Annotated in this window: 86 protein-coding genes, 1 other RNA gene, 1 pseudogene and 1 riboswitch (1 of these 89 only partly in view); of the genes and pseudogenes, 50 read left to right on the forward strand and 38 right to left on the reverse strand. The window is 54.3% G+C overall.

The genetic code is table 11. From position 1 onward, the window contains the following. Window positions 1-1,054: the 5' portion of an oligoendopeptidase F gene (pepF, locus tag NI000_RS19360; RefSeq protein ID WP_253413095.1), read on the reverse strand. It extends 737 nt beyond the left edge of the window; the window shows 1,054 of its 1,791 coding nt (coding positions 1-1,054); its start codon is at window positions 1,052-1,054; its stop codon lies beyond the left edge, outside the window. Between the two features lie 226 nt (window positions 1,055-1,280). After that, window positions 1,281-1,442: a hypothetical protein gene (locus tag NI000_RS19365; protein ID WP_253413174.1), complete on the reverse strand. Its 162-nt coding sequence runs from the start codon at window positions 1,440-1,442 to the stop codon at window positions 1,281-1,283. A 148-nt stretch (window positions 1,443-1,590) separates the two neighbouring features. Here NI000_RS19365 and NI000_RS19370 point away from each other — a divergent pair, with 148 nt between their 5' ends. After that, on the forward strand, window positions 1,591-3,261 hold the full coding sequence (locus NI000_RS19370) for a thiamine pyrophosphate-binding protein (RefSeq protein ID WP_253413096.1): 1,671 nt from the start codon (window positions 1,591-1,593) through the stop codon (window positions 3,259-3,261). Between the two features lie 271 nt (window positions 3,262-3,532). Here the strand turns inward: NI000_RS19370 and NI000_RS19375 are convergent, their stop codons facing one another. Together NI000_RS19375 and NI000_RS19380 are read right to left on the reverse strand one after the other, a co-directional pair. Further along, window positions 3,533-4,330, reverse strand: a complete 798-nt coding sequence (locus NI000_RS19375; RefSeq protein WP_253413097.1) for a TerC family protein — start codon at window positions 4,328-4,330, stop codon at window positions 3,533-3,535. Window positions 4,331-4,614: 284 nt separating this feature from the next. After that, complete coding sequence (locus tag NI000_RS19380; RefSeq protein WP_054974061.1) at window positions 4,615-4,806, reverse strand: hypothetical protein; 192 nt, start codon at window positions 4,804-4,806, stop codon at window positions 4,615-4,617. A 275-nt stretch (window positions 4,807-5,081) separates the two neighbouring features. Here NI000_RS19380 and NI000_RS19385 point away from each other — a divergent pair, with 275 nt between their 5' ends. From NI000_RS19385 to NI000_RS19395, 3 genes are all read left to right on the forward strand, one after another. Next, entirely contained in the window at window positions 5,082-5,780 is a 699-nt protein-coding gene (locus tag NI000_RS19385) for a class I SAM-dependent methyltransferase (RefSeq protein WP_253413098.1), read from the forward strand. A 98-nt stretch (window positions 5,781-5,878) separates the two neighbouring features. Then, window positions 5,879-6,076, forward strand: a complete 198-nt coding sequence (locus NI000_RS19390) for a cold-shock protein (RefSeq protein WP_036680064.1) — start codon at window positions 5,879-5,881, stop codon at window positions 6,074-6,076. Between the two features lie 87 nt (window positions 6,077-6,163). Continuing rightward, on the forward strand, window positions 6,164-6,373 hold the full coding sequence (locus NI000_RS19395; RefSeq protein WP_253413099.1) for a hypothetical protein: 210 nt from the start codon (window positions 6,164-6,166) through the stop codon (window positions 6,371-6,373). A gap of 53 nt (window positions 6,374-6,426) precedes the next feature. On the opposite strand, the gene NI000_RS19400 is transcribed toward NI000_RS19395, so the two are convergent. From NI000_RS19400 to NI000_RS19430, 7 genes are all read right to left on the reverse strand, one after another. Next, window positions 6,427-7,092: a nitroreductase family protein gene (locus NI000_RS19400; protein ID WP_253413100.1), complete on the reverse strand. Its 666-nt coding sequence runs from the start codon at window positions 7,090-7,092 to the stop codon at window positions 6,427-6,429. Window positions 7,093-7,285: 193 nt separating this feature from the next. After that, window positions 7,286-8,677: a SulP family inorganic anion transporter gene (locus NI000_RS19405; RefSeq protein WP_253413172.1), complete on the reverse strand. Its 1,392-nt coding sequence runs from the start codon at window positions 8,675-8,677 to the stop codon at window positions 7,286-7,288. Window positions 8,678-9,254: 577 nt separating this feature from the next. Beyond that, a complete protein-coding gene (locus NI000_RS19410) occupies window positions 9,255-10,355 on the reverse strand; it encodes an efflux RND transporter periplasmic adaptor subunit (RefSeq protein ID WP_253413101.1) in 1,101 nt (366 codons plus the stop codon). 21 nt (window positions 10,356-10,376) lie between these two features. Next, window positions 10,377-11,768 carry an ABC transporter permease gene (locus NI000_RS19415; RefSeq protein ID WP_253413102.1) on the reverse strand — a complete coding sequence of 464 codons (1,392 nt, stop codon included), beginning with the start codon at window positions 11,766-11,768 and terminating at the stop codon, window positions 10,377-10,379. Then, complete coding sequence (locus tag NI000_RS19420) at window positions 11,765-12,457, reverse strand: ABC transporter ATP-binding protein (protein WP_253413103.1); 693 nt, start codon at window positions 12,455-12,457, stop codon at window positions 11,765-11,767. The genes NI000_RS19415 and NI000_RS19420 overlap by 4 nt, the downstream gene beginning before the upstream one ends. Window positions 12,458-12,622: 165 nt before the next feature. Next, window positions 12,623-13,807: an MFS transporter gene (locus tag NI000_RS19425; RefSeq protein WP_253413104.1), complete on the reverse strand. Its 1,185-nt coding sequence runs from the start codon at window positions 13,805-13,807 to the stop codon at window positions 12,623-12,625. A gap of 2 nt (window positions 13,808-13,809) precedes the next feature. Next, the gene (locus tag NI000_RS19430) at window positions 13,810-15,174 is read right to left on the reverse strand and encodes a multi antimicrobial extrusion protein MatE (protein WP_253413105.1); all 1,365 of its coding nucleotides are present in this window, start codon (window positions 15,172-15,174) and stop codon (window positions 13,810-13,812) included. A gap of 182 nt (window positions 15,175-15,356) precedes the next feature. Here NI000_RS19430 and NI000_RS19435 point away from each other — a divergent pair, with 182 nt between their 5' ends. From NI000_RS19435 to pfkA, 4 genes are all read left to right on the forward strand, one after another. Next, window positions 15,357-15,674 carry a hypothetical protein gene (locus tag NI000_RS19435; protein ID WP_216797866.1) on the forward strand — a complete coding sequence of 106 codons (318 nt, stop codon included), beginning with the start codon at window positions 15,357-15,359 and terminating at the stop codon, window positions 15,672-15,674. A 92-nt stretch (window positions 15,675-15,766) separates the two neighbouring features. Further along, on the forward strand, window positions 15,767-16,372 hold the full coding sequence (locus NI000_RS19440; RefSeq protein ID WP_253413106.1) for a hypothetical protein: 606 nt from the start codon (window positions 15,767-15,769) through the stop codon (window positions 16,370-16,372). A gap of 37 nt (window positions 16,373-16,409) precedes the next feature. Beyond that, the gene (locus tag NI000_RS19445; protein WP_010491453.1) at window positions 16,410-17,435 is read left to right on the forward strand and encodes a tetraprenyl-beta-curcumene synthase family protein; all 1,026 of its coding nucleotides are present in this window, start codon (window positions 16,410-16,412) and stop codon (window positions 17,433-17,435) included. Window positions 17,436-17,483: 48 nt separating this feature from the next. Next, complete coding sequence (gene pfkA, locus NI000_RS19450) at window positions 17,484-18,449, forward strand: 6-phosphofructokinase (RefSeq protein ID WP_216797881.1); 966 nt, start codon at window positions 17,484-17,486, stop codon at window positions 18,447-18,449. Window positions 18,450-18,507: 58 nt separating this feature from the next. Here pfkA and NI000_RS19455 read toward each other — a convergent pair whose 3' ends face one another. Together NI000_RS19455 and NI000_RS19460 are read right to left on the reverse strand one after the other, a co-directional pair. Next, entirely contained in the window at window positions 18,508-18,960 is a 453-nt protein-coding gene (locus NI000_RS19455) for a peroxiredoxin (RefSeq protein WP_253413107.1), read from the reverse strand. Window positions 18,961-19,054: 94 nt separating this feature from the next. Further along, complete coding sequence (locus tag NI000_RS19460; protein ID WP_253413108.1) at window positions 19,055-19,969, reverse strand: DUF4855 domain-containing protein; 915 nt, start codon at window positions 19,967-19,969, stop codon at window positions 19,055-19,057. A 429-nt stretch (window positions 19,970-20,398) separates the two neighbouring features. On the opposite strand from NI000_RS19460, the gene NI000_RS19465 reads away from it, so the two are divergent. Together NI000_RS19465 and NI000_RS19470 are read left to right on the forward strand one after the other, a co-directional pair. Next, window positions 20,399-20,932 (forward strand): NADPH-dependent FMN reductase, encoded by a 534-nt coding sequence (locus tag NI000_RS19465; RefSeq protein ID WP_253413109.1) that lies wholly within the window; start codon window positions 20,399-20,401, stop codon window positions 20,930-20,932. Window positions 20,933-20,960: 28 nt separating this feature from the next. After that, window positions 20,961-21,668 carry a uracil-DNA glycosylase gene (locus NI000_RS19470; protein ID WP_253413110.1) on the forward strand — a complete coding sequence of 236 codons (708 nt, stop codon included), beginning with the start codon at window positions 20,961-20,963 and terminating at the stop codon, window positions 21,666-21,668. Between the two features lie 78 nt (window positions 21,669-21,746). On the opposite strand, the gene NI000_RS19475 is transcribed toward NI000_RS19470, so the two are convergent. After that, window positions 21,747-22,925, reverse strand: coding sequence for a putative glycoside hydrolase (locus tag NI000_RS19475; RefSeq protein WP_253413111.1), 1,179 nt, complete (start codon window positions 22,923-22,925; stop codon window positions 21,747-21,749). A 113-nt stretch (window positions 22,926-23,038) separates the two neighbouring features. Here NI000_RS19475 and NI000_RS19480 point away from each other — a divergent pair, with 113 nt between their 5' ends. Beyond that, window positions 23,039-24,196, forward strand: coding sequence for an MFS transporter (locus tag NI000_RS19480; protein ID WP_253413112.1), 1,158 nt, complete (start codon window positions 23,039-23,041; stop codon window positions 24,194-24,196). Window positions 24,197-24,224: 28 nt separating this feature from the next. Here NI000_RS19480 and tatA read toward each other — a convergent pair whose 3' ends face one another. Beyond that, window positions 24,225-24,473 (reverse strand): twin-arginine translocase TatA/TatE family subunit, encoded by a 249-nt coding sequence (gene tatA / locus NI000_RS19485; protein WP_054973572.1) that lies wholly within the window; start codon window positions 24,471-24,473, stop codon window positions 24,225-24,227. A gap of 127 nt (window positions 24,474-24,600) precedes the next feature. Then, window positions 24,601-26,400 (reverse strand): alpha-L-fucosidase, encoded by a 1,800-nt coding sequence (locus tag NI000_RS19490; RefSeq protein ID WP_253413113.1) that lies wholly within the window; start codon window positions 26,398-26,400, stop codon window positions 24,601-24,603. A gap of 158 nt (window positions 26,401-26,558) precedes the next feature. Here NI000_RS19490 and NI000_RS19495 point away from each other — a divergent pair, with 158 nt between their 5' ends. After that, window positions 26,559-27,422: an AraC family transcriptional regulator gene (locus NI000_RS19495; protein WP_253413114.1), complete on the forward strand. Its 864-nt coding sequence runs from the start codon at window positions 26,559-26,561 to the stop codon at window positions 27,420-27,422. Window positions 27,423-27,504: 82 nt separating this feature from the next. Here the strand turns inward: NI000_RS19495 and NI000_RS19500 are convergent, their stop codons facing one another. The 4 genes from NI000_RS19500 to NI000_RS19515 all read right to left on the reverse strand — a co-directional run bounded on the left by NI000_RS19500 (window position 27,505) and on the right by NI000_RS19515 (window position 30,180). Then, window positions 27,505-27,699 (reverse strand): hypothetical protein, encoded by a 195-nt coding sequence (locus NI000_RS19500; RefSeq protein ID WP_036680096.1) that lies wholly within the window; start codon window positions 27,697-27,699, stop codon window positions 27,505-27,507. 130 nt (window positions 27,700-27,829) lie between these two features. Continuing rightward, complete coding sequence (locus NI000_RS19505) at window positions 27,830-28,684, reverse strand: YitT family protein (protein WP_253413115.1); 855 nt, start codon at window positions 28,682-28,684, stop codon at window positions 27,830-27,832. Window positions 28,685-28,791: 107 nt separating this feature from the next. Next, window positions 28,792-29,586, reverse strand: coding sequence for a DUF4247 domain-containing protein (locus NI000_RS19510; RefSeq protein WP_253413116.1), 795 nt, complete (start codon window positions 29,584-29,586; stop codon window positions 28,792-28,794). Window positions 29,587-29,646: 60 nt separating this feature from the next. Next, complete coding sequence (locus tag NI000_RS19515; RefSeq protein ID WP_253413117.1) at window positions 29,647-30,180, reverse strand: DUF4178 domain-containing protein; 534 nt, start codon at window positions 30,178-30,180, stop codon at window positions 29,647-29,649. A 257-nt stretch (window positions 30,181-30,437) separates the two neighbouring features. Between NI000_RS19515 and NI000_RS19520 the strand changes: the two genes are divergently transcribed. Then, window positions 30,438-32,018 carry a DEAD/DEAH box helicase gene (locus NI000_RS19520; protein ID WP_253413118.1) on the forward strand — a complete coding sequence of 527 codons (1,581 nt, stop codon included), beginning with the start codon at window positions 30,438-30,440 and terminating at the stop codon, window positions 32,016-32,018. Between the two features lie 110 nt (window positions 32,019-32,128). On the opposite strand, the gene NI000_RS19525 is transcribed toward NI000_RS19520, so the two are convergent. Beyond that, entirely contained in the window at window positions 32,129-32,224 is a 96-nt protein-coding gene (locus NI000_RS19525) for a YjcZ family sporulation protein (protein WP_010491417.1), read from the reverse strand. A 265-nt stretch (window positions 32,225-32,489) separates the two neighbouring features. On the opposite strand from NI000_RS19525, the gene NI000_RS19530 reads away from it, so the two are divergent. The 3 genes from NI000_RS19530 (at window position 32,490) to fsa (ending at window position 34,245) form a co-directional block, all read left to right on the forward strand. Further along, the gene (locus NI000_RS19530; protein ID WP_253413119.1) at window positions 32,490-33,281 is read left to right on the forward strand and encodes a YesL family protein; all 792 of its coding nucleotides are present in this window, start codon (window positions 32,490-32,492) and stop codon (window positions 33,279-33,281) included. A gap of 77 nt (window positions 33,282-33,358) precedes the next feature. Next, window positions 33,359-33,539, forward strand: a non-coding RNA gene (ssrS, locus tag NI000_RS19535) — 6S RNA. Window positions 33,540-33,588: 49 nt separating this feature from the next. Beyond that, on the forward strand, window positions 33,589-34,245 hold the full coding sequence (gene fsa / locus NI000_RS19540; protein WP_253413120.1) for a fructose-6-phosphate aldolase: 657 nt from the start codon (window positions 33,589-33,591) through the stop codon (window positions 34,243-34,245). Between the two features lie 81 nt (window positions 34,246-34,326). On the opposite strand, the gene NI000_RS19545 is transcribed toward fsa, so the two are convergent. Beyond that, window positions 34,327-34,812 (reverse strand): GNAT family N-acetyltransferase, encoded by a 486-nt coding sequence (locus NI000_RS19545; RefSeq protein ID WP_253413121.1) that lies wholly within the window; start codon window positions 34,810-34,812, stop codon window positions 34,327-34,329. Window positions 34,813-35,052: 240 nt separating this feature from the next. Between NI000_RS19545 and NI000_RS19550 the strand changes: the two genes are divergently transcribed. Then, window positions 35,053-35,442, forward strand: a complete 390-nt coding sequence (locus NI000_RS19550) for a DUF1499 domain-containing protein (protein WP_010491409.1) — start codon at window positions 35,053-35,055, stop codon at window positions 35,440-35,442. A gap of 70 nt (window positions 35,443-35,512) precedes the next feature. On the opposite strand, the gene tpx is transcribed toward NI000_RS19550, so the two are convergent. Then, on the reverse strand, window positions 35,513-36,016 hold the full coding sequence (gene tpx / locus NI000_RS19555; protein ID WP_054973582.1) for a thiol peroxidase: 504 nt from the start codon (window positions 36,014-36,016) through the stop codon (window positions 35,513-35,515). A gap of 129 nt (window positions 36,017-36,145) precedes the next feature. Between tpx and NI000_RS19560 the strand changes: the two genes are divergently transcribed. After that, window positions 36,146-37,048, forward strand: a complete 903-nt coding sequence (locus tag NI000_RS19560; RefSeq protein WP_253413122.1) for a LysR family transcriptional regulator — start codon at window positions 36,146-36,148, stop codon at window positions 37,046-37,048. A 29-nt stretch (window positions 37,049-37,077) separates the two neighbouring features. Here NI000_RS19560 and NI000_RS19565 read toward each other — a convergent pair whose 3' ends face one another. Next, entirely contained in the window at window positions 37,078-37,221 is a 144-nt protein-coding gene (locus NI000_RS19565; protein WP_253413123.1) for a hypothetical protein, read from the reverse strand. 151 nt (window positions 37,222-37,372) lie between these two features. Here NI000_RS19565 and NI000_RS19570 point away from each other — a divergent pair, with 151 nt between their 5' ends. Continuing rightward, the gene (locus NI000_RS19570; RefSeq protein WP_253413124.1) at window positions 37,373-39,199 is read left to right on the forward strand and encodes an ABC transporter substrate-binding protein; all 1,827 of its coding nucleotides are present in this window, start codon (window positions 37,373-37,375) and stop codon (window positions 39,197-39,199) included. A gap of 77 nt (window positions 39,200-39,276) precedes the next feature. Here NI000_RS19570 and NI000_RS19575 read toward each other — a convergent pair whose 3' ends face one another. Together NI000_RS19575 and NI000_RS19580 are read right to left on the reverse strand one after the other, a co-directional pair. Further along, window positions 39,277-39,957: a zinc metallopeptidase gene (locus NI000_RS19575; RefSeq protein WP_253413125.1), complete on the reverse strand. Its 681-nt coding sequence runs from the start codon at window positions 39,955-39,957 to the stop codon at window positions 39,277-39,279. 34 nt (window positions 39,958-39,991) lie between these two features. After that, complete coding sequence (locus NI000_RS19580) at window positions 39,992-40,423, reverse strand: MerR family transcriptional regulator (RefSeq protein ID WP_253413126.1); 432 nt, start codon at window positions 40,421-40,423, stop codon at window positions 39,992-39,994. A 395-nt stretch (window positions 40,424-40,818) separates the two neighbouring features. On the opposite strand from NI000_RS19580, the gene NI000_RS19585 reads away from it, so the two are divergent. Genes NI000_RS19585 through NI000_RS19595 form a run of 3 tightly spaced genes read left to right on the forward strand, consistent with a single transcriptional unit; the run spans window position 40,819 to window position 44,029 of the window. Further along, window positions 40,819-42,180 (forward strand): ammonium transporter, encoded by a 1,362-nt coding sequence (locus NI000_RS19585; RefSeq protein ID WP_253413127.1) that lies wholly within the window; start codon window positions 40,819-40,821, stop codon window positions 42,178-42,180. Between the two features lie 27 nt (window positions 42,181-42,207). After that, window positions 42,208-43,287, forward strand: coding sequence for a DUF294 nucleotidyltransferase-like domain-containing protein (locus tag NI000_RS19590; RefSeq protein WP_253413128.1), 1,080 nt, complete (start codon window positions 42,208-42,210; stop codon window positions 43,285-43,287). Window positions 43,288-43,294: 7 nt separating this feature from the next. Continuing rightward, window positions 43,295-44,029, forward strand: coding sequence for an exonuclease domain-containing protein (locus tag NI000_RS19595; protein WP_253413129.1), 735 nt, complete (start codon window positions 43,295-43,297; stop codon window positions 44,027-44,029). Window positions 44,030-44,035: 6 nt separating this feature from the next. On the opposite strand, the gene NI000_RS19600 is transcribed toward NI000_RS19595, so the two are convergent. Next, window positions 44,036-44,482: a Mov34/MPN/PAD-1 family protein gene (locus NI000_RS19600; protein WP_253413130.1), complete on the reverse strand. Its 447-nt coding sequence runs from the start codon at window positions 44,480-44,482 to the stop codon at window positions 44,036-44,038. A gap of 237 nt (window positions 44,483-44,719) precedes the next feature. On the opposite strand from NI000_RS19600, the pseudogene NI000_RS19605 reads away from it, so the two are divergent. Then, a pseudogene (locus NI000_RS19605) lies at window positions 44,720-45,225 on the forward strand (DinB family protein). 73 nt (window positions 45,226-45,298) lie between these two features. On the opposite strand, the gene NI000_RS19610 reads toward NI000_RS19605, so the two are convergent. Then, the gene (locus tag NI000_RS19610; protein WP_253413131.1) at window positions 45,299-46,615 is read right to left on the reverse strand and encodes an MFS transporter; all 1,317 of its coding nucleotides are present in this window, start codon (window positions 46,613-46,615) and stop codon (window positions 45,299-45,301) included. Between the two features lie 174 nt (window positions 46,616-46,789). On the opposite strand from NI000_RS19610, the gene NI000_RS19615 reads away from it, so the two are divergent. Continuing rightward, window positions 46,790-47,326, forward strand: coding sequence for a TlpA family protein disulfide reductase (locus NI000_RS19615; protein WP_253413132.1), 537 nt, complete (start codon window positions 46,790-46,792; stop codon window positions 47,324-47,326). A 94-nt stretch (window positions 47,327-47,420) separates the two neighbouring features. Here the strand turns inward: NI000_RS19615 and cimA are convergent, their stop codons facing one another. Beyond that, window positions 47,421-49,040: a citramalate synthase gene (gene cimA, locus NI000_RS19620; RefSeq protein WP_253413133.1), complete on the reverse strand. Its 1,620-nt coding sequence runs from the start codon at window positions 49,038-49,040 to the stop codon at window positions 47,421-47,423. Between the two features lie 165 nt (window positions 49,041-49,205). Here cimA and NI000_RS19625 point away from each other — a divergent pair, with 165 nt between their 5' ends. The 7 genes from NI000_RS19625 (at window position 49,206) to NI000_RS36975 (ending at window position 58,729) form a co-directional block, all read left to right on the forward strand. After that, window positions 49,206-50,513, forward strand: a complete 1,308-nt coding sequence (locus NI000_RS19625) for a DNA polymerase IV (protein ID WP_253413134.1) — start codon at window positions 49,206-49,208, stop codon at window positions 50,511-50,513. Further along, the gene (gene mobB, locus NI000_RS19630; RefSeq protein WP_253413135.1) at window positions 50,510-51,013 is read left to right on the forward strand and encodes a molybdopterin-guanine dinucleotide biosynthesis protein B; all 504 of its coding nucleotides are present in this window, start codon (window positions 50,510-50,512) and stop codon (window positions 51,011-51,013) included. Before NI000_RS19625 ends, mobB begins: the two co-directional genes overlap by 4 nt. Before the next feature lie 101 nt (window positions 51,014-51,114). Next, on the forward strand, window positions 51,115-51,348 hold the full coding sequence (locus NI000_RS19635) for a ferredoxin (RefSeq protein WP_010491381.1): 234 nt from the start codon (window positions 51,115-51,117) through the stop codon (window positions 51,346-51,348). Window positions 51,349-51,503: 155 nt separating this feature from the next. Beyond that, window positions 51,504-53,324 (forward strand): adenylate/guanylate cyclase domain-containing protein, encoded by a 1,821-nt coding sequence (locus NI000_RS19640; protein ID WP_253413136.1) that lies wholly within the window; start codon window positions 51,504-51,506, stop codon window positions 53,322-53,324. Between the two features lie 58 nt (window positions 53,325-53,382). Further along, on the forward strand, window positions 53,383-55,467 hold the full coding sequence (locus NI000_RS19645) for a FecR domain-containing protein (RefSeq protein ID WP_253413137.1): 2,085 nt from the start codon (window positions 53,383-53,385) through the stop codon (window positions 55,465-55,467). 27 nt (window positions 55,468-55,494) lie between these two features. Then, window positions 55,495-57,096 (forward strand): stalk domain-containing protein, encoded by a 1,602-nt coding sequence (locus NI000_RS19650; RefSeq protein ID WP_253413138.1) that lies wholly within the window; start codon window positions 55,495-55,497, stop codon window positions 57,094-57,096. Between the two features lie 184 nt (window positions 57,097-57,280). Next, window positions 57,281-58,729, forward strand: coding sequence for a L,D-transpeptidase family protein (locus NI000_RS36975; protein WP_309247915.1), 1,449 nt, complete (start codon window positions 57,281-57,283; stop codon window positions 58,727-58,729). Between the two features lie 260 nt (window positions 58,730-58,989). Here NI000_RS36975 and NI000_RS19660 read toward each other — a convergent pair whose 3' ends face one another. Next, on the reverse strand, window positions 58,990-59,127 hold the full coding sequence (locus tag NI000_RS19660; RefSeq protein WP_253413139.1) for a hypothetical protein: 138 nt from the start codon (window positions 59,125-59,127) through the stop codon (window positions 58,990-58,992). Between the two features lie 164 nt (window positions 59,128-59,291). Here NI000_RS19660 and NI000_RS19665 point away from each other — a divergent pair, with 164 nt between their 5' ends. From NI000_RS19665 to NI000_RS19675, 3 genes are read left to right on the forward strand one after another with little or no spacing between them, the layout of a single operon-like run. After that, on the forward strand, window positions 59,292-60,386 hold the full coding sequence (locus tag NI000_RS19665) for a quinone-dependent dihydroorotate dehydrogenase (protein WP_253413140.1): 1,095 nt from the start codon (window positions 59,292-59,294) through the stop codon (window positions 60,384-60,386). 27 nt (window positions 60,387-60,413) lie between these two features. Beyond that, window positions 60,414-61,217 (forward strand): GTP pyrophosphokinase, encoded by an 804-nt coding sequence (locus NI000_RS19670; RefSeq protein ID WP_253413141.1) that lies wholly within the window; start codon window positions 60,414-60,416, stop codon window positions 61,215-61,217. A 54-nt stretch (window positions 61,218-61,271) separates the two neighbouring features. Beyond that, window positions 61,272-61,694 (forward strand): DUF309 domain-containing protein, encoded by a 423-nt coding sequence (locus tag NI000_RS19675; RefSeq protein ID WP_253413142.1) that lies wholly within the window; start codon window positions 61,272-61,274, stop codon window positions 61,692-61,694. A 27-nt stretch (window positions 61,695-61,721) separates the two neighbouring features. Here NI000_RS19675 and NI000_RS19680 read toward each other — a convergent pair whose 3' ends face one another. Together NI000_RS19680 and NI000_RS19685 are read right to left on the reverse strand one after the other, a co-directional pair. Then, window positions 61,722-62,378 (reverse strand): phosphatase PAP2 family protein, encoded by a 657-nt coding sequence (locus tag NI000_RS19680; RefSeq protein ID WP_253413143.1) that lies wholly within the window; start codon window positions 62,376-62,378, stop codon window positions 61,722-61,724. A gap of 104 nt (window positions 62,379-62,482) precedes the next feature. Further along, complete coding sequence (locus NI000_RS19685) at window positions 62,483-62,965, reverse strand: thioredoxin family protein (protein ID WP_108530043.1); 483 nt, start codon at window positions 62,963-62,965, stop codon at window positions 62,483-62,485. Between the two features lie 166 nt (window positions 62,966-63,131). Here NI000_RS19685 and NI000_RS19690 point away from each other — a divergent pair, with 166 nt between their 5' ends. The 7 genes from NI000_RS19690 to NI000_RS19720 all read left to right on the forward strand — a co-directional run bounded on the left by NI000_RS19690 (window position 63,132) and on the right by NI000_RS19720 (window position 72,539). Next, window positions 63,132-64,748: a hypothetical protein gene (locus NI000_RS19690; RefSeq protein WP_253413144.1), complete on the forward strand. Its 1,617-nt coding sequence runs from the start codon at window positions 63,132-63,134 to the stop codon at window positions 64,746-64,748. Between the two features lie 14 nt (window positions 64,749-64,762). Next, the gene (locus NI000_RS19695) at window positions 64,763-66,259 is read left to right on the forward strand and encodes an RsmB/NOP family class I SAM-dependent RNA methyltransferase (protein ID WP_253413145.1); all 1,497 of its coding nucleotides are present in this window, start codon (window positions 64,763-64,765) and stop codon (window positions 66,257-66,259) included. A gap of 1 nt (window position 66,260) precedes the next feature. Then, complete coding sequence (locus tag NI000_RS19700; protein WP_253413146.1) at window positions 66,261-67,004, forward strand: pseudouridine synthase; 744 nt, start codon at window positions 66,261-66,263, stop codon at window positions 67,002-67,004. A gap of 49 nt (window positions 67,005-67,053) precedes the next feature. Then, complete coding sequence (locus NI000_RS19705) at window positions 67,054-67,869, forward strand: Cof-type HAD-IIB family hydrolase (protein WP_253413147.1); 816 nt, start codon at window positions 67,054-67,056, stop codon at window positions 67,867-67,869. A gap of 82 nt (window positions 67,870-67,951) precedes the next feature. Next, window positions 67,952-68,992: a hypothetical protein gene (locus NI000_RS19710; protein WP_253413148.1), complete on the forward strand. Its 1,041-nt coding sequence runs from the start codon at window positions 67,952-67,954 to the stop codon at window positions 68,990-68,992. A 59-nt stretch (window positions 68,993-69,051) separates the two neighbouring features. Then, window positions 69,052-69,203, forward strand: a riboswitch (FMN riboswitch). 143 nt (window positions 69,204-69,346) lie between these two features. Beyond that, window positions 69,347-70,300, forward strand: a complete 954-nt coding sequence (locus NI000_RS19715) for a DMT family transporter (RefSeq protein ID WP_253413149.1) — start codon at window positions 69,347-69,349, stop codon at window positions 70,298-70,300. A gap of 205 nt (window positions 70,301-70,505) precedes the next feature. Then, the gene (locus tag NI000_RS19720; protein ID WP_253413150.1) at window positions 70,506-72,539 is read left to right on the forward strand and encodes a methyl-accepting chemotaxis protein; all 2,034 of its coding nucleotides are present in this window, start codon (window positions 70,506-70,508) and stop codon (window positions 72,537-72,539) included. An 86-nt stretch (window positions 72,540-72,625) separates the two neighbouring features. On the opposite strand, the gene NI000_RS19725 is transcribed toward NI000_RS19720, so the two are convergent. Continuing rightward, the gene (locus NI000_RS19725; RefSeq protein ID WP_253413173.1) at window positions 72,626-74,014 is read right to left on the reverse strand and encodes an RsmB/NOP family class I SAM-dependent RNA methyltransferase; all 1,389 of its coding nucleotides are present in this window, start codon (window positions 74,012-74,014) and stop codon (window positions 72,626-72,628) included. A 123-nt stretch (window positions 74,015-74,137) separates the two neighbouring features. On the opposite strand from NI000_RS19725, the gene queD reads away from it, so the two are divergent. The 3 genes from queD to queC are packed head-to-tail and all read left to right on the forward strand — an operon-like array spanning window position 74,138 to window position 75,992. Then, window positions 74,138-74,614, forward strand: coding sequence for a 6-carboxytetrahydropterin synthase QueD (gene queD, locus NI000_RS19730; protein WP_253413151.1), 477 nt, complete (start codon window positions 74,138-74,140; stop codon window positions 74,612-74,614). Continuing rightward, a complete protein-coding gene (locus NI000_RS19735; protein WP_253413152.1) occupies window positions 74,611-75,285 on the forward strand; it encodes a 7-carboxy-7-deazaguanine synthase QueE in 675 nt (224 codons plus the stop codon). The genes queD and NI000_RS19735 overlap by 4 nt, the downstream gene beginning before the upstream one ends. Before the next feature lie 23 nt (window positions 75,286-75,308). Next, window positions 75,309-75,992, forward strand: coding sequence for a 7-cyano-7-deazaguanine synthase QueC (queC, locus tag NI000_RS19740; protein WP_253413153.1), 684 nt, complete (start codon window positions 75,309-75,311; stop codon window positions 75,990-75,992). Window positions 75,993-76,063: 71 nt separating this feature from the next. On the opposite strand, the gene NI000_RS19745 is transcribed toward queC, so the two are convergent. The 3 genes from NI000_RS19745 to NI000_RS19755 all read right to left on the reverse strand — a co-directional run bounded on the left by NI000_RS19745 (window position 76,064) and on the right by NI000_RS19755 (window position 79,693). Further along, complete coding sequence (locus NI000_RS19745) at window positions 76,064-77,647, reverse strand: M4 family metallopeptidase (protein WP_253413154.1); 1,584 nt, start codon at window positions 77,645-77,647, stop codon at window positions 76,064-76,066. Between the two features lie 685 nt (window positions 77,648-78,332). Beyond that, window positions 78,333-79,091 carry a type I methionyl aminopeptidase gene (map, locus tag NI000_RS19750; protein WP_253413155.1) on the reverse strand — a complete coding sequence of 253 codons (759 nt, stop codon included), beginning with the start codon at window positions 79,089-79,091 and terminating at the stop codon, window positions 78,333-78,335. Beyond that, entirely contained in the window at window positions 79,088-79,693 is a 606-nt protein-coding gene (locus NI000_RS19755; RefSeq protein WP_253413156.1) for a TetR/AcrR family transcriptional regulator, read from the reverse strand. The genes map and NI000_RS19755 overlap by 4 nt, the downstream gene beginning before the upstream one ends. Before the next feature lie 293 nt (window positions 79,694-79,986). Here NI000_RS19755 and NI000_RS19760 point away from each other — a divergent pair, with 293 nt between their 5' ends. Together NI000_RS19760 and NI000_RS19765 are read left to right on the forward strand one after the other, a co-directional pair. Then, complete coding sequence (locus tag NI000_RS19760; RefSeq protein ID WP_108531390.1) at window positions 79,987-80,073, forward strand: putative holin-like toxin; 87 nt, start codon at window positions 79,987-79,989, stop codon at window positions 80,071-80,073. 257 nt (window positions 80,074-80,330) lie between these two features. Beyond that, window positions 80,331-80,567 (forward strand): RNA chaperone Hfq, encoded by a 237-nt coding sequence (locus NI000_RS19765; RefSeq protein WP_253413157.1) that lies wholly within the window; start codon window positions 80,331-80,333, stop codon window positions 80,565-80,567. 114 nt (window positions 80,568-80,681) lie between these two features. Here NI000_RS19765 and NI000_RS19770 read toward each other — a convergent pair whose 3' ends face one another. Then, window positions 80,682-81,101, reverse strand: coding sequence for a helix-turn-helix domain-containing protein (locus NI000_RS19770; RefSeq protein ID WP_253413158.1), 420 nt, complete (start codon window positions 81,099-81,101; stop codon window positions 80,682-80,684). 233 nt (window positions 81,102-81,334) lie between these two features. Here NI000_RS19770 and NI000_RS19775 point away from each other — a divergent pair, with 233 nt between their 5' ends. Beyond that, a complete protein-coding gene (locus NI000_RS19775) occupies window positions 81,335-81,541 on the forward strand; it encodes a helix-turn-helix domain-containing protein (RefSeq protein ID WP_010498610.1) in 207 nt (68 codons plus the stop codon). A gap of 66 nt (window positions 81,542-81,607) precedes the next feature. On the opposite strand, the gene NI000_RS19780 is transcribed toward NI000_RS19775, so the two are convergent. Then, window positions 81,608-82,750, reverse strand: a complete 1,143-nt coding sequence (locus tag NI000_RS19780; RefSeq protein WP_253413159.1) for a GGDEF domain-containing protein — start codon at window positions 82,748-82,750, stop codon at window positions 81,608-81,610. A gap of 164 nt (window positions 82,751-82,914) precedes the next feature. On the opposite strand from NI000_RS19780, the gene NI000_RS19785 reads away from it, so the two are divergent. The 3 genes from NI000_RS19785 to NI000_RS19795 all read left to right on the forward strand — a co-directional run. After that, window positions 82,915-84,054: a glycosyltransferase family 4 protein gene (locus NI000_RS19785; RefSeq protein WP_253413160.1), complete on the forward strand. Its 1,140-nt coding sequence runs from the start codon at window positions 82,915-82,917 to the stop codon at window positions 84,052-84,054. A gap of 42 nt (window positions 84,055-84,096) precedes the next feature. After that, window positions 84,097-85,383: a metallophosphoesterase family protein gene (locus NI000_RS19790; RefSeq protein ID WP_253413161.1), complete on the forward strand. Its 1,287-nt coding sequence runs from the start codon at window positions 84,097-84,099 to the stop codon at window positions 85,381-85,383. Further along, the coding region (locus tag NI000_RS19795; RefSeq protein ID WP_253413162.1) for an AAA family ATPase at window positions 85,380-87,271 on the forward strand (1,892 nt) is incomplete at its 3' end. The genes NI000_RS19790 and NI000_RS19795, both read left to right, overlap by 4 nt.

Raw genomic sequence — 87,271 nt, forward strand, 5'->3', positions numbered from 1 at the left:
TCTCGTAAATGTCGATCCAGCCGTCTTCGAAGCCTTCCTGAAGGGTCTTCAAATACTCTTCGCCGAGCGGCTTCAAGCTTTCCTTGACCGTCTTCTTCGCTTCCTCGTACGTGATCTCCAGGTCGTATTCTTCGACCAGAGGGGCGAACAAGTCGTACATGTGCAGCTTGTCGATCTTCATCAGCTTGCGGCGCAGCTCCATGTAGCGGTGCATGAGCGGCAGCGACTCGTGAATCGTATTGATCAGATTCGTGTACACTTCCTTCTTGATGTTGTCCCCGAACAGCGACATTTCCAGCGTGGAAGGGTACTTGCGAATCTTGGAGTAAAAAATATTTTTCGTCACGTTGGCGGCAAGCGTCGAAGCGATCGTGTTCTTTTGCTTGCCATACGTAGCGTACATCGCTTCAAAAGCTTGCTTGCGGACGTCGCGGTTGCGGCTTTCGAGGAATTGGATGTAGCGGCCGTGCGTGAGCTCGACTTCCTCGCCTTTTTCGTTTTTCACCTTCGGGAACTTGATGTCCGCGTTGTTGATCATGCCGTAAATCGTGCTCGGCGCTTGCGACAGGTTGCCGACTTGGGCCAGCAGCGCCTCCTCCGCTTTGCTGAGCACGTGCTGCTTCTCGCGGATCAGCTCTTCGAGCGTCCTTTTGTAGAAGGCGAGCTGGGGATCGTTCACCAGCTTCTGCAGTTGGTCGTCCGACAAGCTCAAAATTTCCGGGGAAATGAACGAGGTCGCTTCACCGGCTTCAACGCTTAATCTTTTCGATTTATCGGATAAGGCCTGATATGTAGGGTCTGCCATGTCCTCGTGATGCTTCATGTTGGCGTAGACGTACAGACGCTCGGTATGTAGGGAGATTTTATCCTCCAGCTCGAAGCACTGCTTGATGGCCGCCGGGTCGTTCAGCTTGCCGTGAAAGCGGCCGATTTCCTTCAGCGCGTTTTTCGCTTCTTGATGCTCTTGATCCCAGGCCTGCTGGTTCGGAAAAAGGTCCTCCAGGTTCCAACGGTGTTCCGCAGGAACGTCGCTCCGCTTCGGTAGTTGATTCATGGGAGCCCTCCTTGTCAAATGAAATGGTTTAGCTGCTTGATTCGCAGCCGCCGCCGATCCGATCACAACACCGGAGAGCAGCGCACCGGACAGCAGCAACGGCAACAATCGCATTACCCGCTCACGCTCCAAGCTGTTTATGGGTCCGTTGGAAAGCTCTAGTTAGTATGGCCGGAGCGCGGGTTAAATATAAGTATAGGGAATTCAAGGAAAGAAGTCTATTCGCTTACTTCGCGCCGGAAAAAAAACTAAAAATCATCAGCACGAACGAAAACGAAACCATCACCAGCGCCAAAATGGCCAGCGGCCGTTTCACATTTGCCGGAAGGGTATCTTTTTTCATGATTAAGATCAGCGCGAGCGAGAACGAAATTATCATGAACGTCAAGATTGATGCGCCATTGCTCAAAACTTATCACCTCTACTGTCTATGTTCGCCAATTCGGGCGGTTTTCCTTTAACTCCTTATGAAAAAAATTGCAATGGGAAACGTTCCAAAGGGAACGCTATACCGGAAAACGAAAGGAGTGATTTGCATGAGCCCTTCCACTGCCACGCCCCCGGTGCTAGCCGACAACACCAAGCCTACATCGGGCTTATCCGTATCGCAGTTCGTCTTGGAGCAGTTGAAGGCTTGGAAGGTTGAGCGGATCTACGGCGTGATCGGCGACGCCAATTTAAGTTTATTGGATGAGCTCGGAAAACAGAACGCGATCCGGTACGTGGCCTGCCGGCATGAGAGCGGCGCCGCGCTGATGGCTTCCGCCGAAGCCAAGCTGACGGGAAGGACGGCGGTATGCCTGGCGACAAGCGGTCCAGGTCTAACGAATATGTTGAACGGTCTTGCCGATGCCGCTATGGATCGGGCGCCGGTCCTGGCGCTAACGGGGCAGGTCGAAACGGCGAAGATCGGCACTCGGGCCAAGCAGTATGTAGACCAGCAAAAGCTCAATGCCGCCATTGCGGGAAAATCCGAGCTGGTCACACATGCGGACGCGTTGCCCGAATTGATGGAGCAGGCGCTTGTTCACGGCTTTCTCCAAGGGCAGGTGACTCATCTATCCATCCCGAAAGACTTGTACCCGGTGAAGGTAAAAGGCGGGATAAAGCCGTACGCCGCCCATCTGCATCAGCCGCTGGCCGCTCCCGACAACGAAATTGCGGAATTGGCAGACTTGCTTGCTCCCGCCGAGCGGCCGGTCCTATTCATTGGCCGCGGCGTGAAGCAGACAGCGGAGCATGTCCTTCAGCTCGTGGAGAAGCTGTCTGCTGCCGTCATCACAACAATGCCCGCCCGGCCGTTGTTTCCGAACGATCACGAATGCTACGCGGGCGGCCTCGGTCAGGCCGGCAGCGAGGCGTCCAGCGTTCTGCTGGCCGAGAGCGATCTGATCGTCATGCTCGGCGCAACATGGTGGCCGGACGATTATGTGCCAACGCAGGCGCGGATCGTGCAAGTCGATTGGAACCGGGAAGCGATCGGCCTCGGTCACCCGCTGCATAAGGGCGTCGTCGGTGACCTCGGGCAGATTGTACCCAAACTCGTCGCTGCCGAGCATCTCTCGGCAAAAGACCGCAGCGCTTGGCGCGCCCGGGTTCGCGACGTATGCACGGGCTGGAAACGGCAGATCGAGGCCGAGGCTCGGGCCGATGGCACGCCGATACCGCCGCAGCTCGTCATTAAAACGCTTGCGGATCACGTATCAGACCAAGCGATCGTCGCCGTCGATACCGGCGATCATACGCTATGGTTCAACCGTATCTTTCAAGCCAAGGCGGGGCAGGATATCCTGATCTCTGGCCGGTGGCGGACGCTTGGCTTTGCTTTGCCGGCGGCAATAGCCGCCAAGCTCTGTTATCCGGACCGCCAAGTGCTCGCCGTAGCAGGGGATGGGGGAGTGGTCCAGACGCTGATGGAATTCCAGACGGCGGCCGAGCTGCGGTTGCCGATCGTGCTGGTTGTTCTCAACAACGGCGCTTACGCGATGGAGCAGGACCGGATGAACGTCGCCGGCATGAACCTGACCGGCAGTGCGATTCAAAGTCCCGATTTTGCAACTATCGCCGAAGCCTGCGGCGGCTCCGGTTATCGGGCGTCGAGCCCCACCGAATTCGAGCAATCTCTCCGTCAGGCGCTATCCGGTAACAAGCCCGCGCTGATCGACGTCCGCACCGCAGCAACCCCCGTTCCGCATGCTAAAATTTGAGCTTAACACAGCAAAGCCGGCACCAGTGGAATGTGCCGGCTTTTCGTACTTACCTCACTTATAAGCCTCGAGGCTGATTTTTGTTTTTGAACGGATCTTTGAAATAATGCAGACCGAGGGTAGAGTAACTGTCGGAGAGCTTGCGTGCCGCCTTTGACAACGGGTTATTACCATAATATCCAGTTCATTTTAACCCGTTGTCAACAGCGGCCGGAGGCAGTTATTCTACCGCTTAGCGAGCACTTTATTTCAATGTTCAAGAACAACCCGCTCAGCCTCGCGACTTCACCAAAATCATGCGTCCTTTTTCATCGCGCTTCGCTTCGAAGCTGTCGTTCGGTTGGATGTCCGCTCCCTGCTCCAGATCGGGCGGGATCGTCAGGTGGCCGCTCTCGTTAATGGATACCAAGGAGCCGTAGATTTTTTTCCAGTAGCCCGCCAGGAGGACGCCCACGACGACGATGGCTACCAAGCCCCACTTCACGATCGGGTTGGCGATAAACCAATCCTTCACAAGCGGGTCTCCCGTCAGCATCGAACCCGCGGTATAAGCAAGTACGCCGGAACCGATGTAGATGATCCAAGGAAATTTATCAAGCAGTCGGATAAACATGGTGCTGCCCCATACCATGATCGGTACGCTGATAATGAGGCCGAGCACGACCAGAAGGAAGCTGCCGTGAGAAGCGCCGGCCACCGCCATGACGTTGTCGAAGCCCATGGCCGCGTCAGCGATCATAATCGTACGAATGGCGGGCCAGAGCTGCGGTTTGGCTTCGATGGCATGGTCTTTCTTGTCCACCAGCAGCTTGTAGGCGATCCAGATCAGCACGACTCCGCCGATAAGCAGCAAGGCAGGCAGCTTCAGCAGCCAGACGACGGCGAGTGTAGCGATGACACGAATGATAACGGCACCGACCGTTCCCCAGAGGACTGCGCCTTTTTGCTGTTCTTTCGGCAAATTACGCGCTGCGAGTGCGATGACGATGGCATTGTCCCCGGCAAGTACGAGGTCGATCAAGACAATGTTCATCAGGGCGAGAAGAAATTCTACGGACAACCATTCCATGTCCTACCACTCCTTTTTACGTTGTTGTTGGTGTTAGTATTTACACAAAAATGACCTCTACCATATCGGTACAGGTCATTTTTCCACCAAAAAAGACCTTTACTTCAATGGCAAAGGTCTTGCTAACAACGTTCCGTTGCCAATAAAGCCGGGGCTCTTCCCAGAACCCGAACTGACGACTTTACTGTGACAGCTACTCCCCTTTGGAGGACATCCTTATGTAATTGTCCTCATTATACCGAATGGACAAGCCGGGCGTCAAGCTAAAATATGTCCAATTTCGATTAAACTTGACGGAAAGCTTCCATAATACTTTCACGCTCTTCGTCGGTGCCTTGGAACCGTTCCTTCGAGAAGCGTTCGTTCACCCAATGCATCATCTCCGGGCGGCTGAGAAACGTGTGGCAATCCTCGCCCCACTGGTCAGAAATTTCTCTTAAAATCAACTGCTTTCCGTTGACCTCGACCGTCAGCATGTTCCATTTGTCTTTTTTGTAGATCGTATGTTTTTTAATCCCCTGATTTTTCAAGGCTGTTACCTCTTTCTATTCCATTGGTTGCGGGCGATTGAGAGACCCATCGCTATCTCTACCTTAGCATGAATTGATCTTGGCTTCAACCAAGCGGGCAATCATGTAGCGATTGTCAATCACCATAGACCGTGATAAAATGCCAATAAGCTCCAGCACCAAGCCGGAGGGCAGGTGGGGGCCAACCTATTCAATACATGAGCAGAGGAGAGCGGAGAAAGATGAGCAGAGGGTATGAGCAGATTGGAGTGGCAATGACCTGCCGGTCGTTTGCCGAGTACGAACGCATGTTTAGGCTGAAGCCGGAGCTGCTGGAGGCGGGTCCGATTTTGGACGTGGCCGCAGGAGCTTCGTCGTTTGTAGCGGAAGCCGCTGCCCGCGGATTGGCGACCAAAGCGGCCGATCCGATGTACGAGCTGTCGGCAGAAGGAATTTACCGCCACGGGATGACGGAAATCGAAGTGTCGACCGGGAAGCTGACCAAGCTGCGGGAGAGCTTTGATTGGACGTTTTACGGCGACCCTGACCGGCATCGTGCGATGCGGGAGGCGTCGATGAAGACGTTTGCCGACGATTATGCGCACCCTTCCGAAGGAAACAAGTATACGGCAGCTAAGCTGCCTCATCTTCCATATGAGGACGAGTCGTTCGGACTTGTACTGTGCAGCCACTTTCTATTTCTGTACCACGAGCAATTCGACTATGACTTTCACGCCGGCGCGCTGCGTGAGCTGCTAAGGGTATGCCGCGCAGGCGGAGAGGTGCGGGTATATCCTGTCATCACACTGCAATGGGATCGGTATCCGATGCTGGACCGGCTTCTGGAAGAGCTGCAGGCGGACGGATTCGAGGCGTCTTTGGAGCTCTCTGAATTGCCTTTTATTCCCGGTTCCAAAGAGCTGCTGCGCGTACAAAAATAAGGCTGCGTATAATTTAGGTCTTATTGATTTATCCTGATAAGGGTGATATACTTTAACCATTCGCCCTTGATGGCGATACATCTAGGAGGTTGTTTTCATTGAAAGGTACAGTAAAATGGTTTAACGCAGAAAAAGGCTACGGTTTCATTCAAGTAGAAGGCGGCGACGACGTATTCGTACACTTCTCCGCAATCCAAGGCGACGGCTTCAAAACTTTGGAAGAAGGCCAATCGGTTGAGTTCGAAATCGTTCAAGGCAACCGTGGTCCACAAGCGGCTAACGTTCACAAACTGTAAGACGAAACTAACTACGATGCCCGGTCGACAATCGGTTGACGGGTTTTGATATAAGCTTTCTTTTAGAAATCAAAACGATGAAACTTCTTGAATTCGCTTCTTGATTTCGCAAGAAAACTTACCGCTGCGGCGGTTTTCATCTCATCGTTAGATAGTTTGCTTAAGTTTCAATGCCAAATGAAATCCAACAAGGCGGTTCTTGGAATAATCGTTCCAGGAACCGCTTTTTTTGCATCCCTGGCGGAAGGCGAATATGCCGAGAAGCTGCTGAAAATGATGGACGCCTTCGAAAAATAAAGAACGCCCCAGATACCGACATTGGTCCGAGGCGTTCTTTAGCGATTCCGTAATTAATCGACGATACGCAGAATGTCGTCGATTTCCTTGCGCGGCAGGCGGGCCGGCCGCTCGGAAGGATAGCCGAGGGCAATGACCATGTTGATCTGGCATTCCGGGCGGATGTTCAAATATTCGCGAAGCTGGTCTTGGGCGAGCAGCACCGGACCGGTCATCGGGCATGTGCCAAGCCCGCGGGCATGCGCGGCCAGCATCAGATTTTGCGCGGCGAGGCAGCTGCTCTTGATGCCTTCTTCCGCCCACACCGCATCGTCGACCAATTCGACGGGATCGAAAATACGCTCCCGGAACTTGGAGTTGTATGGCGTCGCGAGACATACGATCAGCACAGGCGCATTCGAGAAAGCCGTAGCGTAAGGTCCGAACGACTTGGTCAGCAGGCGGGCTTCCTTGGACAGGCCGCGCTGCTCCGCTTCGGCAGCTCTGCGGTGCAGCTGCTCCCAAGTAATCTGCTCGATTTCTTTAATTTTGTCGCGATTCATCACGGCAATGAATTCCCACGTTTGGGAGTTCGTGTCGCTTGGGGCGTAACGGGCGCAATCGATGATTTCGCGAATATCTTCGACGGCAACGGGCTGATCCGTATATTTGCGGATGCTGCGGCGGTCAAGTGCGATCGTTTTGAATTCATGGTAGGCCAGTGTAGATGTATCGGTCATTGCGGGTCATCCTCTCTGTTTGACTTGCGGTATTTCTTAGGACTTGGTACTAAAAGCTCTTTTCCATTATAACGGGACCGCATGGAAATGACAACCGTGTGGCGTGGCTGACGGATGAGCTAAGGTCGCATAAGATCGGGCCCAGCAGAAAACCCGCTCCGCATCATCCGATGCAGGAAGCGGGCCTGGAACGTCAATGGGCGCCGGGCACGGACAAGCCGATGCGGTCGATCAGCCGTTTGCTTTCATCGTTCAACCCTTTGAGGGTCACGTTCTTGCCAAGCATTTCATAGCGGGTGATCATCTTCGCTACGGCGTTCACGGCCGAGTGGTCCCATAGGTGAGATTGACTGAAATCCACGGTGACGGAATCGGGGTCCCCGGCATAGTCGAATTGCTCGATAAAGTGGGAGACCGTTCCGAAAAACATTTGTCCGGACACCTGATACTGCTTGCTTCCGTCCGGGAGAAGCGTTGCGGCTGTTCGCAAGGTTGCCATTTTCCAAGCGAAGATGACAGCACTCAGAAGAACGCCTGCAAAAACGCCTTTGGACAAATCATGCGTAGCGACGACGATGATAACCGTAACGATCATCACGAACGAATCGGTTTTCGGGATCGTACGAAGCTGCTTCAGCGAACTCCAGTCGAACGTGCCGAGCGAGACCATGAACATGACGCCGACCAAAGCCGCCATCGGAATTTGCTTGACGACATTGCCGAGAACAAGAATCAGGAAAAGCAGAAAGACACCGGCTACCAAGGTCGAAAGCCTAGTCCGCCCGCCGGACTTGACATTGATGACGGATTGGCCGATCATCGCACAGCCTGCCATGCCTCCGAAAAAGCCCGTCACGATGTTCGCAAAGCCTTGGCCGCGGACTTCCCGGTTTTTATCGCTTTTGGTATGTGTCATTTCGTCCACGATTGTTGCCGTCAGCAGCGACTCCAGAATGCCGACCATGGCCAAGGACAGCGAATAAGGGAGCAGGATAAGCAGTGTCTCGAACGTAAGCGGAATTTGCGGGATATGAAAAGTCGGCGGGACGTTCGTCAGCTGCCCCATATCGCCGACCGTTTTGACATCCAGATGCAGCCCGATCGTTAGTATGGACACGATGAGGATGGCTGCGAGTGCGGAAGGTACAGCCTTGGTCAGCCGCGGCAGCGTGTAGATAATCACAAGCGTCAAAGCGACCAGACCGTACATGATCCAGCCTTGTCCCGTAAAATGCGTCAGCTGAGCCATAAAAATCAAGATGGCGAGCGCATTGACGAAGCCCGTCATGACGGAGTGCGGCACGAACGTAATAAAACGCCCGAGCTTCATCGCTCCCATGAGCCATTGGATAATCCCGGTCAATACGGTGGCGGCGAACAAATAGTCGAGGCCATGCTCCTTCACGAGCGTAACCATCAGCAAAGCCATGGCCCCGGTTGCAGCCGAGATCATAGCGGGCCGGCCACCGGTGAAAGAAATGACGACCGCCATGCAGAACGAAGCGTACAAGCCGACCATCGGATCCACTCCGGCAATGATGGAAAAAGCGATAGCCTCGGGAATCAAGGCGAGGGCTACCGTCATTCCGGATAGAATATCCGCGCGCGGATTGGAAAACCAAGCCGTATTCAATTTTTGCAAAAACAATATCAGTACCTCCTGATCTACGATGATGTGACTTTCCACTCTCAGAAAAGTCGGGGCCGATAGTCAATGGGTTAGATTATACAAGAAATCGGAACGCCGTTCCATCCTGTGAAAATTGAAAAAAACGGTTTCATTGCAAATTTATTGGACTATACGGCTCCGTTCGGCAAATTTCTTGCCAAAATGAAAAACCGCACCCGAAGGTACGGTGAGCTTGTTGAGAAAGTGGGCAATTGAGGTAATAGAGGTTACGAAGGGGTGGGGTATCCACTTCCGACCGATGCCCCGCCCCGCAAAGTGAAGTTGAATCACGGAAGCTTAGCCGAGTACTTTGCGGGGACCCCGGGTCCTCGGGAAATTTGATTAGAAGCCATTTAGAGCGGACATTTCCCGAAGACAAAGGCGGCCGCTATCGCTTCTCCAGTGGGATACCCCACCTCCGTTTGCATCTCTATTTTCGTAAAAGCCTACTTTCTCAACACTTTGACCGTATCCGAGGGTACGGTTGAGGGGGTTATTGAAGCACGATGGACTCGCCTTCGTTCAGGCCGCTTAGCACTTCCGTCTTTTCCGGCGTCTCCAGCCCGATTTTGACAATGCGCTTCTCCAAGCTGCCGTCAGCGGCTTCGACCATGACGTAGTACTCGTCTTTATCCCGATTAATCGTCAATGTCGGCACGACCAACGCGCCGCTTTTCTTATCCGTTTGGATCGAGGCGGTCAAGCTGAGTCCGGCAATCAGCCGCTCGTTCGGCTCCAGGGAGATCGTCACCTCGAACTGGGCGGCCGTTGTGTTTGAGGACTCGTTGCTGCTGCCGGTGCCGGCCTTGGCGAATTTGGACAGACGCTCGACCTTGCCCTTCAGCTTGACGTCCTTCAGCGCATCGACGCGTACCTCGACATCCATGCCTTCCTTGATGCGGAACAAGTCGTATTCGCCGACATTGCAAATCAACTGCAGCTTCGTCAGATCGACGATTTTGCCGATCCGCTCGTTATCCTTCACCGACTTCGGCTCTTTGGTGCCCTCGAACAGGAAAATACCGTTTTCCGGAGCCGCAAAGCCGGCGGCTTGAAGCTTCTTCGTTTTCTCCGCGAGCTGCGAGCGGGTATGCTCGAGAGTAACCTGCGTAATCTCGTTTTGCATTTTGCGGCTTTCCGACGCGGCAAAGCGCTTTTTGGCGTCCGTTTCGGTAATGCCCTCGGTGTCCGCATCGGCGATGCCGGTTTTTTCCTGAAATTGATTCAACCGTATGTCCATTTCCTGCTTCTTGGCGTTCGTTTGAAGCTGGGCGATTTCGTTGCGGAGCTCCGTGTCGTCAAGCCGGAACAGCACGTCGCCTTTGGCCACTTGGGAGCCGTCTTTGACGGACCACGCCGTGACGTAGGCGCCGAACGGAGCGTTTATGTACGTTTCCTTCTGATAGGAGGACTTTCCTTTTACCTCGACAATGTTGGTCAGATCCTCCCGGACGGCTTTGAATTTCAGTGCGTTCGTTGTTTGCGAAACCGCCGGACGGGATGCGTTCTGCGGCCGGCTTTGCCAATATAACAGCCCCGTCACGCCGATCACTAGCACGGCGCCTACGGCGGCGAACCATGTTCTTTTTTTCATAGCTGCATAACTCCTAAACGTTTAGTCTCGTTTGATGGCGGTCAGCGCGTCCGTGCGCGACGCTTTGATGGCCGGATAAATGCCGGACAGCACGCCGGTCATGATGGCAAAGAACAGACCGACCGGCAGGATCCAGGGACTGATAAACAATATTTCCGCCTGAGATCCCGACCTTGGAGGCGTAAACTGCATGATGGCGATATTGATCCCCCAAATGACCCAATACGACACCAAAATACCCACCAGGCCTCCGAGCAGCCCGAGCAGCGCCGATTCGACCATAAACATGTTGCGGATTTGGCCGAGGTTGGCGCCCAGCACCTTCATGATGCCGATCTGCCGCCTGCGCTGGTAGGTCGACATCGTCATGGCGACGATGATCGAGATCGAGGCGACGAACAAAATAAAGATGCCGGCGCCGCCGAAGATCAGCCGGACGATGAGCAGCTCGCTTTGCATGCTTTCCTCGCGGTGAAGATTCGTCTGCACGGTGAGCTTCAGCTTCTTGAGCAGCGATTCCAGCTCTTTGACATGGGCGCTGCTGTCCACCTTAATTTTGACTTCGTTATACTCGGCCGTCTGCGAGGAGTTTTTATCTTCCTTGACCTTGCCGCCGTTCATTTGAATGATCGCTTCCTGAAGCCGCTTGCCGAGCGCCGGCGATACGAACGCCGTCTTTTGATGAATCAGCATATCGTCGGGAACGCCCTCCGGCTTCTTGAGGATGCCGACGACCCGGACGGGAATTTGGATGTCCACCGTTTCCCCGACATCGTTCGAGCGGAAAATCTGCGGCTTCAGCACGATTTGCTTCTGATATACGGGATACGCGATATACTGCTGTTCCCGCCAAGCATTCCGGGCATCGCGTTCGCTCATGCTCTGGAGTTGCTGCTGGCGGACTTTGGATATTTGGCTGTCGAACAGCCCCATCGTCGCCCCGTAGCTCAAAATAATCGTGTTCTCCTGCTCCGAAGGCCCGCCTTGCTGCAGTTCATAGCCGAAAGCAGGCAGCGTGTCCAACTCGGTGGCGAAGATTTGGTTGATATAGCCTTTTTTGCTGTCCACTTCAAATTCGAACTGGTTTAATGTCCGGTATGTAGCCAGTGCCTTAATATATGGGAATGTGCGCATCATGCCGATCTTGGCTTTCGTAAGCTCGTAAGGCTTCGCGCTGTTCGGATCGTTCGGATCGGCTCCTTCGGCGCGGCCGCCGCTGGTTACCGTAATCTCGTCCGATTTCAGGTACACGCTCATCTGCTTCCGGCTGTATTGGTTGATCGACTCTCCGAAGGAGAGGGCGACCACGATGGAAGCCGAGCCGATGGCAATGCCCATCGTACACAGCAGGGTGACGACGACGCGCCGTTTGAGCTGGTCCCAGCCGAGCTTGAAATAATCAAGCAGCTTCATTCCGCGTCACCTGCCCATGCGCCGTCTTCGACCAGGTATCCGTCGCGCAGTTGAATGACTCTCCGGGTTCGCTTGGCGACCTCCAGCTCGTGGGTAACGATGACGAAGGTGATGCCGAGCGTCTGGTTCAATTCGATCAGCAGATCGATGATTTCTTTCTCCGTCTTCGTATCGAGGTTCCCGGTCGGCTCGTCCGCGAACACGATAGCCGGCTGCGTAATGAGCGAACGGGCGATACTGACCCGCTGCTGCTGCCCGCCGGACAGCTGCGAGGGGAACATCTCGGTCTTTTCCCCGAGGCCGACCTTGGTGAGCAGCGACACCGCTTTTTCCCGGCGATGCTTGCCGCGCAGGCCTTGGAAGACAAGCGGCAGCTCGACGTTCTCGCGGACGGTCAAATGCGGAATCAATTCGTACGATTGAAAAATAAAGCCGATATGTGTCCGGCGGAACTCCGCAAGCCGGTTTTCACTCATTTTCTCGATCGCCTGACCGCTGATCAGGATGCTCCCGGACGTCGGCTTCATCAAGCCGGCCATCAGGTTCAGCAGCGTCGACTTTCCAGAGCCGGAGCTGCCGAGCAGGGCGATCATTTCCCCTTTGTCCACCCGGAAGTTAATTTCGTGCAGGACAGGCGTGTTCTCGCTGCCGCTGCGAAAGCTGTGTGACAAATGTTCTACCGCAAGCACATAACCCCTCCGTTGTTGAATTTTTCTAATTCAGTATAGACGACCGTTCCATTCAGAAGTGGAAAAAGATGAAAAGTTAAGAAAACTTTAAGAGTCGCGGGCAAAAAAAAGCCGCCGGAACGTCCGCTTGGTAATAGACGTTTGCCAAGACGGCCAATCCTGCAGCTATTGCAACGAATCTGGCTGTGCCCCTGCCGCAACGTTCTTCGCTTTGGCGTACAGGACAAGAAATCCGAGCATGGAGACGAACGAGAGTACGGAGCCGACCGCATACATGGCATGCGGGCTCCAGCTGTTGAACACCCAACCGCCGATCGTGCCGCTGAGCAGCCCGGCCAGACCGGACCACGTAATCGCGAATACCGCCTGGCCGCTGGCCCGGAAATGATCGGGGACCACGCTCTGAATGTACCGGATGGTCGTAAACAAAAATATGCCGAACGTGATCGAATGCATCATCTGAATGGCAATGACCCACATCGGGTTATCCACCAGACTCATGAGCAGGAAGCGTATGGCATAAGCCAGACAGCAGAGCGCCAGCAGCGGCAGCTCCTTCAGCTTGTGCCCGTATTTGCTGAGTAGGAAGAAAACCGGAATTTCGCTGAGCGCCGACATCATCCACGACCAGCCGACGACGGATTGGTCTCCACCGAGCCGCTGCAAGAACAAGGCGAGGAAGCCGTCATTCATCCGGTGGGCGATGGACACCGTCAGTACCGTAAGCAGGAACGCGAGAAAAGACCGGGAACCGACGATCGGGAGAAGCCCGGAAAAGTCGGGCTTTTTCACGTTGGCGTCCCGCGTATCCGTAAGCAGGAACGACAGCAGCAGGGAGCAGGCAATCGTGCCGAGGCATAGCGCCACGGTCAGACCCGCTCCGTAGCTTTTGAGCAGCTGGCCGAACACGAGGGCGGCGAATGCGAAGCCGATCGAGCCCCAGACGCGGAAGGACGCGTAGCTTTTGCCGTTCCGGCTCACGGTAAGCAGAATCAAGCTGTCAGTGAGCGAGGTGGTCGGCGACTGGAAAAAGAAGAAGGCGGCCATCAGCACCATCAGAAGCCCGAACGTATCGGTGTGAAACGTCCAAGCCGCCATCAGCAGCTGCCCGATAAAAATGACGTTCAAAATCTTTTTCACGCTGCGGACCTTGTCGCTGGCCACACCCCAAACTAAGTTCGAGAAGATCCCGATCATCGGCCCAACCGAATACAAAAGTCCGATTTGCAGCGTGGAAAAGCCTTTCGATTGGAAATATAAAGGAAAGAATGACGTGATCACGGCCATCGTCATGTAATACGTAAACGTAAAACTGCGCAGCACGACCTCGTTGCGCGGGGGTTTGGACATACTCATAAGCTTTCACTCGATTCGTTAGGTTTTCGGTTCGCAGCCGACAGCGGCCGCGGAATGGCTTCGTCCGCCCGCAGAGCCGAGCGCAGCACGGCCCAGACGACCGCTGCTTCCGCCGCGACGCCGAGCGATTGAGCCAGGGCGCCGATCATGCCGTTCCAGCCTGGAGCCCGGGCGATGCACAGCACAAGAACCAGCAGCGTAACGCACACGTTTGCGGCCTGAGACCAGACCATCACCTTCGTCTGACTGCGCAGCATCAGCAGTCCGTTGCCGAAATCGAGCCACGGGAACACGAATGTCATCAGCATAAAGACGCGCAGCGTCGACAGGCTCGCCTGCATTAACCGCTCGTTAACGCCCATTACGTGCTGCATGAACCAAGGTCCGACCGGCGTATAAGCGAGTAAGGCGATCAGCAGGCTCGGGATGAGCGAGAGAAGCAGGGTGAAGCGGACCACGGAAGCCGCATCCTTGCGGTAAAAGTTCAGCACAATCTGATGCACGTAGGAAAAAAAGCTTTGCACCAGGTTCGTGAGGCTGGCGGCGATTGCAAACGAGGCGATGGACAGCTTCAAATCCGTCGTTTTTCCGAGAAAGGCGTTGATCGCCGGTCCCGAAATGACCGCAATGACCGAAGAAAACAGCAGCGGACGGTAAAACCGGAAAATCTGCGAAGGCTTCTCGATCGGATGGTCCGGCTGCTTCTCCGGAATTTCGTTTTTTAACAAAGCCCTTCCTTCCCAGAGGCTCACGGCGGCTTCGATGACCATGCCCGTCAGGAAGATGACCGCGCCGACCGTTCCGCTGGTGACGCCGGTTCGTATAAAATAGAGCGAGAGCGCGTACATTCCGGCAAGCCGGATCGCCATGCCGATCGTCAGCCATTTGGTCCGCATGTTGTAAATAATAATGCCGTGAAACATGCAGCGGATTCCCGAAAAAATGCTAACGAACATCAAGACGCGGTACACTTCTACCATCGGCTTGACCATGGAAGCATCGACCCCGAACAAACGCAAAAACACCCACGGTCCGACGGGGGTGTAGCTGATCAATGCGCCGACGAGGAAGATGGCCCCGAGAACATAAAGGCTGACCGCCGTCAAAGCGCGGAACGAGAGGCGGTCGCGCACCAAAGCGGAGCACGTCTGCCGCAGCAGGACCGCGGGTCTCTCGGTAATGCCCAGAATGCTCATCGGCAGGGCGTAGCTAGCGATGACAATCTCGGGAGAGGCCGCGCGCGCCAGCGTGCTGTTAATGATGACATGGGAGATCGTAACAAGGCTCGCCGACATTCCGAGGGGAACAAAGAAGGCGAGCAGCTGCCGAAACGTAATGCGGGTTTGCTGCATATCGTTCATGTTGACTTCCCTCTTTTCACATGCCAAACATTATAACATGGATAGGGGAGTCAAGGGAGAAAAATTTACGTACCTACTGGAAGCGGCTCATCGTTCGTGATACATTTATATAGATAAACGGATCGATCAAACGGTGCGTGCCTTTTGCATAATCAAGAAAGGTAAGAAAGGTGGAAACGGAGATGACTTACGCGTTTGAGCTGGACGAACGTCTCGGCATTCCGCTGCCCCGTCTTGAACAGGACTTTGAGGACTACAGCCAGCAGGAACAAGCGGAGATGCTTCTGCGCTGGGAGGAAATCCGCGGCGGCATTCCCGATCGGATCAAGCAATTGGAACGGGTCATTATCGCGAAGCAGGAGCAGCTCAATGTGGAGGAGCATTTTCCGACGTCCTGCCGCCTGAACAGCGAAATCGCCGATCTGGCCAGCACGATCAACGAGCTGCACTTATGGTTCCGGGTTCATCAGGACATGCCCGATCGTGCGGTTCATCACTGATTGCGCGGCCCATTACCGAATATAATGGGGGGAACCCCGATGCATGCAATGCTATGGAATGGCAACACGGTACGCAGAAGGAGGTTGTAAGCTTGAGTTGGACCGATAGTCTAGGCAGGCTCGCAGCGCAGCTGACGTCGCATAAACCTTCGTTGTATCCCGACGAAGAGCTCGACGACTTGGCCGATATCAAGATCGGAAAGCTGTCGCTGGACGCCATCGAAGGGGAACGGAAAACCTATGCGCTCACGGTAAAAGCGGGGCTGCATTTGTTTAACGAGAGCCTGGAGAAATCGCATGCGCTATCCCAGGAAATTCATAATCATGCCGGCAGCTACTGGCACGGAATCATGCACCGGATGGAAGGCGATTATCCTAACGCCGCCTATTGGTTTCGCATGGCGCGCAGCCTACCGATTTATGCGGAGCTCGCCGAGCGGGCCTATGGTTACGTGCGGACGGCAGACCTGCAGGGCATTAACAATACGGCGTTCAGGGAAAGGCTGGAGGAGTGGGCATCCGGGTCCGGTTGGGATCCCTGCGCGTTTAACGAGCTGGTCGAGCGGCACGTCACCCGGACACGGGACGAGCAGGCCGAGGAGATGCTGAAGCATATCCAATGGCTTGAGATGCGCCTGCTTCTCGAATACGGCTATGTCCAAAGCGGAGGCGGAGGATCGTTGCTTGAGTCGCCGTAATTCGTCAGCCGATGTGCCCCAACGCCCGATTGGACTTATGCTGCGCGTGTATCGCTATGCGCTGCCGGAGGTGCGGGAGCAGCTTCGCCACTGGCGGGACAAAGCCGAAGCGATGCCTGATCCCGAGCTCCGAAAGCAAGCGATCGCTAGCATGACCAGCAAGCAGTTCCACTGCGAAGGCGGCTCGGTCTATGCCGTAGCGAATCTGCCCATGCGTCATGTGCTCATTCCGCTGATCGTCGCTTTTCAGACGATCAGCGATTACTTGGATAACTTGTGCGACCGGAGCACTTCGCTCGATCCCGAAGATTTTCGGCGTCTGCATCAATCGATGCTCGATGCGGTCGATCCGGCGGAGCCGCTACACGATTATTACGAATTCCGGGAAGAGAAGGACGATGCCGGTTATTTGAACGAGCTGGTCAAGACATGTCAAGCCAGCCTCCGGCTGCTGCCCTCTTACCCGCTTGCAGCGGATTCGGTGCGCGAGCTTGTCGGTCTGTACTGCGATCTGCAGGTGTATAAGCACATTCATCGGGAGCTGCGCGAGGATGCGCTGCTTTCTTGGTGGGAGAAGCACCGGGGACGGTTTCCGGCGGTCGCGTGGAATGAATTTGCCGCTGCTACGGGATCGACGCTTGGCGTTTTCATGTTGTTTTTGGCTGCTTCCGATCCGAAGCTGCAGCCGGAAACGGTCCGGCAAATTCACGAGGCGTACTTTCCGTACATTTGCGGACTTCACATTTTGCTTGATTATTTGATAGACCAAGAGGAAGATCTGGCCGGCGGCGATCTTAATTTCTGCAGCTACTACGATAATATGGATCGGACCGTCGAACGCATCGCCTTCATTGTGGAGGAGGCGAAGAGCAAGTCGGAACAGCTCGAGCATCCGGGATTTCACCGGATGATTATCGAAGGACTGCTGGCGCTGTACTTGTCTGATCCTAAAGTCAGCAAGCAGCGGCAAGTGAAGACGATATCCCGGAAGTTGATGAAGGACAGTCCGCTCATGCGCTTGTTTTTCTTCATTAACAGTATTTGGATCCGCAAAACCTCTTGATTCTATATACAATTAAAGAGACAGTCAAGATGACGAGGAGGAACCACCATGTCTGTAAAAAAAATTGCGGTACTCACGAGCGGCGGCGATTCCCAGGGGATGAACGCGGCCGTTCGCGCCGTCGTGCGCAGCGGCTTGTATCACGGTCTTGAAGTATTCGCCGTGCAGCGCGGTTACTCCGGGCTGATCAACGACGATATCCGCGAGATGGACCTGCGCAGCGTCGGCGACATCATTCAGCGCGGCGGAACGATTCTGCAAACGGCACGCTGTAAGGAGTTCGTCACGCCGGAAGGGCAGCAGCTCGCCGCGGACAACCTGCGCAAGCGCGGAATCGACGGGCTTGTCGTTATCGGCGGGGACGGTTCGTATCAAGGCGCGAACAAGCTGAGCAAGCTCGGAATTAAAACGATGGGGCTGCCGGGAACGATCGATAACGACATCCCGTTCACCGATTTCACCATCGGGTTTGATACGGCGGTCAGCATCGTTGTCGATGCGATCAATAAGATTCGGGATACGATGAGCTCTCATGAACGCTCGTCCATTGTTGAGGTCATGGGCCGCCACTGCGGAGATATCGCCCTCTATGCCGGCCTGGCCAGCGGAGCGGAGACGATTCTGGTGCCCGAGGTGCCGTACGATCTGGACGAAATCGCCAATCGCATGACGGAAAACTTCTCCCAAGGAAAGCGTCACAGTATCATTATCGTGGCCGAGGGTGTAGGCAAAGGGGAAAATATCTCGGCGGAAATTATGAAGCGCAACGGAATCGAGCCGCGGGTGACCGTGCTTGGACATATTCAGCGGGGCGGTACGCCTACGCACAACGACCGGATTCTGGCTAGCAGCCTCGGCGATTTCGCCGTACGCCGACTGATCGCAGGAGATTCCGGCAAGGCATGCGGAATGGTCAAAGGCGAGCTTGTTGCGACCGATATCGATAAAGTCGTGCATACCAAAAAACAATTCAATATGGAATTATACGAGCTTTCGAAACGGTTATCCCAATAAAAGCACAAAAAACATGCAGTCTTCCGTGGGCGGAAGGCTGCATGTTTTTTTTCATACGTTAGGACTTATTCCGAGTCTGGGCTAACACGGCCACAATTTCAGCGGTAGGACGGTTTCCTCTTGCCGCATACCGGATTGTGCCGTCCTGACCGATGACATAGACGATGCGCTGCTGCCCAAGCAGACCGAATAACGTCTGGCCTACATCGTACAGCTGGCGGATCGTCTCTCCGGAATCGGTGACAAGCGGAAAGTCATAGCCGAACTTTTGCGAGAACTGCCGGTGCTCTTCGAGCGAACCGGGATTGACGCCCAGCACCAGCGCATCATAATCGGCATACTGGGCCTTGGAATCGCGAACCGCACAAAGCTGCTTCGTGCAGATGGGCGTATTGTTCTTCGGATAAAAAATAAGCACAATCGGCCGTTTCCCCAGGTGATCGGCTAACCGGACCGCACCTTGCGTGCTTTCTGCGGCAAATGCCGGAGCCTTGGTCCCGATGGCAAGCACAGGCTTCTCCCCCTCATATGGATGACGAAGTATATTAGTTGTATTGTAGCGAATCGCTGCCGGGGGATGCAAGGCTTGGAAATGCTGGCGAACGTTACATGGAAGTATAAAACTCGACCAAATGCTCCCAAAGCCGTTTTCCGGCGTATGACTTGTAGTTCATCTGCGTAGCGCTGCCCATGTAGTAGGTAAACGGCTTATTGCTATGTTTGCGGAAGGTCGTTTCATATTCCTTGTATAAGTTATATCTATCGGGCTTGCTTGCGTCACCGTCGATTTCCATGTCGACGCCGATGTTTGCGCTTCGGAGCTTGATATAACTATCGTTGGCAGGAATAATCGGCTTGCCGTCCGTGTAGCTCAAGTACCCGTTTGTTATGCTTTTGTCCACAACCAGCAGCGGTACTTTGTTTCCGTCAAAATAGTAATGCGGCTGAAGTAAAACGACATCGGCGATATTTTCGTTAATGACGTAAGCAAGACGTTTCAATTGATCGTTATGAGGAGTTACATACGGAGCCCATGCCACATTGAGGCTGCCGTTGTTTTTGGCCCATTGCTTGATCGACCTCATCGTTTTGACTACAGTATTATCGTTCATGTTGCTTTGCAGCGTTTTGGTCCAGTTCGCCCCGGTATATTTCGTGCCGGTGTCGGGTCCGTCCAAATAAATGTTTTCGAAGTTGATATAGACGCCTTTCACATGCTTGTCCCAATTGGCTTGTCCGATGGCCTTTTTAACCGCATCAAGAAATCCGGTAATGGAGGCATCGTATGTGCTTGCGCTGCTGGTCGAGTTTCGTGACGGGGTGGAGATCCAAAGCTTGGCTTGGGGATTGGCCGCGACGATTTTACTGGCCTGATTGGCGAAATCTGTTACATCCGCTGAAGTTGCGGTCGTTTTGGTCGTTACGATAATGAAATGGTCCGCGCCTTTGGATAAATTGACAATATCCTCGGTCTTGTATTCCGGTTGGTTCGAGCCCGTATAGACCAATACGGATCTCATTTGCAGATTTGAGGAAGCCTGGGCTTCGGTAGTGAGCCCTGCTGCCCCGGCTAACAGAACGGAACAACATAAAAGAGACAGACACCATGCTTTTGCCTTTTTCACAAATGAATTCATTGCTTTCCCTCCGTGATATCATGGTTTATATTTCCATATTATGCATTTTATTTTGCTTCTTCAAATCTTTAATTTGTCTCTAATTCATTCAAATCGAGAAGCGGCATCACTCCCTAGGCACTTGCTTCTTCCGGCCGATTTCGGTAGGATGGGGGAGCGGTCCATTTTGACAGGATGAGGAGGCAACTGCGGTGTACATATACAAGCTGGAAGTCGAATTGCAGGAGCAGCCCATCCGCGTTGTCGTCGCAGGTTATGTGATTGAGAGCAAAGAGCAGTGAACATTATAGGAAGCAAAGGAGCAGTCAAACGATGAAAATTACGATTATTGCGGGAAGTAACCGTAAAGATGCTACGAGCACGCAGCTGTGCCGGTACATTGCGCGGCTGCTTGAAGAAAAGCAGTGCCAGGTTACGCAGTTCGATTTGTATGAGAAGCCGCTGCCGTTCTACAACGGGGACCTCGATCAGACGGATGCGAATATCGTCGAGCTGAGACAGCGTCTGCTGGAAGCCGATGGCATCGTGCTCGCGACGCCGGAATATCACGGGAGCATGTCGGGCGTCTTGAAAAACGCGCTCGATTTTACCGGCTTCGATCACTTCGACGGCAAGGTAACGCTGTCGGTCAGCTCGGCCGGGGGAGCCGTCGGCGTCAGCTCGCTGCAGCAGCTGCAGACCATCGTGCGCAACCTGCACGGCATCAACTGCCCGGAATGGATCTCCATCGGCGGAGCCCAGCGCAGCTTTACGCCGGAGGGCGAGCCGGAAGATGCCAAGACGCGGGAGCGCGTGCTGAAGACCGTCGGCTATTTCGCACAAATGGCTTCGACGTTTCGGAAATAATCGGGAATGAAAGGGGAGTGAGGCCGCCGTGGCGGCGATATTGCAGAACGATTGGGCTCCTTTGCTGGAAGACCAGTTTCAGGCGCCTTATTATCACCGGCTGAGATCGTTTTTGAAGCAGGAGTATGCCACGCGTACGGTATACCCGGATATGCACGATATTTTCAACGCCCTTCATTATACTTCCTATGCGGATACCAAAGTGGTCATTCTCGGACAGGACCCGTATCATGGCCCGGGACAAGCTCACGGCCTGAGCTTCTCGGTTAAGCCCGGAATCCCGGCACCGCCTTCGCTGCAAAACATCTTCAAAGAGCTGCAAAGCGACCTTGGCTGCTCGATCCCCGATAACGGCTGCCTGGTGCCTTGGGCCGAGCAGGGCGTGCTGCTGCTGAACACGGTGCTTACCGTGCGGCAGGGCGAAGCGCATTCCCACAAAGGGCAAGGCTGGGAGACGTTCACGGACCGTGTCATTTCGCTGTTGAACGAACGGGAGAAGCCGATCGTATTCGTTCTCTGGGGAAGCCCTGCCCAGCAAAAAATGCAGCTGATTACCGAGCAGCGCCATTTCATCGTACGGTCCGTTCATCCGAGCCCGCTATCGGCGCATCGCGGCTTTTTCGGCAGCCGGCCGTTCTCGCAGGTCAACGATTTTCTGCGAAGCATCGGTAGCGCAGGGATCGACTGGCAGCTCCCGAATCTGGGCGTGCGAAGCCGCAGCAGCGGCACGGCCTGACCTTTTGTACAAATGTAAAAGCCCGCTTCTTTCGATGGAAGGAAGCGGGCTTTTCACTCATCTCGCAAGTAAGGCTTTTTACTTGTAATCGACATCCGGCGTATACGTATTGACGGCGTTCCATAGCAGGAACTCTTCGGTGCCGTTATCTTTCAGCGCACGTACTTGCTCTTCGATCTCTTTTTTGCCGTAACGGACGTGACCGGGTACCCAAGTGGCGGTGAAATCTTGAATCCATGGCCGGACGACCGGCTTCAGAGATTGCAGCGGATCAAGCTTCTTGGCGGTATCCTTCATCGCCCCGTTGATCGTTACGTATGGTGCGGCATCCGGCACCTTGGCTCCGAACCAACCGTTTGAATAGTGGCTTGGATAAATCATCGGGCAGATGACGTCAACGTTCTGGGATATTTTTTGGAAGTCTTGGCCAATGCCTTCGGCGGCCGGTACGGAAGCGGCGTAGCCGAAGATGTCAACCGATACCCGGACTCCCAAAGGGGTGAGCTGCTCCCGGGCGTACTTCACGAATTCGGCAACCGCTTCGATACGGGAACGCTCGTCTTTATCGTACTTCAGCGAATCGGCCCGCTTCTCGAAGCCTTCCGGGAACCGGACGTAATCGAACTGAATTTCCTTGAAGCCTGCCTTAGCCGCCTCTTTCGCAATCGCGATATTGTAGTCCCACACTTCTTTCTTGTACGGGTTCACGAAGCTGTCCGGCGGATTTTTGCCGTTGCCCCAGACGGAACCGTCCGGATTCACAAAAGACAGATCAGGCCGTTTTTTTGCCAGTATGGTGTCTTTGAATACGACGATGCGGGCAATCGGGTATACCTGATGCTCCTGCAGCATACTCATCAGCTTCGGCATGTCGGTAATAATTTTTTGCGTCGTCTCCATCGCGTTCAGTTCCGGATTGCCGGTATCGTACGTTATGTACCCCCAGTCGTCCTTCAGGTCGATGACCATCGAATTCAACTCGGTTTCGTCCATCAATTTCAGCAGCGTATTCATACGCGAGCCGCCTGCGCTGTGCGCTGTGACGTAGATGCCTTTGACCTTCGGCGCATCTTTCTGCGGGTCCTTCTTGTCCACCGGAGTCAGCCGGTCGAACAGATTCCCGTCTGGGGAAGGCTGCTGGGCGACGGCAGTTTTGGAGTCAATCGAAGCTTGGGCCACCTGCTCGAACGTCGCATCAGGATGATCGGCGCTGACGCCCCCCCAGGCCATGAGGAACGCGGCCAATAAAAGTTCCATGGATCAGTCTCTCCTTGCTAGTTTGATATCTATCATTATAATAAAAGAGTCGGCAATCCGATAGAGAGCTTTGATAGATTTTAAACGACACATCAAAAAAGGACCGGTGCCGGATGAACAAACAAATCTGGACGCTGCGGGGTCTGAACTTTTCATACTATGCGACCACTGCTGTCCTCCTGCCGTTTCTGCCCCTTTACTTCGAAGGAAAAGGCTACTCTTCCTCGCAGATCGGACTGCTTATGATGATCGGGCCGTTTGTGACGATCTTCGCCCAGCCGATCTGGGGCTATTTGAGTGACCGCTATCAGACGCTGAAGACGATCATCTTCGGGCTGTGGGTCATGACGGTATTGTCGAGCATCGGCATTTTCGAAACGAGCGGGTACACCCTTGCGCTGCTCTTTATGCTGCTGCTGTACTTCTTTATGCAATCGTCGGTGCCGCTGCTCGACACGGTGTCGATTAAATCCGCGCTGCAAGCCGGGAAAAGCTACGGTTCGATCCGGATGTGGGGCTCGATGGGATTTACGCTGCTGGCGCTATCGTCCGGTTATGTATTGGACGCCTTAGGCGGGATGAACAGCATTCCTTATGTGTATTGGAGCATCTGGGTGCTGCCTTTTGTACTGCTCGTGTTTCTTAAAGACGAGAAAGGAACGGGAGAACGCATTTCGATCAAGGCGCTGGGCAGCTTGTTCGGAAACAAGCCGTTCCTATGGTTTCTGCTGCTGATCTTCGTGCTCATGGTGCCGCACCGGATGAATGACGGGCTGTTCGTCCTGTATTTGAAAGATTTGGGGGCAACGGATTCGATGGCCGGATGGGCCTGGGCGCTCGCGGCAGGGGCGGAAATTCCGACCTTCGCGCTGCTTGGCCGCTATATGCACCGGTTTCACGAGCTGGCGCTGCTGGGGATCGTCGCGGTGCTGTACACGATTCGCTGGCTGTTGTATGGCTGGGTATCGGACCCGTCCGTATTGATGTTATTACAAGCGACGCATTGTATTACGTTCGCTGCCTTTTGGATCGTTTCGGTGCAATATGTCGTCCGGCTCGTGCCGCAAGAGCTGCAATCTACGGGCCAGTCGATGCTGTCCATGGTGTTTCTGGGGCTTGCGGGCATTGTCGGCGGTTCGGTCGGAGGCTGGATCAAAGACGAGTGGGGCGGCTCGTACATGTATTACATGGGAGCGGGGATGGCTTGTATCGCTGCGGTGCTGCTGCTCGGTACACATGCGTATTACCGCAAAAAAAACCATCCGGCCTGATCGGACAGATGGTTTCATTACAATGGAATTATTTATTCGCTGTCGGCTGAACGGGTTCGCTTGCCGACGAAGCCGCAGGAGCCGCCAATTCTTTTTTCGGGGCTTCGGGCTCCGGAGGATTGTCGTCGGAACGGCCGCCGTTGCCTGACGTTGCATCTTTAAATTCGCGGAACATTTTGCCGAAACCGCGTCCGAGCTCCGGAAGCTTGTTCGGTCCGAACAAAAGCAGAGCGACGAGAGCGATCAAAATGATGTGCCAAGGGGATAATGCTCCCATAGTGTAAGTACACCTCCGAAATGGTATGATCTAATCATACCATTTATTTAATTGTACTATAACACATTTTTGTTACAAAAAGACAACGATTTTAGGACAGTCCTTAAAAAATTTTTAAGAAAATAAATCAAGCCTCTTGTTCGTTCAAGAAGGTAAGCCGCACTTCCTTCAAATTCATCAGCGCCGTGCCGGTTATCGCATCCGGCTTGACCGTTAGCGTGTAGGTGCCCGGTTCGGGAATGCGCACCGTTCCAAGCTCCGCGCTTCCGAAATCGTACCAGCCGCCCTTCGGCTGCACCTTTCCTTGAAGCCGTTGTCCGCGCAACTCTACGCTGTACGTGCCCCCGGCTTCGCCTTCCGCCGCTCCGTAAACGACCGTTATCCGGCAGGCTCCAGGCGTCTCTGCGCGAAACGTCCACTCGATAGAATCCGTAGGATTGACCCAGTTCGTTACGACGTCGTGGCCTCTTTTGCCGGTATCGTAACGCAGTTCGCTGCCTTGGATGTCGCCGTCGAAGGCGCCGAACCGGTTCACATAATCGTGCTCCAGCAACCGTTTCACCGGATTGGCGTCAATCGCGCCTTCGTATTCGACAACGATAACGGTGACGATCGGGTCAAGCGGCTCCGCAGGCACCTCGATCAGCACGTCCTCTGCGTTCAAGCGGGCATGGGCAAGCGGGCGCCGCTGCGGATCAGCCAGCAGGTACGCGCTTAAGATGTCGTTGCTCAGCCCCGGAACGATCAGCCGTCCGCTCGCGGGCCATTCAAATACATGAAGATAGAGGAGCCCGTCCTTTGTCGTGCAGCGCCCCCACTGCGGCTTGCCGAGCGGGCTTCCGGTCGTTCCGTACACGCTTTCGCCGTTTATGTTCAGCCATTGTCCGATTTCGTTCAAAATATGCTTTGACGGTTCGTCGAATTCGCCTTCCGGGGTCGGGCCTACGTTCAGCAAATAGTTGCCGTTCAAGCTGAACACGTCGATCATGTTGTGGAGAATGCTTGTCACGGATTTCCAATTGTGGTCCGTTTTCTTGTAGCCCCACGAATCGTTCATCGTGTGGATCGATTCCCAGTCTTTGCGGTTGATCCGGATGTGCAGCTGATTGTCCCCGGAATTGCCGTAATCCCCGAAGCCGTCCCGGCGCACGCGGCGGTTCACTAGGCAATCCGGCTGCAGGCTGCGGACCGTATCGACAAACCGTTGTCCCTGCTCGTCGGTCACCTTATGCCCGCAATCGAACCATACGATGGCGACGTCGCCGTAGCCGGTCAGCAGCTCCCGGACCTGCGGCAGCGCCTTTTCTTCCAAATACCGCTCATACCGCGTAAATTTGTCCTCATCGTTCACCCACGACTCCAAAGGGGCCCATGCGCCGATATTATTCGGATAGTCATGCGTGTTGCCTTGGGAATTGGGGTGATGCCAATCCATCGAGTGGGAGTAATAGAAGCACAGCTTTATCCCTTCCTTGCGGCATGCGTCGGCTAATTCTTTCATCGGGTCGCGGCCGAAAGGGGAGCGCTTGACAATATTGAAATCGTCTGCGGCGGAGTCGTACAAGGCAAAGCCGTCGTGATGCTTCGCCGTGATTACGATGTATTTCATACCGGCATCCTTGGCGGCACGTACCCAGGCTTCCGCATTGAAGCGGACCGGGTTGAACGCCTCCGCGAGCCGCTCGTATTCCTTGACCGGAATTTGCCCGCGCAGCATAATATGCTCCCCGTAGGCGCCAGGCACCGTCCGGCCTTTCCAGACGCCGCCCAGCAGCGAATACAATCCCCAGTGGATAAACATGCCGAAGCGCGCCTCCCGCCACCAAGCCAGCCTGCGGTCCTGCAGCTCTTCCCCCGGCGAGAGAGGGGTCGCCCGATCGGCCGCTTCCGCTTCCGCATTATCCATATACATATCCCGTTTGACCATCGAGAAGCCTCCATCCGTTCGCGGTCACATCGGTACCGCGTTGCTTACTCCCATTGTACCCGGCATATGTTATAATCCCTATGGATGCGGTTAACGCTTATTTGTACGAAATTAACCTTTTTGTTAAACCGTCAAGTTACGCTCTTCGAGGTGCTGCGATGTCAAACAACGAACCGGATTTTTCGCTGCTCAGCCATTTGCTGACGGATATGAAGACGGAATTGCTCAACGCTAGACGGAGCAAATGCAATCCCGACTGGATTCAAAAGCCGTTCACCCCCGCGTACAGCAAAATCTATTACATCTGCGAAGGGGAAGGGCGGATGACGGTCGGCGGGCAGGAGCTGTTCCCCCTGCCGGAGCAGCTTGTTTTTGCTCCGGCAGGGTTGGTGCAATCGTTCTCGGTTACCGATCCGGCCCGGACGTATACGATGTATTGGTGCCATTTTATGTCCGATTTGAATTGGGCGGGGTTGTTTTCGTTGTTCAAGCTGCCCTTTTGTATGACGGCACAGGAGCCTTCCGAAGCGATTGCCCTGTTCGAGAGACTGGCGGACGAGCATAGCATGAAGAAAGGACCGACTAGGTCGATCCGGATCGAGGCTGCGTTGTTGAACGTCATTGCCTGCTATCTGGAGCAGGCGGTATTGAGGCAGGAGGAGCAGACAGGATTATCGTTCCGTCACAGTAAGCTTGGCGAGGTGCTGGACTACATTGACGCGCGTTTGGCCGAGGAAATGACGATTGCGGAGCTGGCCGACATCGTGCATCACCATCCCAATTATTTCGTGCGTTTCTTCAAGCGCCAGCTCGGGACGACACCGATGACGTACATCTACGAGCGCCGCCTCGAAAAAGCGAAGCAGCTCATCGGTTCGACCGACATGACCATCGGCGAGGTGGCGCAGGCGACAGGCTTTCACGACCTTTTTCATCTATCCAAAAACTTCAAAAAATCGGTCGGCATCGCGCCCACGGAGTACCGCAGCTTATCCCGCGGATTGCAGCTGCCTTCCGAATAAGGGCATAAAACAAGACCGCTCTTCCTGCCACCGTAGCGGAGGCCGAAGAGCGGTCTTATACTGGTTATGACGCTTTACTCATTCAATGAAGGAAAGCGTCCTTTTGATGTTCCGAAATGCTGTATTGAATAATTTCCATGGCATCCTCTGTTTCGAGAGCTTCCAGCCCATTGCGCAGCACGATCTCCGATTCGAGCTCGCGTTTCTTAAGGAATGGATACAACTCCGGCGTCAGCCTCATGACAATGGTTGCCAACTTTACGGTTTCCACAAGCATCACCCTTCCCGTCATCTGTTGTTTAGAGATCAGGACTTACGAGTAATTCAGGTTAAGCCTTGGAAAAACGGTATGAAATTACTCCTCCAGTATAGCATATTTCTGAAGTTCTATGTACCGGAAATATTGCTTAATTGCCTTGTTCGCTCCGATCGGAGCGGCGGAATAACCCCATGACGCCCACGGTTTCGGTGATGTTGACGAAAGCCTGCGGATCCCATTGGCGCACCAGGTTTTGCAGCTCGTTCAATTCATAGCGCGTCGTCACCGTCATCAGCATATGCTGCGGTTCCTTCGTATATGCTCCTTCGGTATCGATGACCGTGACGCCTCGCTTGAGCTTTTGCATTTTTTTCAGGAGCAAATCCTTTTTCTTGGTGATGATGAAGACGGTTACTTTCAAATGCCGGATATGAATCGTATCGATGATTTTGCCTGTAATGAACATGGACAGCATGGAGTACAGGGCGAGGTCCCAGTTGTTTTTGAAAAAGCCGAGGGCCACGATGACAATGCCGTTCAGACCGAACAGAGACGTGCCAAGCGAAAAATCCCGTTTGCGCGTGAGGATAGAAGCGATGATGTCAAAGCCGCCGGTCGATCCGCCCACCCGCATTGAAATACCAGTTCCGATCCCGACCAGCACGCCTCCGGCAACGGAAGACATAATTAAGTCCTTGCTGACAGTCATCGTAGGGATCAGCTGCATGAACCAAGTCGTCAGTACAACCGAAACGACGCTCAAAATGATGAATTTGCGTCCGAGCGTCAGCAGCCCCCAGATCAGCAGCGGCGCATTAAAGATAAGAAACAAGAGCGAAATATTCCAATCCGTAAAATAACCAACCAGCATGGATACGCCGGAAATGCCGCCGCTGAGTAACTGATGGGGGATCAAGAACAGATTGAAGCTCGACGCGATCAGAGCCGAGCCCAGAAGACAGGCGATTAAAGAACCGATCCAGGAACGTTGAAGCTGAAACATGGATGCACCTCCCGCATTGCTTTTAGTATGAAGCGTTTTGACGGTTTTGAACCCCGAAAGCCGAAAAAGAGCCAAGCTTCCCTTGGGTAAGGGAAAGCTTGGCGGTCTTATTTGCGCTTGAACGATCCGGAACGCGAACTGGTGCTCGGCTTCGAGGAACCGGAGGAAGGCGTCTTATAAGTCGGTTTGGAGCCGTCGCTCTTTCTGGCCGAATCCCCGACAGTCGGATTGCTCTTCGGCGGTGTGCCGGTCTGCGGATTCGACGGTGTGGCCGTCTGTGAATTCGACGGCGTGGTTGGTTGTGAATTTGGCGTCGTCGTTGTAAAGCTTCCCTTGCGGTCGGACGTCGAAGGCTGCGGCTTGGTCGTCGAGCCTGTCGAACCCGTAGAGCCTGAACCCGGGTAAGGGACGGATTGGTACTTGCCGTAATCATTATAGCGTTTGCTCGACGTATACCCCTTGTAATCGTAGCCCGAACCGCGGCTGCTGTTAAACCATCCGCCGCCGAACAGGGATTGCAGCAGCGTAGCCGCAACATAGCCCTGAAGGAACGACGAGTCGTAGTTTTCTTTGGCGTATTGGATGGAGTCAACCTCGACTAAGGTAGTTCCTTCGGTGTTTGGATCCTTCTGTACGTTAATGATTTTATTGTCGTAGACCAGGAACATCCGTTCTTCCGAATCCTTGCTCATTTCGGTCGGCTTTTCCTTGTCTGCGATTTCCTTAGCGACAGTCGGCACGTCTTTGCCCGCGACGGAATAAATTTTAGCCGTGCTCTTTCCTTGCCCTTGAACGTCGATTAACGAATAGTTGTCTTTAATATAGTTGCCGGCGTCGCCGCAAGCGGCCAGCAACGTGAATACCAGCAGGATGGCAATCCATTTGGACAATTTGTTGATCATGCGGCGGTCACCTCCGTTTCAAGCTGTTTATGAATCCGAGTAGGAAATGAGGACTAGCGGTCATCGGGTGCCCTTTATAAATTTAATTTGTCCCGCCGGTGTCGGGGAGCCTTCCATGGCGACATACTTTCCGTCCTGCCATTGCAGGAAAAAGTAACGGTTCTCCGAACCGAAATAGCGCCAGAACATGACCTCGTCACCTGCGCGGAAATCGGTGTTCCCTTCGACACGCACCGTATCCGTGCGGTTATGCTCCATATGGTACGTCACTTCGCCGCCGACGTCGAGCACGGACGGCACGTCGTTCGGATCGTCAAGCGAGCCTTCCACAAATTCGCATAAAAAACATTCGTACGTGCGCCCTTTTTCCACAAGCAGACATGATATATGCTTGCCGTTTTGCAGATAATATGCAAAGCGGTGCGGCGCAAACCCGCGGTCAAAATAAATGGCCTTGCCGGATACAACATATTCTTCAAGGTCTACGTTAAGAATATCGCCGACCATCGTTTCCTCCAGCGGATTCGTTGGCTTCACTTCCGGCTCCGGATTGTTGCTTTTAATAATTGAACCGACTCGTTTCCATATGGACATGGGCATTTCGCTCCTTTTCAAAATCGACGAATATATTTATTATATACGATATTCGGCGAATTTGGGTTTCAAGTTTGAACAATTCTGGAATATGGCTGCAGGGTATGGTATACTACTAAAGATATTCTTAAGTACGGCCTTGACTGTTCATATTGACACGGGTTGGAAGGTGTTTCATGAAGAGATTAAAAATAGAAGATAGGAGCGCACTTAAGGGTATAGACAAAGAACCCTAGAACAAAGGAGATTGAAATCATTTGAAAACTTTCAGTGAATTCGGCTTAGAGCCAAAGGTACTTCGCGCAATTACGGAAATGGGCTTCGAGGAGTCGACCCCGATCCAGGAAAAAGCCATTCCGGTAGCGATGGAGGGACGCGACCTTATCGGCCAAGCGCAAACGGGAACAGGGAAAACCGCGGCATTCGGCATTCCGCTCATCAACAAAATCGACATTAAAGAGGAGCGCATCGTCGCATTGATCATGTGCCCGACACGTGAATTGGCAATCCAGGTAGCGGAAGAGATCGAGAAGCTGGGACGCTTCAAGGGCATCCGTTCCCTGCCGATTTACGGCGGTCAAGATATCGTAAAGCAAATTCGCGCGCTGCGTAAAAAGCCGCAAATCATCATCGGTACGCCGGGTCGTCTGCTCGACCATATCAACCGTAAAACCATTAAGCTGGACGACGTGCAAACCGTTATTTTGGACGAGGCTGACGAAATGCTCGACATGGGCTTCATGGAAGACATCCAATCGATCCTGAAGCTCGTACCGGATGAGCGTCAAACGATGCTGTTCTCGGCGACGATGCCGATCAACATTCAGAAGCTGGCTCAGCAGTTTTTGAGCAATCCGGAGCACGTGTCCGTCATTCCGAAGCAAGTCAGCGCGCCGCTGATCGACCAATCCTACATCGAGCTTCACGAGCGCCAGAAATTCGAAGCGCTCTGCCGCTTGATCGACATGGAAGCACCGGACCTTGCGATCATCTTCGGCCGGACGAAGCGCCGGGTGGATGAGCTATCCGAAGCATTGCAGAAGCGCGGCTATACCGCAGAAGGTCTGCATGGGGACCTGTCCCAAAATCAGCGTGACAACGTAATGCGCAAATTCCGCGATGGAAGCATCGACGTACTCGTTGCAACCGACGTAGCAGCCCGCGGTCTGGACGTATCGGGCGTTACCCACGTCATCAACTTCGACCTGCCGCAGGACCCGGAAAGCTACGTGCACCGGATCGGCCGTACCGGCCGTGCGGGTAAGGAAGGCGCAGCCTATACATTCGTTACGCCGCGCGAAATCGACCACCTGCATTTTATTGAGAAAATCACGCGTCACAAAATTTCCCGCAAGCCGATGCCGAGCCTGGCGGAAGCCATCGAAGGCAAGCAAAAAATGACGGCAGAGCGCGTGCTGGAAGCGATGCAAAATGACGACCACAATCAATTTAAAGGTCTTGCGATTTCCCTGCTGGAGCAGCACGATTCCGTTCACCTCCTGGCTGCGGCGTTCAAGCTGCTTACCGGCGAGAAGAAAGACGTCGAAATCGAACTGACACCGGAAGATCCGATCCGTGCGAAGAAAAGAAGACCGGACATCCGCAGCAACGGACGCAGACCGTCGGGCTCTTACGGTACGGCTGGGGGCGCACGCCGCAACGATCGTCCTTACGGCGGTGACCGTGGCGGCTATCGCGGCGGCGACCGCAACCGTCGCGACGGCGGCGGATACCGTGACGGCGGACGCGACCGCGACTACCGCGGCCGTTCGGACCGTGACAATCGCGGAGGGTACTCCCGTTCCTCCAACCGCTCGAACGAAGAAACACTCGTGTAAAAAAAGGAGCAAGCGCGCCACTTCGGCGGGCTTGCTTCTTTTTTTGATAAAGAAAAAGGCAGGCCGTGTACGCACTTGCACATACCTGCCAATTCCTAATTAACGCATTATTAGAAGAATAAGCTGCGGCTAACGATGACCAGCAGAATAAACAGAACCAAAATAACAGCAGTGGAAGTTCCAAATCCTCCTGCGAAACCACCCATCGTGACCAGCCTCCTTCCTGTATTTTACCACCAGAAACAGCGTCATCCGGACGGATAACGGTTCTCGTGTGCAAGTAGAGCTCCTCGGCATCCAGACGCGGCTTGCCCATGGGACATTACCGCTGCATGCAGATAACGTGATGGCCGGGGGCTAATTGCGGTTGGTACTTTAGCATATGTTCTTTGGATCATTATGTATGGACGGCTACCTAGATGGAATGAAATAGGCTATAATAAAGCATATAGATGAAGGAGGGCATAGGATTTGGAATTTCGAGGAATCATGGGTGGGTTTTACCGTATTTCCGAATGGATCATGCGACTATCGGTTATCAACGTATTGTGGGTCATATGTGCCATTCCTTTCTTTTTCCTGGGGCTCGTTTTTTTGCAGTCTCAATCGGCTGATCAAGCACTGCAAACGCTTATACTGATGGCCATTGTCGCGCCATTCACCATCTTTCCGTCGACGACAGCGATGTTCAGTGTGGCTCGCAAGTGGTTGACCGGAGAAGAGGATGTGCCGCTGTTCAAGACGTTTTTCCGAGGCTACAAGGATAACTTCGTCCAAAGCTTGCTTGGCGGTCTGATTTATATTCTCATCGGCGTCATTCTGTACACCAATTTCCAGTTTTATGGCAATCAAACGGGAACCTTTGGCATTTTACGCTTTCTGGTGCTATCGCTCACCGTGCTATTGATCATTTCGTTGTTCCATTTCTTCTCGATCCTGTCGCACCTGCACATGAAGATTTTGCAAATCGTCAAAAACGCGCTGTTGATTACGATCGGCAATCCGGTGCGATCGCTGTCGATGATCGTGTTGAACGGAATCGTCCTGTATGTCAGCTTTAACATGTTTACGTTCCTGATTCCTTTTTTTATGGGCAGCGTGATCGCAGTCGTATCGTTCTGGCACTTTAACCTGATATTCGGAAAGCTGCAGGAGAAGCAGCAGGAGCTGGCCGAGAAAGAAGCGGAACAGCAGCGCCTACTGACGGAAAATGCCGATGATTCGGAGGCGGCCGAATCGGACCGCAAGCCGGATAAACCGTAATTTTCCACCGGTTCCAACAAGAAGAGCGGCGCAAAGGTTTACTTTCGCCATGGAGTGGACTATAATAGGTATACAACAAAATCCTGCGATGTGCGTTTCGGTTTACAGTTGTTTTGAACCAATGACTGTTTCTTGGGAGACCTACATTGAATCGCGGCTGTCATGCCCTCGAAAAGGGACTTCAAAACCGATTCTGCGGACACCCACCTGCGAGAGCGGGTTTGAGACACGAAATCGGACGGCATATGCGGGTTTTTTTGTTGCGTTAAAATGTTAGCGTTCACAATAAAAGAGAGGGATGTTGGAGATGAAGCTCTTTATCGACACAGCCAATGTGGAAGAAATCCGCAAAGCACATGAACTCGGTGTCATCGCAGGTGTTACGACGAATCCGTCGCTCATTGCCAAGGAAGGAAAAGATTTCTTCGAAACGGTGAAGGAAATCATCTCGATCGTCGGAAACCTGCCGATCAGCGCCGAGGTGATTAGCCTTAAAGCTGATGAGATGGTGGAACAGGGGAAAAAACTGGCTGCTCTTGGCGACGGTATTGTCGTAAAAGTTCCAATGACGGAAGATGGACTGAAAGCGACGAAACGTTTCAGCGAGATGGGCATCAAAACGAACGTGACGCTGATTTTCAGTTCGACGCAAGCTTTGCTTGCCGCACGCGCTGGAGCTACGTACGTCTCCCCGTTTGTCGGACGTCTTGACGATATTAACCAAATCGGCATGAATTTGATTAAAGAAATCAGCCAAATGTTCAAGGTACATAACATCAGCTCCGAAATTATTACGGCAAGCGTACGTACGACGACTCACGTCATCGACGCGGCGCTGCTCGGAGCGGATATTGCAACCGTTCCCTATAAAGTGATTCAACAAATGATCAAGCACCCGTTAACGGATGCCGGCATCGAGCGCTTCCTGAAAGACTGGGAAGGCGCCAACCAAAGCACATTCTAATAACCGAGCGGGACGGGACAACCTTCCTGCAACAGGGCCTAAACTGCGCAATATGCAGACAGCAGGCCCTGTTTTTATTCGTCAGACGCAATTGCGTTTCATTTCATGCCAGCCGATGCCGCCATGCTCGGATGCCGAAGAACGGATATACCGGAAGCCCAGGCGTTCGTAGAACGAAATCAAATGCTTCTCGCAAAGCAGCAGTACGGCTTCGAGCCTATCCGCTTCCGCTTGCTCCAGCAAAGCTCTCATCAGCCGGGCCCCGAGTCCGCTGCCGCGGTAATCCGGGTGAACGGCGACGGTTAGCACGCACAAAAATTGTCCTTCCGGGTCGCTGGCTCCGGTCTGCTTCATTTCTTCATCGGCAAGGTTTTCATGAGACAGGCGAACGGCATTGGCGATTCCGACGACCCGTCCGTTGTGCTCGGCGACCTTGAAATAACGGCCGAACGTCTGCAAGCGGTAATCGAACGCTTCGCGGGAAGCGGCGGCCTCTGGGGGATAGGACATCGTTTCAATAGCATAAGCTCCGGCCATATCGGCTGGCAGCGCTTCTCTTATCAGCATCAATGAGTTTCTCCTTCGAAAAATAAGAAATGTACAGCGAAATCGCAAACTTGTCCAGGTTTCGAATCATAGACTGGCTTCCATGTTAATATACTGGTAGCAAGGGAATCGCAGAAATCAATTTTGTACAAAATATGAACGGTTTTATTCGATAGCTCTTTCTCTTCCCTGCAAACAATGATATGATAAAAGATAGTGTTAACCCGGAATAGATTGTCACTTCATTGAGGAGGGAAGGCTTTGCTAAAGCGCACCTTAATCGGTCTCATTCGCAGCCACGAAACAACAGGAGAGAAGGCTAAGGACCCGGCTTTGAAGACCCGATACTATAAAATCTCCAAAGATCAGGCATGGGACGAAGTCGTGAACATGTTCAAGAAGCTAAGCGGCTACAAACTTCTCCACGAAGTCAAGAACGTCGGCGAAATCGTAGTGGAACGGCGTACCATTACCGGCCGCACGCAGGATATCACCCTTACCATGTTCGGTATTAACCCGCTCAAAACGGCGATCGATATTTATTCGGCTTCCCGCGGCTCGCTCGGAGACCTAGGTTCGAACTACAGGACGATACTTGATATATATAGGCACATCGACAAGCGGCTGGCCGCTTATAAAATAAACGATTAAAAAAAACAGCGAGGAGCTCCATGGCTGCCCGCTGTTTTTTTGTGTGTCATGACTGACGGTCGGAAACGAATTAAACGAGCTTTTTCACTGCTTCGATTGCAGCTTCGTAGTTCGGATGCTCCGTCATTTCGCCGAGGTATTCCACGTATTGTACGGTATCGTTCGCATCGATGACGAAGATGGATCTCATCAGCAATTGCAGTTCGTCAATCAGCACGCCGTATGCTTGGCCGAACGAGCGGTTTTTGTAGTCGGACAGCGTTACGACTTTGTCGATGCCCGCAGCGCCGCACCAGCGGGATTGCGCGAACGGAAGATCTACACTGATCGTCAGTACAACGACATTGTCGCCGAGTTTGGCTGCTTCTTCATTGAAACGGCGAGTTTGCGCATCGCATACGCCAGTGTCCAAAGAAGGCACCACGCTGATCAGCTTCACTTTGCCGGCATAATCGGCAAGAGATGCGGTTTCGAGCAGGTTTTTGTTTACTGTGAAATCGGGAGCTTTATCGCCTGGCTTAACTTCCGTTCCGATGAGGGTAATCGGGTTGCCTTTGAATGCCGCTTTTGCCATGAGTACATGGGCCTCCTTCAATTTGTGAGAATGATTGGTATTTCACCAAAATATATTATAATCTTTTATAAGAGAACTTGTCCAATAGGAGTGCACAACTTTAAACATAAACAGGGGGAAGGAATAGCTTTGGAACTTAGACAGCTGCAGTATTTTGTAAAAGTGGCGCGCAAACAGCACGTAACCCAGGCAGCGGAAGAACTGCATGTGGCGCAATCGGCGGTCAGCCGCCAAATCCATCAACTGGAAGAAGAGCTTGGCGTACAATTGTTTGTGCAAAAGGGCCGCAATCTGCAGCTGACTTCGGTCGGAAAGCTGTTTTTGTGCAGGGTGGAGGGCATCCTCACCGATCTGGATCGCGCGGTCGATGAGGTACACGAATTTCTCGACCCGGAGCGGGGCGAAATTCGGATCGGATTTCCCCACAGTCTCGGTATTAACTTGTTGCCGACGGTTGTAGCGAGCTTCCGCAAAAATTACCCGAACGTCAAGTTCCGCCTGCGTCAAGGGACTTACAACAGCTTGATCCGCGACGTCATGAAAGGAGAAATCGATCTCGCTTTCATTTCACCTTTTCCGGAGGAGCATAACCACGTGGTCGGTGAAGTGCTGCTGCAGGAAGAGCTGTATGCCATCGTGCCGGAAGGCCATGTGTTATCGGGAAACGATTCGATTAAGCTGGAGCAGCTCCGCGGCGAATCGTTCGTCATGTTCAGCGAAGAGTATTCGCTCCGCGCGATCGTATTGGAAGCTTGTGCGAAGGCGGGCTTTACGCCACAAATCGGATTCGAGGGGGAAGAAACGGATACGATCCGCGGGCTTGTGGCGGCAGGCATGGGCGTCAGCCTGCTGCCGGAGATGGCACTGAAGGAAATTAACGAGCTTCAGCCGGTCAAAGTGCGCATTACGGAACCGATCGTTACGCGCAACATTGGGCTGATTCGGCGAAACGGCGAAAAGCTTCCGCCCGTGGCGGAAGTATTCCGCAATTTTTTGATCGACTTTTTCGAGAAAAAAACCGCCCGGGGTTAACATGTATCTTCATGGACACGGCCTCGGCTTCAAGCGATCATCGCGCTGATGGCGGTGACGCCAACCAGCCAGTCCATAAGCGGCACACGGGGAAACCTGGAGCCGCTTGCTTTTTTTTCGGTCTCTTTCGCTTGCTCCAGCATTTGCATTTCAAGTTCGAACGGGTTCAACATGGTGTCTCTCCTCCTGAGGAAGCCTTTATTTTCGCTTGCTTGCGGCTTCTGGTTTCATTATACCTTGCGAAAGATGAATAAAAAGTGTAGCATATTGTTTATTTCTTTCATCTTTTATGGACGCATGGACCGGCGAGGAGGCGTTTTCAGAATGATCGATTTCTACTATTTGCGCCTGCGCAAGACATATGCGGAGGTTAAGGAACAGGCGGAGATTGAGATTACGCTGACGGAGCTGACGGATATTTTTCAATGTACGGCCCGCAACGTCAACTTCGTATTGAAACGGATGGAAGAAGCAGGTTGGATTCAATGGACTCCGGGCCGCGGGCGGGGGCATCGTTCGAAAATCGTATTTTTGGCCAAAAGCGAAACGATTGCGCTGGAATCCGCTCAAGCGTTAGTGAAGAAAGGCGACATTCAGCAAGCGTTCGCTTATTTGGAAGAGCATTCCGCTTTGCCTGCGCTCAAGGACCAGTTCGTTTATTGGCTGGATTCGCACTTCGGCTATCGGCCCGAGGTGAAGAACGATACGCTGACAGATACGCTACGGCTGCCCTATTCCAAGCGGATTGCTTGTCTGGACCCGGCTCTTATTACCTTTGTCGTAGAGTGTCATATGGTACAGCAAATTTTTGACGTATTGGTCAGAATGAATACGAAAACCGGCAAAATCGAGGGCGGGCTTGCGCACTACTGGACCAACGGGAACAACGGCAAGGAATGGACGTTTTATTTGCGCAAAGGGGTATTTTTTCATCATGGGAGAGAAATGACCTCGGAGGACGTCAAATATTCGATTGAACGTCATAACTGCAAAGAATTGGGCTCGCCGTTTCGATGGCTGTTTGCGGATGTGGAACACATCGAGACGATCGGCAGCTACGCTATACGTATCCATTTGCGGCGGGCTAATCCGCTGTTCCTGCATCATTTGAGCTACGATCGAACTTCCGTCGTTCCGCAGGATGCGGTGACGGAGCTCGGAGAAGCGTTCAGCCGGATGCCGATCGGGACCGGGCCTTTCCGTGTGGTCCAAAATGACGACAATATGCTGGTGTTGGAGGCGTTCCCGTGTTATTTCGACCGGCGGGCGCATCTGGACCGGATTGAAATTTGGTATACGCCAGAATTGATGCGAAAAGCGAGTCATCTTCAACCGCCGAACTATATGATGCGGCACCAATGCGATACGGCTGAAGAGCTGCCTAAAGACTGGCAGACGATACAGACGATCGGGCGGGATTGCAGCTATTTCACATTTAATTTAAGCTTGCCGGGACCGCAGCAGAAGCTGGCTTTTCGAAAAGCTGTGGTGCATGGGATCGACCGTAAGCTTCTGGTGCCGTCAGGCGCGCCGGGAGATGTCACGTTCGCCAAGTGGTTCTACGAGGAATCTCGGGAGCCTAGCGATACGGATGAGCAATATGATCCTATACTAGCCAAACGGCTGCTCGCGGAGAGCGGGTATGAGGGGGAGGAGCTGCTGCTTGTGCATTCGCCTCATCACAAGGGGTTCGCGGAGAACTTGCAGACCCAGCTTGGCGAGATTGGCATCAGGGTAAAGCTGAACGAAGTGCACTGGGGAACGGCGGAGAGGGATGAAATGGTGCGAAGCTCGCATTTCACCTTTAACCGCAACGTATTGGATCATGACGTGGAGCTTGCGGTTATCGAGCTGTTTCTCGCAGACAACTGTGTCGTTCGGATGCATCTGGGAGACGAGTTGAAGCAGCAGACCGATTTCATCATCGAACGGTTGTATCAAGAAGGCTCTCCCGTCACGCGCGGCACGTATTTGAACCGGCTGCGGCAGCTTGTGACCGATCAGGCTTACGTCTTGTTTCTGTTCCATCATACGCAGCGCACCGTATTCCATCCGTCATTAAGGAACGTTTGTTTGAACTCGCTCGGTTGGGTCAGATTTCGGGATCTATGGTTCGAACCGACGATGGACACCTTGCAGCAGGAGCGTTAATACCGCATGAAAAAAAGCCGCCGGATCACTCCTAGAAGGAGCGGGTCCGGCGGCTTTCGCGTTCGGTGCTGCAAAGCTTAGTCGTCGCTGCGGTTGAAAATCATAATATACTTGATCAGCTCGAGCAGCGAGATCAGCGCAGCAGCTACGTAAGTCAGCGCAGCGGCGTTAAGTACTTTGGCTACGCCTCGTTCTTCATCGTTGGTGATATAGCCTTCGGCAACCATCAGGTCACGGGCCCGGTTGCTGGCGTTAAACTCTACCGGCAAGGTCACGAGTTGGAAAGCGACGGCGGCGGAGAAGAAAATAATCCCCAGGCCAAGCAATCCGGTCCAATGGAACAAAAAGCCTGCGATCAAGAGCAGCGGCGCAATACCGGAAGCGAAGTTCACAACCGGGAACATCCGGTGGCGGGCGACGAGCATCGGGTAATTCACTTTATGCTGAATGGCGTGACCGACCTCGTGGCAAGCGACCGATACGGCCGAGATGGTGCTCTCGTAATAAACCGGCTCCGACAACCGTACGGTGCGGGCGATCGGATCGTAGTGATCCGTCAGCGCGCCGGGAATCGGCTCGACCGGAACGTCATACAATCCGTTGGAGTCAAGCATGCGGCGAGCCGCTTCGTATCCCGTCATACCGGATTGCACGGGCACATCGGACCATTTGTTGAATGTTCCTTTGACCCGGAACTGCGCCCAAATGGAGAGTATGAACGCAATGATAATAAGGAAATCCATAGGGTGAAAAAACATCGATCCATTCCTCCGTTTGTAAATATCGTTTCGATTAGGAAAGAGGGCCTTTACCTAACAGCAACAATAAAGCCTCAATGCATGCAGCCGTGGGCTGCGTGAGAATTTTGTTCAGGTTTTTCAATTGCGACGGCTTCAGCTTTTCAAGCATCGGACCGACTTCCTTCGCTTCCTTCTCAAGCTGCTTAAGTAACAATTGCAAAGATGTCAGCTTATCTGTCACTATTTCATCTCGGCTCACCTTGTTCCATTGCAGCAGGCTAGCCTTGATTTCCTCTAAGGAATACTTCTCCCTCTTCATACTTTCAATACGTTTCAGACGCGCTAAGGTTTCATCGCTGTAGTAGCGATAATTCGTATCGGATCTTTTCTCCGGTTGAATCAGCCCGAGCTTCGTATAGTAATCGATCGTTCTGGGGCTGACCTCCGATAAACGCGCCAACTCGCCGATTTTGTAAAGCTTCATCTCCCCATCTCACGTCACCTCTTTTTTATAGATACTGGAATAGGTGCTCTTCTATTTATGATACTGAATCCAAACCATACAGTCAAACGTTACGCTTTTACCGGGGGAATAAGCGGCTCAGATTGCCTGAAGTTTATCACAGTTTGAATGTGTACGTTATTTTATATGACGTAAGTATTATGAAAAACAATGAAAAAAGGTATAAAAAACCGAATTATACAAAGACGATGTTAGATTATATTTCGTAATTCTTGGTTTTTTAATGAAAATTCTATTGTCAAAATGATATCTCGTGTATATAATGACATTATAAATTTCAGAAAATGTTATAAAAACTAACATTAAAGAAGGAAGTGGTCGTTTTGTTTAAAAGGTTATTCTTATCCACAATATTTATGTCAGCTTTGTTGCCTGCAAGCCTCGCATTCGCTGCGGACGAAGCGACACCTGCCCAACTCCAAGGTGCGATCGATGCGGTATGGGTTATGCTGGCAGCGATTCTGGTCATCTTCATGCAAGCGGGTTTTGCGCTGCTGGAAGCGGGTTCCACCCGGATGAAAAACGCCGGCCACGTCGCAGGCAAGACTGTGTTGACTTTCGGCCTTTGTGCGATCGCCTTCTGGGCCGTCGGCTTCGGCTTGGCTTTCGGAGACGGCAACAGCTTCTTTGGGACGACCGGCTTCTTCGTTGACGGAACGGAGGAACAAGCCAAAGCGGCCTTCGGTTCGCTATCCGCATCGGACGTACCGATCGCCATAAAGTTCCTGTTCCAGCTGGCGTTCGCCGGGGTATCGCTTGCGATTGCCTGGGGCGGTTTCGCCGAGCGCGGCAAGCTGGCGGTTTACTTCATCTTCGGCACGCTGTTCACGGTCGTCATCTATCCAATCGTAGCTCACTGGGTATGGGGCGGCGGCTGGCTCGCTCAAATCGGAATGCAGGATTTTGCAGGCTCCACGGTCGTTCACTTGCAGGGCGCCACGGCTGCGCTCGTCGCCACGCTGCTGCTTAAGCCGCGGATCGGCAAGTATAATAAGGATAAAACGCCGAATTTGATTCCCGGGCACAACCAAGTTCTTTCGGTTCTCGGCGTAATCATTCTCTGGATCGGCTGGTTCGGCTTCAACCCGGGCTCGACGCTGAGCGCGATGAACGACGGCTTCTTCGGCTACATCGCCTTAACGACGAATCTTGCGGCAGCGGCAGGCGCGGTAGCGGCTATGATCGTATCCTGGATGTATTTTGGCAAGGCCGATATTCCGAGCATGCTGAACGGCGTGTTGGCCGCCCTTGTAGCCATTACCGCGGCTTGTGCTTTCGTTACACCGCGCGACGCTGTTATTATCGGGGCGGTCTCCGGCATCCTGACCTTCTTCACGGCGCAATGGTTTGAAAAAGCGGGCGTCGACGACCCGATCTACGCCTTCTCCGTTCATGGGATCGCGGGCATTTGGGGAACATTGTCAACGGGACTTTTCGCAACGCCGGAGCTGGCCGCGAAAGTAGGCGTCGGGAAAGCAGGTCTGTTCTACGGCGGTGGCTTGGAGCAGCTTGGCGTGCAAGCGCTTGGCATTTTCGGCGCTTTCCTATTCGTCCTGATCCTGTCCTTCGTTATTTTGTACCTGATCAAAGTGACAATCGGCCTTCGGGTAACGGAAGAAGAAGAAATCGTCGGCCTGGATTTATCTGAACACGGGACTTACGGGTATCCGGAGCAAATGAAGAAAGCGGCGCATGGCAGCGCAGCTACCACGGTATAGAGCGAAAAAGCTGAAGGGGATGTCGTCATGGACGGTCTCGCATTTGAAAAGTTTCGGAGGGAAACGTTCCAGGTCCGTAGCTTACAGGAGCTGAGGGCGCTTCGGGATCAAGTTAACGAGGAGTTCGGGCGGCGTCTCCTTTTTGCCGATGCGCTGGAATGGAACCGGGAGGTCAACGAATGCCATGATGCGTTAATCCGCCGCGTCATCGTGCTGTCCGAGGAGCGTCTGGAAGAAGAACAGGGAAAAGCCGTACCGCTTCCCTATGCGTTCTTGCTGTTCGGCAGCGGAGGGCGGGGGGAGCAGACGTTGTGGAGCGATCAAGACAACGGCTTGATCTACGCGGACCCATCATCGGCAGATCAGCGTATGGAGGCGGAGCGTTACTTCACCGAATTGGCGGTCCGTATAACGGAAGGCTTGGAAGCGGTCGGCTACCCGCCTTGCCACGGGCAAGTCATCTGCACCAACGAGCAATGGCGCAAACCGCTGCAGGGTTACCGTCAGATGGTAAACGAGTGGATGCAGGAGCCGGACTGGGAGCACGTGAGATATTTGCTAATTACGGTCGATGCACGTACGGTGTACGGGGATGAAGCGCTAGGTCGCGCACTAATCGAGGAAATCTACCGATATACCGCGGCCCGTCCGGCCATTCTGGAGCATATGTTGCGCAATACGCTGCACCATAAAGTATCCATTGGCGTGTTCGGACAACTGATCAAGGAGCGGTACGGGGAAGATGCCGGCGGGGTCGATGTGAAGTACGGCGCATACATCCCGATTGTCAACGGAATCCGCTTGCTGGCGGTAGAAGGGGGGATCCGACATTCGTCTACCGAGGAGCGAATAAAGTCATTGATCGCAGGCGGGCACATTTCGGAAGAGATCGGCCATGATTGGCTGGAAGCTCTGACGCTGGCATTGAAGCTGCGGTCGATGACTCCTTACCAGATTGAGGAAGGCCGGTATGTGACCCGCGGCAAGCTGACCGCAGACCAGTTGACGAAAGAACGGGTAACGGAGCTGAAGCAATGTCTTCGCATCGGAACGGACTTGCAGAAGTACGTCAAGAAAAGCATTCCTAAGGAGATAAAGGTTAGGTGATCGGCTTATGAAGGATATGCGGCCGGCCGGCCGGATGTGGCATCTGTATAAAATGGGCGGGCTCACTCCGGCGATCACGTCGATGTTCGATGTGCAAAGCGCGCAGCAGATGGCCTTTATCCGCTCCATCATGAAGGAACAGCGCAAAAACTCATTATATGAAATTTCTCTAAGCACGGTGGAACTGGTCGTTTTCGACTTGGAAACGACCGGTTTTTCGCCGTATAACGGGGATGAGATTATTTCATTCGGGGCCGTGTCGGTCACGGGGACCGAAATGAAGGAAGAGAGCACCTACTACAGCCTGGTCAATCCGAAGAGAAGCATTCCCGGGGAGATCGAAAAGCTGACGGGGATTACGAACGAGATGGTAGCGGATGCGCCGGATTTACTGCATGCGCTGCGCGGCTTTTTGGAATTCGTCCGGCAGAAGGTGCTGGTCGCTCATGGTTCCGGTCACGACAAGCATTTTTTGAATGCGGCGCTCTGGCGGACGTCCAAAGTCAAACTGAACCATCGTCTGCTCGATACGATGATGATTGCCAAATGGCTTCACCCGAAGCTGAAAAAATACGATTTGGACACGCTGCTCGACCTGTACGGCATCGAAGTGACGAAGCGCCATCACGCGCTTGAGGACGCGCGAATGACCGCTCATTTATGGACCGGGCTCATGCGCGAAATCAAGTCGAAGGACGTGGAGACGTTAGGAGATTTGTACGCGCATTTGAGCCATCATTAAAGCAAGTCATTCCAAAACGATTTCATACGAAATTGCCTCAAGCCTAAAATCCTCCTGCTGCCTTTTCCGAAAGGCGAAGGCTTTGACCTCGGGCAAAGCCGGATCGCGCAGCGAAACGATCCAGTGACTAGGCGTTGTGTGCCATAAGGTGGCTAGGTCTTGATTCGACGGATAAGGAGCGGTACGGGGATGGGAGTGAACGATCCCTACCAGTTCTTGTTTTCCGCCGGCAGCGTATAGAGCCTGGACAAGCTCCTGCGGGTGCAGCTCGAAGCTGTACAGCGGATTTGCCGCGGCGTTGGCGATCGGCACATAGTTTAAGGCCGCAGGAATGCCGGTCGCAGACAGACAGCCAAAAAGAAGGCCGCACGCTTCGCGCGGCATCGCTTCAAGGCAGTGGCCGATCATCTCGGACCATGCTTGTCGGTCAATTCGAATCTGCAAACGATTCATCGGAAGAGGCGCCTTTCGTTATCTTTTGCGCCATTATACTATATTTGCCCGTTTTCCCGCTCCTTTTTTGTTATCCGAGAATAAAGTTGTTGAATTTACAATAAAGTAAGTTATAAAGTTGTGAAAATTTTGCCATGGCCGCTGAATTGGCTGGAAAATTTATGAATATATATAGTACCAAGTAATAGAACTTTGTTATAATAAATGATGGATACTTGGAACTGAAAGGAGAATAGTGTGGATAAATTTGAAGAGAATTTAATTAAAACCAGAGAGCAGTTGTTAAATGAGATTTCTTCTCTAAGTTTTGATGAATTCAATCGACGTTTTGAGATGAATAAATGGAGTATAGCTCAGGTTTGTCATCATTTGGTTATTTCGGAAAGTTTGATCGCAAAAGCAATTGTGTTTGGGCTTGATCAAAAGAACCAAAAGAATCCAACCAAAACAGAACACATACCGATTCGCTTTGTATCAGATAGGTCCAATAAGATTCAAGCGCCTAAGATTACAGAACCAGTTCCGAACCTTTTCAAGTTCTGCAAATCGTTCAACTATTAAGCGACTCAAGAAATAAATTTATGGATGTTTTTAGCAAGATAGATGACAAGTCCATTTTGAAGGCAATAGTAGTAAATCATTCCGTTTTTGGTGACTTGCCATTAGATCAATGGGTTGAACTAATGTATTTACACGAGCAACGGCATATAGAGCAAATTAAAGATCTGAAAGCACTGTGTTAAGGGAACGATGGTTGAGACATTTTAAACAACTTTATTTCTAACCCGGTCCGTAACTCAGACCGGGCTTACTGCATTACCCCCCAATCTTCCCTTGCGGTTTAATAAAGAAGAAGGCAAGGATTAGCGTCAGAAGCGACAAAGACGTAACGGTAACGAATACGGTTTGATGCGACTTGTCCATCATCCACCCGAACAGCGGAGGGCCGAAGGCGACGCCCAGAAAACGCAGGCTGCTGTATAACGACGTGATCATGCCCCGCTGTTCCCGTTCGACGGAGCCGGTAATCATCGTGTTCAAGCAGGGCAGAAGCATGCCGGTCCCGATACTGCTCAGAGTCAGGAGGCCGATAAATACATAAATGCTTTTATTGTAGAACAAAATGCATAAACCGAGCGACACCGTCATGAGAACAAGGCCGATATTGATGAGCCAGCGCATCAGGGTGCCGTTCTTTTTGATGAGCGAGCCGGTCGTATAGGAAGTGACCACCATGCCGAGGAGCGGAATGGCGAGAACGAGCCCTTTCATCACCCCGTCGATATGATAAGGGGCGACCTCCAGAATGTCCGATAAATAAAACAGGACGCCGAATAAGACAAACAAAGCCATGGAGCCCGCAAAAAACGACGTGATTAGCCAGCGCCCCTTCTGTTTCAAAATGGCGCCGGTATTCCGCAGGTACTCGCCGAGCTTGGGCGGGGCTTGCTCCTTCTTAGGCTCCTTCAGCAGAAACATAACGGCAAGCAACGATAGCAGGCAAAAGAACGGAAAAGCGAAAAAAGCGGCATACCAGACGATTAGCGCAAGCAGCGAGCCGAGAATCGGACTGACCACTTTGCCGGTTCCGTTCGAAGCTTCCGTCAACCCCAGAGCTTTGCTTTCCATCCCTTCTTTGTACAGATCCCCGGCCAGCGCCATGGCAATAGGAGCGGTCCCCGCAGCGCCCATCCCTTGAATCGCCCGCGCAATAATGATCACGGTGTACGAATTCCAAAGGGCGCCCAAGCCCGCCAAAATCCCTGCCCCTCCATAAATGATTAACGAAGGAATCATGATCGCTTTGCGGGAAAAACGGTCGGACAAGTACCCGGCGATCGGGATCACGAGGCCCGCCGTGACGGAAAACAGCGTGATCACCAAGCTGCTCTGGAATTGGGAAATACCGAGACGCTCCTGCATATCGGGCAAAATGGGAACAAGCATCGAATTGCCGAGCACGAGTACAAGCGGTACGCTGGCGATGGCGATAAACTCCCAGACGACCCCTTTTCCGCCCTTGTCTGCTGCTCTCGGGCTGTCGCTGCCGGCGGCTTGTTTATCTTTTGAGGCCGAGTCATCGATATCGCTTTCGAACGTAATCCGCAGTTTATTCGATTTCGCTTTTTCCATAACGATATTCAAACCTCCGCTAATAACCAAATCGTAAAGTTAATGTGCCCTTCCATGGAAGGCGCCATGCTTTCCGGCTTTATCCAGCGGAGCGTGATCGGCTAGTAACGTTTTACGACAAATTGGGAATACTGTAACCGTAAGCAAGCCGGAGTATAGACAGGAGAGAGACACTTGAAGCGAAACTTGCTGATTTTCGGATTTGCATTAGCATTGGTCGGGCTGGCTGTATTTCAGAATGACCGGATCGAGCGGAAGACGTCGGTCTCTGCCGCGGGCCGGCCGGAATTAAAGGTGGAATCGCCGGTGCCTGCGTTTACTCTGAAGGGATTGGATGGGGGAGAATATCAGGTAGGGGGAGTCCGGGACAAGCCGCTGATGGTGAATTTCTGGGCTTCGTGGTGCGGACCGTGCCGCGAAGAAGCGCCTGCCTTAAAGCAGGTGTATGACCGTTACAAAGGACAGTTCGATCTTTATGCGGTCAACGTGACCAGAGGGGATGATCTGGAGGCGGTCCGGCGCTTCGTCAACCAGGGGCAATTTTCGTTCCCGGTGCTATTGGATACGAGCGGTGAGGCGTCTGACGCCTACCGGCTGTTATTCGTCCCGACCAGCTTCCTGATTGACCGGCAAGGGCGCTTGAAGGAAGTCATTCATGTGCTGCCTCCGGACCAATTAGAGGACAAAATCAAACGGCTCATCGCAAGCTAAACTTGGCATCCGCACTGTTGGCAGCCGTTACATCAAAACAAGCCGCAATGTCTCCGGTTGGAGGATTGCGGCTTGTTTTTTTTACAATAGTTAGTTAGTGATTTACGAGCCCGAGGCGTTCCCGGCTTTCTTCCGGCTTGTCGGCTACGCGGGTCATGCCGAGCAGCGCATACCGGATGCTGTCGACAAGGGCGTGCCAGCTCGCTTCGATAATATTTTCCGATACGCCGACGGTGCTCCACGTGCTATTGAAATCGGTCGATTCGATCAGCACGCGAACTTTCGCTGCCGTGGTGTCCTTCTCATCCAAGACGCGCACTTTATAATCGGACAAATGCATGTTGTTGATATCCGGATAGTATTCGACCAGACATTTGCGCAAGGCATTGTCCAACGCATTAACGGGACCGTTGCCTTCGGCGGCGTTGTAGATCGTTTTGCCGTGTACGTTCACCTTGACGATCGCTTCGGAAAGCACCGGCTGATCGGCCGATTTGGCCACCATAATTTTAAACGAATCGAGAGTGAACACTTCCTCCAGCTTGCCGTAGGCGTCCCGGATCAGAAGCTCCAGCGTGGCGTCCGCACCTTCGAACTGATAGCCCTGATGCTCCATCTCTTTGATTTGCTCGATGAGCTGCTTCGTCTGCTGGTTGTTCGTATTGAAGTCCAAGCCCAGCTCCTGGGTCTTGAATACAAGGTTGCTTTGTCCGGCGAGCTCCGAGACGAGCACGCGCTGCTTGTTGCCGACCAGCTCGGGCTTGATATGCTCGTACGTGCTGGAATCGCGCAGGATCGCCGACACGTGAATTCCGCCTTTGTGCGCGAATGCCGCAGAACCGACGTAAGGCTGGTTAACCGGCATATGCATGTTGGCGATTTCGCTGACATAGCGTGCCACGGTGGACAAGCTGGCCAATTGCTCTGCGCTGATTACATCGTACTTCAGCTTTAACTGTAAATTCGGAATGACCGATACAAGATTGGCATTGCCGCACCGTTCCCCGTAGCCGTTGATCGTGCCCTGCACTTGCCGGGCTCCGGCCATGACGGCGGCCAGGCTGTTTGCTACGCCAAGCTCGCAATCGTTGTGCGCGTGAATGCCGATCGGACAGGAGATCGAGGTCGTCACTTTGGTCATGATGGCCGAAATTTCGTGAGGCAGCGTGCCTCCGTTCGTGTCGCACAGCGCAATCCAGTCGGCGCCGGCTTCCTCGGCCTTCTTGATCGTCGCCAGAGCGTATTCCGGGTTGCTCTTGTAGCCGTCGAAGAAGTGCTCCGCGTCGTAAATGACTTCGAGCCCATGGCTCTTCAAATAACGTACCGAATCGTAGATCATCGCCAAGTTTTCTTCCAGTGTCGTTTGGATGGCCGTATGCACTTGGAAATCCCACGATTTTCCGAAGATCGCCGCGGCCTGAACGCCGACCTCAAGAATCCGGTTCAGGTTTGGGTCGTTTTCCGCCAACGTCTCTTTGCGCCGCGTGCTGCCGAAGGCCGTAATTTTTGCATGCGACAATTTCAATTCCTTCACGCGCGTGAAAAACTCAATATCCTTGTTGTTGCTGCCGGGCCAACCGCCTTCAATATAGGAAACGCCCAGCGCGTCCAGTTTTTGGGCGATTTTCAGTTTGTCTTCGACGGAGAGGCTGACGCCTTCGCCCTGAGTACCGTCTCTAAGGGTAGTATCGAAAATTTTAACCGTGCCCGCCATAATGATCCTCCTGTTTCTCTAAACATTTTATTGCGCTAAAGTATAATTTATAATTATAGCACAATATATCAGCCAAAGGATATTGCTAATCCTAAAATAACGCTGGCTTGACCCCGGTGCTTCGGGCGAATTATGCTGTAAGTAAGAGGACGGGAGGCGGATGCCATGGTTGAGACAAATGGGAGTGCCAAGGGCTATCCCGTGAACGGCAGAGTGATTCTCCACATCGATATGAACGCGTTCTATTGCTCGGTGCATGAAGCGGTAGAACCCGAAAAATACAAAGACAAGCCCATTGCGGTAGCCGGCAGCGTAGAGCTGCGCAAGGGCATTATTGTCACCTGTTCCTATAAGGCGAGGGCGCGCGGAGTGAAGACGGGGATGCTGGTGCGGGAAGCGGATAAGCTTTGCCCCGGCTTAATCTTGATTCGCCCCGACTTTGACCTGTACAGGCAGTTTTCCAGACGGTTTATGAAGATTTCATACGAATATTCGCCGCTCGTCGAAGCGGTGTCGATAGACGAATGTTATGTCGATATTACCGGCTCCAAGATGTTTGGAACTCCACTCGAAATCGCTGAAACGATTCAAAAGCGGATCCGTGACGAGCTTCATCTGCCTTGTTCGATCGGTGTCGCGCCGAATAAGCTGCTGGCGAAAATGGCTTCGGATATGAAAAAGCCCAACGGCATCTCCGTACTGCGCAAGCGGGACGTGCCAACCGTGCTGTGGCCCCATCCGTGCGCCAACTTGTTCGGCATCGGCAAGAAGACCGCCGAAAAGCTGAAGCGGCTGCAAATTCATACGCTCGGCCAGTTGGCCAATGCCGACGAGCGGCTGTTAAGCGACCGGTTCGGCGTACTCGGTCCGGCATTGAAGCGGGCGGCCAACGGCGAAGACAATTCGCCGGTCAATCCGGATAAAGAACAAAGCAAATCGATCGGTCATGCGACGACCTTGCCGGTGAATTATACGGACCGGGCTGACATCCACCGGGTGTTTCTGAATTTGTCCGACCAAGTCGGGCGGCGGCTGCGCCGGCAGGGCCTGGTCGCGGAGACGGTACAGATCTCGATACGCGATCCCGATATGAAGACGATCACGCGTGCCTCGAAGCTGCCCGAGCCTTCGGAAAGCGCGGACGACTTCTACCGGGTGGCCTGCCAATTATTCGACGCGCATTGGAAAGAAGGGCTCCCGGTGCGATTGCTCGGCGTGACGCTGCAGAATCTGACAGCCAAGCAAGAGCTTGCCGTACAGCTCGACTTGTTCAGTTATCAGAAACAGCCGGTAAAGGAGAAGCTGAACCAGGCGATGGACGCGCTCCGCGACAAGTACGGCGAAGGCGTGATTTTGACTGCGGGGATGCTTGGCGACGATCCTTCCACGCTCATCCGCAACACCAAGAGGCGCGGCACGTCGCTGCAAATGGATCATCTCCGGTTAAAGGGATTGGAGGAGGACGAGTATTGACGACGATTATCGGATTCGCCGGTTATTCCGACAGCGGCAAAACGACGATGGTTTCGCTGCTGGTTCCATATTTTGAGGAACGGGGCATTAAGGTTGCGGTTATAAAACACGATGCGCACGGGCATTATAAGGAAGCTCCCGCAGCGGATTCCACATTGTTTATCCAGTCCGGGGCGTCGGCTTCCGTCGTCTTGTCTCCGGATGCCGTAAGAATATACGAACGCAAAACGGTCACGCTTCAGGAGACGATCAAACGGTTAAAAGGAAGTTGCGAACTGATTTTAATAGAAGGCTTCAAGCGGGAATCGCACGATAAAATCGCCGTATTCCGGACGGAAGAGCAGGCGCGGATCGTGCAGGAGCTCGCTGTGCCCCCGATTGCTTGCATAGCTGCGGATCGGAAGCTGGCAGGAGCCGCTGCGCCGGGCATCCCTTTCTTTTCAATGGACGCCGTAGAGTCGATCGCCGAGTTCATCCGCTCCTGCATGAAGAATCCATAACGAAGCGGTATCATATCGTTCGCTACTTTCTATTTGAACTTTGTAAGCTTTTATATTATATTTTAGGATGTGGTTACACAATCAAGGGAGGAAGATTAGACATGGCAAAATACACTTGGGTGGATAAAGAAACCTGTATCGCTTGCGGTGCCTGTGGAGCAACGGCACCGGACATTTACGACTACGACGATGAGGGTCTTGCAGAAGTAATTTACGAAGCAGACGGCAACAAAGGCGTAACCGAAATTCCGGAAGATCTGTACGATGATCTGCAGGATGCTCAGGACGGCTGCCCTACAGATTCCATCAAAGTCGCAGACGCTCCTTTTAACTAATACTCCGAATACCTATAGCTTCATAGCAAAGAGCCTGTTTCCCTAGCGGAGGCGGGCTTTTTTATTATGGCATAAGTTTGAAATAGATAACTTCGGTTCGGAATTTTATGGTAAGATGAATAGCGGAAACTGCGAGAAAAACAGGGGGCCTTTTCATGAAAAAGGGGTGGAGCAAGTCCGGCGTTATCGCAGCGGGCAATGGGGTTATCTTGCTGCTGTGCATCGTGCTTTTGACGACCGGGGCGCTTAAGGTATTATCCGACAGTTTATACGACTTTAACGTGGAGCAAACCATGACTCAGGCCCCGCACGAGGATATTGTCGTCATCGGCATCGACTCCGACTCCATTCGGGAAGTAGGGCCTTACCCGTGGGACCGTAAAGTATACGCGGAGCTGATCAAACAGCTTGAAAGCGCTGGCGTCAAAGCGATCGGCTTCGATATCGAGTTGTACTCCGAAAGCGACAAGCCGGAAAGCGACCGCGCGCTGGCCGACGAATTGGCCAAACACAACAACATCGTCATTCCATCCCATGCGAACCTGGAAAATAAATTCGACCGGTCGATGAAGGTGAAGGCAGGGGAGCTGCTGACCGCCCGCTCGATAACGGAACCGATCCTGGCCTTCCGGCAGTCGGTTGGAAAATCGCATATCAATGCGGCGTACGATAGCGATGGCGTCATTCGCTCCAACTGGATGCAGATCGATTCGCCTCAAGGGGTATATCCGTCGTTTGGGCTTGCGATGGCACAGCTTGCCGGAGTCGATGTAAGCCGGTATCTGAACCTGCCTTTATTGGACGGCCGTCCCAAGTCGGAAATGCTGATCCGCTGGGATGCAAAGGAATTCGATTTCGAAACGATTCCGTTCGCCAAGGTGCTGAAGGGCGGCGTGCCGCTTCAGACGTTCAAAGACCGGCTTGTGCTTATCGGCTATACGGCTCCAGGCTCGGACGAGGGCGTTACCCCGGTGGAGAAGCATATGCATCTGGTATATGCGCATGCGAATATTTTAAATCAGATCTTAAAGCAGCAGGTCGTGCTGCCTGTAGACAAGCGGATCGATTTTGCGCTTACGCTTCTGGTCGTTCTGCTGCTCGGGTGGGTGACTTGGCGGCTGCGGGCCATTAGCGGAGCGGTTTTTACGCTGGTGGTCGTCGTTCTTCTGTTCGTCGGACAATACGAGTATTTCGCGGCCTACTCGAAGTATCTGGACATTGTCGATGCGGTGGCTTGCGGGATACTCTCTTATTTTGGGAATTTGTCCATGAAAACCTATTTTGAGACGAAGCAAAAAAATTACATTACCAAGCAGTTCGGACGCTATATTTCTCCCGACCTCGTCAAAGAGATTGCGAGCAGCGAGCAGGAAATTCAGCTCGGGGGAATCAGCAAGGAACTTACCGTTATGTTCCTCGACGTCCGCGGGTTTACCCCGCTATCCGAGAAGCTGAAGCCCGAAGAAGTGGTCGACTTCTTGAATATGATGTTTAACTTAATCACGGAGCGGGCCCTCGAAAACCGCGGCACGATCGACAAATTTATCGGGGATGCGGCGATGATCTTGTATAATGCCCCGCTGGACGTGCCCGATCATCCGTATTATGCGGTCAAAACCGCCTATGAAATTCAAAAGGGGATGGAGAAGGTGCGTACCGAGGTGCTGGAGAAATACGGCGTCTCGATCAGCGTAGGCATCGGCATCAACACCGGCGATGTCGTGGTCGGCAATATCGGGTCTTATTTGCGGGTCGACTATACCGCGATTGGCGATAACGTGAATACGGCCGCCCGCATCGAGTCCAATACGGAGCCGAATCAGATCCTGGTGTCCGAAGCGACGTACGAGCTGACGAAACATGCTTTCGATTATCAATTTGCCGGGGAGAAGTTAATGAAAGGCAAGAGCGTTCCGCTCAAGCTCTTTGAGGTGCTGGGGATGAAAGACGTTCATTTGACGAAATTCGTTGAATAATGCCGTTTCTCACTTTACAATATGAATAGATTTTTGGATTCCGGAGAGGGGTTTTGTTGTGGCGAACGCAGTGCGGATCAATAGACGGAAGCGGAAGCCGGCTTTGGCTTGGGTGCTTGTTTTCGCTATGCTGTTTCAAGGAGTAGCCGCTTTAGTTCTCGCAAGCCCGGCGAATGCCAAATCATCCCGGTCGGCGGCTGTCGTTGAAGTAACGGGAGAGGCAACGTATAAGAAATCGGGCGGCTCGCGGTCCTACGCGGTGTATCAGGACTTGAATTTGAATCAGGGCGATTCGATCGTAACCGGTCCGTCCTCCTCGGTCGTGCTGCGGGTTGTGGACCGCGAGGACGAGATTACGATCGGCGAAAATTCCGAGGTGTACATATCCGATTTAGTTGAAAAAAACGGCGGCAAGAAAACCAAGGTGAAATCTTGGGCAGGCAGTTTATGGGCGAAAGTCAAGTCGCTGGTCGGTTCGGAGGAGGAATTCGAGGTCGAGACGCCGACGGCGGTTATGGGGGTCAGGGGAACGAACTTTATGACGTCCGTCAATTGGAAGACGGGGGAAACGACGATGGCCGTGGCGGCGGGAATCGTCTCCGCTTCGGAAGCTGATTCCGCTGCGGATCGTAAGCAGACGGAAAGCGTGTCGGTGTACCCGGCTCAGCAAGTGAGGCTCGATTCCTTCGGGTGGAATAACGAGCCGAGGACCCGGGCGGAATATGCAGATCCCAAAGCTTTGGTCGAGGTTCTGGATAAAAAAGTGCTTGAAAGCTTTATCAAGAATATCGGGAACATCCAAAAAGAACAAGATAAAATTAAAGCGCAGCTTAAGGAAAATCTGGATAAGGGCGAAGGAAAACCGGACGGGCGTTCAATATTGAAAATCAGTACGCCGGCAGATCTGGAAGCCGTCACAACCAATTTCGACCGGTTCCTGTCTCTGTTGGCCAAATCGGCCGTTGACGCAGGAAAACTGACTCAAAAAGCTGTAGACGAAGCCAATGCGAGCATTGGCGATCCCTCGAGAAAGCTTGATATTCATAATCCTCCTGCCATAGATAAAAATGCAGGCATTGACCCGGAAGTAGAGCAGTTAAAGAAACAGGCGGGGCAGAAAAATACCGCATATGAGCAGGAGCAAAGGGAGCTGCGCGATAATCAGGCAAAGCTTGCGTCCTTGCTGGATCGTATTGAAGCCGAAAGGCAGCGAATACAGGATCAGAACCGAAAAGCCGTTGCAGAAGCGGATCAAAAGGCAACGGATCAATATACGAGTACGCTTAGTGCGGACGAAAAGAAAAAATTTGAGGAGAGTCAACGGAAAAACGCCAATCAGCCTGCGCCCGATTCGTCCTCCCGTCCGACTTCGCCTCCAGCCGATTCCGGGAGCGACAGTGGCGGCGGCTCCTCGGACGACCGTCCTTCCGTTCCCGTGCTGATCAGCCCGACAGCGGAAGTGACGGTGCGGAATCCGGTGCAAATTAAATTGAAAGCCGCCGCAGGGACAACCGTCCGTGTGCTGAACGGCACGGAAGAAGTCGGACGAGCAGACGGACTGGGAGATAACGAGGTCACCGTTACGCTTCGGGCGCTGCAGCCCGGAACTTACAATTTAACGGCGCAAGCTTTCCGCGAATCCGCAGCAAGCGTACCGGTTTCGATTCCGCCGATTCATATTTTGGGAGTAGGTTTGGCGCAAGTCGGCGGCATCAAGGACGGGAAGCTCAACTTGGCGTTGACGATGAAAGGCTTTACACTTGCTGAGCCGTTCTATTCCGTCGAAGCGCATCTGCTATATGATAAGGCGGCGTTGGACTACAGAGGTCCGGCAGACCTGACTTCCGTTCCGGGCACCGTATTCTATGGCTCTCAAACGGCAGAGACGCTTCGCCAAGTAAGCGACGCCTCCAAGAACGAATTGATTTATGCGGCGACCGCCTTTGAAACGCAGGGCTCCGGCGCAATAAAGCCTATTCAACTAAGCGGAGATACCTTGCTCGTAAACGTACCTTTATCGGTTGTCGATTCGGCCGCCGGTTCCGCCAAAGTTGATCTGGGCTATATCAAAATCATTGACAAACAAGGGAATACGGTATACGAAAGCAGAGACATTCAATCGATTAGCGTCGGCACGAAGTAAGGTGCGGGGTACGGGAAGGAGCAAGCTATGAAGAAAGCAACGAAACGAATCACCGTGTCGCTTCTAATGTCCGCCATGATTGGCGCATCGGGCGCGCAAGCCGCCGCTTGGTCGAAGGACGCCTTGCGGGGCGAGAACGGACAGCCGCTAACGGAGATGACGACATTGGCCGGAAACGGCGGCTTGGGGAGCGCGGACGGAGCGGGCGAGTCCGCTTCCTTCCGGATGCCGGGAGGATTGGCCGTATGGAAGGACGGTACGGTGCTGGTTTCAGATTCCCGAAACCAACGGATCCGCAAACTATCGCAGGGGACGGTCAGCACCTTCGCCGGGGCAGCTTATAAGCAGGACGGCAAAGGCTTCCCTGTCGGCGCACTATTGGACGGGAAGAGCGATGCCTCGCTGTTTAACGAACCTCAAGGACTTGCAGCCGATGCCATCGGCAACGTATACGTAGCCGATTCGGGAAACCATGCGATCCGTAAAATCGATACCGCCGGTCAGGTCAGCACCATCGCCGGCAGCGGGCTGCTCGGAAGAAAGGACGGCAAAGGGAAGGATGCTTTGTTCTATCGTCCGACAGATGTGGCCGTCGCAGCCGACGGTACTTTGTACGTGGCGGATTCGCTCAATCATGCGATCCGAAGCATCTCGCCTTCGGGCGAAGTCAAGACGCTGAACGCCTTGTCGTCCCGCGTCGTAGAATTGTTCCCCGGACAAGTATCGCCCGCAGGGGATTTTGCCGACGGAGATTTGAGAAGCGCCAAATTTAACGAGCCGACCGCTCTTGTGCTGGACGCCAAAGGAAATTTGATCGTAAGCGATTCCGGGAACCAGCGCATTCGATATATCGATTTGCAGCAGGGGAAGGTAACGACGCTGGCGGGCGGAGGTCAGGCGGCAGCGAATAAAGAGCTGCACGTTCCGGGCGACTTCGCTGACGGGAGCGCATCGAATGCGAGATTTAACTTTCCGATGGGCCTTGCCTTGACGGAGGAAGGCGGGCTTCTCATTGCCGACAGCCAGAACCATGCGATTCGTTACTTGCGGGACGGGCAAGTCAGCACCATTGCCGGGGCATCGGGCCGCACAACCGGAAATGCCGACGGTATTGAAGGAAGCGCTGCGCTGCACCGCCCGATGGATGTTGCCGTTCGTGCCGACGGATCGATACTGGTAGCCGACGCCTACAACAACAAGCTTCGCGAAGTAAGTATGTATCGGTTGCCCGACAGTCTTCCGAAGGATGGCGCCGTCAAAGTCGTCGTGGACCGGCAGCAGATCGCGTTTGAGGCCCAGCCGGAGATCGTCAACGGAAGAACGATGGTTCCGATCCGGGCGATTACGGAAGCGCTTGGTTATAAAGTGACGTTCGACGATGCGGCCCGGGCCGTGCAGCTCGCCAAGGACGGCGAGACGATCGAGCTGTATATCGGAAAGACCGGGATCAAGCGGACGGCAGCCGGACAGGAAGCAACCGTCAAGTCGACGGATGTCGAGCCGTTTATTTCGCAAAATCTCACCTTCGTACCGGTACGTTTCTTTGCCGAAGAAATCGGCATGGACGTTCAGTGGGACGAGGCGACACGTACAGCGATTCTGCGCAGCAAAACGAAAAAGTCAAAGTAATAGGGAATCACGACAAAATAAGACCTGTTCCGAGAAAAGCTCTTAGGGCTGCACTTCTCGGAATAGGTCTTTTCGATTAGGTTTACACCGGAAGAAAGGACGCGGCAAGCGATGCAAGAGTATTAAGAAAAGCGCTTCTCGCGCCGATATAGTTTGCAGGAAGGCGGAAAGAGAGGGGCGTCCCGTGAAACCGAAAGATTCGAAGGATTCGGAAGAACAGCTTCAGCTCTTTTTCAAACAGGATCCGTTTTATTTAAAAAAATATGTCAAAGAGCATCCGAACAATAAAATGGCGTGGTACTTGCTCGGACGCGACTATGAAGCGCAGGGGAAAAAGGGAAAAGCGCTGTACTGTTACGCGCAGGCCGGGGAAGTCTATGAAGCGTATGAGAATCAGAAGGTGGCTCTGCCTCCTGAAGAAATCGAACCGATCCATCGCTGGGGAACGGAACGTCAAAAAGATAGACGGAAGCGGCTCGCTCGTCTGATGGCCGTCGGTCTGCTCGCGTTTGCCGGTGTATTGTTTGCCCCGGAGCTGGGGCGTATATTGGAGAAGACGGAAGAAAGCGCCCGCACTCCGGTCATCGTGTTACCGGAAGGGGTGACGTCCTCCGAGCTGCAGGAAACGAAAGTGTATTATCTGGCCGGCGAGAAAACTCAACAGAATGTCGGCGCGGCGCTGCAAGAGATGCTTCTGCGGGAAAGAATTAGCAGCTACGCAATTTTGGCTCGGGGAGTCCCGTTGGCCGGGACCGCTTGGATCAGCTGGCTGAAGAAGCCGGAGACGCTGCTTTCCGTCGAAGCGAAAGCAAATGCGGCGCAGCAGCAGATCAATTATCATGATGCGGCTGCTTGCAGCTGCCAGCCAAGCGATCCGCAGAAGGCGGATGGCATTGTAGCCGCTTGGATGACGAAGCAGGAGCAGGATCTCGTGCTGCGCTCTGCCGTTGCGGCGCATATCCGGCGTACGGGGCAAGCCCCGACGCAGGCTTCGCAGCTGACGGAAGCGTATCCGAACAACGTACTGCCGGGGCTGACTATCTACATGAAGGAAACGTTCGACCGGGACAAGGAGGCCTTGGCTGCGGAGCTGGGCGCATGGCTCAAGCAAGCCGGGGCGCAGCCTGCGGTCGTCGACGGAAATCCCGTGCAGCCCGGAACGGGACAAGGCAGTTTGACCAAGCCGTTAACCGAACCGATGCGGATTATTGTCGATAAGCAGGCTCACCGGCTGTCGGTCGTCAGCGGCAACATCGTCGTCCGCAATTATCCGGTAGGCTTGGGAGCGGACCGGACACCGGAGGGCAGCTTCGTCATCTCGGAAAAGGTGCGCAATCCGAACGGGAAGTCGAACGGGGAGTTCGGGAGCCGGGGGATGACGCTGTCCGATACGAATTATGCGATTCACGGAACGAACCGGCCGTCCAGTATCGGCAAGGACGAGTCGCTAGGCTGCATCCGTATGGCTAAGGAGGATGTGGAGGAACTGTTCGATCTGGTGCCGCTCGGAACGAGCGTGACGATCGGCAAGGGCGCGCTGTCCAAGGAGGAATCGCGCAGCCCCGCACCGTATGGGGTGCCGCCGCAAAGCGTGGATACGAATCCGGGGAAGAAGTACAACTGGTTGAATTAGGAGCTTGGTCGTCCAAGTCGGCTTTGGTGAACAACCGGGAAAAATCCCTCTAGTTCTTCGGTTGAATATATTCCTACAGCCGCTCTTGAAACCCAAAAATGTTGATTTGTAATTGCGGTATCTTTTCGGGCTTCAAAGGCGGACGTAAACTCTTTCGGAATATATTCAACCTACCCTGCAGGGGATTTTTTTAGTTCACACCATAGCCTTTGTCAGAAGACCAAGCTCTTGTGCGAGAGGATGGAAAGCGCTAACAAGCCTTAATGATTGAAAATAAGCAGAACAATCATGCCGAGAATGAGGGCGCCGAAGATGGAACTGGCCCATACGATCAGCTTCTTATTAGGCTCATCCTTTGTTTTCCGCTGCGCATAGGGGGATATTTTCTTTTTTTGCATAGACCTCAGCCCTGCCTTTTTGTTTGGATTAAGCATATTTTAACATAATGTATTGTTTTAAGTTGTATGGATTTTGTGACTTGTCCCCTTTATTTTTGTTTCGTAAAGCGCTAAACTGTCAAAAGAGACTAACGAAGAGACACGTGCGGGGAGAGGACAGAAGCATGCTTTACAAAAAAATCGCAAAGCCGGTGCTGTTCGGGATGGACCCGGAGAAGGCGCATCATCTCATTATCGACGGATTGCATACGTTTGCCAAGCTGCCTGGCGGACGGAGTCTGCTTCGCGCGATGTGGGGCGTTCGGGCGTATCCGGAGCTGGAGAGCGAGCTATGGGGAATCCGGTTTCCGAATCCGGTCGGTTTGGCGGCAGGGTTGGACAAGAATGCGAAAGCGATCCCGGGATTTTCGAACATCGGCTTCGGCTTTATGGAAGTCGGCACGGTGACGCCGAAGCCGCAAGCCGGCAATGAGCTGCCGCGGCTGTTCCGGCTCCCGGAGGACGAGGCACTTATCAACCGGATGGGGTTCAACAATGTCGGAATCGAAGGCATGAAGCGAAATTTGCGCAATCAAGGCCAGCGCACGATTCCGCTTGCCATCAATATCGGAAAAAATAAAACGACGCCCAACGAGCAGGCGGAAGACGATTACCGCGCCTGCATTCAAGCGCTATATGGGTACGGAGACTTTTTCGTCGTTAATATCAGCTCGCCGAACACGCCGGATTTGCGCAATCTGCAGCATGGGGACGATCTGTCGCGTCTGCTCGCGGCCGTGAAGGACGAGATCCGCAAACAGCATGCCCGCTTCGGCGGACTTGAGAAGCCGGTACTGGTGAAGATTGCGCCCGATCTGGAGCAACAGGAAATCGAGTATATGGTCGAAACGATTGTACGGAGCAATGTCTCCGGCATCATCGCGTCCAATACAACGATCGCTAGAGACGGTCTGCGCCATGCGAACCGGGGAGAAACGGGCGGATTAAGCGGCCGTCCGCTGACGGAGCGCTCCACCGAGCTGATTCGAACCGTATACCGTTTAACGGACGGGAAGCTTCCGATTATCGGATCGGGAGGCATTTTTACGGCCGAGGACGCCTATGCGAAGATTCGGGCGGGAGCCAGTCTGGTCGAAGTATACACCGGCTTGATCTACGAAGGGCCGGACGTGCTGCGGCGCATTAACCGCGGACTTCGCACATTGCTGCGACAGGATGGATTTACGCATATATCGGAGGCGATCGGATCGGGGCACTAAGGCAAGAAAGATTTGGAGGTCGACGGAATGGACGGACGCGATTGGAAAAAATTTCTACTGCCTTACGAACAGGCGGTCGAGGAATTGAAAGTCAAATTCAAGACATTACGCGCGGAGCTCAAAAGCCGGGATGAATATTCGCCTATCGAATTCGTAACCGGCCGGGTCAAGAGGACTTCCAGCATTTTGGAAAAAGCCAAACGGCTGAGCGTTCCGATGGATCAGCTCGAGACCGGAATCGAAGATATTGCGGGCATTCGGATTATGTGTCAATTCGTTGAGGATATCGAACGGTTGGCCGAGTTGATCCGTGCTCGGGAAGATATGACGCTATTATACGAGAAAGATTATATTGCCAATAAGAAGCCGAGCGGTTACCGCAGCTACCATATGATTGTGGAATATCGGGTCCAGACGGCGCTCGGCATGAAGCGCGTGCTGGCCGAGATTCAGCTGCGGACGCTGGCCATGAATTTCTGGGCGACGATTGAGCATTCGCTGAACTATAAATACCGGGAAAGCTTGCCGGAGGATGTCGTCGCACGGCTCAGCCGGGCGGCGGAAGCCGCTTACCAGCTCGATCAGGAGATGAGCAGCATCCGCGAAGAGATCGTCGAGGCACAGAAGCTGTTCGAGGACAAATCGAGCATCGTGGCCAAGGTGCTGAACGGCATTCAGGAGCTGTATTTCCATCTGCGGGTACGGGAAGCCGCACAGTTTCAGATGCGCTTCAACGAGCTCTGGGATACGGACGATGTCTGGCTGCTGAAGAAGCTGTCGAACGAGGTGGATCAGGCGGTGAACCGGGCGAAGAAAAATTCATTGGCCTAAAAGTCCGATGAATGCCGGGCCTCCGCTGGAGGCGATCGAAACGGAGGCGAGACGGTGACGAAGTCATACGATCGTTTATATGTCGAGTTCGTGTATTATTTCAACGTGGCGCGCGACTATTTCGAATGTCACGAAGTGATGGAGGAGCTTTGGCTCGAGGAAGGCAGACATCCGTTGTACCAAGGCCTGCTGCAGGTGGCAGTGGGCCTTTACCATTACCGCAACGGCAATACGAGCGGGTCGATCAAGCTGTTTACCGCGGCCTTGGACAAATTGGACAATTACCCGGAGGATGCGCTTGGGATCGACCTGGGCCGGCTTCGCGACAACAGCCGGCTGTATTTAGACAAGCTGGCCCTTGCGGAGGAGCAGCCGTTTGCTTTCTACGATCTGGACATCCTCATTCTGGATGCCGAGCTGGAAGCATTGGTAGAAGAGCTGAGGCTGAATCCGCCGGAGCCGCATGAAGAGGATTAACCCGGAATGCGGTCGGCGGTGCCAGACTTAGGACCGGCGCGAAACGAGTACGGCTTGCAGCCCGACTCCGCAGACGGTAAGCCACGCCGCCCCGGCGGCAAATCCGGCGGCAACGTCGCTCGGATAATGAACCCCCAAGTAAATGCGGCTTACGCCGATCATGATGATCAGACAACCGGCCGTTACGGCGAGCAGCAGCTTCAGAACAGGAGATTTGACGAACATCAAGAAGAGCATGGCCAGCATACCGTAGAAGACGATCGACGCCATAGAATGTCCGCTCGGGAAGCTGTAGCCCACCTCTTCGACGATACGGCGCAACGTAGGCCGTTCCCGTTCGAAAATTTGCTTTAAAAGCTGATTGAACAGCATGCCGCCGGTGACGGCTACCACGAAAAAAAGAGCTTCCCATTTCTTCTTTTGCCACACCATCAGAGATACGCTAACGGGCAGAAGGACAAATAATGTCTGAAACGCTCCGAACAAAGTAATCCCCTTCATCCATACGGTCAGCTTAGGACTGATATGCGATTGAATCCAATCGATGTAGGTCCGGTCAAAACGCTCCAGTTGATTTTCCTGTAAATCGTGTGCGAACTTAACAAAGATCAGAGTCGACAGCAGCACAATGATGACTGCAGTCAACATATATTTTCCGGTCAGCAATGCTTGTTTAGGTTGCATAGGGGCCCGTACAGCTCCTTTGAAAAAAGATGAAATAAAAGAAACAGCGGACCGCAATCCGCTGCTTCGTCGTATCCTTGGGCGTCCACCGACAGCCGGCAGGATTATTTTTTATGCTTTTCGAAAAAGGCTTTGAACGTTTCGGCTTTTTGTTCGCCGACGAGACGCTCGACTTCTTTGCCGCCTTTGTAATAAATCAGGGTCGGGGTTGCTTCTATGTTGTATTTTTGCCATCCGTCCTTGAACTCTTCAAGATTGAACTGCTTGACGTCAATGTTGAAATCCTTGGCGACCGGCATAAGCACAGGCGTTGTCACCTTGCAGTGCGGGCACGTCGAGCCGAAATAATACAGGTAGAAGTCTTCCTGTGCTGCGATTTTCTTGTCGAGCGCGTCAGGCAAAATGATGTTTTGGTAGTTCGGATCGTCCAGAAGCGCCAGTGTGGCCGGATTCAGCTTGTCCGGCGCAATGCCGTATACGTTGTTCGCGTACTTTCCGAATTTCGCCTGATTGGATTGTTGATTGACAAAATAAAGAGCTCCGAACAGAACGACGATAATAGCTAAAAAGATACCTAACTTTTTCATGATTCCCCTCTTCCTACCGAGATAAATGGTTACTCTAAAAACATTCGTTACTTATGCAAAGTTTCCTCCTTCTATCATACAATAAAATTGAAGGAATTTCGACATTGGCGTGGAATACATGGGTAGACTAGGGACGTCCAAGAGAATGGCGGGGGAACGTTACACTATGAAACGCATCATCAAAGTTCTTGGCAAGCGGGAAAACGCCATATTTCTCGGAGTGGGCGGCGTGCTGCTGCTAGGCGGGTTGGTATGGGGCGCTATGTTCTGGAACGCCGGGGCTGTGGAGCCTTCGGTTCCGCCAACTCAGACCGAACCGTCCGGGGAAAAGGCCAAAGTGATCTCCGATCCGGATGCTTATCACGCTCAGGATTCCGCGTCCGGCTTTCCGGCGCTGGAGGTCGAGAGATCCAAAATAAACAAAGGATTTATGGCAACCGTAAAGCAAGGACGGGTGCTGGAGCAGGTTGCGGCACCGGACGGCGTCACGATGGTATACTTGGTCCAGCGGAGCAAAACAGGCGATAACGGAAGCGGCTCCCGGATCGATGCGCTGTGGATGGCCCCGCAAAGCGAGTCCGCCGAGAGCGCGCCGATTGCCCAGATCACGGGGACGGACGAAGATGTGATCCGGCGTTCGACCCGATTGTGCGGGTTTATGAATAAAGACGAGTTTGTATACACGACCGTGAAAAACGAGGGAAGCGAGCTCGTGTATTACGTCAACCGCTTCTCAATGAAGCAGCGTACGTCGACGCCGCTTCTGGAGCTGTACCGCCATGAATCGAACGGGCGGCCCGCCCCGGCGGTGCTCGAAGCCAAGCTTGCCCCGGATAAGCGGCATCTACTGGTCCGTGACGAGCGAAGCGGGATCGCAAGCTACGATTTGAAAACCGGAGCGCAGGCGCGGATCGTTCCCGCCTCCGAAGCCGTACGTGCCGGGGAAACCTTTCTGCTGGCACCGGAAGCGGGCGTAGGGCTCTATGCCGCCGGCCGTTTTCAAAGCGATCTATGGTGGATCGATTGGAATACCGGAGGAGCCAGGCAGCCGTTCGCGGCCGAACCGGGATTTGTGGACGCGGGAATGGATGCGGGGCGGAAGCTCATTTATTATAATTGGACCTATGACCGGAAGCCCGAACTGGCGCTGGCAGGGGATAAACGAACGCTGCTTGCCTCGTCTGGCGTACAGCTTGCCGATCTGAAAGCCAATCCGCTCAAGCGGTTCAGCCTGCCGAAAGGCTCGAAGGAACATCTGGAATTCGGAGGCTACAACGAGGAGCGGAAAACGGTGCTGCTGCATCAATTTCAATTGGAGCGGGCAGCCGCACCGAACGGAACCTCGGCTGTGGTCAAGAAAACAACGGCTTGGCTGCTCGGGGATCTGAAGACGGGAACGATGCAGCCGCTCCAGCAGGTGGAGGTACCGGACGGGTGGGAGCTGAAGGACATGGCGTTCGGCAGCGTCCTGACGGACGGCGGAAGCGATACGCCTGCGGAGCAAGTATTCGTCAATATGCAGGACCGGACGTATTATAGGGCGAAGTGGAAGACGAAACAGCCGATGGTGCTGCCGGAGGAGGACCTCGTCTTGTTCGCCGACGAGCCGAGCAAGCGGGTGTTCGTCAGTTCGCTCACGCGGCCCGATCTGGTCGTTGCAGCGCTGAATTATAAAAAGTACAATTGGGATAATCAAGAGTTCGCGTGGTTGAACGGGCATTGGATGTCACGGTACCTCAAGGCGGCGGATGGCGATAAAATCTTTTTCTTCCAGATTAACTGAAACGAGTGACGACAATGACGGAGCCGATGCTGCCGGAAGCATTTAAACAAAAAATGAAAGGCTTGCTGGAGGCCGAATATTCGGCCTTTCTGGCGTCTTATGGGGAGGAACGGCTTTATGGCCTGCGCGTCAATACGCTCAAACTGTCTGAAGAGCAGTTTCGCGGCTTGACCCGCCTGGAGCTCAAGCCGGTCCCCTGGGCGGCAACCGGCTTTTACTACCGGGAAGGAGACGGGCGGCCGGGGAAGCATCCGCATTACCATGCGGGGCTGTATTACATTCAAGAGCCGAGCGCGATGGCTCCGGCCGAGCTGCTTGACGTCCGTCCCGGCGAAAGGGTGTTGGATTTATGCGCCGCGCCGGGCGGAAAAACGACGCAGCTTGCGGCTAAGCTGCAAGGAACCGGGCTGATCGTAGCGAACGACGTGCATCCGGACCGGGTGAAGGCGCTTGTGAAAAATATTGAGCTGAGCGGCGTACGCAACGCCGTCGTGCTGAACGAAGATCCGGCGAAGCTGGAAGGAGCCTTTGCCGGCTACTTTGATAAGATTCTGATCGATGCGCCCTGCTCGGGCGAAGGCATGTTCCGCAAGGAAGAGGATATGGCCAAAGTCTGGCGGCCGGACTGGCCTGCGAAGTATGCCGAGATGCAGCGGACGCTGCTGAAACAGGCGGCCCGAATGCTGAAGCCGGGCGGCTTGATGGTCTACTCGACCTGTACGTTCTCGCCAGAGGAGAACGAGGCGATGATCGCCGCGTTTCTGGACGAGCATCCGGCGTTTGCGGTCGAGCCGGCCCCCGCCTTCGGCGGCTGGGCGCCCGGCCGGCCGGACTGGCTCGGCGGGCGCTACGCCCGCGGGGCCGAAACGGCCGGCACCGCGCGCCTGTGGCCGCACCGGCTCGCGGGCGAGGGCCACTTCGCGGCCGCACTGCGCCGCCGCGGCGAGCCCGCGCCCTTGGCGGCGGCGGGGCCTGCGCCCGGCGACCGCCCGGGGCGGGCCTCGAAGCCGGCCCGCCGCGGAGCTGCCAGCGCAGGGCGCGCACCGGCGCGGGGCGCTGCCGCGGACCCGCGCGAGGCGCTGGCCCGCTTCGCGGCAGAGCAGCTGGCCGCGGCGCCGTACGGCGCGGCCGAGCTCGAATGCCGCGGCGAGCACGTGTACGCCGCGCCGGCGGGGCTGCCGCCGCTGGACGGCATCCGGGTCATCCGCCCCGGATGGTACCTCGGCAGCGTAACCAAGCAGCGCTTCACGCCTTCGCACGCGCTGGCGATGGGCCTGCGCGCGGAGGAGGCGCTGCGCACGGTGACGTTCACGGCCGACGATCCGCGGGCCGTGCGGTATTTGAAGGGCGAGACGCTGGAGCTCGCTCCAGGCGAGCTTCGTACCGCAGCGGACGGCGTTCCCGCCAAAGGATATGCCCTCGTGTGCATGGACGGGTATCCCGTCGGCTGGGCGAAAGCGCAGGACGGGATGCTGAAGAACGAATATCCCCCCGGTTGGAGGTGGACATAAGATGAAAGCAACGCTACGGCTGGACAAGCTGCTGGCTCATACCGGCTACGGCACCCGCAGCGAAATCAAACAGATCGTGAAACGCGGCGTCGTCAGCGTCGACGGCAAAACGGCAAAGGACAGCGGAATGCAGGTGAATCCCGAGCGGGATCGCATTACGGTTGACGGAGAGCCGGTGGTTTACCGCGAATTCGTTTACTTGATGCTGCATAAGCCGCAAGGCGTCGTGTCCGCGACGGAAGATACGAGGGATCGGACCGTGCTCGATCTGCTGGACGAGCAGTATTCGCATTTTGACGTATTCCCGGTCGGGCGGCTGGACAAAGACACCGAAGGGCTGCTGTTGCTGACGAACGACGGCAAGCTGGCGCACAACCTGCTGTCGCCGCGAAAGCATGTTCCGAAAATGTATTATGCCGAAGTGAACGGTGCCGTTGACCAAAGCGACATTGACGCGTTCGCGCGCGGCGTCACACTCGATGACGGCTATGTGACGATGCCGGCCGAATTGATCGTGCTGCACTGCGGCCGCCCCGAAGCGGGCGAGCTGTCCCGCATCGAATTGACCATACATGAAGGTAAGTTTCATCAAGTGAAACGCATGTTTCAAGCCGTCGGCAAGCAAGTGACCTATCTGAAACGGCTGTCCATGGGACCGCTGAAGCTGGACCGGGCGCTGCCGCTCGGGCAGTCGCGGGAATTGACGGATGCAGAGCGGCAAAGCTTGCTGGCCCATGGGGAATAGCTTTTCAACCTGCCTATAGAGAGAAGAAGTACAAGGGAGCGGAGAAAAAATGAACTATCGCATCATTGCGCTTGACGTGGACGGTACGCTTTTGAACGACGACTATGAAGTAACGGACAAAACGGTGGAAACGCTGCGCACGGCGCACGAAGCAGGGGCTCGGATCGTATTGTGCACCGGCCGGGGTCCGGCCAATGCGATCCCGGTGCTGGAGCGTCTGGGCCTTACCGGCGTGCTGATCACGCATAACGGGGCGGCGACCGTCGAGACGCCGGGTCCGAAGCTGCTGCATCAATTCGGCTTCGAGGTGCAGGAGCTTGCGGAACTCGTCCGCTACTGCCGCGAACAGCATGTGCATTTTGACGTGAACACCGCGCTGGATATGTTCGTCGAGAAGGTAGGCGAGCGGGAAGCGGCGATGTACGAGAAATATATGGTTTCTCCCGAACGGGTGGAGGACGTGCTGAGCATGACCGTTCCGCTCGTGAAGCTTACGATGTTCGGTTCGGAGGAAGAGATGGATGCGGTCGAGCGGGACTTGGCGCGAGTATCGCTGCCTCCGAGCGTTCATGCGCTGAGAAGCGGGGTGCACTTTGTCGACGTGATGTCGAAGGAAGTGTCCAAGGGCCGTGCGCTGCAGGCGCTCGCCGCCCAATGGGATATTGCTCCCGAAAACATCGTTGCCATAGGCAACTATTACAACGATATCGATATGATCCGGTTTGCCGGGCTCGGGATCGCGATGGACAATTCGCCGGATGCGGTCAAAGAGGCCGCCGATGCTGTCACGCTGTCCAATAACGACGACGGCGTGCACGAAGCGCTGCGCCGTTACGTGCTCCGTTCGGGAGAGCTCCGCGCATAGTTTTCCGTCAGGGAAGGACATGCTATGAGGGTAGAAAACTCCGCACTACGCGAGTGCATAACCTGAATTGGAGGGGACCCGAATGACGCATGTCAGCTTAAGACCGGATCTGAGGACGGCGGGCGGCGAAGTCAGCGACATCATGTTCAAAAATCGGTTTGTGGGTACGTTAACTCTCGTCTTCCGTGAATCCGACCGAATTGCAGGCGCGCTCCAATTGGAGAAAGAAGTGCTTGACGACGCGGAGAAAGACGAAGTGTTCGATGCGGTCCACCGGTATGTGGACTCCCTGCTGGACGCTCTGCAGGCAAAAGGGTGCGAGGTAATGGTCACCTACAGCAGCTTTGACCATGTGATCGCTTCGGAGCGGGAAGCGTCTGCTTATGCCGGGATCGTCTCGACGGAAGAAGATTTCGATTACGACTCGGATTGGATCGATAACGATACGCGTCTTGAAGACGAGCCCCCTGGGGAGCGGAACGACTTCACCATGGCGGATTTCGAACTGGTGCTGGTCGGCGAAGACGAGGACGGACTGGAATACCATCTCTACAATAAAGACGAAGATTTTGTCGCCGAGGTATTTCTCCAAATCGAGGACCGCGAAGTGACCGGCACCGTCTATTGGATGATCGAACCGACCGAAGCCGAGCTGGATATCGCGGCCGATCTGCTTGTGCTCGATTTCGACGAGGACGAAGTGGACCGCTTCGAAATTGCAATGAGCTTCGACAACGAGATTTTCGAAGTGATTCAGCTAACCCACGAGGATTTGCTGGCGGAGGAGGACGACTCCGAGGTATTGTGGAGCGGGGACGACGAAGACAAGCCGTATACGGTTATGCTCGTCCGGGATGATAGGGGAGTACTGACGTACGAAATTTATCAGCAGTCCCGGGGCGGTCTTCCGATCGGCACGGCCACGGTGGATATCAGCGAGCGCCAACTGACCGGCTTTATCGATTTTCGCGAGCCCGGCAGCACCGACGACCGGGAGCTTATTGCTACCCTGCTGATGGAGGAGCTTGACAAGGAGAAAGATTACTCCGCGCTTAACTTGTCCATGATGCACAACAACCGGCTGATCGAAGAAGTGCTGTTCGAAACAGAAAACGACCATTAATTGCAAAAAAAGACTTGCTGAAAGCGAAAAGCATATGATAAAATGCTTTCTAATTGAATTAGGACCTTCGGGGCAGGGTGAAAATCCCGACCGGCGGTGAAGGCTCGCACAGAGCTCAAGCCCGCGACTCGTCGATTTCCGCAGCGGAACAGACGACTGACTTGGTGCAATTCCAAGGCCGACGGTATAGTCCGGATGGGAGAAGGTCACAAAGTAGGCATACCGGTTTGAATCGTTTTGTCAAAAAAACGGCTCATGGTGAGCTTATTTGCATATGCCCCGTTATCTTAACTGATAGCGGGGCTGACTTCTTTTCGAAGGGTCCTGTTCAAACACCTTGGGAGGTTGTTGAATATGGACAGAGTTTCGACTGTCGGGTTAAGCGGCCGTGTTGCTACGGCCAAAGTAAACATGCGGAGCGGACTATGGCTTGTTGTGCTCGGCTCGGCGCTATGGGGCGTCGACCCTTTATTCCGTATCCTGCTGCTTAAATCGTTTACTTCTACGCAAATTGTTTTGATCGAGCACGTGCTGCTGCTCGTCTACGCCTTGCCGGTCGTCTGGCTGCACAGGCAGGAGCTGCGGGGCTTGAAGCTGCGCCATTTTATGGCTCTGCTGTTCATCTCGTGGGGCGGCTCGGCGCTGGCGACGATCCTGTTCACGTCCGCGTTCGCTCACGGCAATCCGAATGCCGTGCTGCTGCTGCAAAAGCTGCAGCCGCTGTTTGCGATCATTCTGGCCCGGATCGTGCTGAAAGAAAGCTTGCCGCGACGCTTTGCGCTGCTCTTGATTCTCGCGCTTCTTGGCACCTATCTGCTGACGTTCGGCTGGAAGGCGCCGATCGGGCATTGGGGCGATATCGCGACCTGGAGCGGATTGCTCTCCATCGGAGCGGCTGCGCTATGGGGCGGCTCGACGGTGATGGGCAGGCTGATGCTCGGACAAATGAAATTCGAGACGGTGACGGCCCTCCGTTTCCTGCTGGCGCTGCCGCTGCTTCTGGCATTGTCGGCGGGCCAGGGAATGGCGCTCGTTCAGCCTGCGCACTCAATCGCTTGGGGCGCGGTGATCGTTAATTTGGTTATGGGTGCTTTCATACCGGGGCTGCTGAGTCTACTGCTCTACTACCGGGGATTGACCGATACAAAAGCTTCTTATGCAACGTTGGCCGAGCTGTCTTTTCCGGCGGTCGGCTTGCTAATCAACTGGCTGGTGTTCCAACAAGCCGTTACGCCGGACCAACTGGTCGGCTTCGTCATTATATGGGCCGCATTGTTCGGTCTTTCGCGTCAAAGCCAAAGCGAGTGAAAAATAGACTGTCCTTTCGGGACAGCCCAAGCCTGTTGAGAACCCTCAACAGGCTATTTCTTTTGTTTTCGTTCTTTATTCATTCACCTCGCCATGCATCGATTGTAAAAAAATACCGTTAAAAAATACGTTGTCATCTGTCGAATTAATATAATGGGACATCGTTCCAGTATTTAATAAATTTCATCTAAGGGCGGGCAGAAAAATGGACAGGTTGCAAATTCGGAGCAAATGGAAAGGATTTACGAACGACAAAGTATTTTTTACGATTAAAAACAAACTCATCTTCACCTTTGTGGTCATACTGCTTGTTCCTACGGTGCTGCTCTCGTATGTCTCGTATCAAACGGCAAGGCAAAACGTGGACAGCCAAATGGTCAGCTCGTCAAAGGAAGCCGTCGAGCTGATCGATGCCTTATTGAACGATTTTTTCGCGTCCAAGATGCAGCAGGTGGACGCTTTGTCACGGACTGTCGATCTAAGCGCCGTAAAAGCGGCGGACAACTCCAATATCGGGGTGCAGGATTCGGTGCGCCGCCAGCTTCTGATGTACCGAGAAATCGAAAAGGATGCCGATATGGTTTTCGTCGGTACCAAGAACGGCTTGTATATGGATTCCGCCGACGCGACCAAAATGGCCGCCGATTACGATCCTCGCGAGCGCGCCTGGTTTAAGCAGGCGGTAGAAAACAAGGGCAAGATCATCATCACTTCTCCCTATATCTCCTCGGCTACGGGGAATCTGGTATTCACGGTTGCGAAAGAAACGGCCGACGGCCGGGGCGTCGCAGCCATGTCGATCTCGACCAAAAAGCTTGCCGAAATCACCCGAACGGTAAGCATTGGCACGGAAGGGTTTGTTTTCATTTCGGATATGGACCGGAAATTTGTGTATCATCCTACCAGCGAAATCGGAAGTCCAATGCCCGAGGGCGAGATGACGAGCAACTTGTATAAAACCGATACGGGGTATTTTCAGTACACGATGGACGGCGCTTTGAAGAAAATGGTGTTCTCCACCAATTCGTCTTCGGGCTGGAAAATCGGCGGCACCATGTATGAATCGGAAATTGCTGATGCGGCTTCTCCGATTTTGAAATCTACGCTCATCGTGCTGGTTTTGTCCACATTGATCGGCTCTTTGATGGTGGCTGCGATTATTTTCTCGATTCTGAAGCCGCTCCGGAAAATAAACGAAGCTTCGCTGTTGATCAGCGAAGGAGATTTGACGAAACAAATCGAGATCGCCCGTGCCGACGAACTGGGAACATTAAGCTCGAACTTTAATAAAATGGCTTCGTCGCTGCGAGCCTTGATCTACAAAGTCAACGACAATGCGATGCAGCTTGCCGCGTCCGCCGAACAGCTATCGGCCAGCTCCGAGCAAATTACGGAAGCGGGCAAGCAGGTCGCTCAGGCGGTGCAAGAAATCGCCAACGGCTCGGCGCAGCAAGTGGTGCAAATCGGCGAAACGAACCGGGAGATGAACGATATGGCATCCCAACTGCAGGCCATTTCCCATAATACCGACGCCGTCTCCGACTCGGCGCAGCATACGCAAGAGACGGCCCAAGACGGCACGGACGCGATCCGGACCGTTATCGATCAAATGAATGCCATTGGGCAAAAAGTGAAGACGCTGTCCGACGATGTGACGGGGCTCGGGGACCGTTCCAAGCAAATTGTATCCTTCACAACCGTGATTGCGGAAATTGCTTCCCAGACCAACCTGCTGGCGCTTAATGCCTCCATCGAAGCCGCAAGGGCCGGAGAGCAGGGGAAAGGCTTTGCGGTTGTCGCCGCCGAAATCAAGAAATTGGCGGAGCAGTCCAGCGCTTCGGCCAAGCAGATTTCGCAATTGATCGCCGCTATTCAAAAGGATACGGACATGACTGCGGCCAATATGGAAACGGTGACGCACGAAGTGGAGCAGGGAATGGTTAAGGCGGACATGGCAGGTAGGTCGTTTGAACAAATTCTGAGCTCGCTGGACGGCGTAGCCGTTCAAATCGCCCAGGTCTCGCAAGCGACGCAAGGAATGGCCGCAAATTCCGAAAATGTCTTGAACGCCGTCGATGCCGTATCGCATATTTCCGAAGATACCGCGGCGTGCATTGAACAAGTGGCGGCAAGCACGGAAGAGCAGCTTGCTTCTATGGAAGAAATCGCATCTTCCTCTGCGCTGCTGAGCAAAATGGCGGAAGAGCTTCAAGAAACCGTTGCGAAATTTAAAGTGTAGGCTTTTCTTATACCAAAAGCAGCGTGCGGTCATAATCGATCGCATGCTGCTTTTTTGCCAAGGGTGTGCATAGAAAGGGTGAGAAATTACCGGCGCAGCCCTTTCGGATAATGGTTTTTGACCTGCGTTCCCGATTGCTTGCCCCAGCCGAGCGGGAAGCCGTCCACCGTGACCAGCGTCCAGCCACTGCGGGCTTCAGGTCCGTCCACGGTCTCGCCACGGAGGTAGCGTTCCGCTTCGCCGCTTCCCGCGGGCAGCTCGACCGCAAGCCGGGCTTGGGCGGCATTGGTCAGCGCAAGGGCCAAAGCATGGGCCGGCTCCGCGCGGTCCTTCTTCACCTCGGCAAGGTGAAGGCCGGGGCGCAGCGTCTTGAGCCCCTGAAGCATCGCGCTGCCGAACGGGATGCCGGCTGGTGCAGGCAGCAGGTAGAGCTGCTCGCCGAACAAGACCGGCTCGCCCGGCGGAAGCTCGAATCCCGCAGCAAGCGACTCCCCGGCGAACCGTTGGAACAGCCGCATGGCTGCCTCTTCGGGCCGGCTGCCACCGCGCTTCGCTTTGCCTGCCTGACGCATACGCGGGGGTGCCGAGCCCTTCGTGGCCTCATGCGGCTCATCCGGTCCCCCTTCCAGGTGCAGCACGGCGACAAAATGCCCCTCGCCGCGGTGCAGGTGCGGCCAAATCCGCTCCGTCCGATCGAGCCGCAGCTGCGGATATTGGCGGACCAACTCTTGAACGGTGCGCTCGTTCTCCTGCTCGTTGAACGTGCAGGTCGAATAGGCGAGCCGTCCGCCCGGCTTCAGCATCGTCACCGCGGATTGCAGAATGTCCAGCTGCCGCGCCGCGCACATCTCGACGTGAGCGGGTGACCATTCGGCGATCGCCTCCGGGTCTTTGCGGAACATGCCTTCTCCCGAACAGGGGGCGTCGACCATGATTTTATCGAAAAAGCAGGGGAACCGCTCGGCAAGCTGCTGCGGCGTAGCGCTGACGACGACGGCGTTCGTTACGCCCATCCGCTCGATATTTTCGGATAAGCTCTTGGCGCGGACAGGGTGAATTTCATTACTGATCAGCAGCCCTTGTCCAGCCAGCTTTCCGGCGATGTGCGTCGATTTCCCGCCCGGCGCGGCGGCGAGGTCGAGAACGACGTCCCCCGGCTGCGGGTCCAGCAGCTCAACGGCGGACATGGCGGACGGCTCTTGGATATAATACAGCCCCGCCGCGTGGTAGGGATGCTTTCCGGGTTTCGTTTCTTCCCGGTAATAGAACCCTGTCCCGCACCAGGGGACGGGCTCCAGCCCGAACGTGTCGCGCAGACGCTCCAGGATGGGGCCGCCGCTCCTCGGGTCGATTTTGGCAGGATTCATTCGCAAGCCCTGTGTGCGGGGCTGTTCATAGCTTCGCAGAAACGCTTCGGCATTCTCTTGAAGCTGGATTTGCATTTGTTGGATATAAGCTTCGGGCAAACGGATCATAGAGGACATGTCGAACTCCTTTTAGACTGTCGGTATCCCTACATTATACAAGCTTCGCCATATTGTGAGAAGCTAAGACGGCATGCTATAATTGTTTGGTCCTTTTGGGAGAGGTGAACGAGAATGACATACGAAATTCCGAAAAAAGTACAAACGTTAGGCGAAGACATTCAGCGCAGCGAGCTTAAATACCACGACAGGGAAGTACTCGTCTCCAAGGAATTTACGTTCGATAGCGCCCATCATTTGCATTGCTACGAGGGCAAATGCAAAAGCCTGCATGGGCATACGTATAAACTTCAGGTTATGATGCGCGGCAAGGTCGACGACCGGGGCATTACGATCGATTTTGCGGATATCAAACGAATCGCAAAAGAACGCATCATCGACCGGCTGGATCACCGATACTTGAACGAGGCGCTGCCGCCGATGAATACGACCGCGGAAAATATGGTCGTCTGGATGTACGAGCAGCTTCGCGACGCGCTGCAAAGCGAAGGGCTGTTTCCGGCGGTTCGGCTGGAGGAAGTCCGCCTGTGGGAGACGCCGACCAGCTATGCGGCCGTCACGGCGCGCTTGATGGGAGATGATCCGGCATGATCCGGCTGCCGATGGTGGAAATTTTCGAGACGGTCGAAGGCGAGGGCACGCGGGCTGGTTTTCCGACCGTGTTCGTGAGGCTGTTCGGCTGCAATCTGCGCTGCACATGGTGCGATACGAAGTACAGCTATCCGCCGGCCGAGGCCGAATTTACGATGACGATCGAAGAGATTGTAGCCGAAGCCGGACGTTACCGTTCGCGGCACGTCTGTCTGACCGGGGGCGAGCCGCTTCTGTACGGCGATAAATCCGCGGCACTCATCGAGGCGCTGGTTGCGACCGGCCGCTACGACGATCTGCATATCGAAACGAACGGCGCCATCGATCTGACGCCCTTTTTGGAGCGGATCGAATCGCCCATTGTTCGGTACATTATGGACTACAAGCTGCCCGATTCCGGCGAAGAGGAACGGATGATCACGGCAAATCTGGCGAAGCTGCGCCCGCAGGACGAGTTGAAGTTCGTGATCGGGAGCGAGCGGGATTTTCATGCGGCCAAAGCGCTGCTCGAAGCGTACCCGACCCGGGCGCTGCCGCTGTTCAGCCCGGTCTGGGAAACGATGCCTCCAGCCAAGCTGGTCGGTTTGATGCTGGAGCACGGCTTGTCTCGGGTGAAGCTGAACATGCAGATGCATAAAATCATTTGGGACCCTGCGGCCCGCGGGGTATAACCATGCGAATGAAGGTGTAAATGATGAAAAAAGCAGTCGTTATTTTGAGCGGAGGGCTGGACAGCACAACCTGCATGGGGATGGCTCGGGACGCCGGGTACGACATTTACCCGATCACGTTCGATTACGGGCAGCGCCAGAGGCGCGAGATCGAGAACGCGCGACAGGTGGCCGAATTCTATAAGACAACGAGCCGCCATAAGGTAATTGCGCTCGGCTTTTTGAAAGAGTTCGGGGGCAGCGCCTTGACCGACGAATCGATTGAGGTACCTCCGGCCGGCGAGAGCGGTGCGGTCGATTCGGATATTCCCGTTACTTATGTACCGGGCCGTAATCTGCTGTTCCTCTCAATCGCGACTTCCTACGCGGAAACCATCGGAGCGGAAGCGATCTATATCGGCGTCAACGCGCTTGATTACAGCGGATACCCGGACTGCCGTCCGGAATTTATCCGGAAGGTGGAGGAAGTGATGGCGCTGGCGACGCGCGTCGGCGTGGAAGGCGGTCCGATCCGCATCGAAACGCCGCTGATTCATTGGACGAAAGCCGAGATTATTCGCGAAGGGATGCGGCTCGGCGTACCGTATCACTTGACCACCTCATGCTACAACGGGCAGGAGGAAGCATGCGGCGTTTGCGACAGCTGCCGGCTGCGCTTGAAAGGCTTCGACGAAGCGGGAACGGCCGATCCGATAGCTTATCAATAAAATGAATCAAGGAAGGGGCTGCCCTCATTCGTTTGTGCGAATGGGAGCAGCCCCTTTGGCTTGCGCTAGAATTAGTTCACGCCGACGGCAGTGTACGCTTTTTTAACGGCGTCCACTTGGGCGGAATTCGCTCCGAACAAGTCGGTTGCCGCTTGAATGGCAGCGCCGCGGATGGCCGAGAAGTTCGAAGTCGGAGTCAGGTAATGGGTGAGGGTGTCATAGAAAATTTGTTCAGCCGCACTGCGTCCGATCCCGTTCACGGTTACGCCATAGTGCGTGCCGCCTTGGGCGATTAGGTAGAAGGCTTTGTTGTTGATGCCGCTGTTCGTATGCACGCCGCCGTTATCGGAAGGCCCGGTGTAGCGGTCTTGATAGCGGTCAGGCTGTCTGAAGAGTTTCGGGTTCTCCATGGAACGGAGCGCGTCCCCTGGAGTATTCGGCGTATAGATCAAGTCGCCGATCAGCCAGTTTTTGCCATCGATCGCATTTCCGAAAATATCGGAGATCGATTCGTTCAGTGCCCCGGACTCGCCATAGTACTCCAGACCGGCCGTATGCTCCGTCACGCCGTGAGTCAATTCGTGGCCGATGACGTCCGGATCGGCGGAGAACGGAATGAAGGTTACGCCGTCACCGTCTCCGTATACCATTTGCACGCCGTTCCAGAAGGCGTTGTTGTATCTGCTGGAGTAGTGCACGGTCGATTTAAGCTGGAAACCGTTGCCGTCGATGCTGTTGCGGCCGAACTTGTTTTTATAGTAATCATACACTTTTCCGGTGTAGGCATGCGCATCGACCGCCGCGCCGTCGTTCCAAATATTGTTTGAACTGGTAAGCAGCGTTCCCGGCAGGGAGCTCCGGTTGCCTGCGCTGTAAGTGACGATTCCTTGCCCGCGCGTCGAATCCTTCAATTGATAGCTGGAGCCGGATTGGGTGGTCGTAAATGTTTTTGTGTCTCCGAGCACACCTTTTCCGGTACCCGTCGCGTGAGCGAGGATGTCATACTTGAACAAAATGCTGCCGTCATCGGCGCTGATAAAGTAGCGCGTGCGGATCGCCTCCGGTTCGAGAACGTTAACCTCCGTCACATAGGCGAGGACCGGCTGACCTTTGTGCAAGTAAACGTATAGATCCGCTTTTGGCGCCTTTTGCGGTTCACCCAGCTTGCCGACGGCGGCTTCCGTATCTTTCTGGGCAACGGCGATAGCTTGCGCTTCGCTGATTTGCGAATTCAGGCTTTTCGAAACTTGCTGCTGTTGATCGGGAAGCAGGCTGCCGATCAGCGAAGTGACTTGTCCTTCTTTGTTGACGTGAATCGTCTGTACGCCGCCGTATACGGGAACGCCTCCCACATGCTGCTGCAGACGGTAATGCGTCGTTCCTGTTTTCTCGTCGGTCGTTTGGCCGATGATTTTCAACTGCTTTTTAAGATCGACGGCTTTGCCGATCTGGAAGCTTTCCTGCTTGGATTCGAGATACTTCCAGATTTTTTCCTCTCCCGATACGCCTTGCGGCGCACTCCAGCTTTCCCCGGTAATCAATTTAGGGGCGAATCCTCCGAAGGGAGCGGACTGATCTTGCGGAGCAGCCTGTACGGCTTGTACACTCCCGAGCAAAAATGCTCCTGTAATAATCGAAGCCCATACTTTTAACATAAACTTCATCTCTCCTTTTTAATTGTTTTCCAATCGGTTTAGGATGAATTGAAAACTGATTTTGCCGATGGCGGGATGCAAACCAAAGGCAGTTAAAGCGGGTCTCGTCGAAGGTGATTACTACAGAAGCGGAAATCTGGAGGCAAGGCAGGATAAATCGAGTGAAAGCATGAGGTGTGTACAACTGGAAATAGAGGCGTCGGGTGACGATACGGGTTTTTCGCTAAAAAGCATCACCTCTTTCATCAAGTGGTTAATTCTTTTCAGGTAAAACCGTAGAGGTTATTCGTAGTTCGTTTGAAACGTCAGGTAAAATATTCCAACGTGAACTACTTGATAATTATATTAAACCAATTTTGATTTTTTTCAATACCCTTTTTAGTAAAAATTTTCCTTCTAAACGATAAAAGGTTCTTTAGTCTTAGCTTACGGGGCGAATGGTCCCCTTCGTTTTGTCGAAATGCGCTGAATCGTAAGGCGAATGAAGACTTTGAGGGGCTGTGGTCCTGGGTAATGAAGAAGGAAGGATTCGGTCAAGGGACGTCAGACGGGGAAAGCGTGCGGCAAATTGGCTGGAATTCACGAAGTTGATGAAATTCAAATCAGCCCTTTGCCCGACAAAAGGACTGCGGACAAAGGGCTGGAGCCGTTGAGTTGGAGCTGAAAAAGTGTGGACGCTGCGGCGTCAGCGAGCCATAGCTTGGTCTGTGAGCAGCAGCGGACCGTCTTCGGTGATGGCGATTGTATGCTCGTATTGGGCGGATAGCCGTCCGTCTGCCGTTCGCGCCGTCCAGCCGTCCGCTTCGACGTACATATGATGCGTACCGGCATTGATCATCGGCTCGATCGTAAACACCATGCCTTCCTTCAAACGTACGCCTCTTCCAGGCAGTCCGACATGAGCGTAGTTGGGCTCTTCGTGCAGATCCCGGCCGATGCCGTGGGCGAGCAGATCGCGCACGACGGAGTAGCCGTTTCGCTCCGCATGGGATTGGATCGCGTGCGTGATATCCCCGAGGCGGTTGCCGGCGAAGGCCTGAGCGATGCCGAGATCGAGGCATTGCTTGGTCACTTCCATCAGTCGCCGGGCTTCGTCGGAAATGGAGCCTACCGCATAGCACCAGGCGGAATCGCCCAGCCAGCCGTCGACTTCCGCGACGATGTCGATGGTGACGATGTCGCCTTCCTGAAGGGGCGTCCGGCTTGGAAATCCGTGGGCGATTACATCGTTGACGGACGCGCAGGTGGCGTACTTATACCCGTTGTAACCTTTGGTAAACGGTCTGCCGCCATGCTTCGTGATCATCGTATCCACGAGATCTTCGATTTCGAACGTCGTAATGCCGGGCTGCACCAGCTTGGCGATTTCCCGGTGACAAGCGGCGACCAGTTGGCCTGCTTGTTTGATTCGCTCAATTTCCTGCTTGGATTTCAAAATAATCATTGGATTAATTTCCCTTCTTTTTCGATACTGCGGACTAACGAATCGGCGATATCGTCGGTATCCGGCTCCTCATGGCCGTGATGAATCCATAAACCGGCGCAGCCGATCATGGAGCCGAGCAGAAGATTCGCCCGTTTCTCAGGGTCCCGTGCCCCGAGTTTTTCAACTGCCGACACAAGCGGACGGTACAGCTCGATCTGGAACTGATCGTACAGCTTTTGAAAGCGGCCGCCCGGGACCTGCTGAAAGTTTTCCCAGATCATCTTATACAAAATATAGACAGACCGGTCATGAAACCATTGCCGCAGCAGGAGTGTGCCGTACCGGCGGAGTTGCTGTCCGGGGGGATGAGGAGCGCCGAACGCTTCCTCGGTCACTTGCTTGGCTTCGTGGAACGCCTGCCACATCAGGTCGTCGAGCAGAGCGTGCTTGTTTTTGTAATAATGGTATACGGTGCCGTAGCCCAGATTCGCTTTGGTTGCGACGTCGCGCATTTCCATCGTAATGCCCTGCTTCAAATACACCTCGGCCGCAGCTTGCATAATTTGCGTCACCCGGAGAAGCCGGATTTCTTCGTTTTGTTCTTTCGTTCGCGGAGACATGAGATCACCCCTTTTTTAGACCTACTGTAATGTCAATCATAAACGATCCTGCCGCCGTTTGCAATATTTCCCGGTTTGGAATCCGCGAAAGCCCGGCAGAGCGTAGGCTGATGCACCGGATAACGTAAGTCGGGCGTCCTGCAAGTCCATACTGTTCGGTCCCATGTGGCGTTTGGTTTTCGGTTGGACAAGCTTATTTTGGGTTCGATGGAATAATATGTTACAATGGAAAAACCACGATAGAATGGCTTTTAGGGCGGTCGGCTAGCCTCCTGGAACGGAGGTGATGGCCTATGGAGGTATACCAAGCACTTACCTTGATGTTCGGGTTCGGCATGTTCATCTTGGCTTTGCTAACGTACCTTAACAAAAAGAAATAGACCGCCCTCGGTCAAAGCAGCGGTCCTTTCTTGATCCTCATATAATTTGTCTAAGCCTACCGCCCTGAGAAGCGGCTATTGTGCGGGAGTGCGGATGTTAGCGGCATCCGCATTCCTTTTTCAGTATACGCATGTTGGCGGAACGTGATACTTTCTATTTATAGTTTACATGGCCGTGTCTGTCCTGACAATAGAGTAATAGATTCGATTGTGGTACTATAGAACGGAATCCTAAAAAAGAGAGAGGGATGTCTCACATGACGAAAAGCAGTGACAACGTAGAGATCCAGGATAATGTGCAGAACCGGTTTTTGGATCGGCTCATTACGGAAAGGATACCTGTCACCCTAATTACGAAGAACGGCGTCCAAATGCAGGGCACCTTGAAATCGACGGACCGGTACACGATCCTGATCGAAGTCAAAGGAAAAGATACGCTGATCAATAAAGTCGCGGTATCTACGATCGTCTCAAGCAAGCGCCTGCCCATCTAATCCGCATCGTGTGACAACAGAAGGACCGCCCGTTAAGGCAGCGGTCCTTTCCTCTTCGCATGAAAAAAAAGTCCGGTTCCCCCGGAGCTGCCGGGAGCCGGACTTTCCTGCCGTTCATTTCGACTCATACGAAAACTCCACCGCTTCCTGGGGGCTTTCCGCCGTCTGCTCGTCCTTGCTGAGAAGCTGCTTTTCTTTCCAGAACATGACGGTCAGCATCCGCTCGATCCATTCCTTATCCGTCTCGGTCAGCTCGATTCCGTCGAAGATAAGGTCGTTCTCGCGCAGAAAACGGCGCAGGTTCACCCGCGGCTTCGTATAGCTTCCTTCCTCCTTGTCGGAGTCCGTTTTCTCCAAATAGCCTGCGATTTGCATCAGCTCGGTATAAGGAATGTTCAATCCCTCGGACAGCTTCATCAGCACGTCGGGCGAGGGGACCCCCCGATTGCCGTTCTCCAGCTGGGAAATATAGGCCGCCGATACGCCGGAGCGGTCTGCCAGCTCGCGAATGGTGAAACCTTTCAATTTGCGCATATCTCGTAATTGATCGTAGAAATCCATCGCACACACACCCACATTATTGAAATAATGGCAAAGCAATAAACAGGTTAAGTAAAAAACGGTGAATATCTATATATTAACAGTTAAAAATAGGAAGTACAAATAAAGTTAATTTAACAAAAGTAAACATAAATGGTTGCAAAAGTAAATTAGATTGATGTATAATGGTAGTGTGTTTTTGTTCAGCAAGGGGGAGGACCGCAAACATGAAAATTAAAGCCAAAACGAACGCGATCGTACGCGCCCGGATCGTCAAAGGAATGACTCAGCGGGACCTGGCCCAGCTCTCTGGCTTGAGCTATGCTTATATCAGCTTGCTGGAGCGATCGGTCAAAGCCGTCGGCCCGGGCACGGCGAAGAAGCTCAGCGATCTTTTGGAGCAGCCTTTGGAGGAATTGTTCACCATCGAATAGACCTGCGACTGAAGCGGGAAGCCGGCTTCCCGCCTTTCTTCCGAGAACGTGCAAACCGGTGTCGGCCTAGAAGCCGACGACTTTGTTTTTGCCGGTCGTCTTGGCCTTGTACATCGCTTCATCCGCCTGCTTGATCAATTCCTCCGCGTTTACCCCTTTTTTGAGCATACTGTATCCCATGCTTACCGTCACGATGGTCTCCGTCTCCACACGGCTCCGGATACGCTCCGACAAGCCTGCCGCATCAACCTCCGGGTCCGTAACCAGCACAACCATTTCTTCCCCGCCATAGCGCCCGCAAATCCCGGAATCTTCCGTTTCTTCCTTCACGATCTGCGCTACCTGCTTAAGCACCTGGTCTCCCATATGATGGCCTTTCGTATCGTTAAGCTTCTTGAAGTTGTCGATATCGCTGAAGATGACCGATACCGGCGCGCGCTGCTGCACGTATTGGGTGACGCGGTTGTAAAAGTATTTCCGGTTGTACAGCTTTGTGAGCCCGTCGGTAATGGAGGAGTTGTAAATGGCCTGCATGATCTCGATGACCCGCTCGAAAATGAACAAGAACAGAACGATGTAAAAGACGAACGGAATCGTTTGCTCCAGAAAGTTCAGGACGATCTGTTTGCTGTCAAATAAATAGACGTTGGTCATATGAATCGTGTGGGTCGTAAAATAGACGGTCAGCATTAGCTGATACTTCCCGTTCTGGCCGATACGGGAATTCACGAGCAGGAAGCTCAAGAACAGCAGCAAAAACAAGTACAGCTCCATGCCGAGCGGACGAAGCAATTTGGACTGATCCTCGCTGCCCTGCAGCCAGACCGGAGCGAACCAGTACGACACCGAGACGGCGGCGGTCAACAGGATAAAGATGGCGAAGACGAAGAAGTCCCGCTTGCGGGTTGTGTTATACAGCTGATAAATGCCGATATTGAGCATGACAAAGGCAAGCAGCTTGAGCAGCAGCGCGATGAATTCTTGCTCGGGGGTTACGTCTTGAGTCACGGTCTTTTCGATGAGATGCATGTGCTGGGCGAACAAGATAAAGAGCGCAATGATCATGGAGAAATATCCGATTTTGCGGCGCGAGAGCAGCAGTCGGAACGAGACGAGAAACGTCATCGCAATGATGACGATCAGCATCGAGTGCATAAAGATCGAACCGGTCGGTCCGAAGATCAAATCCCAAATCGTCTGATTGTTCATGAAACGCGCGGAAGCCTCACTTTGTAAACGGGTACATGGTACTGATTATACCAAACGTATATTCGTTTTGGGAAGTCTTGTCGTCGCATTACGGAACTGTTAGGATGGTAGTGACGAAGCGCCCTTGCGTTTCGTGAACAACGGGAGAGGCCGAGGTGGGTAGGATGCGTATTCTTCAAGCGTTATTTTTTCCGCCGGAACAGCCTGGCGGGGTTTCTTCCATGGTTCCTTTCATGCTGGACCGCTTTAACAAGCGGGGCTGGGAGATGGAGCTCTTTTCGCTGCCCAAACGGGTGCGCGGCAAAGGCACCGGGGAAATTCGTTTCTCTACGTTCGACTGGGAGCCGTATGCCGGCCATCCGGTAGTCGATAAATACATACAAACGATGAAGGACTATATCTGGTGGACGAATATGCGGATCAAGTCGACATACGATTTGATCCACGCCCACCATCCGATCGCCGGGCTGGTCATGAAGCAGCTGTTTCCGGACACCCCGCTGATCATGACGGTTCACTCCAGCTATGAGCGCGAGCTTGCGCTGAACGGCAAAATTCCGGCAGACGGCCCGGAGCATGCCTTCCTGACCTCGATTTATCGCGAGCTGGAGGAAAAGGCGGACCAGTTGATAACGGTGTCCAACTCGTTCAAGCATTACTTGTCCGAGTACGTGCAGGAGCCGGAGCGGATCGGGGTCATTCCGAACGGCTTCGACGAGAAGCGGTTCCGTCCGGTCCATCACGAGAATCAAGTGCCGCAGCTGATCTCGGTATGCCGCCTTGTGCCCGCCAAGGGGCTCGATACGCTGCTGCAGGCTTGCGCGGAGCTGAAGCGCCGGGGGCAGCCGTTCGTGCTGCATCTGATCGGAGACGGACCGATCCGTACGGAGCTGGAGGAGCTTGCGCAGCAGCTCGGGATTTATGAGGAAACGATTTTTTACGGATACATGCTTCACCCGGAAGATTTTATGCCGTTCTTCGACGTGTTTGTCCTGCCTTCGCGGGCGGAAGCGTTCGGTTCGGTGTTTGCGGAGGCGGCGCTCTGCGGTCTGGCCGTTGTCGGCACGAACGTCGGCGGCATTGCCGAGCAGATTGAGCACGGCACCAACGGTCTGCTTGTTCCGGTCAATGACGTTCAGGGGTTGGCCACGGCGCTGGAGAAGGTGATCGGCGATCCGATGTATCGCTATCAGCTGTCGCGTGTGGCGCTGGAGAAGGCGCTCAAGACGTATTCGATGACGCGCGTCGTTCAGCAGCTCAGAAATGTGTACCGGACGTACCGCAAGGCGCCGCCGGCGGAGTAGGGCCTTCTTAAGCGGGATAAGACAAGGACGGAGGATTCGGAAATGACGCGGGGGTTTCGTTTTATTCATGCCGCGGATCTGCATCTGGACAGTCCGTTTCGGGGATTGTCCGGTCTGCCGGACGGGCTGAGGGAGCGGGTGAAGGCGTCGACGTTTACGGCGCTCGAACGGCTCGTCGATCTGGCGGTTCGCGAGCAGGCGGATTTCATCGTCGTCAGCGGCGACATATACGATGCGAAAGACCGTTCGCTGCGCGCTCAGCTGCGGTTTCAGCAGGCTTTGGAAACGTTGGCGGGACACGGGGTGCCCGCCTTTGTCGTTCATGGAAATCACGATCCGCTGCACGACGGCTACAGCGCGAAGCTGCGGTTGCCGGACACGGTAAAAATATTCGGAAGCGATGCGGTGGAAAGCGTCGTTGTCCATGCGCAGGACGGCGAGCCGGTTGCGCGGGTATCAGGCATATCGTTCGGCCGTTCCGCGGTAACGGATAATTTGACGCCGGGCTATGTCCGGCATAACGACGGCTTATATCACATCGGAATACTGCATACGAATGTGGACGGCGATGCGGGACACGACAATTATGCGCCTTGCAGCCTGCGGGATTTGACGGGCGGGCAGGTGGACTATTGGGCGCTGGGCCATATTCATTCACGCCGGGTGCTGCATGAGTCACCTTGGGTTGTGTATCCCGGCAATCTGCAGGGCCGCCACGTCCGGGAAACCGGCCCTCGCGGCTGCTATGTGGTCGATGTGGCGGCAGGCGGTGAAACGCAGCTGCGGTTTCAGCCGCTGGACGATGTGCGTTGGCAGGTCCGGGAGCTGTCCATTGCCGGGCTGGAGACGGAGCAGCAGCTGAAGGATGCGTTGGAGGAGGAGCTGGAGGCGGCCTGCGCGTCAGCGGACGGACGCGCGGTTCTGGCGCGCCTGTCGCTGACCGGACGCGGGCCGCTGCATGCCGCGATGCGCCGCAGCGGATGGCTCACGGGGCTGGCGTCTGCGCTGAGAGAGAGCGGCGGGGAAGCCATCTGGATCGAGAGCATCGAGGATCGGACCGGAGCGGCCGTTTCGCGCGAAGACTTGGCCGCAAAGCCGGGGTTTCTGGGCGATCTGCTGCGTCTCGCGTCGGAGGCCGGCGAATCCCCGGAGCGGCTGTCGGCCTTCACAGAGGAAGCGCTGGCGCCGCTCGCCGGACAACCGCAGCTTGCCGCTTTGCTAAGGGAGTTGGGGCCTGAGGAATGGGCCGCCTGGCTGCAGGAAGCCGAAGAGCTGGCGATTGACCTGCTGGCGGACGGCAGCGGCGCGGAGACGGGGTGGAGCGAATGAGAATCGAACGGCTGGACGTTCGCCGTTACGGTGTGCTAAACGATGTGGAGCTTCTGGCGGATTCCCCGATCACTCTCTTCTGTGGCCCGAACGAAGCCGGGAAAAGCACCGTGCTGGGCTTTATCCGGGATGTGCTGTTCGGCTTTCCACGCGGCGGCTCGGCGGAGCGGCTGACTGTGCCGGGGGAGGGCGGACACGGCGGGGCGATTACGCTCGTAGACGAACAAGGCCGCCGTTACCGGGTCGAACGGTGGGAGCGCCCAAGCGGAGGGCGGGGGCGCGGGCCTGCGGCCGGCAGCGTCCGCGTGACGTTTCCGGACGGAACGTCCGGGGGCGAGCGGGAGCTGGCTGCGCTCTTGGGCGGGATTACGCCGGAATTGTTCCGTAGCCTGTTCGCCTTCGGCCTGACCGAGCTGCAGGAGCTCGGGACGCTGCAATCGGGCGAGGTCGGCAGTTTCCTGTACAGCGCGGGACTCGGCGCGAGCGGCAGCGTGATTCGCGGTGCGGATAAGAAGCTCGCGCAGGAGCTGGAGCAGCTGTACCGCCCGCGCGGCCGCACGCCGCTGATGAACCGGGCGCTGCAGGAGCTGGCGGCGGCGGAGGCGGAGCTTGCGCAAAGCCGCGGCCGGGCGGAGCGCTACAATGCGTTGGAGGCGGAGGCGAACCGCCTTGCAGTGGAGCAGGAGACGCTGGAGGGCGAGCTGGACAAGCTCCAGCGTGAAGCCGACTGGCTAGCGCGATGCGTCCGCGCCCAGCCGCACTGGCTGCGGCGGGAGGAGCTGCGCCGCGAGCTGGCGGAGCTCCCCGAGATGCTGGATGCGTTCCCGGCTGATGCGCTGCCGCGGATGGAAGCGGTGCTTGCCGAGCGGGAGCGGCTCACGGTCGAGCTTGACCGGGTCGCCCTCGCGCTGTCCGATTTGAAGGAAGGCTTGCGAACGGTCGAGGCGGAAGCGGAGGCCGAGGGCGCGGTGCTGGAGCGCCGGGCGGCGCTTGAAGCTTTGCTCGACCGGCTGCCGGCCTACGAAGAAGCGAAGCGGACGCTGACGGAGGCAGAAGCGGAAGAAGAGCAGCTCGGGCTGGAGCTGGAGCGGATGCTTCGCCGCATTCACCCGGCATGGACGCCGGAGCATCTGGACCGTCTCCCTTCGACGGTCATGCTCCGGGAGGAGGCGTCCGCTTTCCGCGAGGAGTGGCGCGTCTGGCGGCAGAACGAATCGCTGCTGGAGGCGGAAGCCGAACGGCTGCGAAGCGAATCCGCGGCGGAGGAGCTTGGGCCGGCGGATGGCCGGAGCGGGGCCGAGGTATGGGATGGAGAAGGTGACAGGGACGACTCGGTGCTGGAGGAGGGCCTAAATCGCAGTCGGAGCATCGATGGAGCACGGGCTGAAGAGAGGTTCGCGCTGGAAGAGGATCGCACCTCGGTCGAAGAAGGACTTGAGCGGATTCGGACGGCAAGACGTTTGTTCCATGAATGGAAGGAAGCGCTGCGCGAGGTCCGGTTCGAAGCGGAGCGCGAGCAGGACCGTGAGAAGCTGAGCCGTCTGGAAGCGCAGGCCGGGCCGGAGACAGTCCGCTCCGGCTCTTCCGGCGTCTCGCTGTATGTTCTCTACGGCGCAACGCTGCTGCTCCCCGCCGCGCTGGCGGCGCTTCAGCAGACGGCTGCGGCTGGCGCAGCGCTTGCCGTGCTGCTTGCCGCCAGCGCCGCTTGGACGCTTGCGCGCCGCCGCGCCGCGCAGAGCCGCTCCGGCCGCGGCCGCCGCCCTTACGCGGGCGGAGCTGCGCCCGCTGCGGCAGGGCCCGCGCCGGCGCTTGCGGCGCTGCGCGAGCAAGCCGCTGCGCGCGAGGCCGCGCTGGCGGCGGAGCTGCGCCGCCTCGCGCGCTACGCGGC

Source organism: Paenibacillus tyrphae (assembly GCF_024158745.1).
Classification (GTDB): domain Bacteria; phylum Bacillota; class Bacilli; order Paenibacillales; family NBRC-103111; genus Paenibacillus_G; species Paenibacillus_G tyrfis_A.

Bases quoted from the DNA above. Each gene is read 5' to 3' on its own strand.
- NI000_RS19370 (WP_253413096.1), top strand. From the start codon at position 1,591: ATGAGCCCTTCCACTGCCACGCCCCCGGTGCTAGCCGACAACACCAAG.
- NI000_RS19375 (WP_253413097.1), bottom strand. From the start codon at position 4,330: ATGGAATGGTTGTCCGTAGAATTTCTTCTCGCCCTGATGAACATTGTC.
- NI000_RS19380 (WP_054974061.1), bottom strand. From the start codon at position 4,806: ATGCTGACGGTCGAGGTCAACGGAAAGCAGTTGATTTTAAGAGAAATT.
- NI000_RS19385 (WP_253413098.1), top strand. From the start codon at position 5,082: ATGAGCAGAGGGTATGAGCAGATTGGAGTGGCAATGACCTGCCGGTCG.
- NI000_RS19400 (WP_253413100.1), bottom strand. From the start codon at position 7,092: ATGACCGATACATCTACACTGGCCTACCATGAATTCAAAACGATCGCA.
- NI000_RS19405 (WP_253413172.1), bottom strand. From the start codon at position 8,677: ATGACGGTAGCCCTCGCCTTGATTCCCGAGGCTATCGCTTTTTCCATC.
- NI000_RS19410 (WP_253413101.1), bottom strand. From the start codon at position 10,355: ATGAAAAAAAGAACATGGTTCGCCGCCGTAGGCGCCGTGCTAGTGATC.
- NI000_RS19415 (WP_253413102.1), bottom strand. From the start codon at position 11,768: ATGAAGCTGCTTGATTATTTCAAGCTCGGCTGGGACCAGCTCAAACGG.
- NI000_RS19425 (WP_253413104.1), bottom strand. From the start codon at position 13,807: ATGTCCAAACCCCCGCGCAACGAGGTCGTGCTGCGCAGTTTTACGTTT.
- NI000_RS19430 (WP_253413105.1), bottom strand. From the start codon at position 15,174: ATGAACGATATGCAGCAAACCCGCATTACGTTTCGGCAGCTGCTCGCC.
- NI000_RS19435 (WP_216797866.1), top strand. From the start codon at position 15,357: ATGACTTACGCGTTTGAGCTGGACGAACGTCTCGGCATTCCGCTGCCC.
- NI000_RS19445 (WP_010491453.1), top strand. From the start codon at position 16,410: ATGCTGCGCGTGTATCGCTATGCGCTGCCGGAGGTGCGGGAGCAGCTT.
- pfkA (WP_216797881.1), top strand. From the start codon at position 17,484: ATGTCTGTAAAAAAAATTGCGGTACTCACGAGCGGCGGCGATTCCCAG.
- NI000_RS19460 (WP_253413108.1), bottom strand. From the start codon at position 19,969: ATGAGATCCGTATTGGTCTATACGGGCTCGAACCAACCGGAATACAAG.
- NI000_RS19465 (WP_253413109.1), top strand. From the start codon at position 20,399: ATGAAAATTACGATTATTGCGGGAAGTAACCGTAAAGATGCTACGAGC.
- NI000_RS19475 (WP_253413111.1), bottom strand. From the start codon at position 22,925: ATGGAACTTTTATTGGCCGCGTTCCTCATGGCCTGGGGGGGCGTCAGC.
- NI000_RS19480 (WP_253413112.1), top strand. From the start codon at position 23,039: ATGAACAAACAAATCTGGACGCTGCGGGGTCTGAACTTTTCATACTAT.
- tatA (WP_054973572.1), bottom strand. From the start codon at position 24,473: ATGGGAGCATTATCCCCTTGGCACATCATTTTGATCGCTCTCGTCGCT.
- NI000_RS19490 (WP_253413113.1), bottom strand. From the start codon at position 26,400: ATGGTCAAACGGGATATGTATATGGATAATGCGGAAGCGGAAGCGGCC.
- NI000_RS19495 (WP_253413114.1), top strand. From the start codon at position 26,559: ATGTCAAACAACGAACCGGATTTTTCGCTGCTCAGCCATTTGCTGACG.
- NI000_RS19500 (WP_036680096.1), bottom strand. From the start codon at position 27,699: ATGCTTGTGGAAACCGTAAAGTTGGCAACCATTGTCATGAGGCTGACG.
- NI000_RS19505 (WP_253413115.1), bottom strand. From the start codon at position 28,684: ATGTTTCAGCTTCAACGTTCCTGGATCGGTTCTTTAATCGCCTGTCTT.
- NI000_RS19510 (WP_253413116.1), bottom strand. From the start codon at position 29,586: ATGATCAACAAATTGTCCAAATGGATTGCCATCCTGCTGGTATTCACG.
- NI000_RS19515 (WP_253413117.1), bottom strand. From the start codon at position 30,180: ATGTCCATATGGAAACGAGTCGGTTCAATTATTAAAAGCAACAATCCG.
- NI000_RS19525 (WP_010491417.1), bottom strand. From the start codon at position 32,224: ATGGGTGGTTTCGCAGGAGGATTTGGAACTTCCACTGCTGTTATTTTG.
- fsa (WP_253413120.1), top strand. From the start codon at position 33,589: ATGAAGCTCTTTATCGACACAGCCAATGTGGAAGAAATCCGCAAAGCA.
- NI000_RS19545 (WP_253413121.1), bottom strand. From the start codon at position 34,812: ATGCTGATAAGAGAAGCGCTGCCAGCCGATATGGCCGGAGCTTATGCT.
- tpx (WP_054973582.1), bottom strand. From the start codon at position 36,016: ATGGCAAAAGCGGCATTCAAAGGCAACCCGATTACCCTCATCGGAACG.
- NI000_RS19565 (WP_253413123.1), bottom strand. From the start codon at position 37,221: ATGTTGAACCCGTTCGAACTTGAAATGCAAATGCTGGAGCAAGCGAAA.
- NI000_RS19570 (WP_253413124.1), top strand. From the start codon at position 37,373: ATGATCGATTTCTACTATTTGCGCCTGCGCAAGACATATGCGGAGGTT.
- NI000_RS19575 (WP_253413125.1), bottom strand. From the start codon at position 39,957: ATGTTTTTTCACCCTATGGATTTCCTTATTATCATTGCGTTCATACTC.
- NI000_RS19580 (WP_253413126.1), bottom strand. From the start codon at position 40,423: ATGAAGCTTTACAAAATCGGCGAGTTGGCGCGTTTATCGGAGGTCAGC.
- NI000_RS19585 (WP_253413127.1), top strand. From the start codon at position 40,819: ATGTCAGCTTTGTTGCCTGCAAGCCTCGCATTCGCTGCGGACGAAGCG.
- NI000_RS19590 (WP_253413128.1), top strand. From the start codon at position 42,208: ATGGACGGTCTCGCATTTGAAAAGTTTCGGAGGGAAACGTTCCAGGTC.
- NI000_RS19595 (WP_253413129.1), top strand. From the start codon at position 43,295: ATGAAGGATATGCGGCCGGCCGGCCGGATGTGGCATCTGTATAAAATG.
- NI000_RS19600 (WP_253413130.1), bottom strand. From the start codon at position 44,482: ATGAATCGTTTGCAGATTCGAATTGACCGACAAGCATGGTCCGAGATG.
- NI000_RS19610 (WP_253413131.1), bottom strand. From the start codon at position 46,615: ATGGAAAAAGCGAAATCGAATAAACTGCGGATTACGTTCGAAAGCGAT.
- cimA (WP_253413133.1), bottom strand. From the start codon at position 49,040: ATGGCGGGCACGGTTAAAATTTTCGATACTACCCTTAGAGACGGTACT.
- NI000_RS19625 (WP_253413134.1), top strand. From the start codon at position 49,206: ATGGTTGAGACAAATGGGAGTGCCAAGGGCTATCCCGTGAACGGCAGA.
- NI000_RS19635 (WP_010491381.1), top strand. From the start codon at position 51,115: ATGGCAAAATACACTTGGGTGGATAAAGAAACCTGTATCGCTTGCGGT.
- NI000_RS19640 (WP_253413136.1), top strand. From the start codon at position 51,504: ATGAAAAAGGGGTGGAGCAAGTCCGGCGTTATCGCAGCGGGCAATGGG.
- NI000_RS19650 (WP_253413138.1), top strand. From the start codon at position 55,495: ATGAAGAAAGCAACGAAACGAATCACCGTGTCGCTTCTAATGTCCGCC.
- NI000_RS19660 (WP_253413139.1), bottom strand. From the start codon at position 59,127: ATGCAAAAAAAGAAAATATCCCCCTATGCGCAGCGGAAAACAAAGGAT.
- NI000_RS19665 (WP_253413140.1), top strand. From the start codon at position 59,292: ATGCTTTACAAAAAAATCGCAAAGCCGGTGCTGTTCGGGATGGACCCG.
- NI000_RS19670 (WP_253413141.1), top strand. From the start codon at position 60,414: ATGGACGGACGCGATTGGAAAAAATTTCTACTGCCTTACGAACAGGCG.
- NI000_RS19680 (WP_253413143.1), bottom strand. From the start codon at position 62,378: ATGCAACCTAAACAAGCATTGCTGACCGGAAAATATATGTTGACTGCA.
- NI000_RS19685 (WP_108530043.1), bottom strand. From the start codon at position 62,965: ATGAAAAAGTTAGGTATCTTTTTAGCTATTATCGTCGTTCTGTTCGGA.
- NI000_RS19690 (WP_253413144.1), top strand. From the start codon at position 63,132: ATGAAACGCATCATCAAAGTTCTTGGCAAGCGGGAAAACGCCATATTT.
- NI000_RS19695 (WP_253413145.1), top strand. From the start codon at position 64,763: ATGACGGAGCCGATGCTGCCGGAAGCATTTAAACAAAAAATGAAAGGC.
- NI000_RS19700 (WP_253413146.1), top strand. From the start codon at position 66,261: ATGAAAGCAACGCTACGGCTGGACAAGCTGCTGGCTCATACCGGCTAC.
- NI000_RS19705 (WP_253413147.1), top strand. From the start codon at position 67,054: ATGAACTATCGCATCATTGCGCTTGACGTGGACGGTACGCTTTTGAAC.
- NI000_RS19710 (WP_253413148.1), top strand. From the start codon at position 67,952: ATGACGCATGTCAGCTTAAGACCGGATCTGAGGACGGCGGGCGGCGAA.
- NI000_RS19715 (WP_253413149.1), top strand. From the start codon at position 69,347: ATGGACAGAGTTTCGACTGTCGGGTTAAGCGGCCGTGTTGCTACGGCC.
- NI000_RS19720 (WP_253413150.1), top strand. From the start codon at position 70,506: ATGGACAGGTTGCAAATTCGGAGCAAATGGAAAGGATTTACGAACGAC.
- NI000_RS19725 (WP_253413173.1), bottom strand. From the start codon at position 74,014: ATGATCCGTTTGCCCGAAGCTTATATCCAACAAATGCAAATCCAGCTT.
- queD (WP_253413151.1), top strand. From the start codon at position 74,138: ATGACATACGAAATTCCGAAAAAAGTACAAACGTTAGGCGAAGACATT.
- NI000_RS19735 (WP_253413152.1), top strand. From the start codon at position 74,611: ATGATCCGGCTGCCGATGGTGGAAATTTTCGAGACGGTCGAAGGCGAG.
- queC (WP_253413153.1), top strand. From the start codon at position 75,309: ATGAAAAAAGCAGTCGTTATTTTGAGCGGAGGGCTGGACAGCACAACC.
- NI000_RS19745 (WP_253413154.1), bottom strand. From the start codon at position 77,647: ATGTTAAAAGTATGGGCTTCGATTATTACAGGAGCATTTTTGCTCGGG.
- map (WP_253413155.1), bottom strand. From the start codon at position 79,091: ATGATTATTTTGAAATCCAAGCAGGAAATTGAGCGAATCAAACAAGCA.
- NI000_RS19755 (WP_253413156.1), bottom strand. From the start codon at position 79,693: ATGTCTCCGCGAACGAAAGAACAAAACGAAGAAATCCGGCTTCTCCGG.
- NI000_RS19760 (WP_108531390.1), top strand. From the start codon at position 79,987: ATGGAGGTATACCAAGCACTTACCTTGATGTTCGGGTTCGGCATGTTC.
- NI000_RS19765 (WP_253413157.1), top strand. From the start codon at position 80,331: ATGACGAAAAGCAGTGACAACGTAGAGATCCAGGATAATGTGCAGAAC.
- NI000_RS19770 (WP_253413158.1), bottom strand. From the start codon at position 81,101: ATGCGCAAATTGAAAGGTTTCACCATTCGCGAGCTGGCAGACCGCTCC.
- NI000_RS19775 (WP_010498610.1), top strand. From the start codon at position 81,335: ATGAAAATTAAAGCCAAAACGAACGCGATCGTACGCGCCCGGATCGTC.
- NI000_RS19780 (WP_253413159.1), bottom strand. From the start codon at position 82,750: ATGAACAATCAGACGATTTGGGATTTGATCTTCGGACCGACCGGTTCG.
- NI000_RS19785 (WP_253413160.1), top strand. From the start codon at position 82,915: ATGCGTATTCTTCAAGCGTTATTTTTTCCGCCGGAACAGCCTGGCGGG.
- NI000_RS19790 (WP_253413161.1), top strand. From the start codon at position 84,097: ATGACGCGGGGGTTTCGTTTTATTCATGCCGCGGATCTGCATCTGGAC.